The organism is Nocardia sp. NPDC050175, from assembly GCF_044459885.1.
Lineage (GTDB): Bacteria > Actinomycetota > Actinomycetes > Mycobacteriales > Mycobacteriaceae > Nocardia.
Genome location: NZ_JBITJI010000015.1, coordinates 173015 through 287546, shown reverse-complemented (window position 1 = coordinate 287546; position 114532 = coordinate 173015). Strand labels below are relative to the sequence as shown.

Annotated in this window: 82 protein-coding genes (1 of these 82 only partly in view); 42 read left to right on the top strand and 40 right to left on the bottom strand. The window is 65.6% G+C overall.

The genetic code is table 11. From position 1 onward, the window contains the following. The first annotated feature begins 483 nt into the window (after positions 1-483). The 10 genes from ACIBK2_RS38545 (at position 484) to ACIBK2_RS38500 (ending at position 13336) form a co-directional block, all read left to right on the top strand. Entirely contained in the window at positions 484-1659 is a 1176-nt protein-coding gene (locus ACIBK2_RS38545) for a hypothetical protein (RefSeq protein ID WP_396974942.1), read from the top strand. A gap of 100 nt (positions 1660-1759) precedes the next feature. Beyond that, positions 1760-3019 (top strand): hypothetical protein, encoded by a 1260-nt coding sequence (locus ACIBK2_RS38540; protein WP_396974940.1) that lies wholly within the window; start codon positions 1760-1762, stop codon positions 3017-3019. Continuing rightward, positions 3012-3881, top strand: coding sequence for a 2OG-Fe(II) oxygenase family protein (locus ACIBK2_RS38535; RefSeq protein ID WP_396974938.1), 870 nt, complete (start codon positions 3012-3014; stop codon positions 3879-3881). The genes ACIBK2_RS38540 and ACIBK2_RS38535 overlap by 8 nt, the downstream gene beginning before the upstream one ends. Positions 3882-4263: 382 nt before the next feature. Beyond that, positions 4264-6579, top strand: a complete 2316-nt coding sequence (locus ACIBK2_RS38530) for a hypothetical protein (protein WP_396974936.1) — start codon at positions 4264-4266, stop codon at positions 6577-6579. After that, positions 6576-7526 (top strand): hypothetical protein, encoded by a 951-nt coding sequence (locus tag ACIBK2_RS38525; RefSeq protein WP_396974934.1) that lies wholly within the window; start codon positions 6576-6578, stop codon positions 7524-7526. Before ACIBK2_RS38530 ends, ACIBK2_RS38525 begins: the two co-directional genes overlap by 4 nt. Beyond that, positions 7523-8704 carry an alanine racemase gene (locus tag ACIBK2_RS38520; RefSeq protein WP_396974932.1) on the top strand — a complete coding sequence of 394 codons (1182 nt, stop codon included), beginning with the start codon at positions 7523-7525 and terminating at the stop codon, positions 8702-8704. The genes ACIBK2_RS38525 and ACIBK2_RS38520 overlap by 4 nt, the downstream gene beginning before the upstream one ends. Continuing rightward, entirely contained in the window at positions 8679-9677 is a 999-nt protein-coding gene (locus ACIBK2_RS38515) for a cupin-like domain-containing protein (RefSeq protein WP_396974930.1), read from the top strand. Before ACIBK2_RS38520 ends, ACIBK2_RS38515 begins: the two co-directional genes overlap by 26 nt. Positions 9678-9780: 103 nt before the next feature. Next, positions 9781-10722, top strand: coding sequence for a fatty acid desaturase family protein (locus ACIBK2_RS38510; RefSeq protein ID WP_396974928.1), 942 nt, complete (start codon positions 9781-9783; stop codon positions 10720-10722). A gap of 2 nt (positions 10723-10724) precedes the next feature. Further along, positions 10725-11447, top strand: coding sequence for a dithiol-disulfide isomerase (locus ACIBK2_RS38505; protein ID WP_396974927.1), 723 nt, complete (start codon positions 10725-10727; stop codon positions 11445-11447). A 131-nt stretch (positions 11448-11578) separates the two neighbouring features. Beyond that, positions 11579-13336: an ATP-dependent DNA helicase gene (locus ACIBK2_RS38500; RefSeq protein ID WP_396974925.1), complete on the top strand. Its 1758-nt coding sequence runs from the start codon at positions 11579-11581 to the stop codon at positions 13334-13336. A gap of 527 nt (positions 13337-13863) precedes the next feature. Here ACIBK2_RS38500 and ACIBK2_RS38495 read toward each other — a convergent pair. Beyond that, on the bottom strand, positions 13864-14397 hold the full coding sequence (locus tag ACIBK2_RS38495; RefSeq protein WP_396974923.1) for a hypothetical protein: 534 nt from the start codon (positions 14395-14397) through the stop codon (positions 13864-13866). A gap of 331 nt (positions 14398-14728) precedes the next feature. Between ACIBK2_RS38495 and ACIBK2_RS38490 the strand changes: the two genes are divergently transcribed. Together ACIBK2_RS38490 and ACIBK2_RS38485 are read left to right on the top strand one after the other, a co-directional pair. After that, on the top strand, positions 14729-16495 hold the full coding sequence (locus ACIBK2_RS38490; protein WP_396974921.1) for a zinc-ribbon domain-containing protein: 1767 nt from the start codon (positions 14729-14731) through the stop codon (positions 16493-16495). A gap of 87 nt (positions 16496-16582) precedes the next feature. Beyond that, on the top strand, positions 16583-16792 hold the full coding sequence (locus ACIBK2_RS38485) for a hypothetical protein (RefSeq protein WP_396974919.1): 210 nt from the start codon (positions 16583-16585) through the stop codon (positions 16790-16792). Here the strand turns inward: ACIBK2_RS38485 and ACIBK2_RS38480 are convergent. Together ACIBK2_RS38480 and ACIBK2_RS38475 are read right to left on the bottom strand one after the other, a co-directional pair. After that, positions 16761-19958, bottom strand: coding sequence for a hypothetical protein (locus tag ACIBK2_RS38480; RefSeq protein WP_396974917.1), 3198 nt, complete (start codon positions 19956-19958; stop codon positions 16761-16763). The genes ACIBK2_RS38485 and ACIBK2_RS38480 overlap by 32 nt on opposite strands. 674 nt (positions 19959-20632) lie before the next feature. Continuing rightward, entirely contained in the window at positions 20633-21571 is a 939-nt protein-coding gene (locus tag ACIBK2_RS38475) for an HNH endonuclease (RefSeq protein ID WP_396974916.1), read from the bottom strand. Positions 21572-21908: 337 nt separating this feature from the next. Here ACIBK2_RS38475 and ACIBK2_RS38470 point away from each other — a divergent pair, with 337 nt between their 5' ends. Together ACIBK2_RS38470 and ACIBK2_RS38465 are read left to right on the top strand one after the other, a co-directional pair. Next, positions 21909-22337, top strand: a complete 429-nt coding sequence (locus tag ACIBK2_RS38470) for a hypothetical protein (protein WP_396974914.1) — start codon at positions 21909-21911, stop codon at positions 22335-22337. A gap of 3 nt (positions 22338-22340) precedes the next feature. Beyond that, a complete protein-coding gene (locus ACIBK2_RS38465) occupies positions 22341-23387 on the top strand; it encodes a tyrosine-type recombinase/integrase (protein WP_396974913.1) in 1047 nt (348 codons plus the stop codon). Between the two features lie 810 nt (positions 23388-24197). Here ACIBK2_RS38465 and ACIBK2_RS38460 read toward each other — a convergent pair. The 7 genes from ACIBK2_RS38460 to ACIBK2_RS38430 all read right to left on the bottom strand — a co-directional run bounded on the left by ACIBK2_RS38460 (position 24198) and on the right by ACIBK2_RS38430 (position 33394). After that, on the bottom strand, positions 24198-24680 hold the full coding sequence (locus ACIBK2_RS38460; protein WP_396974911.1) for a hypothetical protein: 483 nt from the start codon (positions 24678-24680) through the stop codon (positions 24198-24200). Between the two features lie 189 nt (positions 24681-24869). Beyond that, positions 24870-25268, bottom strand: coding sequence for a GNAT family N-acetyltransferase (locus tag ACIBK2_RS38455; RefSeq protein WP_396974910.1), 399 nt, complete (start codon positions 25266-25268; stop codon positions 24870-24872). A gap of 272 nt (positions 25269-25540) precedes the next feature. After that, positions 25541-26536 (bottom strand): HNH endonuclease, encoded by a 996-nt coding sequence (locus ACIBK2_RS38450; RefSeq protein ID WP_396974908.1) that lies wholly within the window; start codon positions 26534-26536, stop codon positions 25541-25543. Positions 26537-26788: 252 nt separating this feature from the next. Beyond that, positions 26789-29191 (bottom strand): phosphoketolase, encoded by a 2403-nt coding sequence (locus tag ACIBK2_RS38445; RefSeq protein ID WP_396974907.1) that lies wholly within the window; start codon positions 29189-29191, stop codon positions 26789-26791. A 23-nt stretch (positions 29192-29214) separates the two neighbouring features. Beyond that, entirely contained in the window at positions 29215-31872 is a 2658-nt protein-coding gene (gene mgtA / locus ACIBK2_RS38440; protein WP_396974905.1) for a magnesium-translocating P-type ATPase, read from the bottom strand. Between the two features lie 318 nt (positions 31873-32190). Further along, positions 32191-33093: a universal stress protein gene (locus tag ACIBK2_RS38435; protein WP_396974903.1), complete on the bottom strand. Its 903-nt coding sequence runs from the start codon at positions 33091-33093 to the stop codon at positions 32191-32193. Between the two features lie 25 nt (positions 33094-33118). Then, complete coding sequence (locus tag ACIBK2_RS38430) at positions 33119-33394, bottom strand: hypothetical protein (RefSeq protein ID WP_396974901.1); 276 nt, start codon at positions 33392-33394, stop codon at positions 33119-33121. A gap of 289 nt (positions 33395-33683) precedes the next feature. Between ACIBK2_RS38430 and ACIBK2_RS38425 the strand changes: the two genes are divergently transcribed. From ACIBK2_RS38425 to ACIBK2_RS38395, 7 genes are all read left to right on the top strand, one after another. Continuing rightward, on the top strand, positions 33684-34211 hold the full coding sequence (locus ACIBK2_RS38425) for a flavodoxin domain-containing protein (protein WP_396974899.1): 528 nt from the start codon (positions 33684-33686) through the stop codon (positions 34209-34211). Positions 34212-34227: 16 nt separating this feature from the next. Further along, positions 34228-35103, top strand: a complete 876-nt coding sequence (locus tag ACIBK2_RS38420; protein WP_396974898.1) for a DUF302 domain-containing protein — start codon at positions 34228-34230, stop codon at positions 35101-35103. A 37-nt stretch (positions 35104-35140) separates the two neighbouring features. Beyond that, complete coding sequence (locus ACIBK2_RS38415; protein ID WP_396974896.1) at positions 35141-36019, top strand: universal stress protein; 879 nt, start codon at positions 35141-35143, stop codon at positions 36017-36019. Between the two features lie 27 nt (positions 36020-36046). Next, a complete protein-coding gene (locus tag ACIBK2_RS38410) occupies positions 36047-37099 on the top strand; it encodes a zinc-dependent alcohol dehydrogenase family protein (RefSeq protein WP_396974894.1) in 1053 nt (350 codons plus the stop codon). A 118-nt stretch (positions 37100-37217) separates the two neighbouring features. Continuing rightward, positions 37218-37880, top strand: coding sequence for an SRPBCC family protein (locus ACIBK2_RS38405; protein ID WP_396974892.1), 663 nt, complete (start codon positions 37218-37220; stop codon positions 37878-37880). Between the two features lie 142 nt (positions 37881-38022). After that, positions 38023-38286 carry an SDR family NAD(P)-dependent oxidoreductase gene (locus ACIBK2_RS38400; RefSeq protein ID WP_396974890.1) on the top strand — a complete coding sequence of 88 codons (264 nt, stop codon included), beginning with the start codon at positions 38023-38025 and terminating at the stop codon, positions 38284-38286. Positions 38287-38440: 154 nt separating this feature from the next. Then, the gene (locus ACIBK2_RS38395; protein ID WP_396974889.1) at positions 38441-39733 is read left to right on the top strand and encodes a wax ester/triacylglycerol synthase domain-containing protein; all 1293 of its coding nucleotides are present in this window, start codon (positions 38441-38443) and stop codon (positions 39731-39733) included. 344 nt (positions 39734-40077) lie between these two features. Here the strand turns inward: ACIBK2_RS38395 and ACIBK2_RS38390 are convergent, their stop codons facing one another. Beyond that, positions 40078-40584 carry a nitroreductase/quinone reductase family protein gene (locus tag ACIBK2_RS38390; RefSeq protein WP_396974887.1) on the bottom strand — a complete coding sequence of 169 codons (507 nt, stop codon included), beginning with the start codon at positions 40582-40584 and terminating at the stop codon, positions 40078-40080. Between the two features lie 359 nt (positions 40585-40943). On the opposite strand from ACIBK2_RS38390, the gene ACIBK2_RS38385 reads away from it, so the two are divergent. Next, the gene (locus ACIBK2_RS38385; protein ID WP_396974885.1) at positions 40944-41939 is read left to right on the top strand and encodes an Acg family FMN-binding oxidoreductase; all 996 of its coding nucleotides are present in this window, start codon (positions 40944-40946) and stop codon (positions 41937-41939) included. 1 nt (position 41940) lies between these two features. On the opposite strand, the gene ACIBK2_RS38380 is transcribed toward ACIBK2_RS38385, so the two are convergent. Both ACIBK2_RS38380 and ACIBK2_RS38375 read right to left on the bottom strand, forming a co-directional pair. Continuing rightward, positions 41941-42657: an acyl-ACP desaturase gene (locus tag ACIBK2_RS38380; RefSeq protein WP_396974883.1), complete on the bottom strand. Its 717-nt coding sequence runs from the start codon at positions 42655-42657 to the stop codon at positions 41941-41943. Between the two features lie 9 nt (positions 42658-42666). After that, positions 42667-43050 carry a hypothetical protein gene (locus ACIBK2_RS38375; RefSeq protein WP_396974881.1) on the bottom strand — a complete coding sequence of 128 codons (384 nt, stop codon included), beginning with the start codon at positions 43048-43050 and terminating at the stop codon, positions 42667-42669. A 226-nt stretch (positions 43051-43276) separates the two neighbouring features. On the opposite strand from ACIBK2_RS38375, the gene ACIBK2_RS38370 reads away from it, so the two are divergent. After that, positions 43277-44323, top strand: a complete 1047-nt coding sequence (locus ACIBK2_RS38370) for an Acg family FMN-binding oxidoreductase (RefSeq protein ID WP_396974880.1) — start codon at positions 43277-43279, stop codon at positions 44321-44323. Positions 44324-44481: 158 nt separating this feature from the next. Here ACIBK2_RS38370 and ACIBK2_RS38365 read toward each other — a convergent pair whose 3' ends face one another. After that, positions 44482-45084 (bottom strand): TetR family transcriptional regulator, encoded by a 603-nt coding sequence (locus tag ACIBK2_RS38365; protein WP_396974878.1) that lies wholly within the window; start codon positions 45082-45084, stop codon positions 44482-44484. Between the two features lie 257 nt (positions 45085-45341). On the opposite strand from ACIBK2_RS38365, the gene ACIBK2_RS38360 reads away from it, so the two are divergent. Continuing rightward, on the top strand, positions 45342-46271 hold the full coding sequence (locus tag ACIBK2_RS38360; RefSeq protein WP_396974876.1) for an aldo/keto reductase: 930 nt from the start codon (positions 45342-45344) through the stop codon (positions 46269-46271). 328 nt (positions 46272-46599) lie between these two features. On the opposite strand, the gene ACIBK2_RS38355 is transcribed toward ACIBK2_RS38360, so the two are convergent. After that, positions 46600-47562, bottom strand: a complete 963-nt coding sequence (locus ACIBK2_RS38355) for an Acg family FMN-binding oxidoreductase (protein WP_396974874.1) — start codon at positions 47560-47562, stop codon at positions 46600-46602. A 202-nt stretch (positions 47563-47764) separates the two neighbouring features. On the opposite strand from ACIBK2_RS38355, the gene ACIBK2_RS38350 reads away from it, so the two are divergent. The 4 genes from ACIBK2_RS38350 to ACIBK2_RS38335 all read left to right on the top strand — a co-directional run bounded on the left by ACIBK2_RS38350 (position 47765) and on the right by ACIBK2_RS38335 (position 53093). Continuing rightward, the gene (locus ACIBK2_RS38350) at positions 47765-49297 is read left to right on the top strand and encodes an AAA family ATPase (RefSeq protein ID WP_396974872.1); all 1533 of its coding nucleotides are present in this window, start codon (positions 47765-47767) and stop codon (positions 49295-49297) included. A 27-nt stretch (positions 49298-49324) separates the two neighbouring features. Beyond that, on the top strand, positions 49325-49972 hold the full coding sequence (locus tag ACIBK2_RS38345) for a response regulator (RefSeq protein ID WP_396974870.1): 648 nt from the start codon (positions 49325-49327) through the stop codon (positions 49970-49972). A gap of 69 nt (positions 49973-50041) precedes the next feature. Continuing rightward, positions 50042-51817 (top strand): GAF domain-containing sensor histidine kinase, encoded by a 1776-nt coding sequence (locus tag ACIBK2_RS38340; RefSeq protein WP_396974868.1) that lies wholly within the window; start codon positions 50042-50044, stop codon positions 51815-51817. Between the two features lie 196 nt (positions 51818-52013). Continuing rightward, positions 52014-53093: a YbhN family protein gene (locus ACIBK2_RS38335; RefSeq protein WP_396974866.1), complete on the top strand. Its 1080-nt coding sequence runs from the start codon at positions 52014-52016 to the stop codon at positions 53091-53093. Here the strand turns inward: ACIBK2_RS38335 and ACIBK2_RS38330 are convergent. The 5 genes from ACIBK2_RS38330 to ACIBK2_RS38310 all read right to left on the bottom strand — a co-directional run bounded on the left by ACIBK2_RS38330 (position 53062) and on the right by ACIBK2_RS38310 (position 61749). Then, positions 53062-53502: a hypothetical protein gene (locus ACIBK2_RS38330; protein WP_396974864.1), complete on the bottom strand. Its 441-nt coding sequence runs from the start codon at positions 53500-53502 to the stop codon at positions 53062-53064. The two genes, ACIBK2_RS38335 and ACIBK2_RS38330, sit on opposite strands and share 32 nt — an antisense overlap. A 252-nt stretch (positions 53503-53754) precedes the next feature. Beyond that, positions 53755-57030, bottom strand: a complete 3276-nt coding sequence (locus tag ACIBK2_RS38325; protein ID WP_396974960.1) for a beta-phosphoglucomutase family hydrolase — start codon at positions 57028-57030, stop codon at positions 53755-53757. Positions 57031-57147: 117 nt separating this feature from the next. Beyond that, on the bottom strand, positions 57148-58017 hold the full coding sequence (locus tag ACIBK2_RS38320; RefSeq protein ID WP_396974862.1) for a slipin family protein: 870 nt from the start codon (positions 58015-58017) through the stop codon (positions 57148-57150). A 127-nt stretch (positions 58018-58144) separates the two neighbouring features. Further along, complete coding sequence (locus ACIBK2_RS38315; RefSeq protein ID WP_396974860.1) at positions 58145-58906, bottom strand: SDR family NAD(P)-dependent oxidoreductase; 762 nt, start codon at positions 58904-58906, stop codon at positions 58145-58147. A 35-nt stretch (positions 58907-58941) separates the two neighbouring features. Then, positions 58942-61749, bottom strand: coding sequence for a cation-translocating P-type ATPase (locus ACIBK2_RS38310; RefSeq protein WP_396974858.1), 2808 nt, complete (start codon positions 61747-61749; stop codon positions 58942-58944). Positions 61750-62048: 299 nt separating this feature from the next. Between ACIBK2_RS38310 and ACIBK2_RS38305 the strand changes: the two genes are divergently transcribed. The 7 genes from ACIBK2_RS38305 to ACIBK2_RS38275 all read left to right on the top strand — a co-directional run bounded on the left by ACIBK2_RS38305 (position 62049) and on the right by ACIBK2_RS38275 (position 67159). Further along, on the top strand, positions 62049-62246 hold the full coding sequence (locus tag ACIBK2_RS38305; protein ID WP_396974857.1) for a three-helix bundle dimerization domain-containing protein: 198 nt from the start codon (positions 62049-62051) through the stop codon (positions 62244-62246). Positions 62247-62519: 273 nt separating this feature from the next. After that, positions 62520-62963, top strand: a complete 444-nt coding sequence (locus tag ACIBK2_RS38300; protein ID WP_396974855.1) for an Hsp20/alpha crystallin family protein — start codon at positions 62520-62522, stop codon at positions 62961-62963. A gap of 109 nt (positions 62964-63072) precedes the next feature. Then, positions 63073-63732 (top strand): hypothetical protein, encoded by a 660-nt coding sequence (locus tag ACIBK2_RS38295; protein ID WP_396974854.1) that lies wholly within the window; start codon positions 63073-63075, stop codon positions 63730-63732. Between the two features lie 177 nt (positions 63733-63909). Next, positions 63910-64659, top strand: a complete 750-nt coding sequence (locus ACIBK2_RS38290) for a VIT family protein (protein WP_396974853.1) — start codon at positions 63910-63912, stop codon at positions 64657-64659. A gap of 256 nt (positions 64660-64915) precedes the next feature. Continuing rightward, positions 64916-65143 carry a sigma factor-like helix-turn-helix DNA-binding protein gene (locus tag ACIBK2_RS38285; RefSeq protein ID WP_396974851.1) on the top strand — a complete coding sequence of 76 codons (228 nt, stop codon included), beginning with the start codon at positions 64916-64918 and terminating at the stop codon, positions 65141-65143. 181 nt (positions 65144-65324) lie between these two features. Then, a complete protein-coding gene (locus ACIBK2_RS38280) occupies positions 65325-66239 on the top strand; it encodes a universal stress protein (protein ID WP_396974849.1) in 915 nt (304 codons plus the stop codon). A gap of 41 nt (positions 66240-66280) precedes the next feature. Beyond that, the gene (locus ACIBK2_RS38275) at positions 66281-67159 is read left to right on the top strand and encodes a universal stress protein (RefSeq protein ID WP_396974847.1); all 879 of its coding nucleotides are present in this window, start codon (positions 66281-66283) and stop codon (positions 67157-67159) included. On the opposite strand, the gene ACIBK2_RS38270 is transcribed toward ACIBK2_RS38275, so the two are convergent. Further along, positions 67160-68503: a wax ester/triacylglycerol synthase family O-acyltransferase gene (locus ACIBK2_RS38270; protein ID WP_396974958.1), complete on the bottom strand. Its 1344-nt coding sequence runs from the start codon at positions 68501-68503 to the stop codon at positions 67160-67162. It abuts the gene before it with no gap. A gap of 271 nt (positions 68504-68774) precedes the next feature. Here ACIBK2_RS38270 and ACIBK2_RS38265 point away from each other — a divergent pair, with 271 nt between their 5' ends. Beyond that, entirely contained in the window at positions 68775-69329 is a 555-nt protein-coding gene (locus tag ACIBK2_RS38265; protein WP_396974846.1) for a flavodoxin domain-containing protein, read from the top strand. 85 nt (positions 69330-69414) lie between these two features. Here the strand turns inward: ACIBK2_RS38265 and ACIBK2_RS38260 are convergent, their stop codons facing one another. Both ACIBK2_RS38260 and ACIBK2_RS38255 read right to left on the bottom strand, forming a co-directional pair. Then, entirely contained in the window at positions 69415-69795 is a 381-nt protein-coding gene (locus ACIBK2_RS38260; protein WP_396974844.1) for a hypothetical protein, read from the bottom strand. A gap of 72 nt (positions 69796-69867) precedes the next feature. Continuing rightward, positions 69868-70224, bottom strand: coding sequence for a MerR family transcriptional regulator (locus tag ACIBK2_RS38255; RefSeq protein WP_396974842.1), 357 nt, complete (start codon positions 70222-70224; stop codon positions 69868-69870). Positions 70225-70819: 595 nt separating this feature from the next. Between ACIBK2_RS38255 and ACIBK2_RS38250 the strand changes: the two genes are divergently transcribed. Continuing rightward, a complete protein-coding gene (locus tag ACIBK2_RS38250; protein ID WP_396974840.1) occupies positions 70820-71248 on the top strand; it encodes a MarR family winged helix-turn-helix transcriptional regulator in 429 nt (142 codons plus the stop codon). Between the two features lie 92 nt (positions 71249-71340). Here the strand turns inward: ACIBK2_RS38250 and ACIBK2_RS38245 are convergent, their stop codons facing one another. The 4 genes from ACIBK2_RS38245 to ACIBK2_RS38230 all read right to left on the bottom strand — a co-directional run bounded on the left by ACIBK2_RS38245 (position 71341) and on the right by ACIBK2_RS38230 (position 73585). Further along, on the bottom strand, positions 71341-71862 hold the full coding sequence (locus tag ACIBK2_RS38245; protein ID WP_396974838.1) for a phenolic acid decarboxylase: 522 nt from the start codon (positions 71860-71862) through the stop codon (positions 71341-71343). Positions 71863-71964: 102 nt separating this feature from the next. Then, a complete protein-coding gene (locus tag ACIBK2_RS38240) occupies positions 71965-72510 on the bottom strand; it encodes a phenolic acid decarboxylase (protein ID WP_396974836.1) in 546 nt (181 codons plus the stop codon). Between the two features lie 26 nt (positions 72511-72536). After that, complete coding sequence (locus tag ACIBK2_RS38235; RefSeq protein WP_396974834.1) at positions 72537-73061, bottom strand: phenolic acid decarboxylase; 525 nt, start codon at positions 73059-73061, stop codon at positions 72537-72539. After that, positions 73058-73585 carry a nuclear transport factor 2 family protein gene (locus ACIBK2_RS38230; protein WP_396974832.1) on the bottom strand — a complete coding sequence of 176 codons (528 nt, stop codon included), beginning with the start codon at positions 73583-73585 and terminating at the stop codon, positions 73058-73060. The genes ACIBK2_RS38235 and ACIBK2_RS38230 overlap by 4 nt, the downstream gene beginning before the upstream one ends. Positions 73586-74082: 497 nt before the next feature. On the opposite strand from ACIBK2_RS38230, the gene ACIBK2_RS38225 reads away from it, so the two are divergent. Beyond that, positions 74083-75561: an MFS transporter gene (locus tag ACIBK2_RS38225; protein ID WP_396974830.1), complete on the top strand. Its 1479-nt coding sequence runs from the start codon at positions 74083-74085 to the stop codon at positions 75559-75561. A 73-nt stretch (positions 75562-75634) separates the two neighbouring features. Here the strand turns inward: ACIBK2_RS38225 and ACIBK2_RS38220 are convergent, their stop codons facing one another. Together ACIBK2_RS38220 and ACIBK2_RS38215 are read right to left on the bottom strand one after the other, a co-directional pair. Next, entirely contained in the window at positions 75635-77128 is a 1494-nt protein-coding gene (locus tag ACIBK2_RS38220; RefSeq protein ID WP_396974829.1) for a lipase family protein, read from the bottom strand. A 421-nt stretch (positions 77129-77549) separates the two neighbouring features. Beyond that, positions 77550-78395 (bottom strand): sensor histidine kinase, encoded by an 846-nt coding sequence (locus ACIBK2_RS38215; RefSeq protein WP_396974827.1) that lies wholly within the window; start codon positions 78393-78395, stop codon positions 77550-77552. Positions 78396-78559: 164 nt separating this feature from the next. Here ACIBK2_RS38215 and ACIBK2_RS38210 point away from each other — a divergent pair, with 164 nt between their 5' ends. After that, complete coding sequence (locus ACIBK2_RS38210; protein ID WP_396974825.1) at positions 78560-79231, top strand: TetR/AcrR family transcriptional regulator; 672 nt, start codon at positions 78560-78562, stop codon at positions 79229-79231. A gap of 86 nt (positions 79232-79317) precedes the next feature. On the opposite strand, the gene ACIBK2_RS38205 is transcribed toward ACIBK2_RS38210, so the two are convergent. From ACIBK2_RS38205 to ACIBK2_RS38190, 4 genes are all read right to left on the bottom strand, one after another. After that, a complete protein-coding gene (locus ACIBK2_RS38205; protein WP_396974823.1) occupies positions 79318-80112 on the bottom strand; it encodes a class I SAM-dependent methyltransferase in 795 nt (264 codons plus the stop codon). A gap of 49 nt (positions 80113-80161) precedes the next feature. Then, a complete protein-coding gene (locus ACIBK2_RS38200; protein ID WP_396974822.1) occupies positions 80162-81658 on the bottom strand; it encodes an MFS transporter in 1497 nt (498 codons plus the stop codon). A 590-nt stretch (positions 81659-82248) separates the two neighbouring features. Beyond that, positions 82249-82521 carry a hypothetical protein gene (locus tag ACIBK2_RS38195; RefSeq protein ID WP_396974821.1) on the bottom strand — a complete coding sequence of 91 codons (273 nt, stop codon included), beginning with the start codon at positions 82519-82521 and terminating at the stop codon, positions 82249-82251. 177 nt (positions 82522-82698) lie between these two features. Beyond that, positions 82699-83433, bottom strand: a complete 735-nt coding sequence (locus ACIBK2_RS38190; protein WP_396974820.1) for an SDR family oxidoreductase — start codon at positions 83431-83433, stop codon at positions 82699-82701. A 316-nt stretch (positions 83434-83749) separates the two neighbouring features. On the opposite strand from ACIBK2_RS38190, the gene ACIBK2_RS38185 reads away from it, so the two are divergent. After that, a complete protein-coding gene (locus ACIBK2_RS38185) occupies positions 83750-84943 on the top strand; it encodes a macrolide family glycosyltransferase (protein WP_396974818.1) in 1194 nt (397 codons plus the stop codon). Between the two features lie 64 nt (positions 84944-85007). Here the strand turns inward: ACIBK2_RS38185 and ACIBK2_RS38180 are convergent, their stop codons facing one another. The 6 genes from ACIBK2_RS38180 to ACIBK2_RS38155 form a co-directional block, all read right to left on the bottom strand. Beyond that, the gene (locus ACIBK2_RS38180; RefSeq protein WP_396974816.1) at positions 85008-85259 is read right to left on the bottom strand and encodes an acyl carrier protein; all 252 of its coding nucleotides are present in this window, start codon (positions 85257-85259) and stop codon (positions 85008-85010) included. A 164-nt stretch (positions 85260-85423) separates the two neighbouring features. Then, positions 85424-90775 carry an SDR family NAD(P)-dependent oxidoreductase gene (locus ACIBK2_RS38175; protein WP_396974814.1) on the bottom strand — a complete coding sequence of 1784 codons (5352 nt, stop codon included), beginning with the start codon at positions 90773-90775 and terminating at the stop codon, positions 85424-85426. A gap of 27 nt (positions 90776-90802) precedes the next feature. Then, positions 90803-106843, bottom strand: coding sequence for an SDR family NAD(P)-dependent oxidoreductase (locus ACIBK2_RS38170; protein ID WP_396974812.1), 16041 nt, complete (start codon positions 106841-106843; stop codon positions 90803-90805). A gap of 64 nt (positions 106844-106907) precedes the next feature. After that, positions 106908-108203, bottom strand: a complete 1296-nt coding sequence (locus ACIBK2_RS38165; RefSeq protein ID WP_396974810.1) for a methylaspartate mutase — start codon at positions 108201-108203, stop codon at positions 106908-106910. Beyond that, positions 108200-108631, bottom strand: a complete 432-nt coding sequence (locus ACIBK2_RS38160; protein WP_396974808.1) for a cobalamin B12-binding domain-containing protein — start codon at positions 108629-108631, stop codon at positions 108200-108202. The genes ACIBK2_RS38165 and ACIBK2_RS38160 overlap by 4 nt, the downstream gene beginning before the upstream one ends. After that, positions 108628-109869, bottom strand: a complete 1242-nt coding sequence (locus ACIBK2_RS38155; protein WP_396974806.1) for a type III PLP-dependent enzyme — start codon at positions 109867-109869, stop codon at positions 108628-108630. Before ACIBK2_RS38155 ends, ACIBK2_RS38160 begins: the two co-directional genes overlap by 4 nt. Before the next feature lie 325 nt (positions 109870-110194). Between ACIBK2_RS38155 and rfbA the strand changes: the two genes are divergently transcribed. Continuing rightward, positions 110195-111067 carry a glucose-1-phosphate thymidylyltransferase RfbA gene (rfbA, locus tag ACIBK2_RS38150; protein WP_396974804.1) on the top strand — a complete coding sequence of 291 codons (873 nt, stop codon included), beginning with the start codon at positions 110195-110197 and terminating at the stop codon, positions 111065-111067. Between the two features lie 69 nt (positions 111068-111136). After that, the gene (locus tag ACIBK2_RS38145) at positions 111137-112621 is read left to right on the top strand and encodes an AMP-binding protein (RefSeq protein WP_396974803.1); all 1485 of its coding nucleotides are present in this window, start codon (positions 111137-111139) and stop codon (positions 112619-112621) included. A gap of 134 nt (positions 112622-112755) precedes the next feature. Here the strand turns inward: ACIBK2_RS38145 and ACIBK2_RS38140 are convergent, their stop codons facing one another. Beyond that, on the bottom strand, positions 112756-114532 hold the 3' end of the coding sequence (locus tag ACIBK2_RS38140) for an SDR family NAD(P)-dependent oxidoreductase (RefSeq protein ID WP_396974801.1). 4115 nt of this gene lie beyond the right edge of the window; the window shows 1777 of its 5892 coding nt (coding positions 4116-5892); the start codon falls outside the window, past its right edge — the gene reads right to left on this strand; the stop codon is at positions 112756-112758.

The window sequence follows — 114532 nt, the reverse complement described above, 5'->3', positions numbered from 1 at the left end:
GGCACCACCTCCACCGGCAGCATCACCGACCTCAGGCGCACGATCAACCCGACACCCGGTTACCGCAGCGACCTTTCTGGACGAGGCACTAGCTCCGGCACTCTACGGGTTCGCAGCGTTAACATGTCAATTCCCGTGGATGGACAGTGTCTTCCGACCCTAGTATCAGCATGTCCGGATAGATGCACATTGGCCGCAAAGGCAATTTAGTAGGTAACCCTCACCTTTGTCGCTCCATGACCGTTGACCCAGAACCAATCCGACAACGAACCTCCTACACATGTCGGCCGTCAACCCGCCTGTATTAATCCGATAAACCCAGCCAGGTGGGAACTGCCAGCTCAGCCCGTCATCCCAGCTGATGTAGGTCGAACAGATGACGGATACGGGCCGCCGTGTTCGGCTACAGTCATGTTCGACACCTCAACCCGCACATCGACACATCGATCGGGTCGACGGATAGAAGAACGCTAGGAGGGGTAGGTGGATATTCAGTCCCTTCTCAACGCACGCGAAAGCCTGAACCTGTTCCCCACTGAGAATAAGATGTCGGCAAGAGCCCTCACAGCGCTTGCTAGCGACGCGGCCAACCGATATCCATTACTAGATTTGCCGGAAATATTCCTCGGCGACGTCATGGGACTCGAACAAGTGCGCGATGAATGCGTCGATCTCGCCCGAGAGTTCTTTGGCGCCAAGCACGCATTCGTCCCCTTCCTGTCCGGGTTGCAGACGATGCATTCAGTCCTCTCGATCCTGGGCCACGCGGGATGCCGAGTTCTCATAATGAGCCCCGCATGCGGCGGGCACTATGCGACGGGCCCAATATGCGAGCAATACGGGTACACGTATGCATACATACCATTCGACAGATCTACGCTCCTCATCGACATCGGGGCGCTCAGCCAGGCGGTTTCGGAATTTAAGCCACACCTGATATATCTTGATATATCGTCCGCTATCAGGCTACCTCGGTCTCGTGATATACGGGCCGCCGCACCCGATGCGGTCATATGCCTCGATGCTTCTCATATACTCGGACTACTTCCTGCCGCCCCCGAAACTCTGGTTCTTGACGGCGTTTTGAATGTCTGCTCGGGAAGTACACACAAAACCTTTCCCGGGCCACAAAAGGGTCTTTTGATAACGGACGACGATGCGGTGGCACAAACACTGTCCACACGGTTGCCATTTTCTGTATCCAGTACACACATGGGTAATGTCGGCGCGCTTGCCATCACTCTGGAAGAATTGATGCCGCACAGGATGAGGTACGCCGAGGATATAATGGCAAATGCGAAGTTCTTGGCATCATGCCTAGCAGCGTCCGGCTTCGAGGTCTCGGGCCAGGAATTCGGATTCACCGAGACGCACCAGGTGTGGGTTGAGATGCCGACGGAGCTGCCGCTATCGGAATGGGGAAAGCGGTTGGCGGCGGCAAATATCCGCTCCACAACAGTCATGCTGCCTAGCAGTGGACGTCCCGGCCTGCGCCTCGGGGTGCAGGAGCTCACGCGCATCGGCATGGGCAGGGATCAGATGGGTTCCGTCTCCGAACTGCTGTCATCGATCCTCTTGAAGAATTCCGAACCCACGTCGCTGCGATCTGAAGTAGCCAGGGTTGTCAATCAGTTTCCCGGTGTTTGTTATGCAACCTAGACGCCACCATGGGCGTGGGCTGTGGTTCCGATGTAGCGCTAGAGAATTCTCCTTGTGCCACACATGAGGGACCCGAAAACAGGAATATGGGGTCATCGAAATGCGCATGCCGCTCACGACTAGCCTACTCAGCAGAGTCGCAGTCGGGATCAGATCCAACAGGCGTGAGTACATTCCGCCTGCCGGCTACCTGAACCAAGTAACACCGCAATATGCGGAAGCGTGGTTCCCAACCAAAGGTTGCTTTTGGGATGCAATGGGCCATTGCACAACCTGCAATTACGGCGTCTCCGTCGAGGTATCACCAGATCAAATGGTACGGGCGGCCGAGATCGCGGTGGACTCACTTGCACCATCGACTCGAACACTATGGATCTCCGCTTTCGATACCCTGCACGACCGTGAGGTTCCCCCTGCTACACGCCGGGAGATCTTTGCAGTGCTTGCCCGCAGTCCAGTCGATACCATCCTGACCGAAGCGCACCCAGCCTCAGTGCGCAGCGAAAAGGTACAGGAATGCGTTGAACTTCTGGACGGACGCACATTCGGGATCCAGTTGGGCGTCGAGACAATGGATGAATTCATTCGCTACGCGTGCGTCAACAAGCCGTACAGCAATACTCTCCTTGCCCGTGCGGTCGATGTCATTCACGATTCCGATGCTGTGGCTTATGCCAATCTGATTGCAGGTATACCGTTCCTGACCGAGCGAGAGGTTGTTGCGCAAACAGCGTTGTCCGTGCGCCAGGCAATCTCGATAGGGTTCGATCAGATTGTGCTGTTTCCGAATCATGTCAAAGAGCACACAATCGCATTCGCACTCGCCGAGTCGAATAGATACTCACCGCCGGATTTGTGGACAATACGTGATGTCTTGGCGGCTGTATCAGACCTGGTTTCAGAAATCCATTTGGCGTGGCTCGACCTGAAGCCGCATCCGGGAGCCGCGGAGGTCTCGTTCGAACCTTCACGGGTATCCACTAAGCGTCTATACGACCTGCTCAATCAATTCGACCACAGCCGATCGTACGAACCACTTCAAGAAGCCTTCGACCTAATTCGACCACACACCCAAGAATGCACAGAGACTAGCCTCAAGTCTCGGCTCTTGGACGGCTATCAATGGCTGGCAAGAACCTTCGGCCATGACCATTGGTGGGTCGAAAACGAAGACAAAATCGCCGTGGAAATACAACAGGGGTTGAGCAGATCGTCCGTCGATCACTCGACAGAGAGCCTACCGGAGACGGACGTCCTGCCTACTCGACCAGGTCGTGTCGTCGAAGACCTCGCTCTGAACATAGTCGACTCTGCTTCCGTGCCTGTACCAGATCTCACCAAGGGAGGAGCTAATGGCTGAGTACGCGGAGCGCCTTCCCACAGCAGCACTTTCGACAGATCGAGCGGACACGGATCAGATCCGTGCGTCGCTGAACAATTACGGCGCAGTGTCACTCGCACTGTCCGATGCGGAGACAACCGCCCTCGGCACGTTAACGCAGGAATCCACATCCTTCTTCGACCTTCCTGATACGAGCAAAGGCAACTACGCGCCTACCTCGTTGTCCGACTGGAACGGCTATATGGCACCACGCAGCGCCGGTCTCGACGACAAGGGTGACGATTTCGAGCGCATATCGCTCTCACCTGAATCGCCAGCGACGGCGCAAGTCGCCGCGCTCGCGCGCGACCTACCACACTTGCAGAACTCAGTCGACACGGTCTTCCACGCTCTCATCGAGAGATGCCGGCAGCTCAACACCATGCTCTCGACAATGATCGGCGTCGACGCGGCCGAAGCCGACAGGATCTGGTTCGACGAGCATTCGAGCAGACTGGCGATCAATCACTACCCCCGAACGGCACCCATGGCGATCGCACCACATCGAGACTTCGGTGGCATCTCGCTCGTGTACGTGGGAAAGGACTCGTCCGGACTACAGCTATTCGGCTCAACGGAAGACCAGTGGTGTTCCATCACGACCGGGCAAGAACCGACAATTATCGCCCTGTTAGGTGAATTGTATTCTTATTGGACGAATGAAATGTGGCCGGCGGCGCTGCACCGTGTCGCAGATCCTCGCCCTGGACGAGTGTCAGTGATCTTGTTCCACACGCCGAACCGTCAAAACGAACTATCCGCCATCGGATCCGCGGATTCTTCGGTGCTGGTTGAATCGTTCCTTAGCCAGGTCGAGCAACGTTACATCCGCATAAAATGATTAGTTTGTCTGTTTCACTTCCGAAAGCGACATTGCCGCCCGATCTACCCAGAAGACCGCATGCCGCGGCTAGATCAGCGCGGACGCACCCAGCACTGCCAACCGAAATCCGTTCCCCCCGAGTGCAGTCCGCCGCTTCGACGCGCCATCGACGGTGGAATCAGTCGCCGCCTCCGGTACGCCGTGTACTGTTCCACGTCGCCACACCAGTCCAACGAAGCCTCTCTTCAATGATCATCGGAAAATCCTCCGCCCTTATTATCCGGAAACTATGATCATTTGCCGGTTAGCGCCACAGAACATCGGTGACACCGTACGCTATTTTGACGAGCAGAAATTCTGGACTGGAACTTTACCTACGAATATCATTGGAGCGTGGTCGGTGACGGGAAGAATACAAGAAGATCATGAATGCCCGACCGAACGAGCACCTCGGCAAGGCCGAACACGGGAGCTCGCGGACATCACCGGTGAAACCATCAGCGTCATCGGGGCCCGCACACATAATTTGAGAGACCTGACGGTCGACATCCCGCTCGAGCAGTGCACGCTGGTCGTCGGCCCATCTGGATCAGGTAAGTCCTCACTCGCCTTCGGCACCATCCACGCCGCCGCCCACGCCGCGTATCTGGAAGGAATCAGCTCGTACTCCCGCTTCACGGAGGCCCGGCTGGCGACACCCGAGGTCGATGCGATTCATGGGCTGCGGCCTACCATCGCACTGGCTCAGGGCTACGGCGGCCGATCATCTAGGTCAACGGTGGGAACCGTCACCGATGCCCTCGGCCTACTGCGCCTGCTGTTCTCGCGCCTCGGGCAACCCACATACAGCGCTAGTCAACTATCGTTCAACAACACTGAAGCGGCGTGCGAGGAGTGCAGAGGCGTCGGCACGCTACTGAGTCCGATGGTGGAGCGGATACTCGACAAGAGCCGCACCCTGCGGGAAGGCGCGATCCTTCATCGCGCATGGAAGGTCAACGGCCGTTACTGGAACATCATCGAGGCAACCGGTGAGCTCCCGTTGGATACCGAGGTATCCACGCTGTCCAACCGCCAACTCGACTTCCTGCTGAACTCCCCCGCTTTCGAGGTGAGCAACCGTAACCCAGGGTTTGTTCAGCGCTTCAGCTACGAGGGCATCATTCCGCGGCTGAAGAAACGAGTAGGCGACGCGCGTGATCTGACAACGCGGTCGTACGACTTGAACTTCTTCGAACAACAGCCGTGCCCTTCATGCCACGGCACAAGGCTCTGCGCCGCGGCTCGCACTGTTCGGATCGGGGAACAAACCTTCGAAGGTGTTCTCGGAGCAGAGATTACGGAGTTATCGAGCTTTCTGCAGACGCTTGATCAGCCGGTCGCAGCACCTATCCGACGGCGACTGGTGGCACTGCTCGAGCGTATGTCCGACATGGGACTTGGGCATCTTACGATGCTGCGCTCGACCACGACATTGTCGGGTGGAGAATTGCGGCGTGTGCGTATCGCACATCAACTAATATCTCCGTTGTCCGGACTCATCTATGTCGTCGACGAAGCCGGCGCAGGGCTGCATTCCGAGGAAGCGCGCGCGGTATACACCTCATTGGCGCACTTGTGCGAAGGCGGCAACACTGTCCTGCTGGTAGACCATTCCGATGGTGCGCGTGCGGTCTCGGATTATGTTGTACAGCTGGGGCCGGGGGGTGGTCGAAACGGCGGAAAGCTGGTTTGGTCCGGCCCGATCAGCGACTACAAGGGCCGTTACGGTTTGTTGCCGGATATAGATCGTAGAGCGCTGCCGACCAGTACCGACAGCCCCGCTCTGACTATCGAGGCACGATCGAACAACCTGCACCCTCGTCCGGTCCGTATTCCGACGAATCGGTTCGTCGTTCTCGCAGGCCCGTCCGGCTCGGGGAAGAGCACGCTCGCGCTGGATATCGCCGCCCAGACCGAAGGCGCGACACTGCTGTCTCAGCGCGATATCGGAGGCTCGGTACGTTCGGTGATCGCCACATATTTGAAAGTCTTCGACCCTATTCGGAAGCTCTTCGGACAAGCGAGTGGACGACCGCCTGGTGACTTCAGCTTCAACGGCGCTGGTGCGTGTCCTACCTGTGGCGGCTGGGGCTATCTCCGAATGGACATGCAGTTCCTGGAGGACGTGACAAGCATCTGCGAGGAGTGTCGCGGCGGCCGCTATAGCCAGGAGGTCCGCGAGATACGCGTCGAAGACCACACCATCGCCGAGGTACTCGACCTCACCGTCGACGAAGCCGTGCAGGTGTTCAAACGCCACGGCGCGATCTTCAGACCATTGGAAATTGCCGCCTCGGTCGGTATCGGCCACCTAGTAATAGGCCAGTCGACCGACACCCTCTCCGGCGGCGAAGCGCAGCGGCTACGTATCTCCACCGAGGTCGCACAACCTCGCCGAGGCATTCTGCTACTCGACGAGCCAACCCGCGGCCTCGGATACGACGAGGTTCCACGGTTCATGGCCGTGGTCGACAAAGCGCTCGACGAGGGACGCACGGTGGTTGCGATCGAGCACAATCTGGCCGTCATCGCCGCTGCGGACTGGGTCATCGAACTCGGCCCGGGCAGCGGCCACCAGGGAGGACAGATCCTCGCCGAGGGCACCCCGGATGCTGTCCGCCACACGGATACCGTGACCGGCCGAGCATTGTCGAAACTGGGGCACCGGAGATGATCACCGACAACCTGCGGAGCATCGGCACCGGATATATCGGGAAGGAACCGTTCGAATACACCGCGGACGTCCTACGTAATGTCGTACGCCCGACCGGCGGCGATCTCGGCTTCGAAACCTGTCTGACCAGTCGCCCGTTCACCGCCCAGACCTATTTGCCGCTGCGCCCCGGAGCGATGACTTTCGGACGCTGCGGACCTGACGGTCCCGACCGCGCCTCTGCCGAACTCGCCGACGGGCTAGAGGTGCTCGAGGTGTCCGGATTTCATGTCGACACACTCGACGGACTGAATCCGGAAGCGCAGACCCAGCGGCGAATACTCGTTGCCGGGCCCTTTCTGATGCCGGGACGCTGGGCGCCATCGGCCGACCGGCTGGTGTTCGGCGACGTTTGGCGGCATGTGATCGTCGACTCAGACACCAACACGCGAGTCCAACCCGCAGTCGTTTGTCTTGACCCCGTAGCCGGTGGCTACACCGCCATCGAACGCGAAGCATTCGAACGGCCAGGCGTGATGATTCTGGCTGTGGTGCCGCCGGACCGCCCGATCGATACCACCGAACTAGCACGTCGATGCTTGCGACGCGGCGCCGACTGGCGAAGTACTGACGCCGGAGAGAATCGCGACCATCACGGCTTGAAAACAGCAGCAGCGGTGGCGGAATCGCTCTCCATCGGCGGCGCTCAGCGACGCCTCCGCTCAACGCTCGCAGCCTACGCATTGCATGCGTTCCGGTCCGGTGCGTTGCTTGGCTACTGCGGACCGCTGACAATCGATGAACTCGCACTGGCCGATCTCTTGAGAGAGTTGGTTACTGATTGCCGTACAACGCAAGCAGCACTGAACGGCCGCCCAGAGACACTGGCCGCGGGGCTACATCGGTTGGCGACAACTGCTGAGACAGTCAGCGAACTGTACGAACGAATTGCCGCGGGCTCGGTATGACCCGCCTCATACTCGGCCCCGACGAGGCAACCCTGCAACGCATCAACCTTGCTGCGGCCCAGAAAGATACCCCGTTCTACCTATACGACATGGAAGTGTTCAGTGCGCGTGTCGAGGCGCTACGCGTAGCGCTGCCAGGCTGCGATCTCTACTACTCGGCCAAGTCCAACCCCCACCCGAGTATGGCGCGCACAGCAGCGGCCATGGGCTGCGGACTCGAACTCGCGTCGCTTGGCGAACTGAAGGCGACCGTCGCTGCCGGCGTCGAACCGGCCCGCGCAGTACTCGTCGGTCCAGCCAAATCTGAGCGCCTACTCGCCGCCGCGATCGAGCATGGCGTGACCATCGTTGTCGAGAGTGAGAACGAACTCCTGCGAATTATTCGGCTGGGCGCCGGTCGTACTCACCCTGTTCAGGTGATGCTCCGACTGAACATCACGGGCGCACGTGGTGGGCTACGGATGTCGGACCATCAGTTCGGTATGAGTCGATCGCAGGTTCTGACCTGCCTCGAGCTGTTGTCGGTGGCTGGAGAACTAACGTTCACCGGCTACCACGGCTACCTCGCGTCACAGCTTCTCAGTGCGGCCGATGTCATTCACAACGCCAAGCTTGTTGTCGACGCAGTCACCGAACTCCGCGAACTCGGCTTTCCGGCTGCGAACATCGACCTGGGAGGCGGTTTCGGCATCGGCTACGTGCAGAGCGACGGTGAACTCGACCTCGATTTACTACGGACAGCCATACCTCACCTTCAGTCAACTGCCGGCGGCGCGAAGTTGATGTTCGAGTCCGGCCGGTTCCTCGCGGGACCCGCCGGAGCACTGGTTTGCCGCGTCATAGACATCAAGACAATCGACAACCGACGGTTCGTACTCCTCGATGGCGGCATGAACGCGAGCGGATTGTTCGGAGGCGGCAACGGAATGCGAAACCTCTGTCACAGTGTGGTGCGCAATGCCGCCGTTCTGACCGGTGGAACGCCCACGAACATTTGCGGACCTCTTTGCACACCGATGGATCGGCTCGCCACCAACGTTCCCTGCGCCGCCGCTATAAACGACTTGGTTGTATGGTGGAACATGGGCGCGTACGGCCTCAGTGCCGCGCCAGTGGACTTCCTCTCATTCCCGCGTCCAATCGAAGTATTTCATGACCAGCTCAACCAACGCTCATAACAGCGCCTTCACCATTGATAAAATTTCCCCCAGCGCCTTTTACCAGAGGAGGCGGAGAGTGCCACCACTACCCCGCGCGGCGCGGCTCAGTCCCGAAGCCTTTGTTGATCATTATGTGATTCCCCGAACCCCGGTCATTGTCACAGACGAAGTGACCCGCTGGCCAGCTTTTCATCGCTGGACCTGGGACTATCTTATCAACCTACTCGGCGATCAGATCGTCGATGTTTATGGAGACTGGTTCACCTCTGCATTCACCACTACCTTCGCCGCGTTTGCCGCCGCGAATGTATTGGCAGCTCCGATCACAGACTACCGTTACGTGCGGTGGTTCTCCCGAAACCGACCCGGCACGGGTCCCTGGGCAGACGCCGCATTCGCTGCGCTGAGCGATGATTGGCATGCGCCACTTCTGTTTCCGTCCACCGGCTATGCCGTTCCGCCGGTGATGCCACCCAGGACCATCGATCCGACCATCGATCCACTACCTTACCGAGGGCTATTCGTCTCGGGCGTCGGTGCCAGAACTCGACTGCATGTGGACCCGTGGATGAGTTCAGCGCTGTTGTGCAACGTTGTCGGTACCAAATACCTCACCATGTGGTCACCGGAAAGCCATGACACCCTGCTGCGGTTCTCCGAACGCGGTGCGTCCGGAGAGCTATCAGGGGTCGCTCCAACCTTCACCGATACGCTCCATCCCGGCGAGATGTTGTTCATACCGGCCGGCTGGTGGCACGAAGTGGATACCGCCTCTAGCTCAGTATCGATCACATGGAATTTCGTGCACCAATCGCATGGCGAATTGCTGCGGGACTATATCGTTAAATTTCCGAACGATCCAGAGATCGATGTTCTCGACTATTTTCTCGACGGAAGCCACGCTCATGATATTCACGCTCAGCGTGCGGCGACTTCCTCATGCGCCCCGGCAGACTACATGACTACCGGGGGAATATGGCCGAAGCCATGACGGAGAGTGGAGTGTTTCGATGTCGCGAGCCCAATCATCCAATTACCAACCTATACATTGGGAGCCAATAGCAGGACCGAAACGTATAACCGCCGTACAAACAATGCGCAAGGATGTCGCCGTTGCCGGCATGAATCATGCAAGTGGTGGTCGTGCACTGCTTCGAGGATCAATGCTGTTCGTTCCACTGATTGCAACCTCCTATCTCGCTATCGCCGTCACGACGTGGTGGGCGTGGGGACTACACCTGACATTGGCTACCTTTTTGTTATGCACCTTGCCCGCCGTTTATCATGAGGCCACGCATAATAATCTGAGCCGCAGCCGGATGGTGAATGACATCATCGGAACGCTAGCTGCCGCATTGCACGCAGTTCCCTTCGCGACCTGGCGGTATTTCCATCTGGCGCACCATGCCAACACCGGCACAGCGAAGGACTCCGAAGTATATGGGACACGATGGTCGCGCGGGAGACTGATCACGTTCCCGTTCACTCAATGGGCGTTCCTGGTCATACTGTGGCAATGGACTTTCAGCACGGTCGGGGGCCGCGGTCCACGCTGGATCAGGAGCGACCGGCAGCGAAGAGCGGTCACCGTCAACGCGATCGCCACGACGGTTGTCTGGTCGGGCATGATCATCGGATGCGTGTGGCAGCCACAGCTCATCGTCCTGTTGATTCTGCCCTGCGCGATCAGTACCCTGGTCGCGGCCTTGACACTCGTGCCAGAACATTTCCCGGCCTACAACACCGAACCGGGTGATGCGGACCAATTGGACCGGACCGCAACCTTTCGATCGAATCGGATGCTACGGCTGATCTTGTGGAACTCGAACTTCCACGCCGCACACCACTTTGCGCCAAAGGTACCCGCACACCACCTGCCCGAGCTCGACAGGATGATCAGCAGTATCCAGGACCCTCGATGGCGCTGGCTGGGCTACTACCGCTGGTACTGTCATCACCTCGCCCGACTCTCATGGGCAACGGTCGACCTGGCCACAGGGAGCAATAGAATCACTGAAACCGTTGAGGAGAAGTGATCGTGCACGAGACCGACGACCGGCTTCCACGCGCGATTGACACCATCGTCATATATTCCGACCTTCATTGCTCGTTTGCACACTTGGCCATCCACCAAATGCTCAGGGTACGTACAGCTCTCGGCCTCGACGGTCACATCTGGTTCGATCACCGAGCATTTCCCCTCGAGCTGCACAACCAGAGGGTCAATTCGTTGCGCGGAGTGAACTCGGAGGTCGCAGTGATCGGCGCGTTGGACCCCGATGCCGGTTGGCAGCTGTGGCAAGCCCCTGATTGGGAGTACCCGGTATCAGTGCTGCTACCTATGGAAGCCGTCCAAGCGGCCAAGCAACAATGCTGGGCTGCCGGCGAGGAGTTGGACCGAGGACTGCGGACGGCGTTCTGGAAGAGCAGCCGCTGTATATCGATGCGCCACGTGATCGACGATGTCGCGGCAGCATGCCCATCGATCGACCACAACCGCCTGTTCGACGACCTCGACCGCGGCACCTGGCGGCACCTTCTGTTCGAGCAGTTCGCCCAGACTCTTGGCGGCCTGGTCAACTGCAGCCCGCACATCTTTCTTTGGGACGGCACAGACGCCGCCAATCCTGGAGTCACCAGCCGCTGGATCAACGGCCCGTTCGGAGTCGGTTACCCAGTTATCGAAGAGTACGACCGGACCGTCTACCAGCGACTGCTGACTCGAGCCGCCGACCTCGCGGGTATGTCGGTCTCCGGATGACACCGTCAGACATCGATCACGGGGAGGCGGGGCATCTTGACCTCGTACGCGCAGTGTCGAAGGAGTTCGACGCATTGCAAGCACGCGGATTTCTCTCCGAACGACGGCCCGGCCAGCTCGAAATGGCGGCTTTGGTCGCCGAAGCCATAGATCGCCGACGGCACCTCGTGGTTCGAGCAGGCACCGGCGTCGGCAAAACGTTGGCATACCTCATCCCGGCAATACTGTCGGGTCAGCGCACGGTTGTGTCGACTGCGACAAAGCAACTCCAGGAACAGATCGCTGCGCGAGATCTGCCTAGCCTGTGCGCGGCACTCGGCCGCGACATCACCTGGGCAGTCGTCAAGGGGCGAGGGAACTACGTCTGCCAACAACGACTCATCGAGGTCGATGCCGAACTCGATGAGAATCGACCGGCCGCCTACCAACGGCTCTTCGGGTGGGCTGAGACCACTGAGTCCGGCGATCGAGACGAATTGACCACCGCCGTATCGGACACAGTGTGGCGCCGCGTATCCGTCCGGGGCGACGAGTGCCCGGGCCGGGTCCGCTGCCCCTCCGGCGACACTTGCTTCGCCGAGCGTGCCCGCAGCCAGGCAACCACTGCCGATGTGGTGGTCACCAACCATCACGTCTATGCGGCCACCCTTACTTCGTCACATCAGATGCTTCCTGACCACGCAATTGCCGTATTCGATGAAGCGCACCAACTCGAGGAGGCAATCCGCCAGATGACCTCGACATACGTAGATGTTGCGCGAATCGCCCGCATCTCAGGAGCACCCGCAGACAGTCCGCTTGCGGATCTGCTCGAAACACTCACATCTCATGTCGGCACGCATCTCGCCCAAGCTCCTGAGAACCTCGACACCACGTTGCAGGCAGCCACGGAGATGATCTATGCCGCCGCGGCCGAGCAGCGAGCACTCGTTTCGGCAGGGCAGGAAAGCGCGCGCCGCCGCGCACATGCCCTCGCACTGATCGGTGAGAATCTGGCCCTCAGCCAAACAACCGCGGACCGACCCCGCTGGGTCGAAGGAACGCTGAGCCAACCCGTGCTCCGCTCCTATTCCGCGGACAGTGGCGTACACCAGATTCTCGGCGACGCGCAGCGACGCACCGTCGTCCTGACCAGCGCCACGATCGGTGACGACATTCCCGCTGCATTCGGAATCCCCTGCGATGCAGCGACAACAGCGACCGTGTCCAGCCCTTTCGCATATGAAGACCAGGCCATCTTCTATTGCGCCGCCGATCTGCCCGACCCACGACAACCTGGTTGGGCTGCCGCCGCACACGCCGAACTATCAACGCTGATCAAAGCCGCAGGAGGACGAACACTAGCGCTGTTCACATCGTGGAACTCTCTGCACGCGGCTCACGCAGCAGTTGCACCGACCCTCGACGTAGACGTGCTGGTCCAAGGCGAGCTGGGTCGCCAAGAACTGCTGCGCCGCTTTCGCGATGACAACACATCTTGCCTCTTCGGCACCATCGGACTCGCTCAGGGAACCGACATACCCGGGGACGCCTTAACTCTCGTCACCCTCGACCGACTGCCGTTCCCTCCAGCGCGCGACCCCTACTACCAGGCGCGGCGAGCCACCGCCCGTGCGCGAGCCTTTCAAGACGTCGATCTCCGCCACGCCCAAACCCTCCTAGCACAGGTAGCTGGCCGGCTCATCCGCAAAAGCACAGACCGTGGTGTCTTCGCTGTACTTGATCCGCGACTCGCCAACGCCGGCTACCGCTGGTCACTCGTCAACGCCGCACCACCGATGCGACGAAGCCGAGACAGCGTCGAAGTCTGCGAATTCCTTCGGTCTCTGCGCCCCGTCAACCCGGACGCCGAGGGCCCACTCCCGGTGGACTTTAAATCCCTTGCCTAGCAATAGACCTGGTTCCGCTCATTGCTCACGCCCACCCGCACGACGAGATGATGCAGCACGCCTCAGCCGTCTACCAGACCAGAGCCCTGATCCTGTTGGTAGTCATAGCGATCTGGCCCCACCCGCCTCGCCGGCACCAAGGTCTCTCGGGGGTCGACGCCACGCTCGTTGTGCCGTCGCCAAGAGGTAGTCGGTTCATCGATGGATACCGCAGCGGATCTCGGACCCGTAGCGTCAGTTGACGTTCGACGTCGAGCTCGGGCGATGACCGTTTCTAAAGGAGCGACGGTTGCTTATGTAGATCCAGCATTTGCGATCCAGAGCACGACGATTCGCAAGTCCGACAAACAGAATTCGAATCCTTTTGATAGCAATGCTGCTCAGCTACGCTGACCGAACCAACGGCGACCTACGAGCCCCGCGCACGCTCGAGGCAACGTGACGTGCCGAATACTGCTGCGCCAAGCGGTAATTCGGCTCAACCGGCAACCAGCCGCGCTGGCCGACAATTGGCAGTATTGTGCTCCCTATAGTGTCGAGTCGAAGCTGGTGATCGGTGTGCGTGCCACATTCATTTTCGCGGACGACATTTTCGTCCGGGCCGTCCGGGCCGTCCGGGCCGTCCGGGCCGTCCGGGCCGTAGCTGCGGCGCCGCTCATGTGGTGCGGCGTACCAGGATTGATCGAGGGCAGTCGCGATCGGGACCGCAGCTTGGCGGGCGAAAGCCCTACGCAGCTGCCGTAGGGCTTTGTCGCCATCTGTTGCGTGGTCAGCCGTGGCTGATGGGACTTCGGGGTGGGCATGTCCGGCAGGTACAGGCCAGCTTTGGGGAGCTCCGCGTACCCAGGGGCGTACTTGCGGTGGAGATGAAAGTAGTGCCCGAGCGGGGTCAGCATCGGATTCCAACGCTCACCGTTGCTATCGATCACAATCAGGTCGGCTCGTTCTAGCGCTGCTGCGCTTTGACGCCAGCTCTTGACCGGGGGCGTGTCCGACATCCCGTGCGCGATCCACGCCAACACCGCCAGCTGCCGGTCATTTATACCGCGTTCAGTCGGCATTGCGGATACATCCCCCAGATGTAGATCGTAGTTGGCCACCACGGCATCCAGCCGTCGACCGAGTCACACGATACCGACTCGGCTACAACCGATCTCAGCGCCAGTGACAACGAGAGCGGTCGTGCCCCTCAACCTCGTCGACTACTGCAAGCCATCCGCGAGCCTGCTGGCAGCCTTCGCTCGACCACTAGTAAGACGGCCCCGAAGCCCCGCCTGCCAAGAATTTGCCCTCACCCCGGACGTCAGCCACCCAGGCTTCAAATTCCACTTGCACCCTGGGCCATACAAACTGGTCGCGCCGCCCCACCCCCGGGTATATTTCATCAACGCGATGAACACCTGTGCTGTTGATGAATGTCCTAACGAAGCTGCGTTCAGATCGAGAACTCGGCCGACCTGGTGCGACCAGCACATCACCGCGATTCTGTTGCAGGGCGGGCTTGCCCCGCTCGAACCCTTCACCAAGCGTGATGCCTACCGCCTGACGCGCTGCACGACCTGTGGCTGCGAGGCGCACTACAAGTTCGACTACATCCTCGACAAGAACGCGATTAATGAACCCGTGTGCCGTGCTTGCTTCTGGCGGCAATGGGCAGCCGATGCTCGGCGGCTCTCACACAGCGCGGCAGTACCAGTGGACTTGGAAGCGGTGCGCCAGCACGCCGAGCTGAACGGGCTTGAATACCTTGACCCACTTACTAACCCATCACTGGAGGACGACCCGCACCTAACCCGATGCAAGAGCTGCGGCAAGATCCAAGCCGAACGGACGGGCGACATCGGCTGGGGCTGCAGTAGCTGCCACCGCAACCCCAAACGCCAAACACCCGTCAACGAAGCCGGCCCGAAGACACAGAACCTCCTGCGCAACTCTGACAACAAGGCAGTCTCGTGGTGGGACCACGACGCCAACCCCGAATCACTCTGGCAGACAGCAAAACTCCGATCGCCGAAACAAGCCCGATGGCGGTGTCCGGTGTGCGGCACGAGATTCACCGCTGTCATCCGGGAAATGACAGACCACACATGGCGCAGGTCGTGTCCGTCATGCAGAGCCGAATGGGAGCGCGAGCACGCACGGCGTCAGGCGGAACTCAGCACCAAAACCGTCGCGGACATCCCCCAGCTGGCTGCGCAGTGGATCGACCCGACGCCCCCTGACCAAGTGCCGGTTCTGGAGTTCGGGCTGTTCAAGTTCCGGTGTTCCAACGGGCACCAGCCTCGCAGCCGCCCGGACCGGTGGCTGGAGGAGGGATGTCCTTCCTGCCGCGCGAACGCTACCCGCAAGGCGAACGCCGCTTCTGCAACGGCGGACCCCACCTCATCACGCCTGAGTCCGGAGATCAGCTCTCAGTGGCACCCCACCCGCAACGGTCGTTGGCAATTGGCCGAGGTCTCCCCGGAGTCGCGTCGCCTTGCGTGGTGGAAGGACCCCGTGTGCGGTCACGAATGGGAAGCAACCCCACGCGAACGCGACAATTATGCCCGCCTCCGGTGCCCCGAATGCAGCACGGTGCTCGACTCCCTGGCCTTCCACTATCCCGAGCTGGCCGCCCAGTGGGCACCAGAAAACAACGTAACCCCGTGGCATGTCCGCCCCACCGGGACGATGCTCGGCGAACAGCCAGTTTGGGTGTGCCCCAACGATCCTGCGCACCGCTGGCAATCGTCACCAGCTTCGCGGGCCGCCGGCTCGACGTGCCCCGAGTGCCAACAAAGCGGTAAGTCGATGGTCGAACTCGCCCACCTGACCCAAGCACGACACATCTTCGGCAACGCAGCCTCTGGTAAGCGCATCAGCTCCGACATATTCACGCGCCGCGGAGCCTGGACTGTCGATATTCTTGTCGACTTACCAGCGGGCGGACAGCTGGCCATCGAGTATGACGGTGCGTACTGGCATGCCGACAAGGGCGAGCTGGATGCCGACAAGAGCCGAGACCTACTCGCCACTGGCCTGACCGTTGTTCGGCTGCGCGAGGCACCACTACCGCCCCTCGGCATCGACGATCCCTCCTACCACGAGATCACCGTATATTCGCTCGCCCCTGACCCAGTGGGTGTGATCAAGCTGGTGAAGTCGATTGTCTGCCAGTAAGGGTCGGTTACCGGAGGTCAACTTCTAGCTAGCGAAAGCTCCTAGTCAGCCAAGTACCGCACGTCCTGGAGCATTGCGATCTGCCCCATGGCCAGATCCCTGACACATCCCGACGGCATCGTCGTTCCCTGGAACATGGGTGACGAGAATACTTTTCACTTCTCCGACGATGCGCAGACTCTGTGCGGCACAAGTCCCCGAAGCCAGCACATGGCCGTCAAAATCGGCGATGTCAGCACTGCTGCCAGCAATGACCGGGCACTGCTCATCCCGGTGCACCATTCGAAGGAGAAATGATTCGAGCCCCGAAGAACCCGAGGTCGATGAGCCGTGCGCGCAAGTCGGAGAACGCGTGGTCCGCCAACTGCTCCGGTGAGGCACGGAGCATATCGGTGGCTTTCGCTGCGATATGTTGACGCTCCCAATGGTCGGTGTTGTCAAGCAGTTGAATGAAGACACGACAACTTACCTCAGTCGCCTGTGCACGAACGAGCCTGTCAGCAACGGACATCGGATAGTTGATTCGTCCGCCAGTTGCTTCCAGAGTACGAGCAGTCAGCTGTAACCATTGGTCGTCGTCAATGTTGTTAACGAAAGACCAGCGACCGAGTCTGGCGAGCGCTATCTGCACTGTGGTCGTGTCACCGTCTAAAAGTCGAGTCCAGAACCTGACAGCGGCGGCGAGTTTGAGCGAGTCCGGTTCAGCGCCTTGAACGAGATAGGCGATGTCTTCGGCCGCATCGGCGAGCACGTCCGGTACATTTTTCAGCCGGCGAAGCAGCGTATCGAAATCGTAGCCCGACACCTCATGAACAGTAGCGATGGCAATGATTCGAGCCACATTGTCTGCGTGGCGCTTTGCTGCTTCGAACAGATCATCTGCGCAGTGGTGATACAGCCAAGGAGTGGGATGTGCCCACTTCAAGGTGAGATCAAACGTTTGCTTACCGAAGGGATCCCGCCTGAAGAACGATTGCAGGCATGCTTCGAGCCACTCACCAGCGATGTTCTCCAGGAACGCACGCGAGGATGCCAGGATGGCACGGAATTCCAGTCCGGCACCATCGGGGAGCCCTAGGAGATTGTTCAGTGCTTGTGCGAATTCCATTCGAACACTGCTAGTATTGCGGTGCTCCCAGCCAGCTAGAGCCAGCATTGTTTGCAGGCCCTGGCCCCACGAAGAGTTGATCGCACGCTCTAACGGCGACGAGCTGACCTTGCCGCCCTCGGGAGCACTATGGATCAATCTTTCGCAGACGTCCCACATCTCGTTTACCTTTGCTGAAATATCAGCTTCGTTATTCGCTAATCCTCTGGCTAGGTCGAGAAGCACCTTTTGGAGCTCTTGCGTGTCTTTACCATCATTGAATCCATACGGCTGATCTGCATCCTCGAATATATCTAACATGCGGGCGACGACGGCATCAATTACCTGGGGTGCATTGGGGCCAATGTCAGCGGCACCGGCTGTCAGTCCGCGCACGTAGTGTTCGACGTATTGGTTCGTCCCCAGAGCGGACATGATGGCCTGCGGGGTAGCGCTCCACTGCCCCGGATCTGCCGCCACTGCCTCTTCGAGCGCACGTGCAAGAGGAAAGGAGTCACCCCAGCCCTGGTTGCTGGGTTCACCGAGGTTCCAAGATGCCACCGTAGCGGCAACTTCCAGAGGGGGGCGCCCAGAGAGATCATCGATGCCGTAAGGAGACTCGACAACCTGGAACTCGATGGCGAAATTTCGATCGGCTATGAGAGGTTGCGTTGTTGGTTGATCGTTCCAGAGTTCAGAGGTCCGAGTGATGGCGTCAGCCCAGGCAGTCAAGACACTGTCGGGGAGAAGCGCCGACCAGCGCCACATTCGGCGCCAGTCGGCAGGAATGTCGTCTTCATCGGCTGGTGACGGCGAGGGCGTCCCGCAGGCTTCGACCCATGGCCGGAGATCCTCCGCGGAGGGGTCGCGAGCCATGATGCTGGCCACGAGGGCGAGGTCCTCTGCTGTCGTAAGTGCATGCGTGATCCGCTGGGCGATGTGGGCGATTCCATCGGAGATAGGTTGAGTGTCGGCATGCGCCAAGGCTTGGCCACGTAGGCGGTCGCCGACCTCACCCGACAACTTCCGCACCCAGTTCCATTGCTCCCTGAACGGCACATCGCTCTGTTGTGCTGCAGATATCAGACGTGAAAGATGATGTGCGAACAGCAATAGTGGCTGCGGGTGATCATCAAGGTCCAGGCCGAGTGCCTGGACGCCGAGCCATACATGACCGGCCTTGTCGCCGCGAGCCAGTCGCCTGGTCTTGCCCGCTACCATCCGAGCCCGTTCAACGAGATTGCCGTCGGTAACGCCAGCAACGAGATGCGCAAGAATCTCCGTGGCGTCGTATCGAGTTCCGCTCGAGAAGTCGCTGCAATGGTTAAGAACCGCGTCCGCCACCTGCTCGACCACGGGTTCGTACGGCTCCGCATCGCACGTCGCATGTACAACGAAAGACCGAATATTCGGTGAATCGCTGTGCAAGCGAGCGATCTCCGCCATCACCGGATAGCCTTCGGCACCCAACGACACAGCTACTCTAAGCACTTCGAATCGAGCGGCGGCATGTACTTCGGATTCCATCGTCGCGATGTCGGTCATAATCAACTGCAGCAACTCCGCGACCTGGGCGGGGTCTGTCTGGCCGAGGCTGCCACGCAGCGCAGCGACCGGCCAAGCTGAACTCGTTGATGGAGCCTGGGCGATGCGCGCCGCGTGCAACGGCGTCAGCCAGGCGGGATCCTGCACCGCGCCGAAAAACAGCCTCAAATGGTGATCATTTGTGGCGATGCCCGCCAACGCCTCGACTTGGTCGGCTGACGACCAAGGCTGTGCGGCCAGGTCCAGAATCGCGTCCGCAACTTCGTCCGGCGGAATGAACATCCGACCGAACCAAGTAACAACCCGATCAAAGAGCTCGTTAACCTCCGCCAACGACAGCTCCTCGTGCACACCGTCATTGGCGATTCCACGCAGTTCTTGGTACTCCGCGATTAGATCAGCGGGACCTGAGCGCGGATCAATGCCTGCTCGGCTTCGCAGCTGGGCGAGCAGTTTCAGGGAGTAGCTTGTGGCGCGGGATTCTCCGGATGACACGCGACGGAGTATGGAATCTAGTGTCTCTCGAGCAGCCTCCTGGTCCGTCCCAGGCACAGCTGTCTGCGTCTCGTATACGCGCCAAGCTGTCAGCACTGCTGTCAGTCCACCTTCGGCTGGATCATGCCCCTCGACAACGTGATTCAGCGCCTCGCGCAAATTGTAGGCGGCACTCGCTGAAAGCCGGAGCCTAGATTCGTCCGTTTCAGCTTGTGTCAAGAATGCCTTGGCAGTTCGCAAACAACTAAGTATCTTCACTGCCGGTGCGCCGAGTTCTGCTTGCAGCCGCTCCACCACCGACGGTGCCAGGTCTAGCACCACCTCATCGTCAAGCATTCCTCTATACCTCTCCCATAGCCTGAAGCTCCGGCCCGAATGCCCGAACGAGCCCAGCAAACTCGGCGCCAATCCATGGGTACCGCAGCGCCCATAGCTCGTTAGAGCCCCTCAGGACCGCCACTCCTCTCGTGCTGCAGGTGCGGCCTCTATAGAGAGAATTCCTCCCGCGAACCGCGGCATCCTGTTTCGCCAGAAGCTCTACTAGGTCGAGGAGTGTGGCTGCCGCAGCGACAGCTTCGATGACGTAACGCGATAGCCGCCTATGCATCTCGATCAGCGTCGCGTAAACAGGCCAACGTAACAGATCGAGCCGCGGAGGCTGGATTAGGAAATGGCGAGAGTCTGCAGGTCGGGTTCGGCCGGTATTGGACGCCATGGCGGTCTACTTTCGTGACCTCACCCGCGTGAAGGCAAGGGTTCTATCTTACACCACGTATGCGCAAGACCCCGTTTAGCTCACCCAACGCCGACCTCGGTGTGCCGACTCCGCTGGATTGGGCACCGAAGGCCAAGAGACGATGGGTAGGAAGATCGCGGGCCGACCCGTAGGGCCGGAGCTCAGTTGCTCCGGGTGGCTTCACTGACACATAGCGATCGTATGACCGCAAGGGTTGGGTAGCCCACACGTTTTCTGGACTCGTCAGGCCGATCTGAAGAAGCGGTGGCACACGTTATTTCGACGACACTCGCCAACGCTTAGGCTTCGTCCACGTTGCTTCACAGAAGCCCTCGACACACTTGCCCTCTTCCGGGTCCTCGATAATTCGGAACATCCATGGTCCCTGGAATTCGTAACCATCCTTCACTGCGTGATCGGTCACGAGCCCCACATCGAAGATCAGCTCCTTAAGCTCACACGGTCCGGTACCGACACCACCGCGCCATTCAGGCCATTCCAAATCAGGGCGAAAGCCGTGTTTAGTGGTCATGCCACTCTCTTCGAAGGTGACACGTATACCGTAGGGCGGTCGAACATAGCCCGGCCTGAAGGTGAATGTCATTCGGCGAGCGGTGTATTCGTTGATTTCGTCAGCGGGATCGAAGCCGAGTTCCCACCATGTATTTTCAGCGGAGAACCCGGTGCCGTCGAGTGCGACTTCGAACATGTGCTCAAGATCGAGGAGGAGCATGTCGAAACCTGCTGGTACAGCGTAGTTCTCCTCCTCTCCGCTGCGGCTGACAACGAACTCCTTCTTGACTGGATACGCGATCAGCAAGACGCGCCCTGCGGGCGTCGCGGGTGTCACGAGTCGCCGGTCCATGCGACCGCCGTCCGTTGCAGGCTCTCCGAATTTGGCGTGGGCCCATCGCTCGTGGTCGGCCTTGAGCTGCCGGAGGTGTTCGACTGAGTAGGTGATGGGCTGGTCGTCGACTTGTTTGTGGTGCACCTTGCACAGCAGTATGAGGTTGTCGTACTTGTCGAGTTCCCCGCTGCTGATCAGCCCTGCCCTGGGCCCCCCTTTGGATCGCGCGACGATGTGCGCCTCGTCCCCGACCACCGACTCGCGGTCACCCTGGTTCCCGTCCAGGATGAGAGTCGTCTTGCAGATCGCGCATGAGTTGTGGGCACGAGCCCACAGGATCTTTCGATCTCGATCTTCGATCGTCACACTCGAAGTGTCGCAAACCATTCAGCTACATCGCGACTATGTCTGATATTCGAACGACAGGCCGGGCCAACAGCTGGGCATCACAAACATCGAAAGCCAGTACGCCCACTACAACTCACCGGCACAGGACGCCGGCGACAGCGTGATCCAATGCCCCGTCATCGTTCACGCACCCGGCGGTGCGGCTGACCGCACCCTTAGGCCGTGCGGTCGAGTGCCTCACCCATGGAGGCAGCATTTGGCTCACCCCGTCACACCACAACACCAGCACACACCCACAACCGAACACGAGCAATACATCTCACCCAGGGGCCGGGTTCGGGGGAAGACGCGCGCTGTGCTGATCCCGCCAGCCATCCCACCCCTGACACCGATAGACGAACTGATCGAAAGCCTCCGTACCGCACCACCACCGGTCCCGGCACCGATCGACCGCGACATCGTCTACGGCATGTGCACTGTCGGTGATGCCGGACGCATCCACGACAAACACCTCCTCGCCGCACTCGATTGGATCGCCGGCACCCGACTCGACATTCGCTGCCGCCCTGACGGTGCCGTGCTCGTCCACCCCACCGAGTACGGCGAAACGCACGTGAGCGCGAACCACCATTTCCGTGTTCCGTTCCGGCTGCGCCGCATCGCCGACCTCAACGTCGGCGACAAAGTCCTGCTCGTCGCCCACCCCACCGATCAGCAACTCGCCATCTACTCACCACCAGCACTACACGCCATTTTCGGGCAACCACGAAACCAGGCGTCGTAGGCGATGACCACGCCAGTCCGCAGCGTCGCGGACCCCGCCGCCATCGCCACCACCCGAATCCTGCTCTCGCAGATCGGCATCACACCCACCGACCTACTCACCGACACCCACCCAGCACCCACCTTCAACCAAGTAATCCCGAAACTCCGCACCACCCTCACCCCAGGAACCCTGCGCACCTACAACACCCACCTGCGCTGGCTCGAAAACAATTGGCCCCAAAGACGGTTGGACGAAGTATCCAAAGCCGAACTCGACGAACGAGCACGGCAAGTCCAGGCCAACAGCAGGACCACCCGCGGCACCCGCAACGGCGCCAGCGCCAAACAACATTTCATCAGCGCCGTGCGCTGCCTCTACCGCTACGCCGAAGACAACAACTGGATCCACCCCACCCGAAACCCCGCCCGCAGCCTCACTATGCCCGCGCGGCCCGCCTCGCATCGGCAAGCGATCCCCTCACCACGACTGGCCGAGATCTGCCACGTCGCCTCGATCACCGGCGACGACCGCGAACTCGACACGCTTCTGCTGCGACTGCACATCGAAACCGCCTGCCGCCGCAGCGGCGCGCTGAACCTACGACCGTGTGACCTCGACCCACACCAATGCCTGATCCTGCTACGCGAGAAGAACAACATCGACCGCTGGCAACCGATCTCCCCCACCCTCATGGCCCACCTCCTCCACCACACAGCACAACGCGGCAGCCCACCCGATGGCCAGCTCCTGCGCTACCGCAGCGGCAAACCCATCACCCGCCGACGCTACGACCACCTTTGGGACCGCCTCGGCCGCCATTTGCCTTGGGTCGCGGCCCAGCGCGTCACGACCCACTGGCTGCGGCACACCACCCTCACCTGGGTCGAACGCGCCTTCGGCTACGCCACCGCCCGCGCCTACGCCGGCCACCACACCCGAGCCCACGGCACCACCGCCACCTACGTCAAAGCCGACCTCTACGAAATCACCACAGCCCTAGCAACACTCACCCAAGAACCCCACCCACTCCTCACCGAGGCCCCTCTCGCGGCGGCAAACAGCTATTGAGTACCGGCCCGGTCGCTGCCATGCGGTGACCGGGCCTGCAACTACCACATATCGAGAGACGTTGAGACGGCACCGATTACGCACCGAACGCAGGGTCGCAGCCGACGTACCGGGCGTGTTACCGAGCCGATCGCACTGCAGCGACCAGCACCACCAAACACAGCACCCAGCAACCGATTCCGCTCTACCGCGAAGGCTGACTGGACCACCTCGTAAACAAGTGACCGTCAGATACTTTAAGCACGCGGCAAGCCAGCTACCTCAGAAAGGAGACCGAAACCCACTACAGCTCAACACAATACCGAGCATGGAGAACTCCACAACATCTCTGTGCTACGCTTCAGCGACGTATCTGAACAGTGCTTAAACACACCCATGTGTCATCGGTGTCGCAACGCGGGGTTCAAGTCCCCTCTCGCGCACAACTTGTGACATGTGTGTCGCGTTCAGGGGTTCAAGAGCCCCCGAACGCGACACATACGCCCCCACCAGGCCTCTTCCGACACATCCCCGCTATCGAAGCCAGCTACCGTGTTCAAGAGACCTCGAACACGCGCCTGCGGCACACGCGAGAAGTTTGCCCGGCCCGGCCAGGAACCTGTCAGAAACCCGACCGTCTGGACTCTTCGAGATAACAGGGCGGTCGCTGGCCCAACACCGACGAAGCCAGAACGTGTCGGCGTGTCTCATCGAGCACGTTTTCCCGAACGCATGCGAAGCCAGCAACCAAGGTGTAGGAGTCCGGCAACCGCTTCTACCGGGAAGCAAAGCCGGTCAAACACCCCCGAACCGGACACCGCAACGCAGCAGCTAGCCCTCCCGCGGCATGAAGAGCGAAAGCCCGTCCCGAGACTCCGGATCCCGCAACGGAGCCACTGCCGACGACAGGGCCTGGCCCAGCACCTGTGGACCCAGCACCGCGACAAGCCCCTCCTCGGGCATCGCGACCAACAGCACCGGATCCCCCGGCTCGATCCCCACCCAACGCCGCTTCTCCAGCGGCAACCGAACATGACCCCGGTGATCGATCGCAGAACGCCCCCACTCGACCGCACCGATCACAATCATGTCCTCGACCACCACGAACCCGACCACCGTCCCCGCCGGCCACCCCATCGCCTCGAACACCCGCGGCCCACACACCCGCGACCGATCATTGACGATCGACACCGCGAACTGCGACGACCACAACGGATCTGACGCATTCGCACTGGCCCGCTCGAGGAAGGACTCCGCCTCGTCCAGACAGCGGTCCATAAGGACGGGGAACTGTTTACGATCGAATTTGGACATCGGCTCCTGACCCCGCCGCTGATCCTCGTCCAACACCATCAAACCCGAACTTCACGAACCGTGCCACCCAAAGCCTGCTACGCACAGACCGGCAGGGGTCGAGATCAGCTTCGCCGATAATCTCGGCAATATGGGCGCGCGCATCGACCTGCCCGTGCGGCGAGAAACCACGCCCTGCTCGCGTCGCGTTCAATCCAGCGCCGTTGACGCGCGTATGCGCAGCTCCAGGATCTCTTCGGCACCGAAATGCTCGCCAGTAGGCACGAACCCGGCGTTGATATACAACGCTCGCGCTCGCTCGTTGTTCTGCTGGACGCCGAGCCGGATCAATGGCGCGGCCAGATCATCGCGAACATGGGCGATCACCGCGCGCAAAGCGGCAGCGCCGAAGCCGTTGCCTTGCGCGTCCTTGTCGATCATCAACCGGTACAGCCAGATGTGGCCATCGTCCAGATCGGGGCCGTACATCACGAACCCCACTGCCTCGCCCGCCACCCGCACGGCCCGAGTCAGAAACCCAGGCAGGAAACGGCTTTCGGCGATCGAATACAGATTGGTCGCAACAAGACCACTCTGCTCATCCGCCACGGTCAGCTCAGCGACGTCCTCCCACGTGCCCGCACACAGGTCACTCAACTCCACACCGATCGACATACGGCAATTAATAGATCCTCAACGCGACCGTGTCACCTTGTTTTCCGCCCATCGTCCACACCTCCGGGCAGTTGAGGCCAGTCGGGGTGGCTACCCGCTACGGCAGGCCGACCTGCATAAGCCGCTACTCAACGTTCTGCAGCTCAATGAGCCATGGTCCACGCATACCCCTCAGGCTCGACGCGTACGTCTAGTCTATTTTCAAGCTACGTAATTCCATAAATGCGACTCTGCTCCTTAAAAATATCGTCGAGGAGGTCCTCATCGAGGGTTACTTTGCATGTCGCGGTGATGACAAAGTTCTTGCCCGTTCCTGCGGCTGGATTGTGGAGAACCCTCTCCACCTCGGTCACAAGCTGTATGACCCAAGTCTCGATATCATGAATCGGTCGATCGGCGAGCTTGCTGACGCTAGTTAGCAGGCGTCGGATATTCCGGGGTCCAGTCACGTTTCTCGCGTTTTGAGACCATTCGAGAAATTGCTTGTAAACCGAGAGAACTCGGCGAGCCATCCCGTGGATCAGCCTGAAGTCGCCGGACATCCCCTCGCGCCCAAACGCTTCCACCTGATCCTTTACCTCGAAAGCCAGTTCGAGACCATTCACCATGGCCTTCAAATCTCGTAATGAAGCCACCGCGTATGCGGAAGAACCACGCCCGTTCTCAATAGATGTTAAGGGATATAGCCGTGACACAGTCTTGCGCGATCTGATCTCTTCGAGGCCGATCTGGAGATGCCCCGCATAGAGTAGAAATTCCCATGACCATGGGCGGTTGCAGATCACGTAGTCAATCTCGGACTGCGTTCTCGGCACATAAGGAAACACCTCGAGCGCGTTTGTTTCGGTTACCGAGCCGCCGCCTTCCGCTGCAGGGTTGTCGAACTTCTCGTGGGCCCATCGCTCGTGTTCTGCCTTCAGCTGCCGTAGACGTTCGGCTGTGTACGACCCCGGCTGATCATCTATTTGTTTGTGATGCACCTTGCATAGGAGAATCAGGTTTTCGTACTTGTTTAGGTCGGCGGTAGGGATCAGACTTGCCCGCGGGCCGCCGCTTGATTGGGCGACGATGTGTGCTTCGTCGCCAACGACGGATTCCCGGTCAGTTTCTGTCGCATCCACCACCAGGGGCTGCTTACAGATCGCGCATGAGTTATGGGAGCGCGCCCAGAGGATCTTCCGGTCCCGAGCTTCGATCGTCACAGCCGAAGTGTGGCAGGCTGGCCTCTTGTCTTGCAGGCGATCTCGCCGAGCAGGTCCGCTGATCGGGTTGGTGCTGGTGCTGGTGCGTGGCCAGGTGGATGTAACTCGGTGATACACCCCAGTTCCATCGTGGTTTGGGCGTATGCACTGGTCACAGTTCACCTTTTCGGGTAATGGATCAGCCGGCCGTTAGACATAGGGACCGTTCTCGGTTGCGCCTCCGGAGAGGCTTCACGTCGCAAGCCTGGAAGCTCATTTCACCTGCGGTGATTCGGATATCGGCCGCTGGGGCCAGGTCCAGTCGGTGATGGCGGGGTCGTCTTCGCCGTGCTGGCGGGTGTAGGCGCGGGCGGACAGGCGGGCGTCGGCCATTTGCTGGCGCAGGATCGCTACCCGGCTGCCGAGGGATGGAACGCGGTCGATGACGTCCATGACGAGGTGGAAGCGGTCGAGTTCGTTGAGCATCACCATGTCGAATGGTGTTGTGGTGGTGCCTTCTTCGTTGTATCCGCGCACGTGAATGTTGTGGTGGTTGGTGCGGGCGTAGGTGAGTTGGTGGATCACCGACGGGTAGCCGTGGAAGGCGAAGATCACCGGTTTGTCGGCGGTGAACAGCGCGTCGAAGTCGCGATCGGACAGGCCGTGGGGGTGTCGGTTGTCGGGTTGCAGGCGCATCAGGTCGACGACGTTGATGAACCGGACCTTCAGTTCGGGAAGGTGGGTGGCGAGTAGGTCTGCGGCGGCGAGTGTTTCGAGGGTGGGGATGTCGCCTGCGCAAGCGAGTACGACGTCGGGTTCGCCGTCGGTGGTGCCTGCCCACGGCCAGATTCCGAGTCCTCTGGTGCAGTGGGCGATGGCTTCGTCCATGGTCAGGTAGGTGAGTGCGGGTTGCTTTCCGGCGATGATGAGGTTGACGTAGTTGCGGCTGCGCAGGCAGTGATCGGCCACCGAGAGCAGGGTGTTGGTGTCCGGCGGCAGGTAGACCCGGGTGATCTCGGCTTTCTTCGTGATCACGTGGTCGATGAAACCTGGGTCCTGGTGCGAGAATCCGTTGTTGTCTTGACGCCAAACATGGGACGACAGTAGGTAATTCAGTGAGGCGATCGGGGCTCGCCACGGGATTTCCCTGGTGGTTTTGAGCCATTTGGCGTGCTGGTTGAACATCGAGTCGACGATGTGGATGAACGCCTCGTAGCAGTTGAACAATCCGTGCCGCCCGGTGAGCAGGTAGCCCTCCAGCCAGCCCTGACATAGATGTTCGGAGAGCACTTCCATGACTCGCCCGTCGGGAGCGAGATGGTCGTCTCCGGCCACAGTGCTTGCGTCCCAGGCCCGATCGGTTCGTTCGAAGACCGCCGAGAGTCGGTTCGACGCTGTTTCGTCCGGACCCATCAGCCGGAATCGGTCGGGGTTGGCGGCGATGATGTCACGTAGGAATTCTCCGAGGACCCCGGTCGCCCCGCTGGACTCGACCGCGGGATGCGCGACCGGGACGGCGTAGTTGCGGAAGTCGGGCATGGACAGGTCGCGCAGCAGCCGGCCGCCGTTGGCGTGCGGATTGGCGCTCATCCGCTGAACGCCTTGCAGTGCAAGGGAAGTCAGTTCCGGGACGAGCCGTCCGGTGGCGTCGAACAGCTCCTCGGGCCGGTAGCTGCGCATCCACTGCTCCAACTGCGCCCGGTGTCCCTCGTCGGTTCGGGTGTTCGCCAGTGGCACCTGGTGCGCGCGCCAGGTGCCCTCGACCGGGAGACCGTCGACCACTTTCGGCCCGGTCCAGCCCTTCGGGGTGCGCAGGACGATCATCGGCCACGATGGGCGCGCCGAGCCGGTGCCGGCGCGGGCGTCGCGCTGGATGGCCGCGATGTCGTCGCACACTCTGTCGAGGGTCGCGGCGAGTTGTTGGTGCACCTCGGCGGGATCGTCGCCGACCACGAAGTACGGGGTGTGGCCGTAACCGCGCATCAGCGAGGCCAGCTCCTCGTCCGGGATACGTGCCAGCACAGTGGGATTGGCGATCTTGTAGCCGTTGAGGTGCAGTACGGGCAGCACCGCGCCATCGGTCACCGGGTTGAGGAATTTGTTCGAATGCCAGCTCGCGGCGAGCGGCCCGGTCTCGGCTTCGCCGTCGCCGATTACGCACAGTGCCAACAGATCCGGGTTGTCGAAGACGGCGCCGTAGGCGTGCACGAGGGCGTAACCGAGTTCGCCGCCTTCATGAATAGACCCTGGTGTCTCGGGTGCGACGTGGCTCGGAATCCCGCCGGGGAAGGAGAACTGCCGAAACAGTGCCCGCATGCCGTCCTCGTCTTGGCTGATCGCGGAGTACACCTCGCTGTAGGTGCCCTCCAGGTAGGTATTGGCCACCAGTCCCGGTCCCCCGTGCCCGGGTCCGGTCACGTACAGCGCGTTGAGGTTTCGTGCTTTGATGACGCGGTTCATGTGCGCGTACAGCAAATTGAGGCCCGGCGTTGTCCCCCAGTGTCCGAGCAGCCGTGGTTTGACGTGTTCGGCGCGCAGCGGTTCGCGCAGCAGCGGGTTGTCCAGCAGATAGATCTGGCCCACCGACAGATAGTTCGCCGCTCGCCAGTAGGCGTCGATCAGCTTCAGCTCATCAACGGTCAGGGTGGGGTTCTCGGCAAGATGGATGGACGGCACGGTGGCCTCCTCTGGATCGTTGTTCAGGTGTAGGCCGCCACCGACGCGGATCGCGTTGCGGCAGTGCTGAATCGGGCGGCGCGGCGGCGCAGCGAACGGCTCGTGCTGTAGCGCCTGCGCCGCGGTGTGACGGTCACGGCAGCCATGCGATAGAAGATGCGCTTACCGATTTCGATGAGCACGAGATAGCCGACAACCATGGCGGCCAGTGCCGCGAAGTACAGACCGGGCAGCGGACTGAACCCGAGCGTATGAGCCAGCGGCGTGGCAGGCAGGACGGCACCGATCGCGACTACGCCGAACGCCGCCAGCAGCAGCGCAACGCTGGGACGGCTGCGGAAGAACGGTATCCGGCGGGTACGGATCGCGAAGATCACCAGGGTCTGGGTCGCCAGCGACTCGACGAACCAGCCGGTGCGGAATTCCATCGGCCCGGCGTGGAAGATCCCGAGCATGACCGCGAAGGTCAGAAAGTCGAACACCGAGCTCAGTGGACCGAAGAAGATCATGAAGCGCCGGATGAAACCGATATCCCAGTGCGAGGGGCGACGCAGTTGTTCCTCGTCGACCTGGTCGGTCGGGATGGCGAGTTGGCTGGTGTCGTAGAGCAGGTTGTTGACCAGGATCTGCGAGGGCAGCATCGGCAGGAACGACAGGAACACCGAGGCGCCCGCGGCGGAGAACATGTTGCCGAAGTTGCTCGACGTACCCATCAGGACGTATTTGATGGTGTTGGCGAAGATGCGGCGTCCCTCGCCGACACCGTCGGCGAGTACGTCGAGGTTCTTTTCCAGCAGGATCACATCGGCCGCGTCTTTGGCGACGTCGGTGGCCGAATCCACGGAGATGCCGACGTCGGCGGCGTGCAGTGCGAGCGCGTCGTTGACGCCGTCGCCGAGGAACGCGACAGCTCCCCCGCTGAGGCGTTGGACCCGCACTATCCGGGCTTTCGCCGCGGGGCTGATGCGGGCGAACACGGTCGTTGCCGGAATTGCGAGGGCGAGCGCGGCGTCATCGAGTGCATCGACCTCAGCACCTGTCAGTACGCCTTTGCCGAGTCCGAGATCGCGGCAGACCTTCGACGCGACGGCCGGGTTGTCGCCGGTGACCACCTTGACCGAAATCCCCAACGTCGCCAGCCTGCGCAGTGCGGCGGCGGCGTCGGTTTTGGGTGGGTCCAGGAATACCAGCAGCCCGACCAATCGCAGGTCGTGTTCGTCGCGAGTTGTCGGTGGCTGCTGATCGCGGGCAGGGCGGGCGGCGACGGCGACCACGCGGTTGCCTGCGGCGAACTCCGCGGCCAGTGCTTCGCGTGCGGCGGCGGGCACCTCGATGCATCGTTGCAACACTGTTTCGGGTGCGCCTTTGGTGATCAGGGTCGACCGGCCCGCACTGTCGCGGACCAGGACCGAGACCATGTTGCGTTGATGGTCGAAAGGCAGCACACCGAGTCTGGTGTAGCTCGCCAGGGCGGACTGCTGGGCCTTGACTTCAGGTGCGTTCCACAGTGCTTGGTCGAGCGGGTTTCCGCCGACGATGTCGCCGGGTTCTCCGCTGTGTTCGGTGCACAGCAGTCCCCACCGCAGCACGCTGTCGGGGTCGGCATCTGCTGCCGGTATCGCGCGGGTGAAGTCGATGTGTCCCTCGGTGAGGGTGCCGGTCTTGTCGGTGAACAGGACATCGACGTTGCCGAGATCCTCGATGCACACCAGCCGTTTGACCAAGACTTTGCGCCGGCTCATGCGCCGCGATCCCGCGGCAAGACTGCTCGACACCACCGCGGGGAGCAGTTGCGGGGTGATCCCGACCGCGATCGCCAGTGAGAACAGCAGCGCGTCCATCACCGGTTTGTGCAGGACCATGTTGGTCACGAATATCGACGTGGTCAGCGCCCCGGCCACGTAGACGAGCAGCATCGAGAACTTGCGCAGTCCAACCTGAAACTCGGTGTCGAGTGGATGGGTGTTCAGTCCCGCGGCGATCTTGCCGAACTCGGTGCGCGCCCCGGTGGCAACGACGAGCCCGCGACCGCTACCCGCATTGACCACCGTGCCCATCAGCGCACATCCGGACAGCTCGGCCAACGCAGTGTGCGCGGGCACGGTGTCAATGGTCTTGTCGACGGGCAACGACTCCCCGGTCAGCACCGATTCGTCACAGGACAGGCCCGTGACCTCCAGCAGCCGAAGGTCTGCGGCGACGATATCGCCGAGCCGCAGATCGAGGATGTCCCCCGGGACCAGGTCGGTCACGTCGACCTGGCTTGGCCGGCCGTCCCGGATCACCACGGTCTGGTGGTGGATCTGGTCGTGCAAGCCTGCCGCGGCCTTCTCGGCCCGATACTCGTTCACCGCCCCTAGTCCGACCGACAGCGCGACGATCACGCTGATGACCAGCGCGTCGCTGCGTTCACCAAGGAAGAAGGAGACGAACGCCGCGGCCAACAGCAAAGCGAGCAGCGGCGAGCGCACCTGATGCCAGAGCACCAGCAGCAGACGGGCGCGGTGTGAGGACACCGCGTTGAGCCCCCATCGCGCCTGCCGACGCGCGACTTCGCCGCTCGACAAACCCGCACCGATATCGGTGCCGAGCTGCTCCAGCAACTCGGTGCTGGACATTGCCGCAGCGGACACGATTCCGGTTGCGGGTGAGTCCGGGCGCACGGCCTCGATGGCGGTCATCGTAGAGCGGACGGTGATCCGTTGTTCACCGACGCTACCGACGCCGGCGTTCGCCAGGGCCAGAAGGCAACCGGCCTGATACTCGGAAATGTTGCAGCAGAGGCGTTTTCGCGAACCGTCCGATGCTGGACACCACGGGACAGTGGTAAACCCTGTGCAGCGGCAAGGACGATCATGGCAACTCCAGCACTGCTGGTAGCGCAGTCGCGTACAGGGTGTCTACGACTTACGTCTACAGCGTAGTCGTGTGACCGCGCGACAGCGCCCTGCCCGACGACAGCTCCATCTATCGGCGATGTCAGCGGCATAGAGCGTTCGTCAGCGCTCACGGACGACGATCATCGGCACCTCAACTGAATGCAGCAGTGCGTTGCTGGTCGAACCGAGCACCATGCTGGCGAATCCGCCACGCCCGTGACTACCGACGACGACCAGTTGGGCGTTGGCTGATTCATCCAGCAGTGAGCGAACCGGACTGTCGGCCAACACGATTCGGCGTACCGCGACGTCGGGGTAGCGCTCGGCGTAACCGGCGAGGCTCTCGGCAAGGACGGCCCGCGCGGAGTCCTGCGCGCCTTCCCAACCCGCGGCCGTCGAGTCTTGTCCGCTGACATCGCTCCACGTGTGCAGCGCGGTGAGGCCGACCTTGCGGCGCGAGGCTTCCTCGAAGCCGAGCTCCAGGGCCGCAACGCTGTTACTGCTGCCGTCGACTCCGACGAGTACCGGCTGACGCGCTGAGACCGCGTCGATTGCCGACATCCCGTGGATCACCGCGACCGGGCAATGCGCATGCTGAGTGGTCGCGGTGCTGACCGACCCGAGCAGTCCGCGCTGGAACGCACCCATCCCACGGCTACCGACGACCAGCATCCGCGCCTGTGCGGACCGTTCGATCAGCATCGGGATGACCAGCTCGAACGACAGCTCGGTGGTGATCTGCGATTCGTCGCCCGGTGCCGCGGTGTGTGCGATCCGGGTGGCCTCGACGAGGATTTGTTCGCCGTCGTCGCGCTTCCACGCCAAGTCAGCTTCAGCCAGGGAGATGCCCGGTCCGAAGCCGGCCTGGATCGCCATCGAGGTGACCAGGTGCAGTCGGCAGTGATGCAACCTTGCTTCGACCGCGGCCCAGGCCACGGCCTGGGCCGAGCTCGCGCTGCCGTCGACGGCAGCGATGATCGGTGGGTTGAGTTCTGTTGATGGCGAATGACTTTCGATAGACATCGGGCACTCTTCCTCGATAGGGAGATCAGTGGTTGACTCGGACCGAGCCGACCGGTTTCGCGGCAGTCGGACACAACACGGCGCGACGGTGCAGGTACTCGGACTCGTCGACATCACCGCTGGCGAACCGTTCGGCCAGCAGAGCCTCGGGCGAGAGCCTCGTCGTCGCCGCCGTCGCTGTGCTGGCGGACCTGCCGATCGCGATGATCGCGATGATCGCCGTGACCCACAGCGGGACCACGACCAGAATCATGAGGACGAACATCCACCCCTGTGGGCCGTCCTCATACCAATACATCATCGCTTGTCCTCTGTGATCGGCTGATTTGGTTCTCCGGCATGGCCGTTCAGCGCGTTGTCGGCGGCGTCGACCGTCTTTCTTCGAGCATTGCGCTGAACCTCGCACGCGGACAGAGAAGAAGGTCACCCGTGCCCTGCCGAGTGGCCCGACCTGCTCGCAGTGCCGCGCCTTTCCCCGAACGCTGGTGGCCGAAGGTCCTTCGGTAAGCGTCGGTTCGGCACTGTGCGCTGCGACAACGCGAACGTAGCGTCGAAGTCAACAGCTTCCACAGGTAGATGAGGAGAACGAGATGCACTCACGGGTCGTCTACGAATCCATGTTCGGCAACACCGCCGCTGTCGCCGAGGCCATCGCGGCGGGGCTACGCACCTACGGCACCGTCGAGGTGCTCAACGTCGCCGCGGCCGCGAACGTGTCCGCACCGTCGGTCGATCTGCTGGTGGTCGGCGCACCGACGCACACTTTCGGCTTGAGCAGGCAGCGAACCCGGCGCGACGCCGCCGGACGCACCGACGCGCCGGTCGTGATCGACATCGGCGTTCGGGAATGGCTCGACGCGGCGCTTCCCGTACCAGCAGGCAGCCGAGCGGCGGCGTTCGGGACGAACATCGCGAAGCCGTCCTGGCTGCCGGGTTCTGCCGCGCACGGTGTGGGTAAACGATTGCGGCGCTTGCGGTATGAGCTTGTCGGCGATCCGATGGACTTCCTCGTCGACGGCATGACCGGACCGCTCAGCGCGGGCGAACTGGCACGGGCCCGCGCCTGGGCCGAACGCCTCGCCCACGTCGAGCACGACCACCTCGCGCACCGCGTCTGAAATCGACCGGCCGACAATGAGCTACCACATTCTGGTCGATCACTCGGCCGCGCAGACAGTCCTCGAACTGCACCGTAACGTCTACCCCGACGACGCCGGAGACGACATCCGCAACGGCATGCGGGCACTCTACGATCTGGGTGCCACGACCGGTTTCGTCCCGTCCGGACCGCCAACCACGACGTATCTTGGCAGATGCGGGTCCGGCATATCGACTGAGGTCCAATTCGAGCTCCCGATGACAGCGGGACCACTCGACGATCCCGACGAGCAGGCCGGGCTTCGGCACAACGACCCCTTCTTGTTCGCGCACACCACCCATCGCGGCGGCTACCACCAGATCGGCGAGGCCTACCGCGCCCTCTACGCGTGGCTCGACACCTCGATGTTCCAGCAGGCCGGGCCGCCGACCGAGGTGTACCTGGTCGCACCCAGTGAGGTACTCGATCCTGCCGAGCTACTCACCGAGATCCGCATCCCCATCGTCCCCGCCGAACTCGCGGTGCGCGTCGCGGCGCCGTTCGACCGGACCGTGTCGATCGTGCGAAACGCGTTGACCGAGCAGGGGTTCGGCGTGCTGACCGAAATCGATGTCCGGGCGACCCTGCGGGCGGAACTCGGTGTCGAGATGGCGGATTACCTCATCCTCGGCGCCTGTAACCCCGCCCTCGCGCGAGAAGCCCTCGATATCGATCGTCAGGTGGGCCTGTTGATGCCCTGCAACGTCGTGATCCGCGCCGACGCCGACAGCGTTGTCGTTGAAGCGGCCGACCCAGACCGGATGCTCGGCGCGGACGATCGACCCGAGTTGCGTCCGGTCGCACAGGACGCCCGCACCCGTCTCGCCGCCGTACTCCTGGCCGTCGCGCAAGCCACCGCGCCATCTCGATAGCCACACCGATCACCGCCCCGCAGAAAGCCGAAAGCAGATGTCCCCCAACACTATCAACCATCCAGTTCTCGTCGGCACCGATGGCTCCGAAGCCGCGACCGACGCCGTACGCTGGGCCGCCTGCGACGCGGCACGCCATGGCGCGCCGCTGCACATCGTGTACTCGATCGACGTCCCGATGGACTTCGGCCCCAGCCTGGCCTTCACCCGCATCGACTACGACGCCTACCGGCAGGCCGGTGCCGTAATCACCGACAAGGCACGCGAATCCGCCATTGCAGCGGCCGCACCAATCGCCGGCATCGACATCAGGACTTTTGTCGTCGAAGCCCCGCCGATTCCGGTGCTGCGTGATCGGTCCGCGGACGCGCGACTGCTCGTCATCGGTACCCACGGTTACGGCGCTATCGGCCGGGGTCTACTCGGGTCGGTGAGCACGTCATTGGCCAGACACGCGCTGTGCCCGGTCGCGGTGATCCCCGCGACGACAGACGGCAAACCACAGCGGACGCATGGCCCGGTGGTCGTCGGCGTCGACGGTTCCGCGGGTGGTGCGCTCGCGCTCGACGTCGCTTTCGACGAAGCGTCGCGCCGTGACGCTCTGTTGCTCGCGGTCCGCACCTGGTCTGGGTTCAGCCACTACATTCCGCGCATCGATCTGCGGCAGGAGGCCGAGGTGCTGCTCGCCGAGGCCATCGCGGGTTATCAGGAGAAATACCCCGACGTTCAGGTGACCCGGCTTATCGCGCAGATGCGCCCGGCCAAGTGTCTGCTCGAATCCGCCGAACTCGCGCAGCTGATCGTGGTCGGCAGCCACGGCCACCGCGGTTTCGCCGGAATGGCGCTCGGATCGGTCGGCCAAGCCGTGTTGCACGGCGCACACTGCCCGGTCATTGTCGCCCGCCCACCGAACTGACCTCCCGACCACCGTAGGAGAAACCCCATGTATGCCATGACTTTTCGTGGTCCAGGCCAACCCAGCTGGGACCAGGTTCCCGACCCCGAGATCCAGCACAGCACCGACGCGATCGTGCGCGTCGACGCGGTCACGATCTGCGGAACCGATCTGCACATCCTCAAAGGCGATGTCCCCGAAGTCACCCCGGGACGCGTTCTCGGCCACGAAGCGGTCGGCACGGTCACCGAAGTCGGTGCTGGTGTGCGCTCCCGCAAAGTCGGTGACCGCGTACTGATCTCGTGCATCTCGGCTTGCGGTACGTGCCGATTCTGCAAGGAAGGCCGCTACGGTCAGTGCCTCGGTGGCGGCGGCTGGATTCTCGGCCACCTGATCGACGGCACCCAAGCCGAATCGGTGCGCGTGCCCTTCGCCGACATGTCCACCCACCCGATCCCCGACGGCCTCACCGACGAACAGATGCTGATGCTGGCCGATATCCTGCCGACCAGCCACGAAGTAGGCGTGCTCAACGGCAGGGTCCGTCCCGGCGACGTGGTCGTGATCATCGGCGCGGGACCGATCGGATTGGCCGCGATCATGACCGCACGGCTCTACAGTCCCGGCCACATCGTGGTCGTCGACCTCGTCGACAGTCGGCTGCAGGCCGCGAGCAAGTTCGGCGCGGACAGAACCCTCAACAGCAGCCGCGATGACGTCCGAGCGCACATCACCCAGCTCACCGGCAACCTGGGCGCCGACGTCGTCATGGAAGCCGTCGGCGTACCCGAAACCTTCGAGCTGGCAGTCGATCTCGTCCGCCCCGGCGGCCACGTCGCCAACATCGGCGTACACGGCGCCCCCGCGACCCTGCACCTGGAACGCCTCTGGACCCGCGACCTGACCATCACCACCGGCCTGGTCGACACCAGCTCCACCGCCACCCTCATCCAACTGATCCGCACCGGCCAGCTCGACCCGACACCGATGATCACCCACCACTTCGATATGAACGAATTCCCTAGCGCTTACGACGTTTTCGCGCGCGCCGGCGAGACGGGAGCACTCAAAGTGATGGTCTCGCGGACCGCGCAACAATGACCGCCCGTCACCTACGAACGCCGGAGATCGATCCGGAACTGGATGTAACGACCAAAGTCGACGCTGGCGCGGCCGCACGACTCTAGATCCACGCCACCTTTCGAAGGACCGTACGCATATGAGAACAAGGACAGCCCTCGCGGTCGGCACCACGACATACCTTGCCGCACTGGCATTGAGCTACGAGGCGATACTGCGTCGTCGGTGTCTCACTTGGGGCGCGACGACGGACGAGGTCGCTCGCATCATGCCGGGTGACGAGTTGCCTGCGGCCCCCGACATCATTACGACCAGGGCGATCACCATCGCCGCGAACCCGGCGGCGATCTGGCCGTGGCTGGTCCAACTCGGCCCCGGCAGAGGCGGCGCCTACACCTACGACTGGATCGAGAATCTGCTCGGGCTGAACATGCACAGCTCGAACGAGATCCTTCCGCAGTTCCAAAATCTTTCTGTCGGCGATACTTTCGTCCTCGGTAAGGACGGTCCGAAGCTTCGGGCCGTCACTATCGAACCCGAGCAAGCTCTGGTGTTCGCGTCCACCGACGGACACTGGGTGTGGGCGTTCGGGCTCTATCCGAGCGCCGATGGCACCCGTCTGGTGAGTCGCAACCGAATCGTCCTGCCCGAATCCGGTTCGCTGACAAGGCTGTTCAGTCGGCTGATCATGGAGCCGGGAAGCTGGATAATGGAGCGCAAGATGCTGATCGGCATCAAGCAGCGAGCCGAACGCGGCAAAACACCGGTTGCCGATCGTCCGGTCGAAGCTCAGGCAGGCTAGCTGCGTGTCGACCGACTTCCGATCGAGTAATCGACACTGAGTCGGATAGTCCTGCGCACTGAGGACCTTCGCCAGGCTCGCCCGGCACCGATCCACGCAAGGCTCTAGTGACACCACCAATACAGCCGGAGAGGTTGTCACAGTGAACAGTTTCACTGGACGAAGCGCCATCGTCACCGGCGGCGCACGCGGCATCGGCGCCGCCATCGTGCAAGCGCTCGTCAAAGAGAACATCGCGGTGGTCATCGCCGACCTGCTCGAGCCAGAGGGCAAGGAGCTGACCCGCGCCCTCGGACCGAATGTCATGTTCCAGCGGCACGACGTCACCGACAAACAGAATTGGCGCGACCTCATCGACCAGGCCGCTTTGCCGATGTTCGACCGCCGAGACATCGCTGGCATTTAAGCCGCCCCGAATTCGATGCGAAGCGTCGGCACCCGTCGAACTGGATCGTCGACAACGTAATCAACGGAGGTACACGGTGACACGAGTACATGTGCCTGTCACACCAGGTCCGCCTACTCGGTCGCGTTCGGACCTGATCGAGCGAGCGGGTCCGATGGACCTCACCGTGCTGGTCGCCGACCACGCTTCGATACCGATGAACATCGGCGCGATCCTGCTCTTCGACAGTGCGGCCTCGCCGACGCCGCAGGACGTCCGAGCACTGCTCGCCGATCGGATCCCTCGGATACCTCGACTCCGGCAAACGTTGCGGCGCACTCCTTTCGGTTGTGGACGGCCCATCTGGGTCGATGACCCAGGATTCGTGCTCGACGACCACCTGCAGGTGCTCATCCGCCCGGAATCGGCGCAGGAACCGGAGCTCTTCGGTATCGCCACCGACATGTTGTGCCGACCTCTGCCACCGGGTCGAGCATTGTGGCGTGCATGCCTGGTCATCTCGCCGGAGCATTGCGCCTTGATCGTCATCGTGCACCACGTACTCACCGACGGTCTCGGCGGTTTGGCCGTGTTAGCGGCACTGGCCGACGAGGGTCCCGTGCAACCGGTCCGAGATTTCCCCCAGTCACCACCGAGTAGATGGGCGATGGCCTCCGACGCGGCCCGCGAGCGGCTGCACACGATTCGCGCCATGCCGGTCGATATCCGGCGAGGGTTCGCGGGCCTGCGCGAACTCGGATTCAGCTCGACCAGCTTGCGCCCGATCGAACGAACCTCCTTGAACCGGCCGACTTCGTCTCGCCGCCGAGCCACCCGGGTCGCGGTCGAGCTGGCCGACGTCGTCGCGACCGCACACCACGCGGACGGCACCGTCAACGACGTGGTGCTCGCCGCGATCACCGGCGCAGTGCTGGATATCCTGCGGGCCCGCGGCGAGCGGCCGCGTCAACTGGTGATATCGGTGCCGATCTCCGGCCGCCACGCCGCGGCACCGAGCGAACTGGGCAACAACACCGGAGTCCGGCCGATCTCGATTCCCGCGATAGACGACGACGCGACACGACTCACCGATATCGTCGCCGTGTCGAAGGCGCTGAACAGATCAACCGTCCGTGCTTCGTCGGCGGTGCCGCTGGGCGGTGTGTTCCGGCTGCTGCATCGCACCGGGATGTTCGAGGTCTTCATCGAGCATCAACGCCTCGTGCACACCTTCGAAACGAACCTGCGTGGACCCGCTACCGCCCTGCACCTGGCCGGGCATCGAGTAGCAGGGCTCGTGCCAGTGGTCGCTACCCCCGGCAATGTCGGGGTGACCTTCGCGGTGCTGTCCTACGCGGGCACCCTGTCGATCACCGTTATCGCCGACCCGGACATCGTCACCGACCAGGACCGGCTCACCGACGCACTCGCGGCGAGACTCGAGCGCCTGAACCGAACGCATCGGTGACAGGGGCACCGACCCCCGGTCACGGAAGATCGCGCAGATCCAATCACCGCGGCAAGGACCTCGGCAATCGCGGTTGGTGGCTTTCGGTCCTGCCGAACGACGCGCTCGATGACGACGATTGATACATGACGAGCACGACTCGATATGAGGCACCAAGCTTCGGCGCAACCGTGATGTTGACGATGCTGCACTCACCCATCGCGGCCGGGCTGCGGCGGAATCTGTGCGAACTGCGCTACCAGGGCCGACGGTCGGGCCGTCACATCGATCGGGCACCCCCACTCGGCCGGTTCGGCAAGCAGGTCGCGGTCCGACCTGCTCGATCAGTCGATATGTGGGTGTGGTCAGACGGCGCGGTCGATCCGGAAAACCGGATACTGATCGGCGATCTTCTCGAATTCGCCAAGGGGCGCATGGCGATCGATCGGGTAGTGCGGCCGAGCGCCGGGCGCCACCGCGAGGTAGCGGCGCAAAATGGGGGCACGAGCTTCGGGCGCGACTTCGTCCAGTTGCACAGCTTCGCTGCCACGCCGGTGCAGCACGGCCCGGCCGCCGGCGGCTCGGACGTTGCGGACCCAGTTGGCGTCCGGGCCGAGCATCGATACCAGATACCGGCTGCCGTCGTACTCGACTGCCACAACCGGCAGCATCACCGCACGGCCGGTACGTCGACCGGCCACCTCCAAGGTCAGGGCATAGTGCGGAGACAGAAGGCCCGCCGAGTACTGCACGCGTGAGATCCAGTTCAATACTCGTGCCACTGCGCCCGGTCGCCCGTCTCGATACATCCAGCGCTTGATCGCGTACAGTCGCTGACTTATCTTGCGTCCCAGGGTATTTGCCAGGTCCATCGGCGAACTCCATTCGTGTCAGGGCACTCCACCCGGTGATCGGCTGAGTCCTGCCCACTTTGCCCGCTCTGGCCGCTCTGGCCGCGCGATGATGTTGTCATGATGCGCCTGCATCCGAACGGGAGTGCACGATCGAGTCGCGGCCCTGATAGCGCACTCCCCCGACAGGAGCAGTCGCGTCCCACAATCATTGACCGCGCCACGGCGACCATCCAGAGTTGTAGGTCCCTTCTAATGCTCACCTTCGGCCCTGACCTTTCCGACGGGCACACCAAGACCCTGACGCAGTGACTTTGGACCCTCCGGATCAGGCGCAAGTCCCGTATCTGCCGCCTGCCGGGTCGACGGACACTCGATGTATGACCGAAAGCGTTGTTCTTCCCGAAACGTTCGTACCGGATCGACCGACCATCACGGCGGCTGTACGACTGGCCGGGCGGGCGCCGTCGGTGCACAACACGCAGCCGTGGCGCTGGGTTTTCGACGGCAAGCGCCTGCACCTTTATCGCGACAACGAACGACTCCTGGCGTCGGCCGATCCGCACGGCAGGAAGCTGGTTATCAGCTGCGGTGCGGTGCTGCACCATCTGCGCACCGCACTTGCCGAACGGGGCTGGCACACCGACACCGTACGGTTGCCCGATCCCGAGCAGCCCGATCATCTGGCGGCCATCGAGTTCCGCCCGTGGCCGGATGCGCCGATCGGGGTGCACGCCCGAGCCCGCGCGATCGAACTGCGTCGCACCGACCGGCTGCCGATGCTCCCGCCACGGAATTGGAACGAACTCGTGCACGCCGCGCGAATGCTGGCGAACCCGCACGATATCGAACTCGATGTCCTCAACGCGGATGCGCGATCGCGGCTGGCCATCGCTTCGCAGCACGCGACCGCGCTGCGCCGCTACGACATGGAGTACCAGACCGAATTACATTGGTGGACAGGCCATTCCCATGTGACCGAGGGTGTGCCGCGCAGCGCGCTCGTCTCGGACGCGGAATCCGCCCGTGTCCCGGTAGGTCGCGCCTTCCCGTCCGCGCCGCATTCGGCACGCCGCGGCGACGTCGAGGACCAGGCGCAACTGATCGTCCTCAGTTCCGCGGACGACTCGATGCTCGCGTGGCTGAACACCGGTGAAGCGCTGTCGGCGGTGTTGCTGGAGTGCACCGTGGCCGGCCAAGCCAGCTGCGCACTGACCCACATCACCGAACTGCCCACCGTCCGCAAGACCATCTCGAGTCTGCTGGCCGGCCCGGTGGTGCCTCAGGTTGTGATCCGGGTCGGCTCGGCGCCGGACGGAGAAGAACCGCCGACCTCGCCGCGCCGCCCGGTCACCGACATCCTTACCTTCGTTTAGCTCAGGCCCGAGCTCGCTCCCGAGCCAGCAAACGGTCACGCTGCTCCTCGAATTCAGGAATCCGCACCCGTTCGAGATCATCGAGGTAAGTCGCGAGCCACTCCCGGACCTGCTCACCACGTGCGGTGAAATCGTTGCGGCCGAAGATGTTCCACTGCCGCAGCACCGGCGCCAACACCTCCTCCAGGTGTTGACGGAGGTCATAAACGCCGTGTTTCGCCATCAGGACGCCGTGGCGGCGAAAGTTCGGCAGGCCGGCGCCGGGCATCTGGAAGTTACGCACGATAGCGTCGACAGCCTCGATCGCCTGATCCGGCACGAGATCGAGCGCCGCGCCGCACACCGTGCGGTAGAAGATCATGTGCAGGTTCTCGTCGGCGGCGATGCGCTGTGACATCTTGTCCGCGATCCAGCGGCCGATCCAGGTCCCCCACGCACCGTCACGGGAGAAGTTCCCGGAGATCTCGCGGTGGTAGGAGGGCAGGTTGTCCTCGGTGAGCAGATTGGTGATCATGGCAGCCTTGGCCACCTCGCTGAGCCTGGATTGATCCGGGTCCCAGTCGATTCCGCCGAGCATGGCGAAGTTGCGCCCCTGCTCCCACGGAATGTAGTCGTGCGGATGCCAGTCCTTCGTCATCGAAAGATGCCGGTGCACACAGTCTTCGGCGATCGGCTCCAGCTCGGTCAGGATTTCGCGTTGGATCAGGTCACGCGGCAATCTAGGTGCCTACCTTTCTCTTTCGACGGAATCGGTGGGTTCGATCAGCGCGAGGTCACCGTCGTAGCGGCGACAGAACAACCGGCCACGACGATCGCGCGGATCGGGATAGAACAGGAACGGCAAGCCATAGCGGCACAACCGATCTGCCGCTTCGTGCTCGCTCAGATATGGCGCCGGCTGCGGTCGCCGCGGATCCGGCCAGCGCGGCCGCACCTCACCCGCGGTGACACCGGCGAGGATCCGATCCAGCCGCTCGGCGGCGAAGGTTGTCGCGAACCCGCCGGGGCCGACCGCTTGCGCCCGGACCGGCACATCCCCGAAAGCGACGGTTACCTCCACCAGTACCGGCGTGGTGTGCGCCGTGGTCGACCTCAGTTCGGACACTGTCATGGATGGGCTCACTTCACGCTAGTCCGGCATTTCAGCGGTCCCCATGTCACCACCGGGCGCACCTACCGGGCAGGGCCGAAGGTCCCTGGAGGCAGGGACCGACTACCCGACAAAGACCCTCTCGCGGTGAACGCGGACCAAAATGCCCGAATCGGTGACGATAGGCCCCGAATTCGGTGCGGAAAGGCCATCACGACAACGGATGCTGTTGGTCGACACTCGATATATGGATGCGGAGAGCGATTCAGGCACACCCGACCTTCCGACTGTGCGGGCGGCGCTGACGATCGCCTGTCGCGCGCCATCGGTGCACAACACCCAACCTTGGCGATGGGTCTTCGACGGCACCTTGCTGTTCCTGTACCGCGACACCGCTCGCCGGCTCCCCGCCGCTGATCCGCAGAGCCGCCAACTGATAATCAGCTGCGGTGCGGCACTGGACCACGCACGCCAGGCGTTCGTTTCGATGGGTTGGTTCGCTTATGCCACCCGGATGCCCGATCCCGAGCGGCCGGAACTGCTTGCCGTGTTCGAGTTCCGGCCGTGGTGCGGAGCGCTGAACAGGACAGCCGCCCGGGTGCGCGCTATGCCGCTGCGGCACACCGATCGACTGCCGATGGCAGCGCCCGACGACTGGTCCGGCGTTCTCGACACGGTGCGCGAGCTGGCACGACCGCACCATGTGACGGTCGACGAGATCACCGAGGACGACCGCCCCCGGTTGGCCGACGCCACCCGTCAGGTGATCGCGCTACGTCGGCACGACAGCGCCTATCAGGATGAATTGCATTGGTGGAGTGGGCATTCGGAGTCGTACGCGGGCGTCCCGGTAGCCGCCCTCGTCTCGGATAACGAGGCCGCCCGGGTCGATGTCGGCCGTGACTTTCCGCCCGCACCGTATTCGACACGGCGACCCGACCTCGATGACCACTCACGATTGGTCGTGCTCAGCACCATCGGCGACTCCCCCGGGCAATGGCTACATACCGGCGAAGCACTATCCGGACTACTACTCGAGTGCACCGCACGCGGCTTGACCACCGGCATCCTCACCCACATCACCGAACTCACAACTACCAGAGCAGAACTCGCCGAACTGATCACCCAACCAGGCGTCCCACAGGTCGTGATCCGCATCGGCACCGCCCCGGAAGAACCCGGCATCGACCCAACACCGCGGCGACTCCTGTCCGAGGTATTCGAGGTCCGCCCGGCCCACGTACGCAACCCCGCATCGATCGACCTGACGCTGTCGACTCCGGTGCGATCCTGACCCCGGCAGCTCTGGGCATCTACACGCCACAACGCACGCAATTCGGCCGTAGCGCTCGTTGGGAAGTGCCGCCAACCAACCTGTTTGGCCGGATCACCAACGCGCGGGTCGCCGCATCAAAGGCTGACACTGCCGCGGTGCCCGGCTGATCGCAACGCCTACGGCCTGGCCGCGGGGTAAGGCCTTGCGGGGACCAGGATCTGGTGGATGGCCGGAGCCAGGTACCACAGGATCTCCGCGTCGGAGGCTTGGGCGAGTTGGGGCAGCCCGACCATGTCGCGGAGCAGGCTCAAACCGAACAGTTGCACGAAGAGCAGGTTTGCCCGCAGGCCTGCGTCCGGGCCGTCGATGTGCTGCCCGAACGGGGCCGCGAGCAGCTGGTCGAGCAGCTGGCGGATCGTCTCGCCGGACGCGCCGGGCCCGACCGACCGCAGCAGGATGCTCACCCGCTCCCGATGTTCCTCGTAGGTCGTCAACTGGGCCATTTCCAACTGTCGTTGGACGAGTTCGCGCGCCCGCGCCCCCGTGCGCACGTCGCTGGTCATCGTGCGGTGGCCCGGCATGTTCTCGTCGACGACCGTCGCGTAGAGGCACGCCTTGCCGCCGAAGTAGCGGCTGATCAGGGCCGGGTTGCAAGCAGCCGCCGCCGCGATCGCGCGCACGGTCGTTCGCTGATAGCCCTGTTCGGCGAACAGGATCGCCGCCGCCTGCAGGATCGCCGCCCTGGTCTTCGCGGCATCCCGCTTCCTGCTCTCTGTCATGTAAACAACGTACTCGCATCTTTTGCCTCTCTACCAGCGTAAATATGGGCCGATGTATTCGCTCGTTTACTTTCCGCCGAACCTGCTCCTAGCGTCGTGCTCATGACCTCCCCCTCTTCGCCGCCCGAACTCAAGGGCAAGCGGGCCGTCGTCACCGGGACCCGCTTGATGGTCGACGGAGGCGAGAGCCCGCACCTGTGAGGCGCGGGTTCACCGACTCCACCGTTCACGACTCCATAAAGCAAAGGGGAAATACCATGAAAATTGGAAGCACCGATCTCGACGTCTTCGGGCTCAACCTCGGCGGCAACGTCTTCGGCTTCACCGCCGACGAGCAACAGTCGTTCACGGTCCTCGACGCCTACACGGCGGCGGGTGGGAACTTCGTCGACACCGCCGACGCCTACTCCGCATTCGTTCCCGGCAACGTCGGCGGCGAGTCCGAGACGATCATCGGCAGCTGGCTGAGGAAACGCGGGCGTCGCGACGACGTCGTGATCGCGACCAAGGTGGGCAGCCTCGGAACCCGCCCCGGCCTGTCGGCGAAGAACATCGCCGCCGCGGCCGAGGACTCCCTCCACCGGCTCCAGACCGACTACATCGACCTGTACTACGCCCACGGCGACGACGCCGAGACTCCGCTCGAAGAGACGCTGCAGGCCTTCGACGCGCTGGTCCGTGCGGGCAAGGTCCGCTACATCGCGGCGTCGAACTACACCGCGCCCCGCCTCGCCGAAGCGCTGGCTGTCTCGGACCGCGAAGGCTTCGCACGGTACGTCGCGCTGCAGCCGCACTACAACCTCGTCGAGCGTGGCTACGAGGAGGAACTCGCCCCGCTGGTCGCCCGCGAAGGCCTCTCGACGCTGCCGTATTTCGGTCTCGCCGGTGGCTTCCTGACCGGCAAGTACCGCTCCAAGGACGACAGCGCCAAGAGTCCGCGGGCCGCAGGCGCACTGGCCTACCTGGACGCCCGCGGCGAGCGGGTTCTGGCCGCGCTCGACGAGGTCGCGGCGGCGCACGGCGCGTCGGTCACGTCGGTCGCGCTCGCCTGGCTGGGCGCGCAGCCGCACATTGCCGCCCCCATCGCCAGCGCCCGGACCGTCGAGCAGCTGCCCGATCTCCTGGCGGCTGTCTCCCTGGAGCTCACCCCCGCGGAGCTAGCGGCACTCTCCGCAGCCTCAGCCTGACCGCCCGGCTCTTCGCCGACACGGATCCTCAGTGTCGGCGACTTACCCGCGGAGTGGCATGCCAAGCCGCGTAATGCATGGTGAGCCTGCACGTCCGACTGCCGGAGCGACGATCTACGAAAGAGGGGGGATTGACTTCAAGTTTTGGCCCACCGGCCACAGGGGCCGATGTCGTGCACCGCTCCCGGGTTTCTCGGGATGCGGGACTGATAGGTGACTACTCAGTGACCACCTCCTAGGTATCCGGCGTTGCCTGCGGTGTTCGATGTGTCACGTGTCCGGTCGGATAGATCACTGAACCGACTGATCGCGCCGCGTGGGCCTGCGCTCAGCAGGCCGCTGGTTCGAATGGATCCAAGACATCGGCGAGTGCGCGACGCGGCGCGACCGCCAGCGCGGCAGCATCTGTGGGAACCAAGCCGATCCTGATGACGGCCTGCGGATAGGCCAGATCGTCCAGCACTCCGACGCGGATGCGCTGGCGCAGTTCAGGAATTTCGAGTGACTCGGTCAGGGCGCAGGTCGCCAAGCCGACGTTGGTCGCGGTCAGCAGTACCGCGCTGAGCGCCTCACCCGCGCACAGCTGCGCCAACCGGTCGTCGGTCGAGGTGCCGAGTACCAGTAGTTCAGCGAAGTCGGGCGCAGCCTGCCGCGGCACGGCGACTATCCCCGGTACTCCCCCGGGATGTGAGTACAGCGGGATGTTGCGGGCAGGAACGCCGTCCGGTGTCACCGGCCTGCCGCTCCAGTCGGCCAGTTCCAGTCGATAGCCGGCACCTGTGTCCTGGGCCGCGCGCAGCACCTCGACCAGACGCTCGCGTGTGGTGTCCACAGCCTGCCGGACACTGGCCCCGAGTGTCGTCGCGCGTTCGTTCACCAACCCGAGGTAGCCGGGCGGGATCGGCGCCGAGCTGAAGTGTCGCCGATCGGTCTGCCTACGAAGGATCGCGCCGCTCAGCGCGTGCTCGAGCATGGTCGGTCGATGTGGCACCAGTTCGATCGATGCGAGGTGGTTCAGATCGGCCGGAGTCGGTAACCGATGTACGACGGCCGACCACCCCGCTGCGGCGAGCGCGATTCGCAGATGGTGTAGTGCTGCGCCACAGCTCAATACGGCGTCGCGCTGGTCGGTGCCGGACAGCTGATTCGCCCGCGTCTGGTCGAGATACAGGTGTATGTGATGGTCGCTGATCCGGAATCGCCACGGCTGTGTGTTGTGGACCGACGGTGCCCGCATCGCGAGCGTCAACGCCGCCCGCAGGGTGTGCTCGTCGGGCCATCCGTGGTTCATCACCGTCCACCGTCCATTTCATCGTCGGTCTCTACGCTGCCATTCAGGTGACTCCCGGATACAGAGCAGGACGGCCCCATGTCGAGGGACTTCCGGAAACGATCCGAAGTCCCTCGATTTCAATGACCTTCGGCCGTCACGCAGAAACCCACCGTGGGTGATCCTGAGTACAGGAATCGGATTCTCCGAAAGGCTGTGCCCCATGCCCGAATACGGATCGCCCGCCGAGCTGCGGGAAACGCACTCCGGGCTCGTGATGCTGTGCGGAGAACGGGCTTACAAGGTGAAAAAGCCCCTCCGCACCGACTTTCTCGACTTCAGTACACCGCTGCTCCGTGAACTCGCATGCGCTAGGGAGGTCGAGCTGAACAGTCGTCTGGCGCCGGATGTGTACCTCGGCGTCGCACACCTCACCGACCCGGTCGGTGGACCGGATGAGCCGGTGGTGCTCATGCGCCGGATGCCCGAGGATCGCCGGCTGTCGAACACTCTCGCCGATCCTGAGCTGTCCCGATCGAGGCTATCGGCGCTGGTACAGGTCATCGCACTGTTCCATCACTCGGCCCGCCGTGGTCCCGAGATCAACGCCGAAGGCACCCCCGACGCGCTGCGCGGCCGATGGCGAATGCTGTTGCGCAGTCTTGCCGATCAGCCCGAGGTGGCCGATCCGTACCTGGTCGATCGGATCGACTGGCTCGCGATGCGCTTCATCGACGGCCGCGAATCGTTGCTGATGAACAGGATTGCCGATGACCGCATCGTCGACGGTCACGGCGATCTACAGGCCGAGGACATCTTCGATCTGACCGACGGCTTCCGGGTGCTGGATTGCCTGGACTTCGACGACCGGCTGCGCTACATCGACTCCCTCGACGACATCGCCTTTCTGGCAATGGATCTGGAGTTCCTCGGATACTCGGGACTAGGTGATCAGTTACTCTCGGACTATCTGCTGATCACCGCCGATCCCGCGCCGCGTTCGCTGCGCGATCACTACATCGCCTATCGTGCACTGGTTCGCGCCAAGGTCGATGCAATCCGCTTCGGGCAGGGCGACAGTTCCGCCCGCGATCGCATACGACGGCATCTGACGATCGCCGCGCGGCATCTGGACGAGGCAGCCGTACGCCTGGTGCTGGTCGGCGGACTGCCTGGCACCGGGAAATCCACTGTCGCCAAAGAGCTTTCGGCGTTGACCGGAGCTGTAGTGTGCTCCAGCGATCAGGTGCGCACACAGCTACGCGCGACGGGGCGGGTGCATGGGAGCAGCGGAACCTTCGGTGCGGGAGCATATTCCGCAGCGAACAAGATCCAGGTTTATACCGAGCTGCTGACTCGCGCACGTTTGCTGCTCTCGCTCGGTGTCTCGGTGATCCTCGATGCCAGCTGGATCGATGCGGACGAACGACAGCGCGCCCAACTGCTTGCTGCCGACACGCATGCCGATGTGGTTCAACTGCAGTGCGGCTGTCCGGACACGGTGGCCGACCACCGGATCGGCCAACGCGACACCGGCGACTCCGAGGCGACTCCGCAGATTGCCGCAGCCATGTCGGAGTCCGCAGCGCCATGGTCGGGCGCGACGTCGCTCGATACCGGGTTGCCACTCCGGGACACCGTGAACAGCGCATTCGGTGCTTGGCAATCGGCTACCAACCCGGACACGTCAAGGGACTTTGGTCCTCAATCGAGAGTCGAACTCCGTGCCACGGCCGAGAAAATCTTCGTAGGCTGAATCAACTGCCCAGGGAGGTGCATCCGAATGGTCACCGTGTTCTTGGTGGACGACCATCACATCGTGCGACGCGGGGTCGCCGACCTGATCGACGCCGAAACCGACCTCGAAGTGATCGGCGAGGCCGGCAACGTGTCCCAGGCGATGGCGCGGATCCCCGCGCTGCGACCCGACGTCGTCGTCCTCGACGTGCGACTACCCGACGGCAACGGCATCGAACTGTGCCGCGACCTGCTCAACCAGCACCCCGAGCTGCGCTGCCTGATCCTGACCTCGTTCACCGACGAACAAGCGATGCTCGACGCGATCCTGGCCGGGGCCAGCGGCTACGTGGTCAAAGACATCGGAACCCTCGAACTGGTCGACGCCATTCGAGAGGTCGGCGCCGGACGATCACTGCTCGACAACCGTGCCGCGGCCGCGCTCATGGCAAAACTGCGCGACGAGGCCAGCGCCAAGACCGGTCCGCTGGCCAGCCTGACCGATCAAGAACGCACGTTGCTCGATCTGCTCGGCGAGGGATTGACCAACCGGCAGATCGCCGCCCGGATGTTCCTGGCCGAGAAGACCGTGAAGAACTACGTTTCCCGACTGCTGGCCAAGCTCGGCGTCGAGCGCCGCACCCAGGCCGCCGTCATCGCCTCGAAGCTCAATGCACCGCAGCAGAGGCAATGAGTCGCTAGCGACTAGCGGGAGCGCAGGCATGTTGTCGGCCGACCGCTGTGGTCATCTCCACGTGGGAGGATGACCGATATGGATGGCGGACGGTCCGGCCCGGCTGGACCTGGTCAAAGCCCGGTGGTCGAAACGTTGTCGCAGATGCGACTGCGTGAGCTGCTCGCCGAGGTGCAGGAGCGGATTGCCCAGATCGTCGGCGTGCGCGATCAGATGGACCGGCTTATCGAGGCCATGCTGGTCGTGACCGCGGGGCTCGACCTCGACAACACCCTGCGCACCATCGTGCACACCGCGATCGAACTGGTCGATGCCGGATACGGCGCGCTCGGTGTCCGCGAGACCGACAAGGAAAGTCTGCAGCTCGCCGAATTCGTCTACGAAGGCATCGACGACCGAACCCGCGTGATGATCGGCGACCTGCCGCGCGGTCACGGCGTGCTCGGCGTGCTCATCGAGGAACCGAAACCCATTCGGCTGACCAATCTTTCGACCCATCCCGCCTCGGTTGGCTTCCCCGAGCATCACCCGCCGATGAATACGTTCCTCGGGGTCCCTGTCAAGGTACGCGATGAGGTGTTCGGCAACCTGTACCTCACCGAGAAAGCAGGCGGCCAAGAATTCACCGACGACGACGAAGCCATCGTGCTGGCCCTCGCGGCAGCCGCGGGTACGGCCATTGCCAACGCACGCCTCTACGAGCAGTCCCGCGTCCGTCAGCAGTGGCTCGAAGCGACCCAGGACGTGGCCACCGAACTGCTGGGCGGCAGCGAACCGAACGAGGTGCTCGAGCTGATCGCCGACCGGGCGCTGACACTCACCCACTCCGCGGCCGCCTTCCTCGCACTACCCGAAGATCCCGATATCCCGCATGACGAGGTCACCGAACTCGTTGTCGTCGCCGCCGCCGGCACCGGATCGGAACACCTTCCTGGACAACGTATCCCGATTGCCGACTCGCATTCCGGCACGGCGTACATGTCAGGTCGGGTGGTGGCCAGCGACCAGCTGATGTTCCGCCCGCAATTCGACGGACCCGCCGAATTCGGACCCGCGCTAATTCTTCCGCTGCGCGCCGAAAACGCCGTCATCGGCGTGCTGGTCACCCTGCGCCCCACCGAGGCACAGCCCCTCGACGCAGCTGGACAGGCCATGATCACTGCCTTCTCCAGCCAGGCCGCGCTCGCTCTGCAACTGGCCGCCACCCAGCGGCGCATGCGCGAACTCGACGTGCTCTCCGATCGCGACCGGATCGCCCGCGACCTGCACGATCACGTCATTCAACGACTGTTCGCGGTCGGGCTCTCACTGCAGAGCACAGCGCAACGAACCCGCACCCCCGAGATCAAGACCCGGCTCACCGAAACCATCCAGGACATCCAGGCCATCGTCCAGGAAATCCGGCACTCGATCTTCGACCTGCACAGCAGCACCGCAGCCGATGCCCCGACCCTGCGCAAACAGCTGCATGCGGTGATCGCCGAGATGACCGCCGACACCGGCCTGCGCACCACGATCCGGCTGGCCGGCCCGGTCTCGGTACTCGCGCCGCCGCTGTCCGAGGATGTCGAGGCAGTGCTGCGCGAAGCCGTAAGCAACGTCATCCGGCACGCCGCGGCGACCACGGTCTCGATCAATCTCTCGGTCCGCGACGACGTCATCATCGAGATCAGCGACGACGGCACCGGCATCCCCGAAAACCTCCCCCACACCAGCGGACTCGCGAACCTGGCCGCGCGCGCCGAGCAGTCCGGCGGCAGTTTCGACATCGGACGCGGTGCCGACCGTGGCACAGTGTTGCGCTGGTCTGCACCACTGCCCGACCAACCGCCGCGCGAAAACTGACGGCTTCCGGACCTTCGGCCCGCTCAGCCGATAGCAGGCACCTGGATCCGAGGTAGCTGGACCGGTCGAGCACCAGGTCCGGGACCATCGCCCCGCCGGATCGAACCTTTCGGCCCTGTGGCGTACCGGTAGCGGTACCGCAGGCTGAGCAGTACCACCTCCCGCAGCGTATCGAGTGTGGCACCGAGAGGACCTTATGCCGCATCACGACGATCCGTTCGCGCCTGCCCGCCGGACAGCCACGCTCGAGCCACTGGCGCTGGACCAACCCGGCCCTGGCCGAACGACTTCCGCCGGTGCGCGCACCGTCGAGAACGAACCGCTCAGCACTGCCGCCACTCGCGCGGTATCGGTGCGATTCCATTGGCACACATTCGGCTGGATCGCCGCAACCGTCGTCGCGACCTACGTACTGCTGCCACAGATCGGCCAGCTCGGGCAGACCATCCACACCCTGGGCGATGCGCAATGGCAGTGGCTCGTGGGCGCCCTGGCAATGTCGGCCATGACCTACGCCACGGCGGCGCTCGCGGTAATGGGCGCAAGTCCCCGGCCACTCCCCTTCGGGCGCACGATGAACGCGCAGCTGGCAACGTCGTTCGCCAACCTGCTGATGCCGTACGGGGTCGGCGGCACCGCTGTCAACGAGCGGTATCTGGAACGCTGCGGGCTCACCAGGACCACTGCCGTTGCGACCGTTGCCCTTACTGTGACGGCCGGTGTCATGCTGCACCTCATCGAGCTGGCCTGCGCCGGAGTCTGGCTGGGCCGGACCCGGCTGCTGCTGACCGCCGCGCTGCCTTCCGGCTGGATATTGCTGATCGCCTTCGTCTCCGTGATGGCCGCGCTCGGCGTCGCAGTCGTGCTCATGCTGCGGCGCCCCGCCTGGCTCACCGAGATACGCACCACCTGCGATACGATGGCCGGCATCCTGCGCCGGCCATCACGCGCCGCCGTGCTGATCGGCGGTCAGGTCGGCACAAATACCGCTTACATTGCGGCCCTCGGGTTTTCAGTACACGCATTCGGCGGGCACGCCCCGGTCGCTTTGGTCGCCGCGGTCTTTCTGGGCGGGGCCGCTCTCGGCGCGGCCAGCCCAACTCCATCGGGGCTCGGCGTCGTCGAGGCCGCCCTGGTAACCGGGCTGATGGTCGGCGGTGTGGCGAGTGCACCAGCGGTCGCGGGCGTCCTCGCCTATCGGCTGGCGACATTCTGGATCCCGGCGGCAGCCGGGTCCATCTCCTTCAAATCCCTGCAGCACCAACGATCCCTGTGACGGATGGAACTGACCGACGTGGGACAGGCTGGTTTTCGGCTGCCGAGTCGAGCAGAGCGCAGACCTCGAGGTCGGTCACTTCGGCGAAGTCCAGATACCACGGGCGGATCGAACCGAACGGCCGCGGCGTGTGCGGGCAGACGATGTCGTCGGCGACCGCGGCCAGCGCACGCATCGGTTGATACGAGCCGACCGGTACAGCGAACACCACCCGGGCCGCGCCCCGCGCGCGGGCAACCGCGCAAGCCGCGTGAGCAGAAGCGCCCGTGGCAAGACCATCATCGACGATCACCGCGGTGGCGCCAGCCAACGCTCGGCACGGCTGATCATGACGGTAGCGAGCGACGCTGCGGCGCAACAGTTCTCCTTGCTCGCGGGTCACCGCAAGCCGTTCAGACTCGGAAACCACCTGGTAAGCGACCGGAACCCCGCCACGCGGCACGCAAGGGCGACCACCCCGGATCCAGACAACGCCGGCAAGCGTTCGGTGAGTTGGCGGCCGGCGTCACAACGATCGGCATACACCATGCACTGCTCCTGAGTCTGTCGTCCACACGGAGGCGAGCCGCGCTTCGGGACCCAGAGAAAGCCAGCCGAACACTACGCCGCAAAACCCATGGAACACAGAGCTATCCGCACAGCGCTCGACGGACCCCCATCCCTACCGGTGAGTAGCCGCTGTCTCGTCCACGGCGGAGACCCCTTGGCGCGCTGAGGGTGCGGGCGTCGAGGTCGAGGTACCACAGTTCAGCGGCACTTCCCACGACTGCCCGGCGGACAGTGTCTTCTCGATGTCCTCGACGCTGACACGGATGGGAGCGACCGTGCTGGGATGCAGGCGCAGAACGGCTTTGGTGCTGGTCAGGGTGACGGTGAGCGGTTGTCCTCGGTAGCTGAGGGTGAATTCGGCCCGCGGCAATTCCTCGGGCAGGACCGGATGTAGCCGGAGGATATCGTCGCGGGTTTCGACGCCGCCGTAGCAGCGGATGACCATGTCCGCGGTGCCTGCCATGGCGCCCAGATGGACTCCTTCGCGAGTGGTGCCGCCTTGGGTGTCGGCCAGGTCGGCGTCGAGGGCCTCGGTGAACAGTGACCATGACAGGGCGCGGTTGGTGCGCGCCAGGACCCAGGCGTGCGCCAAACGGCTCAGGGTGGAGCCGTGGCTGGTGCGGGCGAGGTAGTACTCGACGGTGCGGGGAATGAGTTCCGGCGGCAGCGGATAGTCGAGACGGTCGAAGAGTTCACGTAGTTCGTCGGCGGAGAACAGGTAGAACAGCATGAGTACGTCGGCTTGTTTGGAGAGCTTGTAGCGGTTGGTGGTGTCGCCCTCGGCTTGCAGGATCAGGTCGAGGCGGCCGATCTCGCCGTATTCGGATCGGTAAGCGTCCCAGTCGAATTCGGCCAGTTGCTCGTATCCTTCGAATTGGCTGATGACGCCTTCGTGGAAGGGCACGCGCAGGCGTCTGCTGATCCGATCCCACTGCGCGGGTTCGTCCGGCCCGATCCGCAGCCGGTCTCGCAGCGGATCGCAGTCGAGGCCGGTGAGCAGTGCGACCGCGGCGCGGGCACGGGCCAGGACCCACGCGGTCAATACGTTCGTGTACGCGTTGTTGCGCAGACCGCTGCCCGGCGTATCCGGGTAGCCGTCGTGGTACTCGTCCGGGCCCATCACCCCGGTGATGTCGTATCGGTCGTCGACCGGGTCGTACACAGCCAGGCTCGCGAACAGCCGCGCCACCTCCACCAGCATCTCGGCGCCGCAGTCCATGAGGAACCGCAGGTCTGCGGTGGCCTGGTAGTACTGCCACACGCTGTAGGCGACCGCGAGCCCGACGTGGCGCTGGCGGCGTGAATTGTCCGGCATCCATTGGCCATTGCGAACGTTGAACAGCTGGCCCGGGGTCTCTTCGCGCCCGTCGCTGCCGCTCTGCCAGGGAAACAGGGCTCCAGCGAGCCCTTCGGCGGTTGCCGCTGCGCGTGCCTGCGGCAGCCTGCGATAGCGGTAGCGCAGAAACGCTCGGGTCAGGTCGGGTCTGCGCAGTGTCAGTACGGGGTAGACGAACAGCTCGTCCCAGAAGATATGGCCTCGATAGGCTTCGCCGTGCAGCCCCCGAGCGGGCAGACCGACATCATCGTCCGGACCGACCGCGATAGTCGCTTGCAGGACGTGAAAGATGTGCAGGTTCAACGCGAGTCGGTGACGGCGACCGGCGCCGAGCGCAATGCCGAACCTGTCCCACAGGTGCGCCCATGCTTCGATGTGTGCGGCGAGCAAAGCCTCGAACCCGGGCGCCCTGCCGATCCGATGCTCGGCCGCCAGCGCAGCCGTCGAAAGGCCGCGATCCCGCGAGGTCGTCACGGCGGCGACCTTCTCGATAGTCACGGGCACCCCGGGATGGAGGTCGATCGTGAATTCTGTTCCGGGGCAATCCTTGTCGGTGATCGCCTGACGATCGGACACGGTAGCTCCGGTGTGCGTACGCGCGGCACAGGCAATGGCGATGCCCGATTGATTGGTGATTGCGTCGTACAGCACGGTGTCCGGATCCAGCTGCCGGAATCCGACCGGCGCCAGATGATCGTGCGCGAGATCGCGGTCGGCGGCCACGTTGCGGTTCGCCACACGTCCGTTGATCGCCGATCTGACCACGACGGATCCGGCCCAGTCCTCCGCTTCGAGGGTCAGCTGCACTGCGGCGAGGTGTGGATGCGACAGCGACTGGAATTGCCGGAAGATGACGCGCGTCGTCCGGCCCGCGCCGTCGCGGTACCGGTTGACCCGGGTGAGCACGCCGGTCCGTAGATCCAAATCCTGATGATGACTGAGCATTTCGGGCGAATCGGGGCACAGCAGTTGGCCGACGGCTGGGCGGACGGTCAGGAACGCCCAATCCGGTGCGTTCACCAGATGCTCGGTTTCGACGGTGCCGCCGTTGATTTCGGTGGTGCGGCGGTTGTAGATCCCGGCCAGATACGTCCCCGGATAGTGGACCGAGTCCGCCGCGCTGCCCGGCACCGCGCCGCGAGTGGCCCAATACCCATTCCCCAACGTGCACAACGCTTCCCGCGCCCCCTCCAGCGCCGGGTCGAACCGGTCGTAGATCAGATTCCAGCCGCCGTCACCCGCGGTGGTCGCACCACCACACCACCGGGTGTCTCGCTCGCCGATCTCGGTGGTGGGTGGCAGTTGCAGGTCGGCGAGGTCGGTGACCACGACATCGGCGCCGGCGCCGATCAGTTGCGGACCGGTCCCGGCGTGATCCACGCCGACGACCAACCCGAATCCGCCCATCACCGCGGCACGGACACCAGCTACCGCGTCCTCCATGACCACGGCGTCGATGGGTTGGACGTGCAGTCGCCGCGCGGCTTCGAGGAACATAGCCGGGTCGGGTTTGCCCGGGAGGTTCATGCGCAGCGCGTCGGTGCCGTCGACGCGGACGGTGAACAGGTCGGCGATGCCCGCCGCGTCGAGTACTTCGGCGCAGTTGCGGCTCGCGGTCACCAGCGCTGTCGGGACATCGGCCGAGCGCAGCTGTTCCAGCAGGTTCTTCGCGTCGGGGAACACACGTACTCCGACTTGTGCCAGTGCAGTTGCGAACAGTTGTTGTTTGCGGGCGGCCAGGCCCGTGACGGTCACTTGTCGAGGGTTGTCGGTCGGGGTGCCTTCGGGCAGCTCGATGCCGCGGGATTCCAGGAAGGCCCGTACCCCGTCTTCACGGCTTCGGCCGTCGACCCACCGGTGGTAGTCGTCATCGGCGTCGAAGGGTGGCTGTGTCGGACCGGCAAGTTCGGGCAGCACCTGATCGAATAGTGACTTCCACGCGGCCGCATGGACTTCGGCGGTGTCGGTGACTACGCCGTCCATGTCGAAGATGACCGCACCGTAGTCATTGGCGGTGCGACCGGGCGTCGTCGCGAGATTATCGAGCCGCATCCGGGGCAGATCCTCGCCGCTTGCCAGGACCGAATTACCGTGTCCGCGCGGGGACCCGCCGATGCTGCTGATCGGCGGGTCGTCGCTTGCCATGTCGATTACGGCCTCGTTGTTTCCTCAGTTCGATATCGGCGTCGTTGCCGCCGGGGTGGCGGTGCCATTGGGCTTCGGTGTGGGAAGGATCGGTAGCGCCGGTTGCACGGCGCCGAGTGCGGCTGCTGCTGCGGTTTCGCGGGCGAAGTAGGAGCCGACGTCGCCGATCGCGCTCATCAGCTGAGCGGGGAAGACGACGGTGGTGTTCTTGTCGACGCCGAGTTCGATCAGCGTCTGCAAGTTGCGCAACTGCAATGCCAACGGGTGCGCCATCATCGTGTCCGAAGCGTCGCCAAGTGCGGCGGCAGCCATTGATTCACCTTCTGCAGCAATGATTTTCGCTCGCTTCTCGCGCTCGGCCTCGGCTTGCCGAGCCATGGCGCGCTTCATGCTGTCGGGCAGTTGGATGTCCTTCAGCTCGACCAGAGTTACTTCGACACCCCATTCCAGGGTGGTCGTGTCGAGGATCTCCCGGATGCCGGCGTTGATGACGTCGGTCTCGGAGAGCGCCTCGTCGAGGGTGTGCTGCCCGACGACCTTGCGGAGCGTGGTCTGCGCGATCTGATCTATTGCCGCGTAGACGTTTTCGATCGCGACGACCGACTTCTCGGCGTCCACGATGCGGAAATAGGCGACGGCAGAGATGTCGACGCTGACATTGTCGCGGGTGATGATGCCCTGCGATTGGATCGGCATGGTGATGATTCGCATCGTCACCTTCCGCAGTTGATCGATCACCGGGACGATGAGATTGAGTCCGGGTTCACGGACCGCGATGACGCGCCCGAGCCGGAACAACACTCCCTTCTCGTATTGGGTGACCACTCGAATGGACAGTGCCAGCACGATCAGCGCCACCACGACCACCGCGAGGACAATGACGACTACGTTCACAACTTCTCCTGCCTGAGGCACGAATACGTTTCGGCCATCCATAGAATGCGCTCGAGTGCGACTCGGTCCCAGGGGCGAACGGCACCGGGCGATAGGTAGTTCGGCCTCTGGATGCCGCCCGCGACGGCTACTGCCAGGTTTGGTGTGTCGCGGCTGGTGGCTCTAGTGTCGCACCGGCGGTGGCGCCGCCGTCGAGGACGAATTCCGATCCGGTCGAGAAGGCGGCCTCGGTGACGATGAAACCGACCATCGTGGCGACCTCCTCCGGCTCGCCGAAACGCGGGAGTGGCTGCCCCGCAGCCATATTCGTCAGTCCGGCCGTCATTGGCGTATGGATCGGGCCCGGGTGTACCGAGCAGACCCGGATGCCCGCGTCGCCGAGTTCGATCGCGGCGGCCTTGGTCAGTCCGCGCAGACCCCATTTACTGGCCACATAACCGGCCATCCCGGAGTAGCCCATCAGGCCTGCGGTGGAGGAGATGTTGACGATGACACCGTCCCCGGCGGCCCGCAGCCGCGGCGCCGCAAGGTGCATCCCGAGCCAGGCTCCGACCAGGTTGACGTCGACGACATGCCGGAACATCGCAGGCGACTCGGCTTCGATGCCACCGAAGTCGAGGATGCCCGCGTTGTTGATCAGGACGGCCAGCGGCCCGAAGTTCGCCTCGGCGTCGGCGATCACGCGCCGCCATCCGTGTTCGTCGGTGACGTCGAGTTCGCGGAATATCGCTGTCGGACCGAGCGATTCGGCGGTCTCGGCACCTTCTTGCTCGAGGATATCGGCCACTACGACGCCGACGCCGGACTTGACGAGCGTGCGCGCGATGGCTGCGCCGATGCCGCGGGCACCGCCGGTGACGATGGCGCTTCGGCCTTGGAGTTCGAGCATGATATCTGCCTCTCGGTGTGCGGGGTTCGATGTCTTCAGATTTTCGCGAACGAGACTGCGGGCGCGATGGTTTCGGGGATTCCGACCCTTCGGCGTAGCAGCCAGCGCCGGATCTCGTCGGCGCCCCAGATGATGAACGGGAACGGTGCGGTGAAGGCGAGCATGGCCGGGGTGAGCGCTGCCGTGCCGAGCAGGTGTTGAACCGGCGGGACGTAGATGACCACGGCGGCGAGCGCGAGTTCGAATGCGATGCCTCCCAACAGCAATGGGTTGGACAGCACGCCGATCGAGCGCAGCGAGGCCCGTTCGGTGCGGGCGGCGAACGCGGTGCCGATCTGGCCGGCCACCAAGCCGAAGAATGTCATCGTTGTGGCCTGCAGGTAGGCGTGGTGCAGGGGTGTGCCGGGGCCGGTGGGATCGCCCAGATGCCATCCCGCGCCGAGCAGGACATAGAAGAAGCCCGCCATTCCCAGTGCCGCGGCGATCGCGCCGAGGAACAGCCACGCGCGCAACACCATCGGTATCTGGATGATCGATTCGTTGCGTCGCCGCGGTGGACGACCCATGAGACCTGGCTCGGCCGGTTCACGACCGAGGGCGAGTGCGGGCAGGGTTTCGGTGCCGATATCGATAACCAGTAGCTGTAAGACGGTCAACGGCAAGGGGATCGAGCCACCCGAGAGCGCGAACACGACGAACGGAGTCACCTCCGGAGTCGCGTGGGCGAAAATGTAGAAGATGAACTTGCGGATGTTGTCATAGACCCGCCGCCCGGCCTCGATCGCCGCGGCGATGGTGGCGAAGTTGTCGTCGGTGAGGATCATGGTGGCGGCCTCGCGGGCCACATCCGTGCCGGAGCGGCCCATCGCGATGCCGATATCGGCGCGCCGCAGGGCGGGGGCGTCGTTGACGCCGTCACCGGTCATCGCCACGACATGCCCGGCCTCGCGAAGTGCGTCCGCGACAAGGAGTTTCGCTTCGGGCGAGGAGCGCGCGAAGATCAGCTCGGGCGTCGTGGACAGCAGCGTGTCCAGCTCGGCTTCGCTCATCCGCTCGAGTTCCTCGCCGGTCACCACGACCGGTTCGGCATGGGTGATCCCGACCTGGGCGGCGATCGTCGCGGCGGTCAGACCGTTGTCGCCGGTGATGACGATGATGCGGATGCCCGCGGCGTGGCACACCCTTACCGCGTCGGCGACCTCGGCGCGGGGCGGGTCGGTCATCGCGACGAAGCCGAGTAGCAGCAGGTCCCGTTCGGCTTGGTCGCGGGCATCCGGCGCGGTCCCGGTCGACAGTCGGCGTTCGGCGACAGCAAGTACCCGAAGTCCTTGCCGCGCTTGCGCATCCACCAAATCGACCAGCGTCGCGCGTCGGTCCGGGGTCAGCAGTTGAGGGTGGCCGTCAGCGTCGAGTTCGGTAGTGCACAGAGGCAGCACTGTCTCGGGTGCGCCCTTCGTATGCACCCAGACCCCATCACTGGAGCTGTCGATCGTCGACATCCGTTTGCGCGCCGGGTCGAAATGAAACTGCTTCTGCCGCAGCCGTTGCCGCTCGTCAGAGTTCACCTCCGCACCCAAGGCGGCACCCGCGACAAGCATGGCGGTCTCGGTCGGATCACCCAGTGCCCGTCCGGTGTGATCGAAACGGGCGTTATTGCAGGCGATCATCGCGGTCGCCAGCCGAGTGAGCGTAAGGTCGGCCGGGCGCGGTGCGCGGGATTCGAGGTCGTGCGTGCCGGTTGCGGTGTGCAGCAAGGTGACCCGCATCCGGTTCTCGGTGAGCGTGCCGGTCTTGTCGGTGCAGATCACATCGGTCGACCCGAGGGTCTCCACCGCACTGAGCCGTTTCACGACCGCGCCGCGACGGGCCAGGTCGCGCACGCCGACCGCCAACGCCAAGGTGATCGTCGGCAGCAGACCTTCCGGGACATTGCCCACCAAGAGGCCGACCGCAAAGACCACCGCGTTGAGCAGCGACAGCCCGGCACCCAGCGTCGCCAGCGGCACGAACGCCGCGCCGAGCAGCAGCGAGACCACGGCGATCAACCAAGCCACCTGGCGCACTTGATGTTCGAGCGGGCTCTCGTCGTGTCCGACCCGTTCCGACAGCGCCGCGATCCGGCCGAGCTCGGTATGCATGCCGGTGGCGAATACGACCGCGCGTGCGTCGCCACCCGTACATGCTGTCCCGCTGAAGGCGATATCGGAGGCCTGAGCCGGCGGCACCCCAGCCTCCGCCGGATCGGCCGAGCGGAACACCGGCAGCGATTCCCCGGTCAGTTCGGACAGATCGACCTCGATACCACCATCGAGCAGCCGCGCATCGGCCGAAATCCGATCGCCTTCCTGGATCACCAGTACATCGCCCGGCACCACGTCGACGGCGTCGATCGCGGCTATCTCACCGTCGCGCACTACCGTCGCACGGGCAGGCAGATACGCCGCGAGCAACTCCACCGCCCGCTCCGCATGCCGCTCCTGAATGAAGGCGAATGCCGCGTTGATCAGGATCACGACGATCACGGCGACGGCCACCGGCTCGATGCCAACCAGCCAGGCCAAACCCGCCGCCGCCCACAACAGCAGCGCCAGCGGATGGGTGAACTGCACCATCAACTCGCGCGGCCAGGTCCGGCCGCCCCGCCGATGCAGCGCGTTGGGCCCGACGTGGATCAACCGCCGCTGCGCCTCACGACTGGTCAAGCCGGATCGAGAACTGTGCAGATCGCGCAACAGCAGCTCGACCCGCTCGGTGGGGTCGAGATCGATCCCCGGCTCGCCATCAACCAGCGCGGTGTCCGCGGAGGCGACGCTGTCGAGCGGCAGCGAGACTGAGGAATGCATACGGGTCAGCCTGCGCGTGTGCGAGCGCTGCGATAAGAGGACTCGTGCTCACGGCGGCAGGACTTACGTCCTCACCACACTGCCCTTCATGTCCGGTACATTCCACCGAAACCGGCAGTGAGCACGGAGCCGTGTGGTGGCGTCAAGCCTCGACTTCCTGGATCAGATCCGGGCAGGCGATCGAACGGACTCGGAATATTAAGTGCCCCAGTCGAATTCGGCGACATTATCGACGGGGCAGTCCGCTCACGGCAACCGCGCCGATTGACCTTTCCGTCGCATCGCGGCGACCATGAAGTATGGCAAATGATGAGACCCACCAGATCAACGAAGTGGTCCAACGCCTCGCCAGACGATACCCGCAGGTCGCTCCGGACAGAGTCGAGCAGATCGTCCACGACGCACAGCAACGCTTCCTCGGGCGGCCGATACGCGATTTCATCCCGCTGTTCGTCGAACGAATCGCCAACGGGAAACTCGCCACACCGGCGCGTTGATCCCAGCAGACACACAGCTTCGAAAGAACCGGGCAGAACCTGCGTCGAATTCGGGCCGTCGGTTGGGTTCGCAGCAGTCGCTGCGTGGTCGACGACTGGCGCGCAACGCATCTGGGTCCAATGCAACTCTGCGCGAGAAGTCTTCAGGTGCAGCTATTTTCGGCGCACGACCTGTTAGCACTCTCAACTTGAGAGTGCTAACGTAGGAGTTGCACAACCACCGGCGTCCGCCGACTTGGCGATGCGCCGCCACTCGAGATCGAGGTGATTGTTGTGCTGAGGTTCGATCCGTTCCATGACATCGACACAGTCGCACGTCAACTGCTCGGCGAGGCCGCGGGTACCGCGCGGGCCCCACGATTTATGCCGATGGATCTGTTCAAAACCGGTGACCACTACATGCTCAACGCCGATCTGCCTGGCGTCGACCCCGGCTCGGTCGATGTGAGCGTCGAAAACGGCACGCTTACCCTGCGCGCAGAACGCAGCCTGCCGAGCGCGGAGGGCGTGCAGTGGATCGCGTCCGAACGATTCGCCGGCCGATTCATGCGCCAACTCACCCTCGGCGAAGGTGTCGAAGCCGACAAGATCAGCGCCACCTATCAAGACGGCGTGCTGTCGATAATGATCCCGGTCGCCGCCAAGGCCACACCGCGCCGCATCGAGATCTCCGGGATATCAGCTAAGAAGAGCATCGAGACAAGCTCGTCCAGCTGATCGCACAGTTCCACGCTCGAGCGCTGCGGCCGCCCCTTTCGGAGCGGCCGCAGCGCTGTGCGGACCAGTGTGCAATCGGCTGCCTGATGCCGAATGTCCCGCAGCCGAAGTGCCTGTGGCCCTATGTTTCTCAAATGGCTTGAACAACCATGGCCGTATGACGAAATCTGATGTCGACCGCATGCTCATCGAGTCAGCGGAGCCAGTGTTCGACGCCATGATCGCGGAGCACCAGATAGTTCAGGCTGATCTGGCGACCACGTTCCGAGCCGCGCGGTCGCTAGACTTCCTGACCGTACGCACACCGCTGCTGACGACGGCGATGTGGCTTCGCGGCCTGCCCACCCGATGGTCGGGTCACGCTGCCCCGACCTTGCCCAGACTCGTGGTGGCCGACGGTGTCGGGCTACCGGGCTGGCTTTTGCTCGGTGAGCGGCCCGAGCGGGAGATCGTATTCGGCGCGGTCGGGAAGTTCTGGCAACCAGATATCGAATGGCGTGAGGTAGCGCAAGCAGACTTCGCCGGATTCGCCGAGCCGGGGTGGGGCAAGATCGCCGCGAACTTCTCGGTGGAACGCTATGGCGAGCACGCCACACTGCTCAGCTACCAGTGCCGCACGGTGACAACGGATCCGGACTCACGTCAGCGGTTCCTGCGATACTGGTGGCTGATTCGACCGTTCGTCGCACATATTATGCGCGCCACCGTCCATACCATTCGCATCAATGCGGAAGCGGCGGCCGAGCAGGCCAAAGGACGAACTGAGTAATAGCATCGAACCGCGTCGCGCCGAGAATATTCGACAGCCACGCTTATTCCATCCGAAAGCGCAACGTTCGGTGCACGGTTCTGAGGTATGGAAACCCTTGGTGTGCAATGCGTTACCTCACTTCGGGCAGCCTTTCATTGCTGGTGGCGACAGCTGGAAATCATTAGCGTGCACGGTATGAGTGGAGATAACGCCGCGTCCGAGGGACTTTCGACCTCAATTCTCGCGCCCCACCCGTCGGAGCCGCACGTGGCGGGCTCGGCGTCGCGGCTCAATTGGCTGCGGGCCGGTGTACTCGGCGCCAACGACGGGATCGTCTCGGTCGCGGGCATCGTTGTCGGTGTTGCCGCGGCGACCACCGACCGCGCTCCGATTCTCACCGCGGGAGTCGCCGGCCTGGTCGCGGGGGCAGTGTCGATGGCGCTCGGAGAGTACGTGTCGGTGAGCACGCAGCGCGACAGTGAGCGCGCGTTGCTGGCTACCGAGCGCCGTGAACTGGCCGAAGAGCCCGAAGCGGAACTCGCCGAGCTCGCCGCGATCTACCAGGCGAAGGGACTGACCGCGGCCACCGCGCTCGCGGTGGCCGAAGAGCTGACAGCCCGGGACGCGTTCGCCGCCCACGCCGAGGCCGAATTGGGTATCGACCCCGACGATCTGACCAATCCGTGGCACGCGGCACTGTCCTCCACACTGTCGTTCACCCTCGGGGCGTTATTGCCGCTATTGGCGATTCTTGTTGCCGCCGTGCCGCTTCGAGTACCGGTGACCGCCATTGCAGTACTGGTGGCCTTGGCGCTGACCGGTGCACTCGGCGCACGGCTCGGCGGCGCGGCGCCTGCGCGGGCAACGGGCCGGGTCGTGATCGGTGGTGCCTTGGCTATGGCGGTCACCTACGCCATCGGTCGTGCCGTGGGGATCGCCGTGTGAAATCGGACGTTATGCCCGAAGGGCAACGCTCGACCGTCCGCACCCTCGAATGCTGTCGCGCGGCCGGATTGGTGTAGTACTGCCGTTCAGGGGTACTGCGTCGTAAGATCCCCTTCGACTAGCAGGGCGAGTTGCTTATGAATCAGGTATCGGACTCTCCCGCTGGTCTCGGCTGTTCACTGTCGCCCGCAACTTTGCCTATGACGAGTTGCGGTGCGGCCGAGGACATCACGAGCTCACCACCGATGCAGGCTCGATGATCGACCGGTACGTCGATGACCCAGGTGCCAGGCTTGCTGACACGGCGGTCATCCAGCGCGCTCTGGCGACGCTCAGCTACGAACATCGGCAGGTCATCGTGCACGCCTGCTACCGGCGCGCGAGCACAAAAGCCATCGCCGCCGAGCTGACTATCTCGCCCGGCACAGTCAAATCACGACTGCACTACGCGCTGCACGCGCTCCGGCACGCCTGTGCCGACTAAACCTGCGTCGACTAAGCAGCACTGTCGCCAGCCGATCGGCAGCCGCCCGCTGCGGACTCCCCCTTACCGGCACAAAAAGCCTTTGGACCCGCGCATTCAGGACCAACGACAGACGTGCTCGACCACCTCGGCTTCGTAACCTACGGGTACCAGAACCACTGGATCCGAAAGGAAGCCGTCCATGCCCACCTCCCCCACCATCAATCCGCACCGGCTGGCCACAGCCGCGGTGGTGGTCGGCGTCGACGGTTCCGCGGCCTCTGACCTCGCCGTCGAGTGGGCTGCTGACGCTGCTTCCCGGCACAACCGTCGACTGAATATCGTGCACGGCTTCGACTTGGCGGCATCGGCGGAACTGGTCGGCATGTACGACGTGCTGGTGCCCGCGGTGACCGACGAGCTGCACCGGCACGGAGTCGATCTGCTCGCTACGGCCGGTAGGCTAGCCTACCGGGTCGATCCCACCCTAGACGTGGAAACCGAAGTCGCCGAAGCCAATCCAGCCCGACTATTGATCCAACGATCGGAAACGGCGCATCTCGTCGCGCTCGGCGCCGCAGGCAGCGGTGCTGCCATCGGCTACCTCGGGTCCACGCTGCTGGCCGTCACCAGCCACGGCAAAGGCAGCATCGTGGTCGTCCGCGAACCGGGCACCGAACAGCACACGCCATCCGTCGGTCCGGTGGTGGTCGGCCTCGATGGCACTCGGCACAGTGAACCCGCCGTCGCGGCGGCATTCGCCGAGGCAAGCGAGCGCCGCACCCAGCTGGTGGCCGTGCACGCGTGGGGTGACATGTTCGACCGAATCTCCGGCGTCCCCTACCCCGTCCCGGACAAGGATGCCCAGATCGCCGGACAAGCTCTCATCGCCGAGCAGCTCGCGGGCTGGCAGGAGAAGTTCCCCGACGTCCAAGTCATCCGCAAGGTGTACCTGTTCGGTCCGCGACAGGCACTGACCGACTGGTCCAAGTCGGCGCAACTCGTTGTCGTCGGCAGTCGAGGTCGTGGCGGATTCCGTGGCCTACTGCTCGGCTCCACCAGCAATTCGCTTGTCCAGCAAGCACATTGCCCGGTCATGGTGGTCCACTCCAAGTAGCGACGACCCCCGATTTCCATCAATGGAAGGTACGAAAACCCATGTCCGTCAACAATATGAATCCACCCGTCGTGGTCGGTATCGACGGTTCCGTCGACGCCGATGAGGCCCTGCGCTGGGCCGCCGTCGACGCCGTCCACCACAACGCGCCGTTGCACATCGTTTATGCCACCGGCGCTGCGGCCGACTTCGGGCAAGTCATCGATTTCAGCCACGCCGACTACACCGAGTACCTGACCGCCTGCGCTGCCACGCTCGCGGCGGCACGCCGATTCGCCACGGCGGCAGCCCAACCCGTCGGCGACCTCGACATCGACACGTTCCTGGTCGAAGCCCCACCGATCCCAGCACTGCGGGACCGATCCAAGGACGCGCGCCTGCTGGTCGTCGGTACCCGCGGAATGGGTGCTTTCCGCCGCGGACTGCGCGGATCGGTCAGTACTGCCATGGCTCGGCACGCGCAGTGCCCGGTCGCGGTCGTCCCTGAGCCGGAACAGTATTCCGCGCAGCGCGTTCGCGGGCCGGTAGTGGTCGGCGTCGACGGATCGGCGTGCAGCGCCCGCGCCGTCGACATCGCCTTCGATGAAGCGTCGCGTCGCAATGCTCCGGTGCGCGCCGTGCTCACCTGGTCCGAATCGAATCGGTACATTCCGCGCACAGCAATGCAGACCGAGGCCGAAGCAGCGCTGTCCGAAGCGCTGGCCGGCTACACCGATACCTATCCCGACGTCACGGTGCAACGCGTAGTCACCGAGGATCGACCGGCCAAGCGGCTGCTCGAGGAGGGTGAACTGGCGCAGCTGCTCGTGGTCGGCAGCCACGGCCGCGGCGGTTTCGCTGGAATGACCCTCGGCTCGGTCAGCCAAGCCGTCCTGCACGCGGCCGATTGCCCGCTCATCATCGCCCGCCCGGAGAGCTGATCAGCTGGGTACGGTGTCGCGGGCCCGTTGGAGCAGCTGATCGATGGTCTCCTCGATGCGCTCGGCGAGCAGGTGCAGATCGGGCGTGCTGTCGTAGTCGCCGGTGACACCGAACCGTAGCTGGTCGCCGTAGCTGAGGATGGCGATGCTGATGCGCACGCGCATCGCGATCGGTGCGTAGGCCAGGATTTCCAGCACCTCCTGGCCGTAGAGGTGCAGTCGACGCCGAGGGCCTGGCACATTCGTCGCCAGACCCGAGATGCCTCGCTGCGGGTATCGCGACGCCAAGCGCACGGTCCACGCGATCGAAGCGAACGGCAGCCACCGTGCCAGTGCGAGAAACGAATTCGCCGCCGACGCCTCACCGCTGGCCTTGTGTTCGACCATCCTGCGATGCACCATCGCCAATTGCTCGACGGGATCGGCGGATTCGATCGGGAGCAGGGGCAGCATCGCCGAAACCCGGTTGTCGAGTGCGCCTTTCGCGTCTGCCGCGCGCACCGATACCGGCGTGAGAATCCGTAGCTTATCCGCGGTCGGCTCCTCACCGCGTTTCAGCAAGACAGTACGAAATGCCGCGGCGACTGCGGCGAGGACCACATCATTGACCGTCGTTCCGAAGGCCGCACCGATCTCGCGGACAGCAGGCAACGACGCCCGCGCCACCGTGTAGCGGCGTTGCCGACCGATGGAACCGTTCAACGAGGACCCCGCGGCGGGCAACACCGCGGACAACGCGAACGGCACCGCGGCGCGCAACGTCTGCGCCGCGAACCGTGGCACGTCGACCGGCAGTCGCAACGACTTCATCAGCAGGCCACGCCAATCGATCGGCGGATCGGCCACCTTCGGCGCAGCGTTGTCCGGACGTTCTGCCTGGTCATCGCAGAATCGCTCGAACAGGGTGATTCCGGAGACGCCATCGACCATGCTGTGGTGGACCTTCACGATCATCGCCCAGCGGTCGTCGGCAAGATGCTCGACGACGATGCATTGCCAGAGCGGGTGATCACGGTCGAGCCGTTCCTCCATCACCTCGGCGACCAAGTCGCACAGCGCATCCTCGCCCGCGGGCGCCGGCAGAGCCAACCACCGAAGATGATGCGCCAGATCGAAATTCGGATCGATCACCCACGTCGGCGCGGCAAGACCCCATGGGGTGCGGTGCACTTTCTGGTGCAGCCTGCCGTCAACGGACAATCGTTGCGCCAGCTCCACCTCGAGTTCCTCGCGCGGCGGCGGCGAGCCCGCGACGATCGCGATGGCCCCGATCCCGACGCTCACGTGGCGATCGGTGTCTTCCAGCTCCATGAATCCTGAGTCCAACGGGCCCAAAACGGCCATCGTGGGTGTCCATTCCGACAGGTGGACGCCGGGCCGAGGGTCGGCGACGGTCGCGACCACAGGGTCCATGATCGCGCAAGGACACGGCGTCGAGAAGATGCGAAAGCCACTGATCGGCGGGGACATTCGGCCCCGACTCTGTCCGACAGGGCACGCGGCCAGCATGACCACGATGCCCGCCGACAACTGTCGGCACCTGATGCCATTGGTCCCCACAGCCCAGGTAACACGGCCCTGACCTCCCGATAGGTCTCTACGCCACGCTCAGTGTATGGAAACGAAACCCACCCGCATCGCGGTCATCTACGCGACCGCCCAGGGATCCACCCGCGACATCGCGGAGTTCATTGCGGCGGCCCTCACCGACCGTGGCGCGCACGTCGAACTGAGCGACTTCGAGCACGCACCCGACCTGTCCCGCTTCGACGGGATCATCCTCGGCAGTGCGATACACAACAGGGACTATCTGCCAGCCGCCTCCGCCTTTGTCCGGACCCACCGCGACGAGCTGCGCAAATCCGATGTGTGGATGTTCAGCGTCGGCCTCGGTCCGGCGCTGCGTGGACCGATCGGACGACGCATCGGCAACATGGTGCCGAAAAAGATTGCCGCTCTGTGCGAAACGGTCAGTCCGTGGGACTACCGCCCCTTCGCCGGACACTACGACCGCGTCGGCGTCTCATGGCAGGCCAGGGCGCTCTATCGCCTGATGGGCGGCGCCCGGTACGGCGATCTGCGGAACTGGCACGCGATTCGTACCTGGTCGACGATGATCGCCCAATCACTCGGCCTGCCCAACACCAACCTGGCGACCATCCACCCCTGACGCCGCCGGACCGACTCCAACAGTGGACATACTTCTGACGATGACCGGTGGCGGGTCTTGGATCAGACCGGTGTCGCTCACCGTTCTAGGCGCCGCAATCGTAGGAATAGCCGTATTTCCCTGCACACCAATAGAACCCTTCGTTCGGGTCCACAAGATCCTTACCCGGGTCGACGAAATGCAGCACAGTTCTGTTGTCATCGGCCGACTTCTGCAGTGCTGCAACCCATTTCGTGTCGGGCTTCAAGTATCCGAGGTCGGCGCCGGTCTTCGATGTCAAGGACACGAGGCTAACCGTGACACCGGTCGCGATGGTGTCCCAAGTGGCGGACCAGGTTTCACCGTCGGCCGCGGATCGATGCGGGTGGCCGGGGCCGTGTTCGATGGTGGCGGGGCGTTCTCCGGTTCGGGCCGAGGCCGACTCGACGTGCAGACCGATCACGGCGTCGACGGCGGCCGGGTCCATCGCTCGGGGTAGATAGACATCCATTCGGGCGGTGCGTGATTCGGTCACGTTCGCTTTCCAGGGTCAGTCAGGTCAGTCGGGGTCGGCGCGCTGGTCGATGGTGTGCTGCAAATCGGTGTTGAGGCGCTGGGCTTCGGCGAGCTGGTCTTCGAGGATGACGATGCGGCACGCCGCCTCGAGGGTGTTGCCGGCGTCGACGAGTTCACGCACGCGTCCGGCGATGCGCAGCTGGTAGCGCGAGTAGCGGCGGTGCCCGCCGGTCGACCGTTGCGGGGTCAGGAGTTGGGCGGCGTCGAGGCCGCGCAGGAATGCTTGGGTGACGCCGAGGATTTCCGCGGCTCTGCCCATGCTGTAGGCGGGGTAGGTGTCGTCGTCGAGTTTGTCCGCGGCGCTGAGGGCGTCGGCGGGGTCGGTGTTCGGCTGCTGCACAGCACCTCTCGGGATTCAACGTCAGGCAGGCCCCGGCGCGTGTGCGCCGGGGCCTGGGATCTATGGAAGAGGGGGTATCAATTCTGTTCACCGGCCATGAAAGCCGATGTTCCACACCGCATCCGACACGTGCCGGGATGCGGAACCGATAAGTGACTACTCAGTGACCACCTCCTGGATTGCCGGTTCGACCTGCGCATTACTTGTCCATCTTGCGTGTTCGTCCCCCTCCGGCGGTCCGGCCGAGTGCACCGGATTCTCTTCTCCGCCGGAGGGGACGGGGTGGAACGTTCATTCCGGGCAGTTCACCTGCCCGGCCGCTTGATCTTCTCTTCGAACAACAGAGACTGTATACCTGCTTCCACAGGATGTCTACACCCGCCACGACAGATTTTCGTCGTCGGATGCGGTCGGTTTATTGCACGTGTCGGTTCACGGTCTCGGATCCTCGTGACCGGGTAGCTTCGGTGCACTCGGGCAGTGACGCGGAAGGGCGATGGCCATGCCGACACCGTTACCGGAATCGCTGACATCGATAGGAATTTTGTAACAAAAATGGTTTGCAGCAAAAGTTATTCTCTGTCAAAATCACGTGGTGACCACCGCTGGTGAACTGAGCCGCCTGTTGGGCCCGCTGCGACGAACCGTGCTGCGCGCCACTCGCGCCGCCAAAAACCTTCCCGACCTACCTGAAGCGCAGATCGAGTTATTGCGTGCACTCGTCGAGGCCGGCGAATTGAGCCCGAGCGAGGCGGCGCGCCAGGTGCAGGTCGCGCCGTCCACCATCAGCAACCTCACGCGCCGGATGATCGCCGCCGGACTCGTGCAACGCCACACCGGCGAAGTCGACCTGCGTGCGGTCACCCTCACGCCGACAACCAAAGCCGTGGATCTGCTGAAGCGCTACGACGACGCGAGTGCCGACATCCTGACCCTGGCGATTGCCCGGCTTCCCGTGGCCGAGCAGAAAGCGCTCACCCGCGCCCTGCCGAGCCTCGCGCTGCTGCTCACCGAACTGCAGTAACCCACGTTCTTCGACTCGGGTGTGCGATGACCCGAATCGGCGAGCTCGGAAGCTCGCGCGGTTTCGGTATCGCTCAACTCAGTGCTGCCGCTTCAATTGGTGCGCGTCACATAATCAGCGGACAGGTCGTCGGGGGCGCAGGCGATGATGCTGTCGTCGTCGGGGCCGCAGTCTTCAAGGAAGGTGATGTCCGCGAATTCCGAGACGACGTAGATCGGGTAGGTGGGGCCCTCGTCCCGGTAGGCGGTCATTTGCGCCAGGTGCTCGTTTTGGAAGCAGACGCTGCGTTCGGGGTGCTGCTTGATCCACTGCGGGAAAAAGATGACGCCGTGTAGTCGACGTCGGGAGGGCATGACGTTCACACTGACCGACGATCCGGTGGGTTCGGTCCACGAGATCTTGTAGTTGTCGGTGTCGAGTTCGACCAGGTCGACCGTCTGACCTTTGACCCAGCGCCCGCCGACCATACCGGCATGGATCCGGTAGTCGATCGTGCTCGCGTTACGGACGTACATTTCGTACTGCCAGCCATTGTCGTAGGTGTAGATGAAATGCCTGCCGAGGATCTGCGACAGGTCCTGCTGTGCAGCGATTGATCCGGTCGACGTGCTCATTGCTTCTCCTTTGTTTGTCCGAAAACAGCGGTACCACAGCCGATCACGGTCCTTACGCGCCGGAATTCTCTGGCGCGCTATCTCGCGGTCGGTGTCAGGGCTTTAGTTGGTGCGATCGAGGAAACCGGCAGGTACCTCGCCGGGGGCGCAGGCGATGACCTGTTCGTTGTCGATCCCGCTGTCTTCGGCGAAGGTGATCGTGCCGAACAGATCGGCCTGGATCTGCGGTGCGATCGGTCCGGCGTCGCGGTAGCGCTGGATCTCTGCCAGGTGCTCGTTCTGGAACGAGACGATCAGTCCGGGATTGTCGTCGACCCACTTGGCAAGAAAGCCCGTGAAGTGCACCCACCGCTGCCGCGCATTCAGCACCAGGCTGACACAACTGCCGGTCGGCTCGTTCCAGGCGACGGAGTACACGTCGTCACCGAGTCGAGCGATCTCGGCTTTCTGGTCTTTGACCCAGCGACCGGTCAGCGGGTTCACGACATCGGTGCTGGGATGGACTCGGTACTCGACGCTTTCGGCGTTCTTGATGTACAGCTCATACAGCCAGCCATTGGAGTAGGTGTAGATGAAATGTTGCCCCAGCAGGCCGGTGAGATCCTGATCGTGCCGCGGAAGCCGCGTGGCGAACTGCGATGTCGACATGACAAACCTTTCTTTGGGGTGAGTGATCAATTGGTCCGAGTCGCATAACCTTCGGGTAGATCTTCGGGAGCACACGCGATGACGGTGATGTCTCCCGGGCCGCGGTCGGCGAGGTAGGTGATCGTCGCGAACCCCCCGAACATGTGGATGGGGTAGGTAGGGCCCTGATCGCGCGCGGCGACGATCTGGGCCAGCCGCTCGTTCTGGTAGCCGATCATCGGCTCGGGATCATCCTCGGCCCAGCGCGGGCCGAAGATCACGCCATGCAAGATGCGCCTGGCAGGCATGACGGTCAGGCTGAGCGCGCTACCGGTGGGCCCGATCCAGGAGATCTTGTAGGTGTCGGTGTCCAGACGAGCCAGATCGATGGCCTGCCCGGTGACCCAACGCCCGCCCATCTTGCCTACGTGGACCCGATAGTCGACCACGGTCTCGGCGCGCACATACAACTCGTAGCGCCAGCCCAGAGCGTCGTAGGTATAGATGAACTGCTTGCCCACGATCCCGGACACATCGCGCTCGAGCCTGGCCCGCGCACCTGTCGTAGTCACTGCGGCTCGGCTGCCGCGTCGGTACCCGAGACCGGCTGAGGGTCAGGCAGCACGACCCGGGCCTGCAGGCGACTGATCTGCCACTCCTCGCCGATCCGCCGATACCCGCAGTTGTAGCGCGCCTCGGTCCACCGGCCATAGACCCGCACCGTGGCACCCATCTCGATGAACTCACACGAGTGCCGATGCAAGGTCCACACTCCGGTCGCGGAGTCTGCGGTCACCTCGATGACCGGCGAGGACAACACATAACCAGCATGCGGGTTACCTCGAGATTCGATAAGCCCGAACAACTCCACCACCTGCTCGCGGCCCCGCCGGACGCCGTCGTGGCCGAGGTCGACGACCACGTCGTCGGTGAACAGCTCGAGCATGTCGTCCCAGCGCCGATCCGCGAGATACCGGACATAGCTGCGGTGCAGCGCCTGGATCTGCTCGATGTCCTCCAGTCGCCGCAAACGCGCCGACATCACCGCGATCAATCCCGCTAAATCCTCATTGGCTGCCATCGTCACCGAGGTCATCTGTCCGCCTCTCACCGAATGATTATTTTCTGACAAAACTAGTTTGCATCAAAACAGTAGACCGAGGGAAGATTAGTGACAGCCGTCACTGTCGGGGTCGAGGATCCGGCGGGACAGAATGAGACTGCCGTTCCTGCGGAGCCGCACGAGCAGCGGCATCGCGGTCTACGCGGGACAGCTGTCACCGCAGGCAACCGTCAAAAAGCGACGGCACTTGGGAAGTGACACTGAGGGCAGATCGAATTCCTCCGATGACTCCGAAGAATCCGCATACATATTATCCACAATGCGGCATTACTCGGCGTATCCGCGCAACATCAGAGAAAGGCTGCCTTCCCACACCGGTAGTCCGCATGAATCGACCTCGTAGCGACGTGCCAAAAAGCCCGGCGACCTGAGGCGCGGTAGTACTGTTCGTAACAGCGTTCACGCCGTTCTCGGAAGCTCCAGAGCAATTCGAAGAGTTCTACTTCGCTACTGACTTCGTGAGGAGAAAGATGGCTACGACCGCGCATGAATCGGAGAGGGCCGTTCACGATTCGCATGCCAGGCGCTGGTGGGTCCTCGCAGTGCTCGGCATCGCGCAGCTGATGGTCGTGCTCGACGCGACGGTCATGAACATCGCTCTTCCTGACGCGCAGAAGGCGCTCGGTTTCTCCGACGTCACCCGGCAGTGGGTGGTAACTGGTTACACGCTGGCGTTCGGCAGCCTGCTGTTGCTCGGCGGACGGTTGAGCGACATGTTCGGCCGGCGCAACACGTTCATCATCGGCCTCGTCGGCTTCGCGCTGGCCTCCGCGGTCGGCGGCGCCGCCGTGAACTCCGAGATGCTGATCTCCGCCAGGGTGGCCCAAGGTGTCTTTGCCGCGCTGCTGGCGCCCGCGACCCTGTCCCTGTTGACGGTCACCTTCACCGTGCCGTCGGAGCGCGCGAAAGCGGTCGGCATCTTCGGCGCGATCTCCGGCGCCGGTGCTGCGATCGGTCTGCTACTCGGCGGTGCGCTCACCGAATGGGTCTCGTGGCGCTGGGCACTGTATATCAATCTGTTGTTTGCCGGCGTAGCGCTGATCGGCGCATTGGCGCTGCTGGCTCGCCATGTTGCCGTCGAGCGGCCGGTACTCGACCTACCCGGCACGATAACTGCCACCGCGGGGCTGTTCAGCATCGTCTATGGGTTCTCGCATGCTGAATCGCACGGCTGGTCTACCTCCACGACAATCTGGTGGCTCATCGCCGGTGTGGTGTTGCTGTGCGCGTTCGGCGTGGTGGAGACACGGGTTCCGCATCCGCTGCTGCCGCTGCGGATCGTGCTCGACCGCATCCGAGGCGGTGCGTATCTCGCGGTGTTCGCCATCGGTATCGGGCTGTTCTCCGTCCTTCTGTTCCTCACCTACTACCTGCAGGTCAGCCGCGGCTACTCGCCGATAAGGACCGGCGTCGCGTTCTTGCCGATGGTGGCCGCGATGGTGCTCTCCTCGACCATGACACCGCCGCTGTTGCTGCCGCGTCTCGGCACCAAGACCACCGTGGCAGGCGGGCTCCTCGTTGCCGCGGCAGGGATGGTGTCGTTGACCCGGGTCGGGTTGGACACCGGCTACATGAGCCATGTCCTGACCGGGGAACTACTACTCGGCCTCGGTATCGGAGCCGCATTATCGGTGGCGATCCAGAGCGCGACAGCCGGCATCAACCACGAGGACGCAGGTGTCGCGTCAGCGATGGTGAACACCTCGCAGCAGATAGGCGGCTCGATCGGCACCGCGCTGCTGTCCACGTTCGCGGCAACCACACTGAACAACTACCTCGCGGACAACGGGTCGACGGCTGAGGTCGCGGCCCAGGCGCGGGTCGAGAGCTACATCACTACGTTCTGGTGGTCGGCCGGATTCCTCGCCGTCGGTGCGATCATCCTTGCAGTGCTGATGCCGAACGCACTCCCCGCTCAGTCCGAGGGTGAACCCGTTGTAGCCCACTGACATTCGCCACCCCGATCGCCGCGACGCAGATCCGCCGTTGCTACCTCGACGGTGACCGGCTCGCGGACCGTGCTCACCTTGACCCACGGCTAGGGTCGGTGAAGCCGTCATGCGACGTCCGGTCGCTGCCGATCGGCTGCTGCAGAAGTCCGGCGAGCAGATTGTCGACGGCCTTCAACCACACTGGCCAGGTGGCAGGGTCCAACGCCATGGATCCCTCCTCGTGGATGTCGCATCCCGCAGGGACCGGAACGTCATTGAAGCGGTCCTGCAACCACAGCAGCGCGCGAGGTATGCCGATGCTCTCCAATACCAGATGCTCGCTGAAGTTGTCCCGCACGTACTGCACCCGCGCCTTCGGATCAGCACAGTACTTTTCTTGCACCAAGCGAGTTACCGGCTCGACCGGCGCGACTTCGTCTCTATTCGATTGATAGAGGAATATCGGCATGTCGGGAACCGCGTGGCCAAGTGACACCTTCTCCAAGACATCGCTGAGCGGCGTATTGTGCAGCGGTTCCGGCGTATCGAACAGGCTCTGTTCCAGGTTCATGAACGGGAAGATGGCCATCGAGTACAGACACAGCGCGTTCTTCAGCGGATTCAACGGCCGTAGAACAGGATTCATGTGCTGTTGGATGTAGGCGTCGAGCTCGGGATACTCCCGCGCTGCTCCGAGCACGGCGGTCCAGATCAAGCCGGAAGTCACGAAGTTGTCGGCCAGTCGGAACGACGCGCTCATATCCGCCTGATTACCGCCTGCGACGGCACCGACGATATTCAGATCGGGCGCATAGGAGGCGTGCAACTCGGCGGCGTGGTCGGTGGCGATGGCACCGCCGGAGTACCCGGCCATGCCGACCTTGGTTTCCTTACCGGGCAGCCCCATCGGTGCGAAGTTCTCCGTGGCTCGGATTCCGTCCAGGGTGATCTGTCCCTCCAACGGGCCCGCGGCGAAAGCCGTATTGGGGCCTTCATGGTCGGGCATCGTGACCGCCCAGCCGGCGCCGAGAGCAGTCAGCGGCGCGATGAATTCGCCTGGGATATCGGGCTGCCCGAGCTGGTTGGCGGGTAACGAACCGAGCTGCAGCAGGTATGAGGCGCCGCAGTATTGCGCGTTGGAGTCCTGCGGGAACTGATATGACAGCAGGTTCCGCGGTTCTCCTCCGTTGTCGCCGCGCGGCTTCATGACCGTCGTGACTGCCGCGATGGGCTCGTCCCGGGTATTGGTCGATCGAAATGACAACTGCCAGGCATCGATGTTGAACGGGATCACCGAGTAGAACGCCAGATGCACTTCCCGTGCGGCTATGACTTCACCCGGCTTCTTGGCTGCCACGATATCCGCGGGCGGCGCGTAGAAGCCCGGATCGAACTCCGGTGGCAACGGCGGCAGCGGAAACGGTAATGCCGGCCGCACAGCAACAGCTTGCGACTCGTCGTCCGCGGCAGGGGCGGCCGTTGCCGCCGCAGTCGATTGGACAGCGGCTACCAGACACGCGGCGACCAGGCACAGAACCGACCGCCACAGACGACACGAACCCCTGCCCGACCCACTGGCGTTCATTTCGCCCTTCCTTGGCCGGCCGCGTCGCGCACAGTCCGCCGTTGCCTACAGGTAAGTCGCTGGATAGCGGTTGTCAGCAGATACGGGTCTACCTGAGCCGTGTGAATTCAGGGCCATTGCTACACCCCATACAATGCAGCAGCCGGAAGCGCCGATAGGCCGACGCGCCGGAACAAACTTCAGACGCAGCGCACGAGGTACGACGATCGCAGGAGCAGTTCCCGTCACGATTCGCCGGTACGGAGCCATGCCCGCAAGGCGTTCTTATCGATCATGCCGACATCGTTCTTCGGCAGGCCTTCGGTGCGGAAATTCGATGCCGGTCGGGATCTTGAATTCGGCGAGTGGATCGGAATGCGGTCGAGATGGCCGTCCGGCCCTTATAGCGGTAGGTGGTCATTTCGTCCAGATCGGCACACGGTCATTGGCTGCTTCCCAGTGTTCTTTCTGATGTCCGGCGGACGTGCTCGACCACCGGCGTTTCGGGGGTGCGGGGCAATTCGATGATGAAGGTTGCGCCGGCCCCAACGGGGCTTTCGACCCAGACCGTGCCGCGATGCGCGGTGATGACCGCTTGCACGATGGACAATCCGAGTCCGGGGCCGCCGTCAGCGCGGCTGCGAGCAGTGTCGACGCGGTAGAAGCGGTCGAAGACCCGTTCGGCCGCCCCTGCCGGTACTCCGGGTCCGGAATCGGCCACCTCGATCCGCACTCGGTCGGTCGCGGCAGTCAGCCGTATCGAGACGGCTGAGTCGGGTGGGGTGTGGGTGATGGCGTTGTCGACGAGGTTCGTCAGCGCCTGCCGGAGCCTGGGTCGATCACAAATGATCTCGAAACCTCCATCGCCATCGATGTCGCCATCGATGGCGATGTCGATGTCGATGGCGATGTCGATGGCGATGTCGATGTCGATGGCGATGTCGATGGCGATGTCGTATTGCAGTGCGCCACTGCGAAAGCCAAGTGCCTGCGCGTCGTGGACAACCTCCCTGAGCAGGTGACGCAGGTCGACTGGGCGGCCCTCGAACCGCGGCTGGATGTCCAACCGTGCCAGCGCCAGCAGATCCTCGACAAGGTGGGTCATCCGCAGCGCCTCGCTCTCGATCCGCGCCATCAGCAACTCGCCGTCGGCCTGCCCACCGTGACTGTAGAGCTCGGCGCAGCCACGGATGACGGTCAACGGAGTGCGCAGTTCGTGGCTGGCGTCGGCGACGAACTGCCGTATCCGCTCCTCGGATGTCTTGTTCTGAATCGTCTTGTTCTGCATCAATACCTCCTCGGCTCTGGTGTCGTTGCTTGCGATCGCGACCGTCGACAGTGCTGGTCATCGTCGCCTCACGGGCCCGCACTAAACGGATATCTGATATCCGATTAACAAACGGTAGCACCTAAGCGGATTGAAGGCATCCGCTTACTGATACTCTCGAGCCTGTGAAACCCGTCACGAACAGCGACAAGTCGCCGCGACCAGAGCGAATGCGGGCCGACGCGGCACGCAACCAGCAGCGGATACTTACCGCCGCGGCCGAGATGTACGCCGAGCGCGGGCTCGAGGTCCACCTCAACCAGGTCGCCGAGCACGCCGGTGTCGGCGTCGGCACCGTGTACCGGCGCTACACCAACAAGCGGCAGCTGATCGCCGACGTCTACGAACAGGACATCCGGCGGCTCGTGGAAAAGGCGGAATCGACACTCCAGCATCAAGATCCGTGGATCGGCCTGGTCGAGTTCTTCGAGTACTCGTGCGGCAACATCGCTACCAACCGCGGACTCGGCGAAGTCCTCCGGGCCGGGGACGACTACAGCTCCATCACGGCCGCACTGCGCGAGCGGGTCGAGCCCGCCGTCGGCCGGGTGATCGACCGCGCCCGCGCCGCAGGAGTGCTGCGGCCCAGCGTCGAACCCGTCGACTTCTTCATCCTGATCAACATCGTCGACACGGTTGTCGATCTCACCCGCTCGGCCGATCCGACCGCCTGGCACCGATACTTCGAGATCATGCTCGATGGCCTGCGCGCCGATGCCCGCCCACGGCACCGCCTCACCACTCCAGCACTGACCCCCGACCAGATCCGCAACACCAAGTTCGCGGGCTCCGGGTAAAGGCTCCACTCGCACCACATTCGGTTGTACGAATGGCATAGCCGAACATCACTCCCTGGTCGTGACGTTCAGTGCTCGGCGAACGACTACGGTGTCGGCTCGACCCGGCGGGCGACCAGTTGCTGGATTTTCAAGACGCCGCCAAGGTCTTCGAGTTCGAGTTCGATGTGAATGTTCGGGTCTGCGTGAGCGGCCAGAGCGCGCAGCGCCGAGGGGCTGTAAGCGCGAAGTTGGCTGATCCATGCGTCGTGGGCGATAGGGATGACGGTGCCCAGGATGGCCGCGGCGGGGGTGAGCACGGCCAGCAACGGTGCCGGCAGCCGTCTCAGGTCGACGATGAACAGTGTCTTTGCGGCGCGGGTGCCTTCGGCGATCATCGCGGCGGCCTGGCGCGGTGGCAGATGGTGAAATGCCATGACGAATATGGCGAGGTCGTAGTGCTGGTCGGGCGCATCGATGGCGAGAGCGTCCATGACACGGACCGTGGCGCGGGGGTGTGTGCCGAGGTCACCGGCGGCCATATCGGTCACCGAGATCGGTTCGATATCGGTGACGGTGAGATGGGCGTGCGGATGGAGCTCGAGCAGTCTGCGCGACAGACCGCCGTGCGCGGCGCCCAACTCCAGGATCCGCGGTTCGGCGATGTCTGCGACCTGGGCCAACGCCTGCTTCTCGGATAGGTCGTCGAGCCCGTGCCTGCTACTCATTCTGTGCAGTGAGCGCACGACTGCTCGTTTTTTGGACGCCAGGCGCGGGTCGTCGCGGTCCAGATATTCCAGGCGTGTGGTTTGGAGTTTGCGGTCCAGCCAGCCGGCGTCGAAACCGGCGCGCGGCATCGAGTCGATCGAGTCGGCACAGATTGTGCTGGTGTGGGTTGTCATGGGGTTCCTTGTCTTCGGGTGTGGATATCGGTTGGTCGATCGGCAGTCGTCATAGCGAGAGGAGCGGTTCGCCGTCGGTAGCAGCGGGGATCTTGTGGGGCATCAAGACCGCGACGATGACCGCGCCCACGGCAAGGAATCCCGCCGCCCACCAGAAGGTGGTGATGTAGCTTTCGACCTGCGACTGCGCCGCCGCCGTCGCGGTCGACACCCGCCCGGCCAGATAGTTGCTCGCGGTACTCGCCGCGAAAGTGGACAACAGCGCGGTGCCGATCGAGCCACCGATCTGCTGAGAGGTGTTGACCATCGCCGACGCGACACCCGCATCGTCACGGTCGATTCCGGCGGTCGCGGCCTGGAACGAGACCGTCATCACCGCACCCAACCCGAAACCGATCAACACCAACCCCGGCAGAACGTGGGTGGCGTAGCTGGTGTGCGGTCCGATCTGGGTCAGCGACACCAACCCGACCGCGCCGATCAACAGCCCACCAGCGACGCTGACCTTGGCACCGATCCTCGGGAACACCGACGACCCGACCGTCGCCGAGACCACCAACGCCACCACCAACGGCAGGATCGCCACACCGGTATGCAACGGCGAATAACCCAGGATCTGCTCGAGGTAATAGGTGAGGAACAAGAAGATGGCGAACAACCCGACGGACAAGAAGAACACCGCGAGGTAGGCGCTTCCGCGGGTGCGGTCGAGCACCACCCGCAACGGCAGCAGCGGATTCTCGACCCGGGTCTGCAAGACCACGAACGCGGCCAGCAACACCACGCCGACGGCCAGGAATGCGAGGGTGACGGTGTTCGACCAGCCGTCGGTCTGGGCATGCGCGAACCCATACACGACGCTGAACAATCCGGCGGTCGCGGTCACCGTGCCACTCAGGTCGAGGCCGACTTTGCGGTCGGCGGTGTGGCGGCCCAGCAGCACGGCGGCGCCTACCAGTGCGATCGCGGCGAACACGATGTTGATGTACAGCGCCCAACGCCACGACGCCCATTCGGTCAGCGCCCCGCCCAGCAGCAGACCGATCGCGGCGCCCGCACCGGCGATCGCTCCGTAGACGCCGAACGCCTTGGTCCGTTCCGGACGACCCGCGAAAGTAACCGTCAGCAACGACAACGCCGCTGGCGCCAACAACGCACCGAACACACCCTGCGCCACCCGAGCACCGATCAACTGCTCACCACTGGACGCAGCCCCACCCACCGCCGAGGCCAACGCGAAACCAACAAGCCCGATCATGAATACCGCACGGCGACCGAACATGTCACTCAACCGCCCACCCAGCAACAACAGACTGCCGAACGCCAAGGTGTACCCGGTCACCACCCACTGGCGATCCGCAGTCCCGAACCCCAGATCCTGCTGCGCATACGGCAACGCGATATTCACGACCGTCGCATCGAGCACCACCATCAGCTGCGCGATACACAACGTCGCGAGCACCCACCAGCGCTTACTACTCGAGGCCCGGGGACTGCCCGGATCGACGAGGTCGATATCCGACTGCTTCTCGACAGTGCTGGTCATGGTCACCTCACAGGAGTTAGGTAAACGGATATGGTCAATCCACTTATCGAACGGTAGCACTCAAGCGGATATTGTTCATCCACTTACCGCGCTTCAAAGTAAGTGAAACCTGCCACAAACAGCCACAAGCCGACGTGACCTGGGCGAATGCAGCCGACGCGGCGCGCAATCGGCACTGGTACCCGCCGCAGCGACCAAATCCGCGGCGACCGGGTCGCCGGTGTGTGCGGTGACGTCCTGTGGCGCCGGCGTGGCGCAGAATCCGATCGCAGAACCGGGCCGGGCCGGGCCGCGATCGTGTCGGCGCTGGATGCGGTGGTGCAAACCGGATTGCCAGGGGCCCAGATCGTCGTCACCGAGCGGGGCCGGGACTGGACGGCGTCCGCAGGAGTCGGTGACCTGGCCACCGGTGCGCGCTTTCCGGACAACGGCTACCTCCGGATCGGTAGCAACACCTGCTCAGTCGTGCTTGCGGCAGCGACAGCACCTCGTCCGCGTGGCCGGGTAGCGCATGGAACGAAGACTCGAAAACTGTTGACGCGATCTACGGGCGAGCGCGGCGCACGATCGCGGAAGTGGCCGTGGCGGTGTCAGTACGCCGAGGTCTGCTGCGGGCGGGTGCTTCCGGCCGCCAGGAACGGGAGGAAGCGGGAGAGGAAATCGTCGACGCCGGGGAGGGCCAGGATGCGGGTTACCGCGGCGCAGACGGTGATCAGTTGTGCGACGGCGGGGATGGTGTCGACGCCGCCTGCGACCGCGACGACGGGGATGAGCGAGGCGAGGGCGACCAGGATGGCGAAGACCGTGCGGGCGGTGGCCTGCCAGGGGTGAGCGACCTGGGTTGGGATGGCGATGTCGGACATGGTGAATCTCCTTGTGTACTTTTACCTTCCGATGTTGCGGAGGGGCTTTGGCGGCGGGACAGCTGCCTTCGGCGCAGCCGGGGCCTGCCTGCGGCGTACCCGTCGATCCAGGATGGCGGCTCCGGGCGCGGCCGGATACCGACTGTTCCGGGGCGTAGAACGGGTGCAGCCGTTCCGTCAGAGGTTGGGGCCGATCGCCAGACGGCTGATGGTCGTATCGACGGGCAATTCGAGCACGAAGGTGACCGCTTCGGCGACGCGGCTGGGTGGGATGAGCCATGGCTTGTTGTGACCGTCTGCCACCGACATGCCCGCGTTCACATAGAGGTTCGTGTCCATGCCGCCGGGGAAGATCGTTGTCACCCGTAGTGGCGTGCCTTTGGCTACGCCTTCGATGGCTTTCGAGTACCCGGTCAGCGCGCCTTTGGTTGCGGCATAGACTCTTTCGCTCGCGCCGGTTCCGGTGTGCAGCGGATCTCCGGCGGACGAGTTGATGAAAATGATCTGACCGGTTTCGCGACACAGGAGGTTGTGCGCCAGGGCGGCGTCGGTGATGTTGATCGTGCCATTGATATTGACCGCGATAGCGAGCGAAGCGCGGCCGGGGTCGGCCGCCTCGATGGCGTCGTTGGTGAAAACTCCCGCATTGTTCACCAGGGCCGAAATACCGCCGGAATTCCCGGCCGCGATCGCCACCATCGTGGCGGCGACCTGCCCACGATCAGCGATATCACAGACGAACGTCGCACAGTGCTGTTCGCCCAGCTCGCGCCGCGCGGCCCGCAGCGCGGCCGCATCGATGTCGATCAGGATTGCCGAGGCGCCGCGGCGAACACAGCAGCGGGCGATCTCCAGCCCGAGGCCTTGACCGCCGCCGGTGATGACGATGCGCCTGGCCAGCAGCGAACCCATAATTCGGCCCCTCCGCACAGCGTTGTGTGATGCGCATCGATTGTGGCACAGACATACTCGGCGCTCAATAAACGGTTTATGGCAGCGGTCGGTTCACTGCGACACTCCTCCAGCAAAGTGAGTTATTGGCTTTTCAGCATGCAATGCTCGATAGGTCCCCTGTTTCGAGATGACTAGGGGTGCGTCGACGCAGATTAGGGGGACCGACTCGCGGTGGTCGCGGACTATAAATGTAGTGCGGAGCGATTCGGGGCCGGGCCGCTGTTCTCCCTGGTTCAGATGTAACTTTCAGATTGTAATTAGAGGGGTATTCGGCATGTCGCATTTCCTATTCATGAGCCTTGCGGATCGCGGCCATGTGTTCCCGCAATTGGCGGTGGCAACCGAGCTGATCCGCAAAGGCCACCGCGTCACCTGTGCGACAGGGGAATCCATGGCCGAACTGGTCCAGCAGGCCGGGGCGACAATGCTGCCGTGCGCGTCCCGGTTCGACAAGACGGACCTGTACGAACTGATCACCGCGACGGACGTGTCGCTCATGCTCGACGCGATGCTCGACGACAGCGTCGAGATGTTCAACGAGGTACGGGCACGGTTCGACGACGAGCGGCCGGACCTGCTCGTCTACGACGCGTACTCCTTCCAGGTCGGCCGGGTACTGGACCACGTGTGGGGAATTCCCACGGTCGAATGGGCGCCGACGCTGGTCTCGAACGAGCACTGGTCCTACCCGGACGCCATTCTGGCCATGGACAGCACGGCCGATCTCGACACGAGCGGCTTCGAGGCGCTCTACGGGCGGATCTTCGCGCTGCTGACCGACCACGGCATCGAGGACCCGATGCGAACGCTGAACACGCCGCACGACCGCACCCTGGTGCCTATTCCGCAGGCCTTCCAGGTGGCCGGGGAGACCTTCGACCAGCGGTTCGCGTTCGTCGGTCCCTGCCTCGGCGAACGCGCGTCCCTCGCGGAGTGGACGCCACCGTCGTCCGGGCTGCCGACCGTGCTGGTGTCGTTCGGCACGGTCTTCAACCGGCAGCCCGAATTCTTCCGGACGGTGGTGCGCGCGTTCACCGGCGTCCCGTGGCATGTCGTGATCACGACGGGCGGCGGATTCGACACCGCCGAACTCGGCCCGCTGCCCGCGAACATCGAAGTCCACCAGTGGATTTCGCATCTCTCGGTGCTCGAGCACGCCCAGGTGTTCGTGACCCACGGCGGCATGGGCAGCATGATGGAGGCGCTGCACGAGGGCCGCCCGATGGTCGTCATCCCGCAGGATCGCAGCTCGCGCCCGGTCGCGCGGCAGGTCGGCGAACTGGGGCTCGGGCGGGTCATGCAGCCGGCCGAGGTCACGGCGCAGACCCTGCGGGACGCGGTGCTCGAAGTCGCCGCCAGCAGGCAGATCGATGAATCGGTGCGGACGATGCAGCGGCAGGTGCGCGAGGCGGGCGGTGCGGTCCGGGCCGCCGAACATCTGGAGAACTACCTCGCCGGCCGGCGCTGACCTGCTCGACGAACGGGGCTCCGCGCACAGTGTGCGCGGAGCCCCGTGCCGCGGTATCGGCCGATCAAGACGCCAGGCGACCATCGGCGCCGGACAGCGTCGACCATAAAGTGCCGGGGGTGGCGAAGTTGTTCATATCGAGCATGTCGTCCCGGAATCGCACCTGATAGGCGTTTTCCAGGGACGCCAGCAATTCCACCGCGTTCAGCGAGTCGAGACCGAGATCACGGAGATCGCTGTCCATGGCGAGTTCCGCGTCGGTCAATAGAAACGGTAGATAACTGCGCAACATCTTTTCGAATTCCAGGTCCCACACGGTGATACAACTCCTAACAGCTCGCGCTACCTCGGCGACTATCTCGCGAGTGTGCGGCCAGTGCTCGAGCACATCGTGACCTTCGCTGGTCACTGCGCATGAATTCAATATCTAAGATTGCGATGATCGCCGATTCAGCGGAACCCCTACGGCCCCCTAATCGCTCAGTCCGACCCCTCCAGTTCGCGATCGAGGATGCCGAACAGCTCGGCCGCGCTCACCGACTGCAGGGCAGCATGCTCGTCGACGCCCGGCTCGGCGGGCCGCCCCGTGTTCCAGCGGGTCACCAGCGCGCGCAGTCCGGCCGCGACCCGTGCGTGCTCCGCCTCGTCCGACGTGCTCGGCAGCGCGGCTTCCAGGGCAGACTTCAGTGCCGCCAGCGCGTGGTCGAGCGGTCCGTCCTCGGCCGGGACGAGCGCCGCCGCCAGCTGGTCCGCCACGGCGGCGGGTGTCGGCGTATCGAAGATCAGCGTCGCGGGCAGCCGCAGACCGGTCGCGGCCGCCAGCCGGTTGCGCAGATCGAGCGCGGTGACGGAGTCGAAGCCGAGCTCCAAGAAGCCGCGCCGGGGCGGGATCTCGGCGGCATCGGCATAGCCGAGCACCGTCGCCGTGTGCCGGAGCACCAGATCCTGCACGGCCCGCGTGCGCTGCGCCGGGGCGAGCCCGGTCAGCGACAACTCGGTCGCCGCGCTCGCCCGGGCCGGCCGCGCGGCCACGGTGCCGAGCAGGCCATGGAAGATCGGCTGCACCGCGGCGCCCTCGCGACGCAGCGCGGGCACGTCGAACCGGGCCGCGAGCACGACCGGGTGGACGCCGGCGACCGCTTGATCGAACAGCCGCAACGCGGCGTCGGTCGGCAGCGCCGCGATGCCGCTGCGCGCCATCCTGGCCAGGTCCGACTCGTCCAGTCCCTCGGTCATCGCGCTGTCCGCGGCCCACAGCCCCCAGGCCACGGAGGTGGCGGGCAGGCCGAGGGCGCGCCGATACCCGGCGAGCCCGTCCAGGAACGCGTTGGCCGCGGCATAGCTGCCCTGACCGGCCGCGCCGAGAGTGCCTGCGACCGAGGAGAACAGGAGGAACGCCGCGAGGTCGAGGTCGCGCGTCAACTCGTGCAGATGCCAGGCCGCAGTGGCCTTGGCCCGCAGCACGGGCGCCACCCTGTCCGGGGTCAGCGCGGTGACGACACCGTCGTCGAGGACACCGGCGAGATGAACCACCGCGGATATCGACGTCTGCGCGGCCAGCAGTGCTGCGAGCGCGTCTCGGTCGGCGACATCGCAGGCCGCGAGCTCCACCTCCGCGCCGAGGGCAGTCAATTCGGCGCCGAGTGCCGCCGCCCCGGCCGCGGCGGGGCCACGACGGCTCACCAGCAACAGCTTGCGCACGCCGTGCTCGCGCACGAGGTGCCGGGCGGTGAGTCGGCCGAGCGCACCGGTGCCGCCGGTCAGCAAGACCGTGCCGTCGCCGAAAGCGCGAGGTGGCGGGGTCGCGACGAATGGCGCCTTCGCGATCCGGGGCACCATCACATCGCCTGTACGCAAGGCTATTTCGGTTTCTCCCGCGCCGAGCGCAGCCGGTATCGCGGGATGATCGGCCACCTCGGATCCGTCGCTGTCCAGATCGATCAGCACGATCCGGCCGGGGTTCTCCAATTGCGCCGAGCGGACCAGACCCCACACCGCCGCCTGCGCCGGATCGAGGGTGTCACCCGGACGGGCAGCCACCGCCCCGCGGGTGACCAGCGCGAGCTGTGCGCTCGAGTGGGTCGACGGGTCGAGCCAGTCCTGCAGCAACCGCAGGGCCGCTGCGGTGGTCGCCACCGGATCGATGGTCGAGGGCAGTCTGCGGAACTCGATATCCGGCACCGGATCGGCTCCCGCCTCCCCCGCCCAGCGTGTCCAGTCGAGGGTTACCAGGGAATCCTGCGGCCGCAGCGCCACCGCCAGGCGGTCGGCGCCGGCCGGTCGGGTGACGATCGAGCCCACCTGCGCGACCGCAACGCCTGCGGAGTCGGCGAGTGCCACGGACACCCGGCCATCGCCGTGCCTGCGAATCCGCACCCGCAGCCGGGCCGCCCCGCCGACCCGGACGCAGACGTCGCGCCACGCGAAAGGCAGTGCCACGCCATCGGTTTCGGCGGCGGCGAGGAGTTCGCCGTGCAGCGCCGCGTCGAGCAGCGCGGGATGCAGCCCGTACCGACCGGCCTCGTCGACCAGGTGGTCCGGCAACGCCACCTCGGCGAAGGTCTCGTCGACGCCGCGCCACAACGCCACCAGCGCGCGATACGCGGGCCCGTACTCGTAGCCCTGCGCGGCCAAGGCCGCATAGGCGTCGGCGACGTCGACCGGGTCGGCGGCCGGTGGCCAATCACCGACCGAAAAGTCTTGCGCGACAGCCTCGGTCGCCAGCGTGCCACTGGCATGACAGGTCCATGGATCGTCCGCCGCCGCGTCCGAAGCGCGCGAGTAGACGGCCACGCTACGCAGGCCCGCCGGATCCGCGACGCCGAGCAGCACCCGCAGATCGACCGAATCCGCCACCGCCAGTGGGGCTTCGATGACCAGTTCGCGCACCGTGTGCGCGCCTACCTCGGCACCGGCCCGCTGCGCCAGTTCCACGAAGACGGTGCCGGGCAGGATGGGGACCCCGAGGATCACATGCTCGGTCAGCCAGGCCGCGTCGAGCGAGGCGAGCCTGCCGGTGAAAACCAGGCCGTCGTCGTTCGGCAGCGGCACCATCGCGCGCAGCGCCGGGTGCTCGACCCGCAGTTGGCCGGCCGGGCTTGGCCCTCGGCCGTAATCGGCACCGCCGCCTGCCTGCTCGGCCGACCAGTAGCGGCGGCGCCGGAAGGCATAGGTGGGCAGATCGATTCGCCGACCGCCGCGGTCGGCGAAGAACGCGGGCCAGGAGACGTCGAGGCCCCGGGTGTACGCGGTGGCCACCGCGGTCACCAGTTGCGTCTCTTCATCGCGATCCCGGCGCAGCGCGGGGACGAACGTCGGGGTCACCCCCGCGGCTTCGGCGCACGCCGCACCCATCACCGTCAGGGTCGCGTCCGGTCCGAGTTCGACGAACGTTTCGACGCCGAGGTCGAACAGGCGGCGCATCGCGTCATCGAACCGAACCGCGCCAGCGGCGTGGCGCACCCAGTGCTCGGGCGACCCGAGTGTGTCGCCGTCTGCCTCGGCGAGCATGGAGACCACCGGGATGTGCGCGGCGCCGGGCGACAGGGTGCTGAGCACCGCCCGGAACTGTTCGAGCATCGGCGCCATCAGCGGCGAATGGAACGCGTGCGACACCCGCAACCTGCTGACCTGCTGACCGGCCGCGCGCAGCCGCTCGGCCAGCGCGAGCACCTCGGCCTCGCGCCCCGAAATCACCACTGCCGCAGGCCCGTTCACGGCGGCGATGCCGACCACGGCGGGCAGATCGGCCAGCGCCGCGGTCACCTCGGCCGCCGACGCGCCGATGGCCACCATCGCGCCGCCGTCGGGCAGCGCCTGCATCAACCGGCCGCGGGCCGCAACCAGCGTGCAGGCGTCGGCCAGCGTGAAGATCCCGGCGACATGCGCCGCGGCGATCTCGCCGATCGAGTGTCCGGCGACGTAATCGGGCCGGATGCCCCACGATCGCAGCAGTCGGAACAGTGCGACCTCGACCGCGAATATCGCGGCCTGGGTGAATTCGGTGCGGTGCAGCTCGGGCGAGTCGCGCCAGACCACGTCGCGCAGAGAGCTACCGAGGTGCCGGTCGAACTCGGCACAAACCTCGTCGAAGGCCGTCGCATAGGCCGGGAAGGCGGCGTACAGCCCGCGCCCCATGCCCGCGCGTTGGGCGCCCTGCCCGGTGAACAGGAACGCAGACCGTCCGCTGCCCGTCGAGCCGAGAATCACGCCGGTGCGATCGCCGGACGCCGACGCGGTCAGTCCGGCGCGGAACTTCGCGCGGCTCACGCCGACGACCGCCGCCCGGTATTCGAACGCGGTCCGCGTGGTCGCCAGGGAAAACCCGACATCCTCCGCGTGCCACCCGGCGTGCTGCCCGTCGTCGATCCACTCCAGCAGCCGGGCCGACTGGGCCGCACGGGCGTCGTCGCTGCGCCCGGATACCAGCCACGGGACAACCCTGTCGCGGCGCGGGGCCGGGCGATCGGCGGCGGGCGCGGCGGCGGGCGCCTGCTCGATGATGACGTGTGCGTTGGTGCCGCTGATCCCGAACGAGGACACCCCGCACCGGCGTGGCCGTCCGTTCTCCGGCCACGGGACCGTCTCGGTGAGCGGCTCGACCGCGCCCACCGACCAATCCACCTGCGGTGTCGGCTCGTTCAGGTGCACGATCCGCGGCAGCACACCGTGCTCGATGGCCTGGACCATCTTGATGATGCCTGCGACACCGGCGGCGGCCTGCGTGTGGCCGAGGTTGGACTTGACCGAGCCGAGCAGCACGGGCGCCAGCCGCGCGGGCCGGTCCCTGCCGTAGGTCGCGAGGAGGGCCTGGGCCTCGATCGGGTCGCCGAGGCGGGTGCCGGTGCCGTGCGCCTCGATCGCGTCGATCTCGGCGGGGTCGAGGCCGGCGGCGGCCAGCGCCCGCCGGATCACCCGTTGCTGCGCGGGACCGTTCGGCGTGGTGAGACCGCTCGACGCGCCGTCGGAGTTGACGGCGCTGCCCGACACCACCGCCAACACCGGGTGCCCGTTCCGTCGCGCCAGCGAAAGCCGTTCCAGCACAAGCATTCCGGCGCCTTCGGCACAGCCGGTGCCGTCCGCCGTCGCGGCGAAGGATTTGCACCGTCCGTCCGCCGCCAGGCCGCGCTGGCCGCTGAAGTAGACGAACATGTCCGGCGTCGTCATCACCGTGACGCCGCCGACCAGGGCGAGCTCACACTCGCCGCCGCGCAGCGCCTGCGCCGCCCAGTGCAGCGCGACCAGCGACGACGAGCAGGCGGTGTCCACGGTGACCGCCGGACCCTCCAGTCCCATGGTGAACGCGATCCGTCCGGTGACGATGCTGCCGTCGCTGGTGCCGGGGCCGTAGTCGTGATACATCGCACCGGCGAACACACCGGTCGCGCTGCCGCGCAACGCCCGCGGATCGATCCCGGCCCGCTCGACGGCCTCCCAGGCGACCTCGAGCAGCAGCCGCTGCTGCGGGTCCATCGCGAGGGCCTCGCGCGGCGCGATGCCGAAGAACTCGGCGTCGAAATCCGCCATGTTCTCGAGGAAGCCGCCCTCGCGCGCCACGCTGTACCCGGGTTTGCCCGGTTCCGGATCGTAGAGTCCGGTGCGGTCCCAGCCGCGGTCGGCCGGGAACGGTGTCACCGCGTCGGCGCCCGCGGCCACCAGCCGCCAGAGGTCCTCCGGCGAGCGGACGCCACCGGGATAGCGGCAGGCCATGCCGATGATCGCGAGTGGCTCGCGGTCGGCGGCAACGGTTTCCGCGTGCCTGCGCCGCAGCTGTTCGTTCTCCAGCATCGTCTTACGCAGGGCTTCGACGACCTGTTCAACCGAGGTCTCCATGAACCACTGGCCTTCCGCTCGTACCGATCAGGAATCACCGTTGCGCAGCGCCGCCCGCACCAATTCGTCCACCGACATGGCGTGCACCGACGGCTCCGCCGCGCCGTGGTCGTCGGCGCCGACCGGGGGGTCGGCGGGTCCGGCCAGCGCGAGCAGCTGGTCGAGCAGGCCCGTCGCGCGCAGCCGCTGGACCGGGATGGACATGAGCGCCGTCCGGACCGCTGTCTCGCTGTCAACCGAGACCACCGGTTCGGGTTCCAGTGCCGCCAACTCGGCGGTCAGCTCGGTCACCAGGAACTCGGCCAGACCGGCCGGGTTCGGGTAGTCGAACATCAGCGTGGCGGGCAGCCGGATGCCGGTCGCCGTCTGGAGTTTGTTCCGCAGGTCGATCGCGGCCAGCGAGTCCAGACCGAGATCGGTGAAGCCGCGATGCAGATCCACCTCGGCCGGATCGGTCCCGCGAACCTCGGCGACCTGCAGGCCGACCAGGTCAAGGACCAAACGCCTGCGCCCTTCGGGATCCAGTGCGGCAAGCCGGTCGCCGAACGTGGCAACTGGTAGGCCCGCCGTACCGCGCGCGGCGGTGACCGGCTGCGGCCGGGTCGGCGCCGCCGGCGCGATATCGCTGAGCAGGAACGGAATTCGAGCACCGGACGACGCCAGGGCCGACGGATCGAGCCGAATCGGCACCAGGACCGGATCCGGCGCGGCGAGCGCCTCGTCGAACAGGGTCAACGCCTCCTCGGTGGCCAGCGCAGGCATGCCGAGACGTCCCATTCGGTGCAGGTCGGCCTCGGTGACGCCGCCGCCGAGCGCGGTCTTCTCGGCCCACAGGCCGAACGCGAGCGATACCGCGGGCAGGCCTGCCGCGCGGCGGCGGACCGCGAGCGCGTCGATGAACCGGTTGGCCGCCGCGTAGTTCCCCTGCCCGGCGCCGACGAGCAGTCCCGAGCAGGAGGAGAGCAGCACGAAAGCGCTCAGACCCTGGTCCTTGGTCAGCTCGTGCAAGTGCCAGGCGGCGTCGACCTTCGGCCGCAGCACCGTTTCGAGCTGTTCCGAGGTCAGGGCGTCGACCAGTGCGTTGTCCATGACGCCCGCCGCGTGCACCACGCCGGTGAGCGGACGCCCGGCGGGCACCGTCGACAGCAGCTCGGCCAGCGCGACCCGATCGGCGGTATCACAGGCAGCGACGGCGACCTCGGCGCCGAGCGCGGACAACTCCGTCACCAGATCCGCGACGCCCGCGGCCGCCGGTCCGCGGCGCGACACCAGCAGCAGGTGTTTCACCCCGTGCGTCCGGATCAGGTGCCTGGCGATATGCGCGCCGATCCCGCCGGTGCCGCCGGTGACGAGCACCGTGCCCGCGCTGTCCCAGCGCGGTCCGAGGCCGGGTGCGGGCAGCGGGATCGGGCGCAGCCGCGGCACCCTGGCCGCACGCCCCCGGATCGACACCTCCGGCTGCCCGGACGCCGCGACCGCGGGCAGCAGCCTGGCGGCGGCGACGGTGCCGTCGAGGTCGATGATGACGAACCGTCCGGGATGTTCCTCGGCGGCCGAGCGAACCAGTCCCCACACCGGCGCCTGTGCCAGGTCGGGGACCTCGGCGACCGCGTCGAGCGTGCACACCAGCAGCCGGGTTCCGCCGAACCGGTTGTCGGCCAGCAGCATTCGCAGCACGTGCAGCACGCCGTCGAGCGTCGCGCGCACCGCGGCGGGCACGTCGCCTTCGGCAGGTCCGATCGGTAGCAGGATGAGCTCCGGCACTGCCCGGCCCGCGTCGACCGAGGCCACGAGTGCGGCGAAGTCCGGCACGCGGGCGAGGCCGGGTAGCGCCGCGACGAGGTCGTCGCGGCCGCCGAGCACGACCCAGTCACCGGCGTCGGCGGCGACGGCGGAGCCGAGCGGGAGCTGGTGCCATTCGATGCGGAAGACCGACTCGTGCTGACCGGTGCTCCTGGCGGCCGCCGCGTTCACCCGAGCCGCGGTGACCGGCCGCACCACCAGCGACTCGATGGTGGCGACCGGGCCGCCCGCCGGGTCCGACAGCTCGAGCCGCACCGCGTCCGAACCGGGTCCGGCCTGGCCCGCCCTGGTGATCCGGACGCGCAGCCGGGCGGCGCCGGCGGCGTGCACGGTGACGCCGGTCCAGGCGAACGGCAGCTGGGTGCCGCCGACGTCCTGTGGCTTGCGCCCGTCCATGAAGTCGGTCGCGCTCAGCGCGGCATCCAGGAGCGAAGGGTGCAGCCGGAACGCCTCGGCCGCCGCGCCCTCGGGCAACGCGACCTCGGCGAAGGTCTCCGCGCCACGCAGCCAGATGCCACGCAGCCCACGGAACATCGGCCCGTAGCCGTAGCCCTGACCGGTGAGATAGTCGTAGACACCGCTGATGTCGACCGCCTCGGCACCCTCGGGCGGCCACGGACCGCCGAACCCCGCCGCCGGTACGGGCCGGTCAGCGGCGGCCAGCACGCCGGACGCGTGCCGGGTCCACGGCAGATCGCGCGGTGCGTCGTCGGCCCGGGAATACACCGCGAACGAGCGCCTGTCTGCCGGGTCCGCCGGATCGACGACCAGTTGAATCGCGGTGCCGCCCTTCGGCGTCAGCGGCAGCACGGCCTCGATGGTGAGTTCCTCGAGCAGATCACAGCCCACCTCGGCACCGGCCCGGATCGCGAGCTCGACGTAGCCGGTGCCGGGCAACAGTACGGTGCCGAGCACGTCGTGATCGGCCAGCCACGGGTGGGTGTCGAGCGCGAGGCGGCCGGTCAGCACCACGCCGCCGTCCGGCGTGCCGACCGCCGCGCTGAGCAGCGGGTGGTTGACCGCGACCTGGCCGATGCCGGTGATATCGACGGCCGCATCCGCTCCCGCGTCCAACCAGAATCTGCGGCGCTCGAAGGCGTACACGGGCAACTCGACCCGACGCGGCCTCGCCTCGGCGAAATACGCCGCCCAGTCCGGTCCCGCCCCGGTGACTTGCAGCCGAGCGAGCATTTCCACCAGGCAGGCAGGCCCGGGACGCTGCCGTCGCTGCGTCGCGACGACTACCGCCGGGGGTCCGGTCAGGCACTCCTCGACCAGCGCGGTGAGGGTCCCGTCCGGACCGACCTCGACGTAGCGCGTGATGCCGTCCGATTCGAGGCGCTGGATGCCGTCGGCGAATCGCACCGGCAGCACCGCGTGCCGGACCCAGTACTCCGGCGCGGCGAATTCCCGCGGGTCGACTAGGTCGCCGGTCACGGTGGAGGCGATGCGCATCGTCGGCGGGTGGAAGTCGAGGCCGTCGACGATCGCGCGGAACCGCTCGATCATCGGCTCGATGAGCGGCGAGTGGAAGGCGTGCGACACGTCGAGCCGGACCGTCTTGCGCCCGGCGGACCGGAACTGTTCGGTGATCGCGTGGACGGCGTCCTCGGCGCCGGAGATCACCACCGACCGGGGGCCGTTGATCGCGGCGATGCCGACGCCGACGCCGAGCAGCGGGACCACTTCGGCCGCGGTGGCGCGCACCGCGACCATGGCCCCGCCCTCGGGCAATTCCTGCATCAGCCTGCCGCGGGCCGCGACCATGGTGCACGCGTCGGCGAGTGAGAACACGCCCGCGACGTGCGCGGCGGCGATCTCACCGATCGAGTGGCCGAGCAGCGCGTCGGGGACCAGGCCCAACGAGGTCAGCAGGCGGAACAGCGCCACCTCGAAGGCGAACACGGCGGGCTGGGTGTAACCGGTCGTCGCCAGCAGTGCCGCGTCGGCGGTGCCGGGATCGGCGAACATGATGTCGCGCACCGGACGTTCGAGCAGCCGGTCGAGCTCGGCGCACACCTCGTCCAGCGCCTCGGCGAACACCGGAAAGCGTTCGTACAGTTCGCGTCCCATCCCGGCCCACTGCGCACCCTGGCCGGAGAACAGAAACGCCGTGCCTTGCTCGCCAGGTGTCTGCGTCGCGGTGATCGCCAGCGGCGATGCCGTCCCTTCGGCGATCGCGGTCAGGCCGAGCAGCGCTTCCGCACGATCCGCCGCCAGCACGACCGCCCGGTGCGGCAGCCGGGCGCGCGAAACCGCCAGCGAGTAGGCGACATCGGTGAGCCGCAGACCGGGGTCGGCGGCGAGGAAGTCGCGCAGCGCGGTCGCCTGCTCCGGCAGGGTGCGCGCGGCGGCCGTCGCGATGATCAGCGGTATCGGAGCGGCAGGCTCCACCGGCGGCGCGATCGGTGCGATCGGTGCGACCGGCGGGGCTTCTTCCACGATCACATGCGCGTTGGTGCCGCTGAGGCCGAACGACGACACCCCGGCCCGGCGCGGCCGGTCCGATGCGGGCCAGGGCACCGGCTCGACGAGCAACCGCACGTCCCCGTCCGACCAATCGACCTGCGGCGACGGCGCGTCGACGTGCAGGGTCTTCGGCAACGTGCCGTGCCGCAGCGCCATCACCATCTTGATGACGCCGCTGATCCCGGCCGCCGCCTGGGCATGACCGATATTGGATTTGATCGAGCCGAGCCACAGCGGCCGATCCACCGGCCGATCCTGCCCGTACACCGCCAGCAACGCCTGCGCCTCGATCGGATCACCCAACCGGGTCCCGGTCCCGTGCCCCTCGACCGCGTCCACCTCGCCGGGCGACAACCCGGCTGCCGCCAACGCCTGATGGATAACCCGCTGCTGCGACGGCCCGTTCGGCGCGGTCAACCCGTTGGACGCACCGTCCTGGTTGATGGCGCTGCCGCGCACCACCGCCAGTACCCGATCGCCGTCGCGTCGCGCGTCCGCGAGCCGCTTGACCAGCAGCAGACCCACGCCCTCGCTCCAGCCGGTGCCGTCGGCGCCCGCCGCGAACGACTTGCAGCGGCCATCGGCGGCCAGGCCACGCTGACGGCTGAAGTCCACGAAGATGTCCGGTGTCGGCATGACGGTCACGCCGCCGGCCAACGCCATGTCCACTTCGCCGGAACGCAGCGCCTGGCACGCCATGTGCAGCGATACCAACGACGAGGAACAGGCCGTGTCGACGGTGACCGCCGGGCCCTCCAGGCCGAGGGTGTACGCGATCCGGCCGGAAGCGATGCTGCCCGCGCTGCCGTTGCCGAGGTAGCCGGCGAGATCGTCCGGCACGGTGCGGAGCCGGCTGGCGTACTCGTGGTACATCACGCCGACATAGACCCCGGTGCGACTGCCGCGGACCGACCGGGGGTCGATGCCCGCGCGCTCGAGCGCCTCCCAGGACGCCTCGAGCAGCAGCCGCTGTTGCGGGTCCATGGCCAGCGCCTCGCGCGGCATGATGCCGAACAACTCCGGATCGAATTCGGCTGCGTCATAAAGGAATCCGCCGTTGCGGACATAGGTTTTCCCGGGCGTTCCCGGCTCCGGATCGAAGAGTGTGTCGGCGTCCCAGCCACGGTCGGCCGGGAACGCGCCGATCGCGTCGCGCCCCTGCTCGACCAGCCGCCACAGGTCCTCGGCGGACCGGACACCACCCGGGAAGCGGCAGCTGATCGCGGTGATCGCGATCAGGTCCGCGTCCGGCGGCGGCGGGCTCGCTGCGATGTGTGCCGGTGTCGCGGCGCCGTTGCTGGTGAGCCGGCCGAGCAAGAGTTCGGCGACCGAGCGCGCGTTCGGGTGGTCGAAGGCCAGTGACGCGGGCAAGCGCAGACCGGTCTCTTGGCCGAGGGCGTTGCGCAGCTCTACCGCGGCGAGTGAGTCGACGCCGAGGTCGCGGAAGGCTTTGTCCGGCTCGACCGCCCCCGGTGACGCATGCCCGAGCACGCCTGCGACGGACCGCCGGACCAGGTCGAGCATCAGGCGGTCGCGGTCCGGGCCGAGCAAGGCGGCCAGCCGGGTGGCGGATTCGTCGCCGGTCGCGGTGCCCGCCCGTTCGACAACCCGCCGTGGCGCCGGAACCAGCCCGCGCAGCAGCGCGGGGAGTTCGGCGCCGCGCGCGGCCAAGGCCGCCGGGTCGACGATCAGCGGCGCCACCGCCGGTTCGCCGGCCGCCAACGCCGTGTCGAACAGAGCGAGCGCATCGGCCACCGGCAAGGCGGGCAGGCCGAGGCGACGCATCCTGGCGAGGTCGGCGTCGGTCAGCGCGCCACCGAGGCCGGTGTCGACCGCCCACATGCCGTAAGCCAATGCGGTAGCGGGCAGGCCACTTTCGGCCCGCAGCAGCGCGAGCGCGTCGAGGAATTGGTTGCCTGCCGCATAGCCTGCCTGGCCTGCGGCGAGCGCGAGCCCGGCGGCGGAGGACAACAGGACGAACGCGGTCAGCGGCAGGTCGGCGGTCAGCTCGTGCAGGTGCCATGCCGCATCGACCTTCGGCGCCAGCACCGCGTCGAGGCGATCGGTGTCCAGCTCGGTGGTCAACCCGTTGTCGACCACCGCGGCGGCGTGCACGACGGCGGTCAGTGGCTGCCCGGCCGGGATCGAGTCGAGCAGCGCGGCCAGCGCCTGCCGGTCGCGCACATCGCAGGCGACCACTCGTATCCGCGCACCGGCGGCCGTCAGTTCGGCGACCAGCTCGGCGGCGCCGGCGGCCGCGGGGCCCCGGCGGCCGGCCAGTATCAGATGGCGAACGCCGTGCACGGTCACCAGATGACGCGCGAGCAGGGCGCCGAGGCCGCCCGTGCCACCGGTGATCAATACCGTGCCGGTGTCGTCCCAGGGTGTGCCGCCCTCGCCCGTGTTGCCGGTACGCACCAACCGAGGCCGCAACAGCGTGCCGTCGCGGAGGGCGAGCTCGTTCTCGTCCGGCAGCCCGGGGAGGGAGTCGAGCTCGGAATCGGTGTCCACCAGGACAAACCGGCCCGGGTTCTCCGCCTGCGCGGCGCGGACCAGGCCCCACACCGGAGCCTGGGTGACGTCGATCGGTTCGCCCGGTGCCGTCCGGACCGCGCGGTGGGTGAGCACCACCAGTTTGGTGTCGGCGTTGTGATCGTCGGCGAGCCAGTCGCGTATCGCGCTGAGCACGGCAGCGGCGATCCGGTGCACGGCGTCCGGCACGGACTCCCCCGCACCAGGCACAGACTCCGCCGCGACAGGCACGCGGAACAGCGTGACCGCCGCGGCGCCAGTAGCGGCCGTCGGCTCCCAGGCGACCCGGTAGAGGGCGCCCGCGCTGGTCACCGCGAGCTGGGCGGCCGAAACCGGAACCGAGACAAGCGATTCGATGCTGGCGACCGGGCGGCCCGCGGTGTCGGCGAACTCCATGGTGGAGACCTCGTCACCGCGCACCCGACGGATCCGCACCCTTAGCGCGGTGGCTCCCGACGCATGCAGGCTCACCCCGCTCCAGGAGAACGGCATGAGCGTTTCGCCGCGACCGCGACCGTCGGAGCCGAGCAGGTCGGCGTGCATGGCGGCATCGAACAGCGCCGGATGCAAGCCGAACCGGGCGGCCTCGGCGTGCCGATCCGCCGGGAGGGCGACCTCGGCGAAGACGTCGCTGCCGCGGGTCCACGCCCGAATCAGGCCTTGGAACGCCGGGCCATAGCCATAGCCGCGGTCGGCGAGCACCTCGTAGACCCGATCGCTCGGCACCGCCGCGGCGCCGTCCGGCGGCCATTGCGCGAGCTCGCGGTCGGGCTCGTCGGCCTCCCTGCTCAGCAGGCCGGTCGCGTGCCTGGTCCAGGCCGCGTCGTCGCCGTCAGGGCGGGAGTGGACCGTGACCGAGCGGCCACCGGCACCGTCCGGTCCGCTCACCGCGATCTGCAGCGCCACCCGGGCGTCGGGCCGAAGGACCAGCGGAGCCTGCAGGGTCAGCTCCTCGATCCGATGACAACCGACGTGTGCTCCGGCCGCCAGCACCAGTTCGACGAAGGCTGTTCCGGGGAACACGACCCGGCCGAGCACGGCGTGATCGAGCACCCAGGACCGGCTGTCGGCGGTGAGTACACCGCTCAGCAGCACCCCGCCGGTCTCGGCGTCCGTGATGGCCGCATGCAGGATCGGGTGGACGATCGTCGCCAATCCGGTTGCGCGGAGGTCACCGCCGCCGATGCCGTCGAGCCAGTACCGGCTGCGCTGGAAGGCGTAGGTGGGCAAGTCCACCGCGTCGACCGGACCGCCGAAGAACGCGGGCCAGTCCACCGCGACGCCACGGGCATGCATCCGCCCCAGACCGGCCAGCAGCTCGCGCTGCTCCGCGCGACCCCGGCGCAGTAGCGGCACGAACGCGGCGTCCGTGTGGCCCGAGGCCGGGCCCGATGTCGAAAGCACCGCGTCCGGGCCTAGTTCGACATGGGTCAGTACGCGCCGCCCGGCCAGCTGCCGCATGGCGTCGGCGAACCGAACCGGCCTGCGCACCTGGGCGGTCCAGTATTCCGGCGAGCCGAGCTCCATGGCCGTCGCGAGCTGGCCCGTGACGGTGGATACGATCGGGATGGTGGGCTCGGCGCAATCCAATTCGCCTGCGATACGGCCGAATTCGGCCATCATTGGCTCCATCAGCGCCGAATGGAACGCGTGCGATACGGCAAGGGAGCGAGTTTCGCGGCCCTGCTCGGTGAACCGGGCCGCGACGGCCGCGACCGCGGCAGAGGGCCCGGACAGGACCACCGAGTCCGGTCCGTTCACCGCGGCGAGGTCGACCGCCCCGTCGAGCAATGGACGGACTTCGGTCTCCGAGGCCCGGACCGCGACCATGGCGCCGCCGTCCGGCAGGGCCTGCATCAGCCGGCCACGGGCGACGACCAGGCGGGCCGCATCGGGCAGCGAGAACACACCGGCGACGTGGGCGGCCGCCAACTCGCCGATCGAATGACCGACCAGGAAGTCCGGCCGCACCCCCCAGCTCTCGACCAGCCGGAACAGCGCCACCTCGAGCGCGAACAAGGCAGGTTGCGCGAACTCGGTCCGGTCGAGGACGGCCGCGTCGGCGCCCCACAGCACGCTGGTCAACGGCCGGTCGAGCTGGTCGTCGAGCGCCGAGGTCACCGCATCGAACGCCGCCGCGAACGCCGGGTACGCCCGATACAGGTCCCGGCCCATGCCGAGGCGCTGTGCGCCCTGCCCGGTGAACAGGAACGCGAGTTTGCCCTCCCGCACCCGGTCGGTGATCGGCGCCGCCCCGTCCGCCACCTGGGCCAGACCGCCGGCGAGCTCGTCCGCGTCGGCCGCGAGCACCACCGCGTTGTGCGCCAGGGTGGCGCGGGTGGTGGCGAGCGCACCCGCGACGGCCGGGTCGAACGGGCTCGCCATGGCGGATAAGCGCACGGCCTGCGCGGCGAGCGCGGCCGGTGTCGCACCGGAAACCAGCCACGGCAGCACCATGTGCTCGACCGGTGGCACCGGGTGTTCGACCACGGGCAGGGCGGGGGGTGCCTGCTCGATGATGACGTGCGCGTTGGTGCCGCTGATGCCGAAGGACGACACCCCGGCCCGGCGCGGTCGTCCGGTCACCGGCCACGGCACCGGCTCGGCGAGCAATCGCACCGCGCCTGCGGTCCAGTCGACCTGGTCGGAGGGGACCTCGGCGTGCAGGGTTTGCGGCAGCACCCCGTGCTCGATGGTCGAGACCATTTTGATGATGCCCGCGACGCCCGAAGCCGCCTGGGCGTGACCGATATTGGATTTGATCGAACCGAGCCACAACGGCCGATCCACCGGCCGATTCTGCCCGTACACCGCCAACAGCGCCTGCGCCTCGATCGGATCACCCAACCGAGTCCCGGTCCCGTGCCCCTCCACCACATCCACCTCGGCCGGGGACAACCCCGCCACCGCCAACGCCTGACGAATCACCCGCTGCTGCGACGGCCCACTCGGCGCCGTCAACCCGTTGGACGCACCGTCGGAGTTCACCGCGGACCCGCTGACCAGCGCGAGCACCCGATGGCCGTTGCGCCGCGCGTCGGTGAGCCGCTCGAGCAGCAGCACGCCGACGCCCTCGCTCCAGCCGGTGCCGTCGGCGCCCGCCCCGAACGACTTGCAGCGGCCGTCCGCGGCCAGGCCGCCCTGTCTGCTCATATCGACGAAGGTGTCCGGGGTCGACATCACCGTGACGCCGCCGGCCAGGGCCAGCCCGCACTCGTGCCCGCGCAGCGCCTGCGCGGCCAGATGCACCGCGACGAGCGACGAGGAACAGGCCGTGTCGATGGTGACCGCCGGACCCTCCAGCCCGAAGGCATAGGCGACCCGGCCCGACACCACGCTGCCGAGGCTGCCGTTGCCGTGATACCCGGCGATGTCCTCGGGGAGCGGGCCGAGGCGCAGGCCCCAATCGTGGTACATGACGCCGGCGAATACGCCGGTGTCGCTGCCGCGCAGGGTGTGCGGATCGATGCCCGCCCGCTCGATGGTCTCCCAGGTCGTTTCCAGCAGCAGCCGCTGCTGCGGATCCATCGCCTGCGCCTCACGGGGTGAGATGCCGAAGAACTCGGCGTCGAAATCCGCGGCATCGTGCAGGAATCCGCCGGTCCGGCAGTACGACTTGCCCGGCGTCTTCGATTCGGGGTCGTAGATATCGGTCGGCCAGCCGCGATCGGTGGGGAACCCGGTGATCGCGTCGACGCCGTCCGCCGCCAGCCGCCAGAGGTCCGCGGGCGAGCGCACCCCGCCGGGATAGCGGCAGCCCATCGCCACGATCGCGATCGGCTCGTCGGTACCGGTGTCCGCCGGCCTGGCCCGGCCGACGGCCCGCGGTGCGGCCTCGGCGCCGAAGAGGGTGTCGCCGAGATAGGTGGCCAGCGCGGCCGGGGTCGGGTAGTCGAAGATCAGCGTCGCGGGCAGCCGCAGACCGGTGGCCGCGCCGAGGCCGTTGCGCAGTTCGACGGCGGACAGCGAATCGAATCCGAGATCGGTGAACGCCCGCTGCGGTGCGATGGCGTCGGCGCCGTCGTGCGCGAGTACCGCCGCGATCTCGCCGCGGACCAGGTCGAGCAGCGCTCGGTTCCGTTCAGCCGCACCGAGCCCGCCGAGTCGGTCGGCGAGGGAACCCGGCGCGACCGCACCGGTTCGGGTGGCGGCGACCCGAGGGGGCACCGGCCGCACCAGTCCGCGCAACAGCGCGGGCACCCCGTCCGGCCGGGCGCGCACCGCCGCGAGGTCGATACGCACCGGCACGACATGGGATTCCGGCGATCCGACCGCAGCGTCGAACAGGCGTAGTGACTGCGGCGCGGTCAGTCCCGGCACCCCGAGTCGGGCGATCCGCGCCCGGCCCGCCGCGCCCAACCGGGCGCCCATCCCGACCTGCTCGGCCCACAGACCCCAGGCCAGCGCGACCGCGGGCAGGCCGAGGGACCGGCGGTGCTGCGCCAGCGCGTCGAGAAACGCGTTGGCGGCCGCGTAGTTGCCTTGCCCACCACCGTCGAGCACGGCGGCCAGTGAGGAGAACAGCACGAAGGCCGTCAGCGGCCGATCGGCGGTCAGCTCGTGCAGGTGCCAGGCGCCCGCGACCTTGGCGTGGAAGACCTCGTCGACGGATTCGGCGGTGAGCGTGTCGATTACGCCGTCGCGCAACACCCCGGCCGCGTGGATCACCGAATCGACGGGATGGTCGGCGAGCACCCTGGCCAGCGCGGCCCGGTCCCCGACATCGCAGCTGACGACGGTCACCTCGGCACCCGATTCGGCCAATTCCCTTGCCTTTTCGCCGTCGCCCGCACCGCGGCCGAGCAGCACGAGCCGACGCACCCCGTGCTCGCGGACCAGGTGCTCGGCGATCAGGCCGCCGACTCCGCCGGTGCCGCCGGTGATCAGCACCGTGCCCCAGGCGGGGGCGGCGGTGATCGCCGCCGGTACCCGTACCAAGCGCGGCACGCGGAGTTCATCGGCGATGGCGGACAGCTCCGGCTCCCCGGTGGCCAGCGCCGCACTGATCTCGTCGAGCTCCTGCGGTCGCGAAGTTTCCAGCAGCACAATGCGTCCCGGGTGCTCGGCCTGGGCCGCGCGCACCAGACCACGCACCGCCGAGCCGGGCAGGCCGGGCGCCGTCCGCACCACCAGGCGCGACCGGGACCAGCGCGCGTCCGCCAGCCACGCCTGCAGCACGGCGAGCACGGTGACGACCCCGGCGCGTGCGCCTGCCACCGGATCGCCTGCTTCGGCAGGCGCGGTGAGCACCACGACCTCGGGGCGTGGCTCGGCGGCGAGTTCCGCGAGCGCCGTCACCGGGTCGGCCGCCGCCAGCACGGCGAAGTCCGGCGACCCGGCCGACACCGCGCGATTCACCACGGAAGTGCCTGGGAGGGAAGCCATTTCGACCCGATACAGCACCTCGGCCGTGGCGATCGGCCGGGACACCAGCCCCGCGATCTCGGCGACGGGAACGCCTGCGGCATCGGCGATTTCGAGGGCGATCTGGTCGGTTCCGTTGCGGGAGATACGCACCCGCAGCGCCGACGCGCCTGCCGCGTGCAGGCTGACCCCGGTCCAGGCGAACGGGACGAGCACCTGATCGGCAGGCTCGCGGGCGAGGTCGGCGGCGTGCAGCGCGGCGTCGAGCAGCGCGGGGTGGATCGCGAACGCGGCACCGTCCACCGTCGGCGGGAGTTCGACCTCGGCGTAGCGATCATCGCCACGCCGCCAGGCCCGGCGCAGACCACGGAAGGTCGGGCCGTACCGGTAGCCCCTGGCCGCCAGCTCCTCGTACACGCCGGTCAGCTCGATCGGCTCGGCGTCCGGCGGCCACACCGCCGGTGCGGTCGCTGATCGCGCGGGCCCTGCGGTGAGGAATCCGGTGGCGTGCGTGGTCCACGCGTCGCCCGGGTCGCTATCGGGCCGCGAGCCGATCGCCAGCGCGTGCCGATCACCGGAACTGTTGGTGGTCAGTGTGATTCGGATCGCGACGGCACTGCCCTCGGCCAGCGTCAGCGGCGCGGCCATGGTGAGTTCCTCGACCTGATTCGCCCCGACCTGCGCACCGACCCGCAGCGCGAGCTCGAGCAGGGCGGTGCCGGGGACGAGCACGACGCCATCGATGACATGGTCGGCCAACCACGGATGGCTGCGCAGCGACAGACGCCCGGTCAACACCACCGTCTCCGCGTCGACCTCGACGACCGCGCCGACCAGCGGATGGTCCGCCGAGACCAGCCCGAGCTCGGCGAGACCGACTGCGGCCGAACCGGATTCGAGCCAGTAGCGTTTGCGCTGGAAGGGGTAGGTCGGCAGGTCGACGCGGCGGGCGCCGCTGTCGGCGAAGAACATCGGCCAGTCGACCCACGCGCCCCGCGCATGCGCGATGGCCAACGCCGACACCGCTTCTCGCGCCTGCGGCCGAGTCCGGTGCTGCAGCGGGACGAACGCGACGCCGGGGTCGGCGAGGCAGTCGCGCCCCATCGCGCAGAGCACGCCGTGCGGCCCCACCTCGAGGAAGGTGCGCACGCCCGCCGCCGCCAGCCAGTCCAGGGCCTCCTGGAATCGCACGGTGGCGCCGACGTGCTCGACCCAGTACTCGGGTGTCGCGAACTCCGCGCCGACCAGGGCCCCGGTCACGGTGGACACCACCGGGATCCGCGCGGGCCGGTAGTCCAGCACCCTGGCGATCCGCTCGAACTCCGCCAGCATCGGCGTCATGAGCCGGGAGTGGAACGCGTGACTCACCCGCAACGAGGTGCTGTCGCGGCCGCGCGCGGCCAGTTCCGCCACGACGGCGGCGACCTCGTCCTCGACCCCGGAAAGCACCACCGACTCCGGCCCGTTGATCGCGGCCACCTGCACACCCTCGGTGAGCAGCGGCGCGATCTCGTCCATCCGAGCCCGCACCGCGACCATGACGCCACCGGCGGGCAACTGCTGCATCAGCCTGCCCCTGGCGCAGACCAGGATCGCGGCGTCCTGCAGGCTGAGCACACCCGCGACGTGGGCGGCGGCCAACTCCCCGATCGAGTGTCCGACAAGGTAATCCGGCGTCAGACCCCAGCTCGACACGAGCCGGAACAGCGCGACCTCGAGCGCGAACAGCACGGGTTGCGCGTATTCGGTCCGGTCCAGCAATGCGGCCCGCGCCGACCCGGCCTCGGCGAACAGGACGTCGTACAGCGGCACGTCGAGCTGCAGATCCAGCTCCCCGGCGACGGCGTCCAGCGCATCAGCGAACGCCGGGTAGTCGGCGTACAACTCCCGGCCCATCGCGGCGCGCTGGCTGCCCTGTCCGGTGAACATGACGGCGATCGATGCCGAGGCGGCGGTGTCCCCCGGCGTAGCGCCGTCGGCTACCCGCGCCAGGGCGTCCCGCAACTCGGCGCGGTCGGCGGCGACGATCCCGACCCGGTCCGGCAGTGCCGCCCGCGCGGTGGCCAGGGTGTAGGCGAGATCCACCATGGCGGACTCGTCGAGTTCGTCCAGTCGCCGCAACAGCCCGGCGGCCTGCGCCCGCAGAGCTGCCGCGCCCCGCGCGGACAGGGCGAACGGCAGCGGCGTGGTCACCGCGGGCCGGTCGCGCGCCACCGCGTCCTCGGAGTCCGGGGCCTGCTCGAGCACGAGATGCGCATTGGTGCCGCTGAGCCCGAACGCGGACACTCCCGCGCGGCGCGGGCGCGACACCGACGGCCACGGCCGCGCCTCGGTCAGCAACTCGACGGCGCCGGCCGACCAATCCACATGCGGCGTTGGCGCGTCGACATGCAGTGTGCGCGGCAGTGTTCGGTGACCGAGCGCGAGAATCATCTTGATCGCGCTGGTCACCCCGGCCGCGGCCTGGGTGTGTCCGAGATTGGATTTCACCGAGCCGATCAGCAACGGCCGGTCGGCGGGGCGGTCCTGACCATAGGCGGCGATCAGGGCCTTCGCCTCGATCGGGTCGCCGAGCACGGTGCCGGTGCCGTGCGCGTCGACCGCATCCACCTCCTCGGCCCGCAATCCCGCGTCGGCCAGCGCGGCTTCGATCAGGCGGCGCTGCGCCGGACCGCTCGGCGCGGTCAGCCCGTTGCTCGCGCCGTCGGAGTTGACCGCGGAACCGCGCACCACCGCCAGCACCGGATGCCCGAACCGGCGGGCCTGCGAAAGTCGTTCCAGCACAAGCACACCAGCGCCCTCGGCGAATCCGGTGCCGTCGGCCGCGGCGGCGAAGGCTTTGCAGCGCCCGTCCACGGCCAGGCCCTGCTGCCTGCTGAACGCGGTGAACACACCCGGCGTGCTCGACACGGCCACCCCGCCCGCCAGCGCCAGGGTGGCTTCCCCGCTGCGCAACGACCGGCACGCGAGATGCACCGCGACCAGCGCCGCCGAGCACGCGGTATCCACCGTGACGGCGGGCCCCTCGGTGCCGAGCACATAGGCGACGCGGCCGGAGATCAGGCTCGGCGCGTTGCCCGTCATCAGATACGCGTCGAGGCCCGCGGCCGCCTGGTGCAGGCGCGGGCCGTACTCCTGGGCCTCCGCACCGAAGAACAGGCCGGTCCGGCTGCCGCGCAGCCCGGTCGGATCGATGCCTGCGCGTTCCAGTGCCTCCCACGATGTTTCGAGGATCAGGCGCTGCTGCGGATCCATCGCGATCGCCTCACGCGGGCTGATGCCGAAGAAGTCGGCGTCGAAATCCGCTGCGCCGTCGAGGAATCCACCGCGCCGAGTGCGGCTGACGCCCGCCAGCTCGGCATCGCCGCCGAAGAGCTGGTCCAGATCCCAGCCGCGATCGGCCGGAAACCCTGACAGCACATCGTGTTCGGCCATGAGGACGTCCCACAGCCGCTCGGGTGAGTCGATGCCACCGGGGTACCGGCAGCCGATCCCGACGACCGCGATCGGATCGTCGGGATCGGCAGGCTCCGCCGCGGCCGCCGGGTCGCTCGGCGCCGCTGCGCGTGGACCGAGCAGCACGGCGAGCAGGCCGTCGGCGAGCGCCTCCGGGGTCGGATAGTCGAACGCGAGGGTGACCTCGAGGTCGAGGCCGGTCTCCTCGGTCAACCGCCGATGCAGCTCGACGGCGGCCAACGAGTCGAGTCCCTGTGCCTGGAAGGACAATCCGGCCTCGACCGGCTCGTCGCGGTCGGGCTGCGCGGCCAGGCGGGCGGCGCCCGCCACACGGCGTACGAGATCGATGACGAACCGTCGATGCTGCGACGGTGCGATCTCGGCGAGCCTGGCCGCGAGGGTCGAATTGTCGGCCGAGGTAGCGTCGGCACCGGACTGCATCATGCGCACATCCCCACATCGGCGTTGCGTGGTACTTCGGTAAGGCAGGAATCGTTCGTCGGGGTGGTCACGCTCGCTCACCCCGGACCAGCGCGGGCGCGGCGTCGGGCTGCGCATCGAACTTCCGGCTGACATAGGTCAGCGACTCGATCAGCCCGCGCGAGGTGAGCGTGCGCGGACCGGAGCCGTCCACCAGCCCGGACAGCGGCAGCCGTCCGATGTCCGCCCAGCACAGATAGCCCCGATCGTCGATGTAGCTTCGACTGAGGCCACGGTTGTCCGGGTGCACGCAGTACGGGATATCGAGGTAGCCGCGCTGGAAGGCCCGGAGCATGGCCGCACCCGGATCGGGGTCGAGATTCATGACCGCGGCCACGAGCGCGGCCGCCTCCCGATACGTTTGCGAATCACCATGCCCGGCTACCGATCTCGGCGTAACCGCGGCCGTCGCCGCCGCGAATTCGAGCGCGGCGACGTTCTCCGCGACGGTCGGTATGCGCACCGATTCCGCCTCGGTCTTGACGATCAGGCGCGCGCAGCCGGTGTGCGCCGCCAGCCGCGCCGCCGCCTCGAGCAAGGCGTATGCGCCCGCTCGGGACGCGGGATAGACGCCCATGTACGCGTAGATCACGATGTGCCAGTCGGTATCGGGCAGGTGCTCGGCGCACAGTCGCTGCAGGGCCCGGACCGCCTCGGCGTCCTGGATCGGATTCGTCTGCTGGGCATAGCTGGCCGAGATGCTGCGCAGCCCGTGATGGTGGAAGAACATCGCCTCCAGCGCACTGATCGCCACCAGCTCGCTCGGCGGGCACAGCTGACCGAGCATGCACCCGCCGAAGGTCTCCAGATGCGGCTCGAGCCCGCTCGCCCGCAGCCCGGCCAACTCGTCGCAGGACCGGATCCAATGCCGGGTCGACTCCCGCAGCGGCACCCGGCCGTAGGGCAGGCAGTAGGACACCGGCCCGCCTTCGGAGGCGTCGAGACCCGCGGCCGTCATGGCCCGGAAGATGTCGAGCGGATCGGCGCTGCCGTGCCGCACCTGGACCGGGAACTCCGGCCCGGCAATCGCGTCGAGCACCCCGAGTGTGATGGAAAGCTGATGGGAGACAAGGGGATAGCCGTTGAGCGCCACGCCGTCGAGCACCGCGAGCTGGGCCGCCTGCAGTTCACCGACCCTGGTGTAGCTGTCCACGGTGAGGGTACCGACGGTGGCGCCCACCGCGTCGCGGGTGGCGCGCAGCCCGGCCCGCATCTGCTCGGGCGCGCTCATCCCCATCCTCGGCTGCACGACGAGCTGGCCCGCTCGATGTGCCCGGCGGACGAACGCGCCGAACCCGGTGTCCGCGGACGTGACGGCGCTCAAGCGCGCACCGGCTGCCACAGCGAGCTCAACACCCGGTCGAACTCGACGAGTCCCGCGTCGCTGTCGTCGAAGACCGCGGTGAACCCGGCCTCGATCAGCGCGTCGCGTTCGGCCGCGCGCTGCTGTCCGTGGATGCCGAGCTTGCCGCCGATCACCACGGGCAGCTCGGCGGTGCCGAACCGTTCCCGCAGCGGACCGATCATCCGCATGCCGTCCTGATAGCCGTGGCCGTTCACACTGCTCATCACGACGAGCGCGGGCCGATGGCGCAGGCACTTGTCGACCAGCAGCTTTTCCGGCACACAGGGGCCGAGATTCAGCACCGGATAGTCCCGCTCCTCGAGGAACAGCTGCAGGAACACCAGATTCCAGGTGTGCGAGTCCGAGATGACGCCGGTGACCATGACCGGCCGTGGCCGCGTTTTCATGAGGACTGTGCTCCGATCTGGTAGTCGCGGACGTGCCGCAGGCGCGAGGCCGAGACGACCTGCCCGTCGCTGACCAGTACTTCCGTCGCGACCGGACGGCCGAGGAACATCGACAGGCTCGCGGTGAGGCCGTATGCGCCCGCGTTCGGGATGACCACCAGGTCACCGGGATTCATGCTCGGCACGGCGATATTGCGCCCGAGGATGTCGCCCGGGGTGCACAGCGGACCGACCAGGCTGGCCACCTGGTCGGCGGCCTGGCCGTCGACCTGTGGCGAAACCGCCACGGGCAGTAGCCGACCCAGTCCGGACAGGCCACCGAAGGTGTTGATCCCGGCATCGGCGATGAGATATCGGCTGCCGCGACTGTCTTTGAGATTGACCACCGAGCAGATCAGCTGTCCGCTGTCGGCGACCAGATACCGGCCCGACTCGCACGCGATCCGGGGCGCGCCGTCGCGCCAGCCGGGGAACCGCTCCTCCAGCACCGCCGAAAGTGCCTCGCGCAGTGCGGAATACACCGGCCGATCACCGATGACCCCGTACGGGGCGGCGAACCCGCCGCCGATGTCGAGGAAGCGGAACCGGACACCGAGCTCGTCCTGCAGCCGTGCGGCCAGCGTGATGGTGGCGGTGAACTCGGCGATCAGGCTCGACTCGTCCCTCGCGTTGCTCAGCGGAAAGAAGTGCGCACCGGCGATCGAGGTGCCGCGCACGCCGAGCAGCTGGTCCCGCAGGTCGGCCAGGTTTTCGCTGTCGAAACCGAATTGCGAAGGCACACCGGTCATTCGAATACCGGTCGAGGAATTCGCGGTGGCACTGTTCACCCGGATCAGACAGTCGGCGACCACACCGAGCTGTTCGGCCTCCGCGCCGACGTGCTCGAGGTCGGTGCTCGACTCGACGGAGAACAGGCGCACCCCCGCGGCCAGCGCCTCGGCCAGTTCGGCGCCGGTCTTCCCCGGCCCGGTGTAGAGGATGTCCGCGCCCTGGAAGCCGGCCGCCAAGGCCGCGGCCAGCTCACCGGTAGAGCTGATCTCGGCGCGGCAGGCCCGGCCCGTCCCCTCCCGCATGACGCGCACGACATCCGGGTGCGGGTTCGCCTTCAGCGCGTAGTAGAGCTCGACCGCCTCCGGCAAGCCGTCGAACAGGTCGCGGCGGGCCCGCCGGATCCGGTCGGCATCGTAGATATACAGCGGAGTACCGAACCGCTTGGCCAACTCGGCGTAGTCCGTCATCGGGTCACCCCGGCACACTCGTCGGTCATCGACTCATCCGGTGACAGGAATGGCAAGTATTTCCGCGGAATTTGCGCAGAGTGCGGGTCCCACATTGCTGCCCCTATTTGTCGAGATTTCGCGTTACGCACCGGAATTGCGGCCCGGCCTCATTGCCGGTCGCGGAACGGCCGGAATTACGTCGAACAATAGGATTCGGCACACTCCTACCGTCAACCCCTACCGACGGGCCGCGCGCAGCCGGCGCCGGCGCGGCCGGAATACGGGCCCCTAGGTTGCGGCACGCGCGTATCCCCGCCGCGCTACCGGGGCTAGCTTGGCTGTTATGAGAGGGATTCTTCTCGCCGGGGGCAACGGAACGAGACTTCGCCCACTCACTCAGGTGCTCTCCAAACAACTGCTCCCGGTCTACGACAAGCCGATGGTGTACTACGCGCTGTCGGTGCTGATGCTCGCCAATATTCGCGACGTCCTTGTCATTTCCTCGGGCGCGCACATCGGTCTGCTCCGCGCGCTACTCGGCGACGGCGCCAGGGTCGGCATGAACATCACCTATGCCGAACAGGCCAAGCCCAACGGGATAGCGGAGGCTTTTCTGATCGGCGCCGACCATATCGGCGACGACAATGTCGCCCTGATACTCGGCGACAACTTCTTCTACGGCGACAACTTCTCCGCCACCCTGCGTACCGAGGCGGCCGACGTCGACGGCTGTGTGTTGTTCGGCCACAAGGTCACCGACCCCGAGCGGTACGGCGTCGCGGAGGTCGACCAGGACGGACGACTGCTCACCATCGAGGAGAAGCCGCTGCGACCTCGATCGAACCTCGCGGTCACCGGCCTGTACTTCTACGACAACAAAGTGGTCGACATCGCCAAGAACATCCAGGTATCGGCGCGCGGCGAGCTGGAGATCAGCGATGTCAACCAGGTCTACGTGGAGCAGGGGCGTGCACGGCTCGTCACCCTCGGGCGCGGCTTCGCCTGGCTCGATACCGGCACGCGCGACTCGCTGCTGCAGGCCAGCCAATACGTCCAGATGATGGAGCAGCGCCAAGGCCTGCGGATCGCCTGCATCGAGGAGATCGCCCTGCGCATGGGCTTCATCGACCTGGCGGCGTGTGAACGGCTCGCCGTCGAATTCGGTAACAGCGACTACGGCAATTACCTGCGGACGGTGACGGCGGACCTGGCGTGACGCGACGCACGCGCCGTTACCGCTTCGATCCGGTCCGTCGACCCTTCTCTCCGAAAGGCGGTGCCGGACATGGACCGTGCCGTACTGATCCATGAGCTGCTCGCCTCGGCGGCCGCCGAGGCGCCGAACGCGACGGCGGTGCGCGACTCGACCGACGCCTGGACCTACCGGGAACTGGCCGAGTACGCGCAGGCCTGGAACGGCTGGCTCGCCGCGCGTGGCGTCGGGCCCGGCGACCGGGTGCTCACCCAGTTGTCCACCACGCGTGAGCTGGTGGCGATGTTCTACGGGACGACCGCGCGCGGTGCCGTCTTCGTCCCGATCAACCCGGCCATGAAGCCGTATCACCTGCGCGCGGTGCTGGCCAACGCCGAGCCCGCGCTGGTCGTCACCGACGCCGAGCATGTCGCGAACTTCCACGGCCTGGCCTCGATGCCGGTGCACGACGTGGCGGATATCTGGGGCGAGGTCGCCGCCCGGCCCGTCGCGCCTGCCGTCTCGATCCGCAGCGACGATGTCGCGGCCCTCGTCTACACCTCGGGCAGCACCGCGATGCCCAAGGCCGTCGTCTGCCCGCACGCGCAGGTGGTCTTCGCCACCAGGGCGATCGCCGCGACCCTCGGCTATCGGCCGGATGATGTTGTGCTGTGCCGGTTTCCGATGTCCTGGGACTACGGCCTGTACAAGGTGCTGCTCACCTGTGTCGCCCGCGCCGAGGTGGTGCTCGCGGGCGGCGAGTCCGATCTGCGGCTGCTCAGCCGGATGCGCGAGACCGGAACCACCATCGTGCCGGTGGTGCCGTCATTAGCCAAAATGATTGCGGCACTCGCTATTCGGGACGAAGCACCGGCGCCACCGGTCCGGATGTTCACCAATACCGGTGCCGCGCTTGCCCGATCGGTCACCGAAGCGCTGCGCGAGCATTTTCCCGGCGCCCAGGTGATTCGGCAGTTCGGCCAGACCGAATGCAAGCGGATCACGATCATGATGCCGGGGCCGGACGGCGAGCGGCCCGACTCGGTGGGACTGCCGCTGCCGGGGACCACGGTGCTGATCCTCGACCAGCGCGGCGACCCGCTGCCGCCCGGTTCGATCGGCGAGATCGTCGTGGCCGGTCCGCATGTCATGCCGGGCTACTGGAACGCGACCGAGCTCACCGAGCGAACATTCGTCGACGCCGCGGCGGGATTGCGGTTGCACACAGGCGATTACGGCTACCTCGACGACGACGGCTACCTCTACTTCCACGGGCGCCGCGACGACATGTTCAAGCGCAAGGGTATTCGGATGAGCACCATCGAGATCGAGGCTGCCGCAATGGATATCCGCGGCGTCATGGCCGCGACCGCGGTACCGCCCTCGGACAGCCACGATTTGGCACTGTTCGTCGAGGGCACGCTGACGCCCGCCGAGATTCTGCGGGAGCTGCGCCAGCGCCTGGAGCCCGCGAAGATTCCCGCCATCTGCCGAGTGCTCAGCGAGCTGCCGTTGACCCAGCACGGCAAGAACGCCCGCGACGGGTTCGCCAGGATGCTCAGCGAGCCCGCCCGCTGACGCTGGACCGCGTCGAGATCTGGCTGTCCCCAACAAAAGTCGTTTCGAACCCCGGTCGTCCGCAATGCCCGCCGTCGACCGGTACCGCAGGCCGGCCGGTGGCAATGCCGCCCCGGCCGGCCTGACCTCGGGTCTCAGTCGATCAGCCCGGTCAACCAGGACTCCATCGCCAGTGCCGTGGTCGGCGCGTCCTGCTCCACCACCGTGAAGTGGGTGCCGGGCACCGTGACCACGGTGTGCGCGGACGGCCAATCCGACTGCCAGACCGGCTCATCGCCCGCGTCGTAGAAGAGCCGCTCCGGCCGCAGGAACAGCACCGGCGTCGCGATCGGGTCCAGCGGCACCAGTGGCATCAGGTCCAGATAGCGGCTCATGCCGGTCAGCCGCGCGCTCTCGAAGCCGCCGAACGCCGCCTCCGCGTCCAACAGGCCGACCGCGAGCTGCTCGAACACGTCGGCCTTGCCCTCGTCGCCGATGCGGTAGGTATCGACGAGCACGACACCCTGCGGCGCCGGGCCTTGCCGCTCGAGCAGGCCGGCCACCGCATGCGCGAACAGTCCGCCCGAGGAGTAGCCGAGTAGCACGTAGGGTGCGCCGTCGGCGGCGTCGAGCACCGATCGGGTCATCGCCGCCAGCGCGGCCCGCACGGTCGCGGGCAGCGGCTCGCCCGCCGCGAAGCCTGCCACCGGCAACGCGTAGACATCGCGCTGTCCGCGCAGCGACGCGGCGATCCTGGCGTACTGGTGGACCCCCGCGGTGGCCATCGGTGTGCTGAGGCAGATCAGCCTGGGCAGCTTCGGTCCGCTCGCCAGCCGGACCGGCGGCGCCTGGTGGCCGAGTTCTTCGCCGGTGTGGAAGGACGGCCGCAGGTCGGCGGCGGCGCGCAGCAGGCTGAGCCCGGTCTGCAGCTTGCCGGAACCGACTGCGGCACGGAACAGTTCACTGAGGGTCTGTCCGCCCTCCGGCAGGGCCTGCGTCGCCGGACCCGGTGGCGTCGCATCGAGCTCGTCGCTCAGCAACCGGGCCAGCTCGGCCGGGGTCTTGCTGTCGAACACCACCATGGCGGGCAGCGCCAACCCGGTCGCCCCGGCGAGGCCGACGCGCAATTCCATCGCGGTCAGCGAGTCGAAGCCGACCTCGAGGAAGTCCTGGTCCGGATCCACGTCGTCCGCACTCGCGTGACCGAGCACCGTCGCCGCCTGCCGCCGCACCAGCTCGAGTAGGTACCGCAGGCGGTCGGCGTCGTTCAGGCCGACGAGATCGCGTAGGAGCGCGGCGGAATCCGGTGCGGCGGTGCCGCTCCGGCGACTGGCGGGGCGGACCAGGTCGCGGAGCAACGCGGGCACCTCGTCGGCCGCGGCGAGCGCGCGGCGGTCGAGGCGCATCGGCACCAACACGGCATCGGTGGTGGCGCCCTCGGCGGTGGCGGCGTCGAAAAGGGCCAGTGCTTCAGTGGTGCTGAGACCGGACGCACCCGATCGCCGCGCACCGCGCTCGGTGGTCCGCGCGTTCATCCCGGCCTCGTCGGCCCACAGGCCCCACGCCAGCGACAGACCGGGCAGCCCGATGGCTCGACGGTGCGTCATCAGCGCGTCCAGGTACGTATTGGCCGCGGCATAGTTGCCCTGGCCGGGATTACCGAATATTCCTGCGGCGGAAGAGAATACGATGAAGTTGACCGAGCGATCGAGCAACTCGTGCAAGTGCTCGGCGGCGTCGGCTTTCGGTCGGAGAACTGTGTCGATCCGTTCGGGCGTCAGTCGCTCGATGATGCCATCGTCGAGCACACCCGCGACATGAACGACGGCGGTGAGCGGGTGCTCCGCCGGGATCTCCGCGAGCAGCCCGGCGAGGGCGTCACGATCGGTGACGTCGCAACCACGCAAGGTCACCGCCGCGCCGAGCGCAGTG

Excerpts from the sequence above, each read along its gene's own strand:
- ACIBK2_RS38240 (WP_396974836.1), bottom strand. The coding sequence starts at position 72,510 with ATGTCGACATCGCAGTTCGCCACGCGGCTTCCGCGGCACGATCAGGAT.
- ACIBK2_RS38145 (WP_396974803.1), top strand. The coding sequence starts at position 111,137 with ATGGACCGTGCCGTACTGATCCATGAGCTGCTCGCCTCGGCGGCCGCC.
- ACIBK2_RS38305 (WP_396974857.1), top strand. The coding sequence starts at position 62,049 with ATGGCAAATGATGAGACCCACCAGATCAACGAAGTGGTCCAACGCCTC.
- ACIBK2_RS38350 (WP_396974872.1), top strand. The coding sequence starts at position 47,765 with ATGCCCGAATACGGATCGCCCGCCGAGCTGCGGGAAACGCACTCCGGG.
- ACIBK2_RS38220 (WP_396974829.1), bottom strand. The coding sequence starts at position 77,128 with ATGAACGCCAGTGGGTCGGGCAGGGGTTCGTGTCGTCTGTGGCGGTCG.
- ACIBK2_RS38290 (WP_396974853.1), top strand. The coding sequence starts at position 63,910 with ATGAGTGGAGATAACGCCGCGTCCGAGGGACTTTCGACCTCAATTCTC.
- ACIBK2_RS38245 (WP_396974838.1), bottom strand. The coding sequence starts at position 71,862 with ATGAGCACGTCGACCGGATCAATCGCTGCACAGCAGGACCTGTCGCAG.
- ACIBK2_RS38215 (WP_396974827.1), bottom strand. The coding sequence starts at position 78,395 with ATGCAGAACAAGACGATTCAGAACAAGACATCCGAGGAGCGGATACGG.
- ACIBK2_RS38325 (WP_396974960.1), bottom strand. The coding sequence starts at position 57,030 with ATGCGGCTCGATAATCTCGCGACGACGCCCGGTCGCACCGCCAATGAC.
- ACIBK2_RS38520 (WP_396974932.1), top strand. The coding sequence starts at position 7,523 with ATGACCCGCCTCATACTCGGCCCCGACGAGGCAACCCTGCAACGCATC.
- mgtA (WP_396974905.1), bottom strand. The coding sequence starts at position 31,872 with ATGACCGCCATCGAGGCCGTGCGCCCGGACTCACCCGCAACCGGAATC.
- ACIBK2_RS38200 (WP_396974822.1), bottom strand. The coding sequence starts at position 81,658 with ATGACCAGCACTGTCGAGAAGCAGTCGGATATCGACCTCGTCGATCCG.
- ACIBK2_RS38430 (WP_396974901.1), bottom strand. The coding sequence starts at position 33,394 with ATGATGTATTGGTATGAGGACGGCCCACAGGGGTGGATGTTCGTCCTC.
- ACIBK2_RS38540 (WP_396974940.1), top strand. The coding sequence starts at position 1,760 with ATGCGCATGCCGCTCACGACTAGCCTACTCAGCAGAGTCGCAGTCGGG.
- ACIBK2_RS38485 (WP_396974919.1), top strand. The coding sequence starts at position 16,583 with ATGGCCAGATCCCTGACACATCCCGACGGCATCGTCGTTCCCTGGAAC.
- ACIBK2_RS38410 (WP_396974894.1), top strand. The coding sequence starts at position 36,047 with ATGTATGCCATGACTTTTCGTGGTCCAGGCCAACCCAGCTGGGACCAG.
- ACIBK2_RS38510 (WP_396974928.1), top strand. The coding sequence starts at position 9,781 with ATGCGCAAGGATGTCGCCGTTGCCGGCATGAATCATGCAAGTGGTGGT.
- ACIBK2_RS38415 (WP_396974896.1), top strand. The coding sequence starts at position 35,141 with ATGTCCCCCAACACTATCAACCATCCAGTTCTCGTCGGCACCGATGGC.
- ACIBK2_RS38535 (WP_396974938.1), top strand. The coding sequence starts at position 3,012 with ATGGCTGAGTACGCGGAGCGCCTTCCCACAGCAGCACTTTCGACAGAT.
- ACIBK2_RS38460 (WP_396974911.1), bottom strand. The coding sequence starts at position 24,680 with ATGTCCAAATTCGATCGTAAACAGTTCCCCGTCCTTATGGACCGCTGT.
- ACIBK2_RS38435 (WP_396974903.1), bottom strand. The coding sequence starts at position 33,093 with ATGTCTATCGAAAGTCATTCGCCATCAACAGAACTCAACCCACCGATC.
- rfbA (WP_396974804.1), top strand. The coding sequence starts at position 110,195 with ATGAGAGGGATTCTTCTCGCCGGGGGCAACGGAACGAGACTTCGCCCA.
- ACIBK2_RS38315 (WP_396974860.1), bottom strand. The coding sequence starts at position 58,906 with ATGCTCGAACTCCAAGGCCGAAGCGCCATCGTCACCGGCGGTGCCCGC.
- ACIBK2_RS38495 (WP_396974923.1), bottom strand. The coding sequence starts at position 14,397 with ATGCCGACTGAACGCGGTATAAATGACCGGCAGCTGGCGGTGTTGGCG.
- ACIBK2_RS38395 (WP_396974889.1), top strand. The coding sequence starts at position 38,441 with ATGGACCTCACCGTGCTGGTCGCCGACCACGCTTCGATACCGATGAAC.
- ACIBK2_RS38355 (WP_396974874.1), bottom strand. The coding sequence starts at position 47,562 with ATGAACCACGGATGGCCCGACGAGCACACCCTGCGGGCGGCGTTGACG.
- ACIBK2_RS38170 (WP_396974812.1), bottom strand. The coding sequence starts at position 106,843 with ATGATGCAGTCCGGTGCCGACGCTACCTCGGCCGACAATTCGACCCTC.
- ACIBK2_RS38360 (WP_396974876.1), top strand. The coding sequence starts at position 45,342 with ATGAAAATTGGAAGCACCGATCTCGACGTCTTCGGGCTCAACCTCGGC.
- ACIBK2_RS38490 (WP_396974921.1), top strand. The coding sequence starts at position 14,729 with ATGAACACCTGTGCTGTTGATGAATGTCCTAACGAAGCTGCGTTCAGA.
- ACIBK2_RS38425 (WP_396974899.1), top strand. The coding sequence starts at position 33,684 with ATGCACTCACGGGTCGTCTACGAATCCATGTTCGGCAACACCGCCGCT.
- ACIBK2_RS38195 (WP_396974821.1), bottom strand. The coding sequence starts at position 82,521 with ATGTCCGACATCGCCATCCCAACCCAGGTCGCTCACCCCTGGCAGGCC.
- ACIBK2_RS38365 (WP_396974878.1), bottom strand. The coding sequence starts at position 45,084 with ATGACAGAGAGCAGGAAGCGGGATGCCGCGAAGACCAGGGCGGCGATC.
- ACIBK2_RS38205 (WP_396974823.1), bottom strand. The coding sequence starts at position 80,112 with ATGACAACCCACACCAGCACAATCTGTGCCGACTCGATCGACTCGATG.
- ACIBK2_RS38225 (WP_396974830.1), top strand. The coding sequence starts at position 74,083 with ATGGCTACGACCGCGCATGAATCGGAGAGGGCCGTTCACGATTCGCAT.
- ACIBK2_RS38260 (WP_396974844.1), bottom strand. The coding sequence starts at position 69,795 with ATGGACCCGGCCGCCGTCGACGCCGTGATCGGTCTGCACGTCGAGTCG.
- ACIBK2_RS38515 (WP_396974930.1), top strand. The coding sequence starts at position 8,679 with ATGACCAGCTCAACCAACGCTCATAACAGCGCCTTCACCATTGATAAA.
- ACIBK2_RS38230 (WP_396974832.1), bottom strand. The coding sequence starts at position 73,585 with ATGACCTCGGTGACGATGGCAGCCAATGAGGATTTAGCGGGATTGATC.
- ACIBK2_RS38175 (WP_396974814.1), bottom strand. The coding sequence starts at position 90,775 with ATGGAGACCTCGGTTGAACAGGTCGTCGAAGCCCTGCGTAAGACGATG.
- ACIBK2_RS38420 (WP_396974898.1), top strand. The coding sequence starts at position 34,228 with ATGAGCTACCACATTCTGGTCGATCACTCGGCCGCGCAGACAGTCCTC.
- ACIBK2_RS38385 (WP_396974885.1), top strand. The coding sequence starts at position 40,944 with ATGACCGAAAGCGTTGTTCTTCCCGAAACGTTCGTACCGGATCGACCG.
- ACIBK2_RS38265 (WP_396974846.1), top strand. The coding sequence starts at position 68,775 with ATGGAAACGAAACCCACCCGCATCGCGGTCATCTACGCGACCGCCCAG.
- ACIBK2_RS38345 (WP_396974870.1), top strand. The coding sequence starts at position 49,325 with ATGGTCACCGTGTTCTTGGTGGACGACCATCACATCGTGCGACGCGGG.
- ACIBK2_RS38155 (WP_396974806.1), bottom strand. The coding sequence starts at position 109,869 with ATGACGGACTACGCCGAGTTGGCCAAGCGGTTCGGTACTCCGCTGTAT.
- ACIBK2_RS38370 (WP_396974880.1), top strand. The coding sequence starts at position 43,277 with ATGGATGCGGAGAGCGATTCAGGCACACCCGACCTTCCGACTGTGCGG.
- ACIBK2_RS38375 (WP_396974881.1), bottom strand. The coding sequence starts at position 43,050 with ATGACAGTGTCCGAACTGAGGTCGACCACGGCGCACACCACGCCGGTA.
- ACIBK2_RS38480 (WP_396974917.1), bottom strand. The coding sequence starts at position 19,958 with ATGCTTGACGATGAGGTGGTGCTAGACCTGGCACCGTCGGTGGTGGAG.
- ACIBK2_RS38190 (WP_396974820.1), bottom strand. The coding sequence starts at position 83,433 with ATGGGTTCGCTGCTGGCCAGGCGCATCGTCATCACCGGCGGCGGTCAA.
- ACIBK2_RS38405 (WP_396974892.1), top strand. The coding sequence starts at position 37,218 with ATGAGAACAAGGACAGCCCTCGCGGTCGGCACCACGACATACCTTGCC.
- ACIBK2_RS38310 (WP_396974858.1), bottom strand. The coding sequence starts at position 61,749 with ATGCATTCCTCAGTCTCGCTGCCGCTCGACAGCGTCGCCTCCGCGGAC.
- ACIBK2_RS38525 (WP_396974934.1), top strand. The coding sequence starts at position 6,576 with ATGATCACCGACAACCTGCGGAGCATCGGCACCGGATATATCGGGAAG.
- ACIBK2_RS38280 (WP_396974849.1), top strand. The coding sequence starts at position 65,325 with ATGCCCACCTCCCCCACCATCAATCCGCACCGGCTGGCCACAGCCGCG.
- ACIBK2_RS38335 (WP_396974866.1), top strand. The coding sequence starts at position 52,014 with ATGCCGCATCACGACGATCCGTTCGCGCCTGCCCGCCGGACAGCCACG.
- ACIBK2_RS38185 (WP_396974818.1), top strand. The coding sequence starts at position 83,750 with ATGTCGCATTTCCTATTCATGAGCCTTGCGGATCGCGGCCATGTGTTC.
- ACIBK2_RS38465 (WP_396974913.1), top strand. The coding sequence starts at position 22,341 with ATGACCACGCCAGTCCGCAGCGTCGCGGACCCCGCCGCCATCGCCACC.
- ACIBK2_RS38390 (WP_396974887.1), bottom strand. The coding sequence starts at position 40,584 with ATGGACCTGGCAAATACCCTGGGACGCAAGATAAGTCAGCGACTGTAC.
- ACIBK2_RS38285 (WP_396974851.1), top strand. The coding sequence starts at position 64,916 with ATGATCGACCGGTACGTCGATGACCCAGGTGCCAGGCTTGCTGACACG.
- ACIBK2_RS38270 (WP_396974958.1), bottom strand. The coding sequence starts at position 68,503 with ATGGCCGTTTTGGGCCCGTTGGACTCAGGATTCATGGAGCTGGAAGAC.
- ACIBK2_RS38275 (WP_396974847.1), top strand. The coding sequence starts at position 66,281 with ATGTCCGTCAACAATATGAATCCACCCGTCGTGGTCGGTATCGACGGT.
- ACIBK2_RS38160 (WP_396974808.1), bottom strand. The coding sequence starts at position 108,631 with ATGAAAACGCGGCCACGGCCGGTCATGGTCACCGGCGTCATCTCGGAC.
- ACIBK2_RS38340 (WP_396974868.1), top strand. The coding sequence starts at position 50,042 with ATGACCGATATGGATGGCGGACGGTCCGGCCCGGCTGGACCTGGTCAA.